The following is a 111817-nucleotide window of genomic DNA, read 5'->3' as shown; positions in this document are numbered from 1 at the left end:
TCTGGATCCGCTTCATGGGCGTCAACCCGCGCCACCACAGCCTGGCGCTGATCCCGGGCTCGCGGCCGGACGGGCCGGGCATCGTGCACGTCATGGTCGAGGTCGACAAGCTCGACGATGTGGGCCGCGCGCTGGACCGCGTCACCAAGGCCGGCTACCACCTGTCCTCCACGCTGGGCCGGCACACCAACGACAAGATGATCTCCTTCTACGTCCGCACCCCCGGCGGCTGGGATCTCGAATTCGGTTGCGAGGGAAAGCTGGTCGGCGACGACTACGTCGCCGAGGAGATGACCGCCGACAGCTACTGGGGCCACGAGTGGGCCCGCGGCTGAGCCACCGGCAGCACTGACCTGTCGCGCACCCGGTAGAGCCCCGCCGGGTGCGCGACTTTTCGGAGCACAACTGAATATCCCGCGAAGGAGCGACGAAAAGTGACCCAGCCCAATGCGTCCGGACCCACCCGGTTCGGATTCTTCATCGCGCCATATCACCCGCTCACCGGCAACCCGACCCTGCAGATCCAGCGCGATCTGCGGCTCGTCGAGCTGGCCGACGAACTCGGCTACGCCGAAGCCTGGGTGGGTGAACACCATTCGGCCGGCATGGAGATCATCTCCGCGCCCGAGGTCTTCCTGGCCGCCGCCGCCCAGCGCACCCGGCAGATCCGGCTGGGCACCGGCGTGAACTCGCTGCCCTACCACCAGCCCATGATGCTGGCCGACCGGCTCTGCCTGCTCGACCACCTCACCAAGGGCCGCGTCATGATGGGCATCGGGCCCGGCCAGCTCGCCTCCGACGCCTCCATGATGGGCGTACCGCAGCCGCGGCAGCGCGACATGATGCACGAGTCCATGGACGCCATCACCCAGCTGCTGCGCGGCGACGTGGTCACCGCCAAAACGGACTGGTTCGAGCTCAACGAGGCACGGCTGCACCTGCTGCCCTATCAGCAGGACGGGCTGGAAATGGCGGTCGCCTCGACCATTTCACCTTCCGGCGCGGTGCTGGCCGGACGCCACGGCGCGGGACTGCTCTCGCTCGCCGCCTCCGACCCCAGCGGGTACGAGGCGCTGCTGCCCAACTGGAAGATCTACGAACAGACCATGGCCGCCAACGGCCACACCGTGAATCGCGCCAAGTGGCGGCTCGTCGCGCCCATGCACATTGCCGAGACGCGGGAACAGGCGCGGCGCGAAGCCGAATGGGGCATCGGGCATCTCGTGCACTACATCAAGAAGCTCAGCGGCATGGAACTGCCGTGGGGGGACACCGCCGCCGAGGCGGTCGAACAATGGACCGGGCCCGGATTTCCGGCCTTCGGGCGGGCGACCATCGGCACGCCCGACGACGCGATCGCCGCCATCGAGGCGCTCGCCGAGCAGTCCGGTGGGTTCGGCACCTTCCTGGTGCTGGCGTTGAACGTCGCCGACTGGGATGCCACGCAACGGTCCGTGCGACTGTTCGCGGAACATGTCATCCCGCATTTCACCGGCGCCAACCGGCCGCGGATCGAATCCCTGGACTGGGCCAATGCCAATAGTGAGCGGCTCATGTCCGGTATGCGCGCCGGTGTCGAGGCCGCCTTCGAACGTCATGCCCAGGCCTTGCAGGCCGCCCTCACGCCCGCTCAGGAAGGTCGGTGACATGCGCGCGGTAGTCATGCGTAACCGGAAACTCGTCGTCGACGAAGTGCCGGAGCCGGTGCCGGGGCCAGGCCAGGTACTGGTGGAAACCATTGCCTGCGGCATCTGCGGCAGTGATAAACAGGCCCTGGACTACACCGACGAATTCCTCCAGGCCAGCCGCGACAGCGGAGTACCGACCTTCCTGTTCGACCCGCACCGGGATCTCGTCATGGGCCACGAACTCGCCGCGCGGGTCGTGGGCGCGGGGCCGGATACGCCATTCGTCGAGGGCCAGAACGTCGTTGCCCTGCCGTGGGCGCTGGATGCCGCCGGCGGCATCCACGGCGTCGGCTACTCCAACGAGTTCCCCGGCGGGTACGGCGAGCGAATGGTGTTGCAGGCCATGGCGCTCGAACCCATCCCGGAACACGTGCCCCCGCACGTCGCCGCCATGACCGAACCCCTCGCCGTGGGTTTCGGCAATGTGGCCCGCACCGGTATCGGGCCCGAGGGCACGGGCATCGTGATCGGTTGTGGTCCGGTCGGTCTGGGCGCGGTCGCGGCCCTGGCCGAACGCGGCGTCGCGCCGATCGTGGCGTCGGATCCGTCCAAGCTCCGTCGGGAAGCGGCGTTGCGGCTCGGGGCGCACCGCGTCGTCGACCCGAATACCGAAGACCCCGTGGAGGTCTGGCAGGAACTCGCCACGCCCGGCCAGAAGCTCCACGTCTGGGTCTGCGCCGCGGTCCCGGGCCTGCTCAACGACCTCATGTACAAGGTCCCCCGCGAGACCGCGATCCTGCAGATCGGCGCCGTCATGACCGACGACGTCATCCGGCCGATCGTCGGCATCTACAAGGACATCTCGTTGCAGATGTGCATGGTCTACCCCCACGAGGAATACGCGAAAACCCTGCACCGCATAGCCGACGGCACCATCGACGCCGCCTCCCTCGTCACCGATCAGGTGGGCCTGGACGGCGTCGCGGGTGCGATCGAGGCGCTCCGCAATCCGGATGATCACATCCAGATCCTGGTGCGCCCCAACCTGTGACGGCACGAACCGGACAGCCCGCGCGACTGTCGCGGGCCGTCCGGATTCTCACTTGTCGGTGAACGTGATCCGCACGGTCACCGGCGTGGTCTCCAGGGCCGCGAACATACTGCGCGCGGCGCCGGCCAGCAGCGGATGCGGGGCGAAGGTGCGGGAGCGGGCCACCACATCGTCGTCCGGGAGCAGGACGGCGGTTGCGGTGCGCCAGGTATTGCCCTGGCGGACACGCACATTCGGGTCGGCGGTGATGTTGAGGCCCCAGCCCGAGCGGGTGCCGTGCTGGCAGATGGCCCAGGCGCCTTCGTCGTCGAAGAGCATGGAGATGGGAACGCGCCGCGGCTGGCCGGACTTGCGGCCGACGGTCTCGATCTCGCTGGCCAGGGCGGTGCGGATGCCGACCTTGTCGAGCGCGCGGACGGTGGGGTTCATGACGTAGCGGCCGATGGCGCGTTCGCGGCGGAACTTGCGGGCTGTCCTGTCCTGCATGGGGTTTCCGTCCTTTCGGGTGTCGCCCTGCGCGGCGGCGCGCTTACTGCGGAAGGCGTCGAAGCCATTGCGGCGCAGCATGGTTCCGGCCGTCAGCAAGGGGGAGCGGTTCAGGTCGGGGTCCTTACCCGCGCCCAGGCGGTGCAATTGGTCGGTGTGCCACTGCAGGTCGAGGGCGCCGTCGGCGGACTTCAGGCTGCGGGCCGCGGCCAGGCGCGGCGGGAGGCCTAGGGAGATGTGCGGGGCGCGCAGGACCGCTACCCGCTCGGTGAGGAGATCGGCTGCGGCGGTGGGGAACACGGCCGCCGGGCGGCCGATGCCGACCAGGTCGCACACACCGTCGGCGACCGCCTCGGCCATGGCGGTGCGGGAGCGGAAGCCGCCGGTCACGGCGATCGGGACGGCGCCCGCGGCCTTGCGGGCGGACTCGGCGTAGTCGAGGAAGTAGGCCTCACGGGCCCGCGTGCCGGCGGAGGCGGTCTGCGGGCGGCCCATCATGGCGGGGGATTCGTAACTGCCGCCGCTGATCTCGAACATGTCGATCTGCTCGGCGGACAGTTCCTCGATGACCGCGCGCGACTCCTCCTCGGTGAACCCGCCACGCTGGAAGTCGGCCGAATTCAGTTTGATGCCGAGACCGAAGCCGGGGCTGACCGAGGCGCGAATGCTGCGCGCCACCTCCACGACGAACTGGCGCCGGCGTTCCGCGTCGCCGCCCCACGCGTCGGTGCGCTGATTCGACAGCGGGGAGAGGAACTGGGAGACCAGGTAGCCGTGCGCGCCGTGGATCTGCACGCCGTCGAAGCCGGCGGCCTCGGCGATGCGGGCGGCCGCGCCGAAACGCTGGATGATGTCGAGGATCTCGGCCTCGGTGAGTTCGCGCGGCGCGGGGACGCCGGGAATGCCCATGGCCAGGGCGGAGGGGGCGACCGCGCGGGTGCGGGTGACGATCGGGTTGGCCTGGCGGCCGGGATGATTGAGCTGCACCCAGACCTTGCTGCCGCCGTCCTTGGCGATCTCGGCCCAGCGGGTCAGGGTGGCCAGGTCGCGTTCGTCCTCCATGGCGACATTGCCGGGTTCGCCGCAGTGGCGGCGGTCGACCATCACATTGCCGGTCACGATCAGTCCGAACCCGCCCTGACTCCAGCGCGCGTAGAGTCGTTCCAGTCGCCCGTCGGGCGCATTGCCGGCGCCGGCCAGGCCCTCGCTGAGGGCGGACTTCACGAGCCGGTTGGGGAGGACCTGGCCACTGGCCAGCGGCAGGGGGTCGTGCAGCGTCGTCATGGTGGCCCCGATCGATCGTCGAAGGAAGTGCGGCGGTCTACACTCGGGTAGACCAATCGGTATAAAAGAACCGTAGTACACCGATCGGTATACAGGCAAGGAAGGATCTCCAATGGGAGCGCGCGACCGCCTCATCGACAGCGCCATCGCCCTCATGCGCTGCAATGGCATCGCCGGCACCGGCATCTCCCAGCTGCTGGAACACAGCGGGATCTCCCGGCGATCCATCTACCTCAACTTCCCCGGCGGCAAATCCGAACTCGTCGCCGAGGCCACCCGCACCGCCGGTCAGGCCTCCAGCGCGCTGATGCGCGCCCTCATCGGCAGCACCGACCTGGCCTCCATGATCGCGGCCTTCCCCGGCATGTGGCGCGAAGGACTGCTGACCAGCGACTTCCGGGCGGGCTGCCCGATCGTCGCCGCCGCCCTCGGCCGGTCCGAATCCCCGGAAGCGGCCGATGTCGCGGGCGAGACGTTCACCGAATGGGAGAACATCCTCGCCGACCGCCTCGAAGCCGAATCGGTCGAGCCGGATACCGCGAAATCGCTTGCCACCACCATCGTGGCCGCCGTCGAAGGCGCGGTGATCATGTCCGCGGCCACCCGTACGACCGCACCCTTGGAACGCGCCGCCAAACAACTGTCCGAACTGGTCGCCCTCCACACCGGCAAGCGGGCGGCGGAGACTCGCGTCTAGCGACCGGACAGGGCAGTCAGGACTGCTCGGCGAGCGCTTTCTCGATTTCCGCGCGCGACGGAATGGCGGCGCTCGCACCCAGTTTCGTGGTGGCCAGCGCGCCCGCGGTGCAGGCCCAGGCCAGCGCCGTCACGGGACCCTCGTGCCAGTGGGCGGCCAGTGCGCCGGTGAAGGTGTCGCCCGCACCGGTGGTGTCCACGACATCGACCCGCACCCCGGGATGACTCAGCGAGCTGCCGCCGGGGCCGCGGTAGGCGGCGCCCGCCGCACCGAGGGTGGTGATCACGTGCGGTACTCCGGCGAGCACCGAATCCAGCTGTGCCGCTTCTCCTTCGTTGACCACCGCGACATCGACCTGATCCCACAACTCCGGCGGCAGGTCGCGCACCGGGGAGGGATTGAGCATGACGACGGTCCCGTTCGCGCGCGCATGCCGGGCGGCCTCCAGCACGGTCGGCACCGGAATTTCCAACTGGCACATGAGCACATCGGCCGCCGCGAGCGCAGCCAGATCCGCCGGTTCCAGACCGGTCATCCGCGAATTGGCCCCGCCCACCACGATGACGGTGTTCTCCCCGCCGCCGTCCACCACGATGGCCGCGATCCCGCTCGGACCGTCCACCGTCCGCAGCCGCGAAACCCCCACGCCCGCATCCCGCAACACCCCGCGCAGGGCAGCCGCGAACACATCGTCACCGACCGCCCCCGCGAACTCCACCTCCGCCCCCGCCTTCCGTGCCGCGATCGCCTGATTCGACCCCTTCCCGCCCGGCACCAGCGCGAACCCCTCCCCATTGACAGTCTCACCCGGCTCCGGCCGTCGGCCGACGGTCGTCACCAAATCCATATTGATGCTGCCCACCACCACAATTCGTGCCATGTCCCGGACCCTAGACGACCCCCACCTCATTTCCCGCCCCCTCGAACGTGTCGCCCCTCCGCGTCACAATCGAAGAGTGAGCAGAACCCAGCGGCCCCCGGATATCGAATCCGATGCGGCGCTGGGTCCGCTCGAACTCGCCGCGACCGAAGCCACCGCGCTGCTGACGGCCCTACCGCACCTGGCCGGAACGCCTTTCGCGGCCGCTGCGCGCACCGCCGCCCGCAAGGTGCTGGGGCTGCTCACCGACGGCGATGACGGGCTGGCCGCCAGCCTGAGCGACCGCATCCGGCTGCCGTCCGGCGAGTCGTATTCCGTGCCACCGGAAGTGCTGGAGGCGCTGCTCCGTCGCCGGGTGCTGCGGCTGGAATACACCGACCGCCACGGAAATCCGACCGACCGGATCGTGGAGCCTCTTGCGCTGCTCATCGGCGACCACTGGCAGCTCTACGCCTGGTGCCGAATGCGCAACGACCTGAGGGGCTTCCGCCTGGACCGCATCCACGGGGCCGACGTCCTCCACGACACCATCCCGCCTCACGACGTCGACCTAGCACCCCTGCAAACCGGCACCGCCCGGCTCCTCGACGCGGCAGCACTCACCGCGCTCATTCGGTAATGACGGTCTCCTGGTTGTGCGGCAAGGGGCTCGGGAGGAAGAAGGCCAGAGCCAGGGCGAGGATCGGGAGGCAGCAAACGGCCGTGATGGCTGCTTGCGGGCCGTGGTCGTCGGCCAGTGCGCCGAAGATCGGGACGAACAGGCCGCCGGCGCTGACCGCCAGGCCGAGGGTGACGCCCGCGGCGGTGCCGGGGCGGGTGGGGAGGTAGTCCTGGCCGAGCTTCACCAGCACGGCGAAGGGGATATTGGCGGTGATGCCCGCCAAAACGGCCAGGGGGAGGCCCCAGAGCGGGGACGGTGCCAGGCGGACCGCGATCAGGGCGGGAATCAGTGCGGCACTGCCTATCTGGATGGTGCGCACCATGCCGAAGCGATCGGCGAGGCGGCCGCCGCTCAAAGTGCCCAGCACGCCACCGACCAGGAAGGCGGTCAAGGCCGCGCCGCCCATGGCCGGAGACGCACCGAGATGCTTGATCCAGAACAGGGCGATGAAGGTGTTCATGCCGAAGAAGATGGTCGACCGCGCCACCTCCACCGCGGTGAGCAGGGCGAACGGCGCCCAGCGATCATGGCCGCCGATCACCGTGGCGGCGGCGGTCTCCCGGATTCGCCGCCGCTGATACCGCCACAGCACGAAACCCATGAGCACCGCCGGCGGCAGGAACAGTGCCGTCGCACCGATGCCCAGCGTGTCCAGGGCCGGAGTGGCCAGCGCGGGGGCGAGGAAGAATCCGACGCTGCCGCCGGCCGCGAACAAGCTCATGGCCGCCGCGCTGTCACCCGCATCGCGGCGAGCATCACGTCCCGCCGCGGGATGGAATGCCGCGACGCCCAGACCGGACAGCAGCAACAGCATCCACACCAGCGCGTAGCTGGGCGCGAGCCCGGCCAACCCCGCGCCGATTCCCGCGAGGGCCAACCCGGCCGGTGCCATCCATGGCATCCGCCGCCGATCGGCCAGCATCCCCAGCAGTGGTTGCGGCAGTGCGCTACCCAGCGTGGCGGCCAGTGCGAGGCCCGAGGCCCCGACATAGCTGTAGTGCCGCTCCAGCACGAAGAACGGAATGCTCGCCGGCACCAAACCCTGATAGAAATCGTCGACCGCATGCGCAATCGCCCAGTGCCGCATCCGATTCCACGCCGATTCGACCCGCTCGACCGCCGCCGAATCCGCTCGCACATCCACCATGACCGGTCCTCCTCTCAACTCTCAGGGAAGAGCGTAGGAATCCAGCCATTGGCGTACTTCCGATAAAATGCCTATCTATGTCGGAATCCCGCCATGATTCTTCCGCCGCACTGCACGACGAGATGGCCACCTCGGCTCAGCTGTTGCCGGCGGGAGCGCACATCGACCGGCATCGGCATGTCGAGGACCAGGTCGTCTACACGAGTTCCGGTGCGGCAGAGGTGCATACCGATGCGGGGCACTGGATCGCGCCCGGCGACCGCGCCATCTGGATTCCGGCGGGCTGCTGGCACGAGCACGATTTCTACGGGCCCACCCGATTCCACACGGTGGTGTTCCCGTCGGATCGGCTCCCGCATCGCCGCACGCCCGCGGTGATCAGCGTCCAGCCGCTGCTGCGCGAGCTGATCATCGCCTGCTCCGATCCGCGCGATCTGCCCGCGAGCGAGGTCGAGCGGCTGCGGCAGGTACTGCTCGATCAGCTGGATCGCAGTCCCGAAGAGCCGCTGCGGCTTCCGGCCGCCCAGGACGATCGGCTACGCCGCGCCTGCGATCTGGTCGCGGAGGATCTCACCGTGAGCTGGACCCTGCCCGACCTGGGCCGGGCCGCCGGCGCGGGGGAGCGCACCCTGACCCGTCTGTTCCGCGGCGAATTCGCCATGACCTACCCGCAATGGCGGACCCAGCTCCGCCTGCATCGGGCGGTTCGGCTGCTGGCCGACGGCGCACCCGTCACCGCGGTGGCGCACCGCTGCGGATGGGCCACCGCGAGCGCGTTCATCGACGTCTATCGAAAAACCTTCGGCCACACCCCGGGCGACTATCGCCCGGACGCCGTGCGCTGAGAACGGTTCAGCCCAGCGCGCTTTCGACGGTGGCGCGGGCCTGCGGGGTGACCGGGTCGAGGATGTCGTCGAAGTCGTGGTGCTTCTGCACGTAGTCGGCGACGAACGGGCAGATGGGGACGATGCGGCGGCCGGCCTTGCGGGTGTCGGTGAGGGCGGCGCGGATGAGGCGGCTCGCGAGGCCGCGGCCGGCGAAGCGGGGGTCGATTTCCGTGTGGAAGAAGATGCGCTGGCGGGCATTGTCCACGTACTCCGTCAGGCCGGCGCGCTCGCCGGCGACGTCGATGCGGAAGTACTGCGGGGCGGTATCGGTGACCTGGGTGATGGTCGGTTCCGGTTGCTGCGCATCGGTCTTCGCGTCGGTCATCACTGCTCGCTTTCGGTCGGTGCGTTGTGCGCTGGTTCCAGCGGCGGGGCGGCCACGGGGCAATTGATGCGGCATTCGGGTTCGGCGGAGGGCGGGGCGGTGCGCAGCGCGTCATTGCGCACGGTCGTGAAGGCCAGTACCGCCGCGGCCACCATGAGGACGGCGCACACCAGCAGCGCCATGCGGAATCCGTGCTGGAAGTCGCCCGGATTGGTGTAGGCCGCGCCGGTGAGTCCGGCCAGCGGCGGAATCGCCGCCACCGCAAGCAGACCGGCGGCGCGCGCCACCGCATTGTTGACGCCGGAGGCTACTCCGGCATGTCGTTCGTCGGCGGTGGCCAGGACGGTGGCGGTGAGCGGCGCGACCGCCAGGGTGAGTCCGGCGCCGAAAACCAGTGCGGCGGGCAGCACCACGGTCACGTAGTCGGTGTGCGTGCTGATGCGGGTCATGAGCAGCATGCCGCCCGCCGCCAGCAGTACGCCGAGCGTGATGGGCAGGCGCGGGCCGATGCGTTGCGCCAGCGCCCCGGACCTGGCCGAGAACAGCAGCATGAGCACCGTCACCGGCAGCATGGCGGTGCCCGCCGCGATGGGTTTGAAGCCCGCCACCACCTGCAGGGTAAGCACGAGCAGGAAGAAGACCACGCTCATGGCGCCGTACATCACGAAGGTCACCACATTGATGGCCGTGAACTGCTTGGACGCGAACACATCCACCGGCAGCATGGCGGACGGATCGTGGCCGGGCCGGGACCGCCGCCGCTCGGTGAACACGAACCACGCGCCCGCGCCGACACCGGCTATCGCACTGCCCCACACCAGTGCGAGATTCGTGTCCTTCTCCGGAGCCATGGTGAGCGCGTAGGTGATTCCGGCCAGGCACAGCGCCGCGAGCGCCGCGCCGCGCACATCGAACTTGCCGTGCGTCTGGGAGTCATAGGTTTCCGGCACATGCCGCACGGTCACCGCGATGACCACCACGGCCAAGGGGATATTGAGCAGGAACACCCAGCGCCAGCCCGCCGCCTCCACCAGCCAGCCACCCAGGAACGGGCCGATCGCGCCCGCCACACCGCCCAGTCCGGACCAGGCGCCCACGGCGCGCGCCCGATCCTCCGGGCGGAACGAGGCTTGAATGATGGCGAGCGAACCCGGGGTCAGCAGCGCCCCGCCCACACCTTGTAGCGCTCGCGCGGCGATGAGCATCGAAACATCCTGCGCCGCACCGCACAAGGCCGAGGCGACGGCGAACCACACCACCCCGATCACGAAGATCTTGCGCCGCCCGAACCGGTCCCCGAGCGAGCCGCCCAAGAGGATCAGCCCTGCCAGCGTGAGCGTGTAGGCATTGACCGTCCACTGCAATCCGGCCATGGAGGCGCCGAATTCGTCACCGATGCGTGGCAGCGCCACATTCACGACGGTCGCGTCCAGCATGGCCATCCCCGAACCGAGGACGGTGGCCAGCAGAACCCAACGGCCGGAAGCGGATGACAACCGAATGCTCGCGGTCATGACCACACGGTAGCCGGGCAAGCCGACACCTACCGGGCGAACCGGGCTGCCGGGGCGAGCCGTACGGTCAGTAATCTGTACCCATGACAGCAGGAACAGCCACCGACCTGGACAGCGTCCGCGAGGTGGTGCACGATGCGGCGCGCCGGGCCCGGGTTGCTTCGCGCACCCTCGCGCAGCTCACCACCGCGCAGAAGGATGCGGCACTGCACGCCGCTGCCGACGCGCTGCTCGGCGCCAAGGACGCGATTCTCGGCGCCAATACCGAGGACATCGAGATCGCCCGCGCCGCGGGCACGGCGGAAGCGCAGCTGGACCGGCTGCGGCTGAGCGATTCCCGCATCGACGGCATCGCCTCCGGCCTGCGCCAGGTGGCCGGGCTGCCGGATCCGGTCGGTGTGGTGGTGCGCGGTTCCACGCTCCCCAACGGCCTGGAGATCCGCCAGGTGCGGGTCCCGCTGGGCGTGGTCGGCATGGTGTACGAGGCGCGGCCGAACGTCACCGTGGACGCCTTCGGGCTGGCCCTGAAGTCCGGTAACGCCGCCCTGCTGCGCGGCTCCTCCTCGGCCGCCCGCTCCAATGCGGCGCTGGTCGCGGTGCTGCGGGAAGCGCTTGCGGCGCAGGACATCCCGGCGGACGCGGTACAGCTGCTGCCCGCCGAGGACCGGTCCAGCGTCACGCACCTGATCCAGGCGCGCGGACTCGTCGACGTGGTCATTCCGCGCGGCGGCGCGGGCCTCATCAATGCCGTCGTGCGCGACGCCCTGGTGCCCACCATCGAAACCGGCACCGGCAACTGCCACATCTTCGTGCACCGCGACGCGGATCTGGATATGGCCGAGAACATTCTGGTCAATGCCAAGACCCGGCGTCCCAGCGTGTGCAATACCGCCGAGACCGTCCTCATCGACAAGGCCATCGCCGATATCGCCGTCCCGCGGTTGATCAAGGCGCTCGAGGACAAGGGCGTGACCATTCACGGCGATCTGCCCGGACTGGTCCCCGCCACCGATACCGACTGGGCCGACGAATACCTCTCGCTGGATATCGCGCTCAAGGTCGTCGACGATCTGGACGCCGCCGTCGAGCACATCACCGAATGGGGCACCGGCCACACCGAGGCCATTGTCACCGGCGACCTGAAGGCCGCCCGCGAATTCACCAGCCGCGTCGATGCCGCCGCGGTCATGGTCAATGCCTCCACCGCCTTCACCGACGGTGAACAGTTCGGCTTCGGCGCCGAAATCGGCATCTCCACCCAGAAACTGCACGCGCGCGGCCCCATGGGGCTGCCGGAACTCACCTCCACCAAGTGGATCGTGTGGGGCGACGGCCAGATCCGGCCCGTGTAACAAAGCTTTTCGAAGGAAGGAAGGGCGCGTGGCCGCTACCACCGCACCGAACCAGGAGCCGATCTTCTCATCCGTCGACGACGTGATCGAACGTCTCGCCGGGACCGGCTACCTGGCCGACAAGGCCACCGCCACTTCGGTTTTCCTCGCCGACCGGCTCGGGAAGCCCCTGCTCGTCGAGGGCCCGGCGGGCGTCGGCAAGACCGAACTCTCCAAGGCCGTCGCCGAGGTGGCGGGCGCCGAGCTGATCCGCCTGCAGTGCTACGAAGGCGTCGACGAGGCCCGCGCCCTCTACGAGTGGAACCACGCCAAGCAGATCCTGCGCATCCAGGCCGGCTCCGAAAACAATTGGGCGGACACCAAAGCCGACGTCTTCACCGAGGAATTCCTCCTCGAACGCCCGCTGCTGACCGCCATCCGCCGCAGCGATCCCACCGTGCTGCTCATCGACGAGACCGACAAGGCCGACGTCGAGATCGAGGGCCTGCTGCTCGAGGTGCTGTCCGACTTCTCGGTCACCGTGCCGGAACTCGGCACCATCACCGCCACCCGGAAACCGTTCGTGGTGCTGACCTCCAACGCCACCCGCGAACTGTCGGAGGCATTGAAGCGGCGCTGCCTCTACCTGCACATCGACTTCCCGGACGAGGAACTGGAACGCCGCATCCTGGCGTCCCGGGTGCCCGAGCTCAAGCCCGCGGTGGCCGCACAGCTGGTGCGGATCGTGCACGTGCTGCGCGGTATGCAGCTCAAGAAGCTGCCGTCGGTGGCCGAGTCCATCGACTGGGCGCGCACGCTGCTCGCGTTGAGCGCCAAGGATCTCGACGACAAGACGGTGCGCGCCACCCTCGGCGTGGTGCTCAAGCATCAGGCCGATCACGTGCGCGCGCTCCACGAGCTGAAGCTGGCCTGACATGGCCGGCGGTTCGAACAACCCGCGCGGCCTGGTCTCGGCGGCCGTACGGGCGGTGACCGGCACCCCGGCGGCGAAGGTTCCCGCCGTACCCGGGCCGACGGCCGAGCACGGGCTCTCCGGGCATCTGGTCGGCTTCGTGGAAGCCCTGCGCGGCAGGGGAATTCCGGTCGGACCGTCCGAAACAGTCGACGCCGGACAGGTTCTCACCGTCCTCGACCTGATGGACCGCGAAGCCCTGCGCGAGGGCCTGGCCTGCGCGCTGCTGCGCCGCACCACGCAGCGCGGCACCTTCGACGGCATGTTCGACCTCTGGTTCCCGGCCGCGCTCGGCGAGCGCATCGGGGCCGACGAGGTCGAACTCCCGCAGCGGCCGGACGGTTCCGTGGACATCATCCAGCTGCGCAAGCTGCTGGCCGAAATGCTCATGCAGGATCCGTCGCCGGAACAGGCACAGCAATTGCAGGCGCTCGCCGCGCAGATGGTCGAGCAGCTGGGGCAGTACAACGCGGCGGGCGGGCCGTCGTTCTCCGCGTATCAGACGCTCAAGGATCTGCAGCCGGAGATCCTGGTCAGCCGGATCATCGCCGGGCTCACCGCCGGCATGGACGCCACCGACTTCGATTCCGAGGTGGCCCGGCGGTCCGCCCGCGATCGCATCAAGTCCTTCCGCGGCACCGTCGAGGCCGAGACCCGCCGCCGCGTCGCCGAACGCGTCGGCCGTGAACGCGTCGCCACCTACGGGGTGGCGCGGCAGGCCGAGGACGCCGACTTCCTGCGCATCTCGCAGAACGAACTGGACGAACTGCGCCGCAGCAGTCAGCGGCTGGCCCGAGTCCTGGCCTCCCGCTTGGCCGCTCGGCGCCGCCGCTCCCGTCGCGGCGAGATCGACCTGCGCAAGACCATGCGCAAATCCATGTCCACCGGCGGCGTACCGGTCAACCTGGTGACCCGCAAACCGCGACCTGGCCGCCCGGATCTCGTGCTGGTGTGCGATATCTCGGGTTCGGTGGCCGGGTTCTCCAGCTTCACCATGCTGCTGGTGAACGCGCTGCGCGAACAGTTCTCGCGGGTGCGGATCTTCGCCTTCGTGGATCGCGTGGACGAGGTGACGCAGATCTTCGATTCGGTGACGCCGCTGGATCAGATCACCAAGCGGATCTTCACCGAGACCAAGGTCGTCGGGATCGAGGGGCACTCCGATTACGGTTCCGCGCTGGAGGGTTTCGCCGCGGACTTCCCCGACGCGGTCACCAGCCGCACCTCGCTGCTGATCCTCGGGGACGGGCGCACCAACTATCGTGACCCGGCGCTGGGCACGCTGAAGCGGCTGGTGGACACCGCCAAGCACGCGTACTGGCTCAATCCCGAGGCCGAGAAGATGTGGGGCACCGGCGATTCCGCCGCGCAGCGCTACGCGGACATCATCGAGATGCACGAATGCCGCAACGCCCGCCAGCTCACGACGGTAGTCGGACGGTTGTTGCCGGTCTAGGCCGCATCCACCGCCCGCGCAAGGTGTGCACGGTCGACCGCTCGGTCCGCGGTGCGTAATACGCTGCTGCCGACAATATGCCGGCTGCCTGAACGAACACCAAGTAGTGGAATGCGTCCGCAATCGGCAGGCTCAGCGTCATTGCCACCGCATAGGTGAGCAGTAGCAGCCCGCCGGCCCAACTCGCTTCCCGCACCCGGATCCGGGCGATCAGCGCGACACCCAGGGTGACCTCCGCCAGAGTCGCCGCCACGGCCAGCGCCGGCGCCCACCCGGGCGGCAAGAAACTCGTGACTTGCCGTGTGTAGGAAACGAAATGGGTGAAGTCGCCCCAGCTGACACCACCACCCTGTGGGCCGAGCAGGCCGGTCCGGTCGGCCACCAGCTCGAGAAACTCCAGCCCGACCAGCACCTGTACCGCCGCCACCACTCGCGGCCGAAAGCCCAGCGCCAACGCGGCGAAAGCGGTCAGCAGGAACAGCCCGAGTGGATCGACCCCCGGCTTCTGATGCAGCCAAACCGTATTCGTGACCGTCCACCCGGCCTGTGCGGCCAGAGCGGCCCACAGCAGGGCCGAAAGATATCGCTTCATATCCACAGGAGCGGCGTGACCGCCGGGGCGTTCCCCGTGGATCAGTGATCTATGTCACGGGAACCTTTGGCCTGCTGCCCGCCTCTTACATTGTCAGCGGCCCGATTTCGGGCGCACAACGTTCACATAGTTTCGAGCAGGCAGCGTTCAGGAAGGCAGCGATGGACGTCGACGACGGTGGCCGGGAGCTGGCCACGCTGGTCGAGGCGGCGCGGCGCGGCGACATGCTGGCCGTCGACGCGCTGCTGACCCGGATCACCCCGTATGTACGCAGCCTGTGCGGCCCGATCGCGCTGGACCAGGGCGCTGACGCGGTACAGGAGACTCTGGTCATCGTCTTCTCGCAGCTGGCAGCCTTACGCGAGCCGCGCGCTCTGTTCGGCTGGGTGCGCCGGATTGCGGTGCGCGAGGCGATCAAAGTCGCCCAGCGCCGCGAGACCCCGGCCGAACTGCCGGATCTGCCGGCTCTTTCGGATACGCAGCTGACGGTCGATGTCGCGGACGTGCTGAGCCGGCTGGCGCCGCAGCACCGCGCCGTACTCGTGCTGCGCGATGTGGACGGCCTGACCGAGGAGGAGGCCGCGCGCGTGCTGTCCGTGCCGACCGGAACCGTAAAGTCGCGACTCGCCCGAGCCCGCGCCATGTTTCGAAAGGAGTGGCAGGCATGAGCGGCCACGATGACCCGGCCGGTTCGGAATTCGGCTGGCCGGTAGCGGATTTCGACGCGGTGCGGCGACTCCGGGTACTCGCCGCGGTCGCACCCGCCGCGGTCTTGCACGAGACGGTGTTCGATACCGCGCCGGACCGGGTCTGGGCGGTGGCCGCCGACCTCGAGGGCGAGCTACCCCGCTGGCTGTTTCCCGATATCGCCGACGCCCGTTACCTGCCATCGGGACCCGATGCCACCCGGCGGCTGCTGGTACGCGGACATTCCGGTCTCCGGGCTCGTTTCGACGTCGTACTCGAACCCGGCTGGTGCTTGATGCAGAGCCGATTCCTGCTGGGTGGAATGGCAGCGGTCGCCGAGCCCGGCGGTGGAACCCGCTTCGCGCTGCTCGGCGGTTTCCGCGGAGCCCTGCGCCCCCTGGCGCCTGCCGCCCGGCATGCCTCCGAGCGTGCCAAGGTTCGCGCGTTGGACCGCCTCGGTGACCGCATCCGCGATCGGAGCTAGCTCCTCGGTGTAATCGAGTCAGCCCTGCTCGAGCTCCTGCTGCCACGCTCGCAATCCGGCGAGGAAGCCCGCGCGCTCCTGGCCGGTGAGGCGGCTCATGGCGCGCAGCAGTGAATCCGCGCGGCGGTCGATGAAGCCGCTCACCTCGTCGCGCCGGTCCGGTGGCAGGGAGAGCAGGACGCGGCGGTGGTCGGCGGGGTCCGGATCGCGTTGCAGCCAGCCCGCTCTGGTCAGATCGCCGGTGATCTGGCTGGCATTGGTGAGGCCGATGCCCAGTTGCTTGGCCAGTTCACTGACGCTGATCGACTCCGCCGACAGCACCGCCCCCAGCGCCGCACCGTGCCTGGGGCTCAGCCCGTGTGCCGCGAAAGCCTCGCGCAAGGCTGCGGGCATGTCGGATCGGGCGCGCTTGAAATGCGCGGAGATCATCGGCACGACGGCCTTCAGCTCGCGCTGCTCGGCGGCACTGACGGGTTCCACTCGACCTCCGGTTCCGGATGATTCGGCCATTGACACCCTCATCATACTAGTTCAATAATATGAACTGTTCACGAACCTGAACCTTTTCAGTGAGGTCTCCCATGACGGATCCACACCCTCCCGCCGAATTCTTCGAAACCGCCTACCGCAACCGCCGGCCCAACGACCGTGGCCTCGCCGGCTGGGACGTCGGACGACCGCAAACCGCCGTGATCGAACTGGAAGAAGCCGGGGAGATCGGCGGTGACGTGCTCGACATCGGTTGCGGCAGTGGCGAAAACGCGCTGTACCTGGTCGCTCGCGGGCACGTCGTCACCGGCATCGACGCGGCGCCGTCCGCGCTGGAACTGGCCCGGCGGAAGGCCGCCGAACGCGGGCTGCCACTGACCCTCGACACCGCCGACGCGCGCGAAATGAACGGATACGAGGGCAGATTCGACACCGTCCTCGACAGCGGACTGTTCCACGTCTTCGACGAGACCGATCGCAAACTGTACGTCGACGCGCTCCACCGCGTCACCAAACCTGGTGCGCGCGTGCACATTCTCGCGGTCTCCGACGGCGCGCCCGCCGGCCCCGGACCGCGCCGGATCACGCCGGACGAGCTGCTCGCCGCCTTCGAATCCGGCTGGACCGTCGACACCCTGCGGCATATCGCCATGCTCGGGCGCCTCCCGGGCTTCACCGACGGCGATATTCCCGGGCTGCTGCTGACCGCGTGCCGACAGTGACCCTCTTTACCGAAAACCGCAGAGCATCAAGGAGATAGAACGAGATGTCCCACCCGATAATCCTCGCCGTCCACATCACCATCGCGCTGGGTCTGACCATCCTCGTCGGCGTGCAGTGCGCCGAACTCGGCCGCATTCGCGAACCCGGCGCGGACACCCGCGCACTGCGCACCACGCTGCGCTGGATCCCGGGGCTGTCCCTGCTCACCTTCATCACCGGCGGGCTGGTGCTGGCCGACGGCGCCAAGGGCGGGCCATGGGTGGCCGCAGGCGTGATTTCGACGGCCCTCATCGCGGCCGCCTCCGGCTGGACCCTGCGCCGGCTGCGCAATCCCGCCGACACCCGGCCCGCCCTCATCGCGGCGGTCCGGTGGGGAGTACCGGCCGTGACCCTCGCGGCGGCGTTCCTCATGGCTCTGCGCCCCGGCAACCCGTTCGCCGCGGCCGGACCGGTGCTCGGTGCGGCGGCCATCATGATCGGCGCCTACGTCGCGGCGGCCCGGCGGGCGACGGCTGCCGCGACCGTCTAGCTCCTGCCACACCCCCGGTAAACTCGCCGTTCGTACCCGCTGAACAGCGAAACCGGGGGTGAGGAGGACGCGATGGACGTACTGGCCTACTGCCTCACCAAACCGGGTGCTTGGCAGGACGAACCGTGGGAGGGCGACATCGTCGCCAAGGTCGGGGACAAGGTGTTCGCCTTCATCGGCGACGGGGAGTCCGTCGGCCTGAAATGCGGCCGCAATCGCGAAGAAGCCGACGAACTGGTCCGCATCTACCCGGACGACGTCTCGTCATCCCACTACATCGGGCGCTTCGGCTGGAACCGCGTCTACCTCGGCGGCAAGGTCCCCGACGACGAGATTCGGGAACTCATCGACCTCTCGTACGAGGCCATCGTCGCCAAACTTCCCAAGGCCGAACGCCCTACGGCTTGAAGGACCTACTTCTCCGGCCCGAGCTCGACCACCTGGCCCGGATGGGCAAGCGAGGCAACGGTGATCCGGCCACCCTTGGCCTGATCGATGATCTGCCCCTGCCAAGCCACGAAGCAGGAAGCCGCCTCGCTGTTGTAGACCTTGTCCAGCACCGGTGCGATCGCCTTCGCGAAATCGCCTTCGGCGGCGATCAACTGACCCCGGTACGGGCCGTAGTAGGGCAGGATCGCCTCCAGTACAACGGCTTCCACGCCCTGCACCTGCGTGATGATCGGATCGATCAGCGGCTGATTCGCCGTGATCACCGGAGCGATCTGCGCCAGCACCGGACCCACCAACTGCAGGATCGGCTGATACACCGAACCCAAGGCGAAGGCCTCCGACGAGAACGGTCCTGCCAACGGCGCCAGCCCGATCAACGAAGCGAGACCACCCTGCTCCTTCGGCGCCGGCCACCCGAGCGGGCATGCGGGCTGCGTATTCACGGTCTGGGCAGCGAAAGGACTACTCGGCCCGATCGGCACCGAACTATCCGGCCCCGCACCCGGACTCAGTGGAGTGGTGCTCGCGGGACCGCCACCCTGACCCAAGGGGACCGAGCCGGCGGGCGCACCCCCACCGCCGATCGGAACAGAGCTGGCAGGCGCGCCCGCACCACCGAGCGGTACCGCGCCGGCCGGCACACCGGCGCCGCCGAGCGGCACGGCGTTACCCGGCGCAGGCGCGCCCGCGATAGGAGCGGCACTCTGCGGGCCGGCGGCATTCGGAGCCGGTGCGCCCGCCGCGGGACCGCCCGAGGCCAGGGGAGCGCCGTCCGGAACCGGCCCCGGTGCGACGGTAACCCGGCCCGGCGTGGAAGCGGCTGCGGTAGTGGGTTGTTCAGCGGCGACAACGGTCGAAACCCGTTCGTCGGCGCGTACGGTCAGCGTCGTCGCGGCGGCCGCGCTACCGACCACCGTGAGTGCGGCAATCGCGCGGATGGCGGCGACCAGGGCAGGACGCCTGGTCGGTTCGGCGATGGTCATCGGTCTCGACTCCTGGTCATGTGCTTGCGGCTATTTCTGTGGCGCCGACGTAGGCGCGCTGTTCGCGGGGGCGGCGGCGGAGGGCTCGAAAGTGCCTTCCAGATGCCAGACGCCGGTGAAGCTGTTGAAGGGGCCGCCGACGATCAGGCTGGTCCACTCCAAGGTGAAGGCCTTGGTCTTCGGGTCGTAGGTGCCGGTGGCGGAAGGGCCCTGGGCGGCATCGGATTTGGGGCGGTCGAACCATTGGTGGCCTACCCAGTCCCAGATCTTCTGGACCTGTTCGGAGCCGGCTACCTGGGGGCCCTGCTTCTCGGGAGGCTTGGGGGCGCCCTGGTTGAATTCCTGGTCGTTCCAGGAGGCGGCCCAGGAGGAGAGGTCGGCGGTCAGTTTGCCGTTGTTGTTGGTGACGGTGGGGGGTGGGACATCGCGTTGGGTCTGGGGATCGACCGGGTTGGTGGAGATGCCGAACTCGACGGCGAAGAACTTGGTGGGCTCGGTGATCGAATCCGAGAGGGAATTGCCGTGGTCGAAGCCGGGTTTGGGCTCGCTCTGGTAGCCGCCCACGCGGAGACCACCTGCCGTACCGGGGGAGAGGAGGGTGGTGGAACCGCCCTGGGCGGGGGAGTCGCCGTTGGGCATGTAGGGGCCGTTGTCGGGGGTGCCGCCGGGTTGGACCATGCGGAACCAGGTGCCGTGCACCGTGTTTCCGTCGGCCGTGCCGGGCGTGAAACGGAGCAGGCCCACCAGCTGCTCGGGGCCGGTCGATGCCTTGTCCGAGGAGCTGCTGCCGCAACCGGTGGCGAACACCGCGGCGGTCGCGAGCACTGCCGCCATCGCGATCCCACGCAGTGCGAGCTGAGGTCGTCGAGTCATTCCGGGGCTCCTGCGGTGGAATCTCTGCGGCCGGAGCCGGTTCGGGACAGCCGGGGACCGGCGACGGCCAGCGCCAGGATCAGCACGCCGGGCACGAGATAGCCCCAGGCGAGGCCGCGGAAGGCGGTGAAGCCGAGCGAGCGGGTCGAATCGTTCAGTGCGACCACGGCATCGAAGTTGCCGACGTTGTCGTTCATCGCACCCACCAGCGCGGCGAAACGGGAGGTCATCGGCTGCCAGCCCGCCTCCAGCGCGGTGATGCCGGTCAGGTCCGCATTCGGATGAGCGGCCTGCACCGCGGCGACGTAGCGGCTGTTCAACTCGCCGTCGGCGGCCACCAGGGTGACGAAATAGCCTTGTAGCTTGTGCACTTCGGTCATGGTGAGGATCGGCCGGAAGCCGTGGATGAGCGGCTGCGCGGCGGGTGCGGCCGGAAACAGGCCGCCCGCGATCGGCACCACGATCAGGCCCAGGCCTGCCAATGCGGCCAGTGAGCGCCAGAAGACGCCACGTCTACCCGCCGCGGCGGCGCGGAAGCCGAAGACGCCCGCGGCGATCAGTACTACACCCGGCAAGGCCAGCAGCCACGGCAGCGAACCGAAAGGCGCGGTGCCGGAAAGCTTTCCGTAATTCCCGCGATTGGCGTCGATCGTGTTCAGCATGGACGACATGTCCGCGTGGATTCCGGGATAGTCCCGGACGAAGGTTTCCACCCGCGGAAAGTCACCGGGCTGCTGCGACGCCGCCTGCAAGGCAAGGACATTCGTCCGGGCCTTGTCCAGCACCTGCAGATCGTCGCGGTAGCCGTCGATGCTCTGCTGCGTCATATAGGGATGAAAGGCGTCGATCATGGCCTCGCCCTTGACCGCGCGCGGGAACATGCCCGACGCCAGCGGCGCGAGGACCAGCAGCGCGCCGATCACCGCCAGCACGGCGAACGGCCATCGCGCCGCCACCCGCTCCGGCGCCCGCTCGACGTGCGAGACGAATTCGGAGTAGGCGGGCAGTTCCGAGAACGCGGGCACGGTCGTCATCGCCGAATCCGGACCAGGCGTCCGGCGGTGAAGAAGACAGCGGTACCGGCCACGGCGACGATCAGCAGGACCGGCACCAGCCACGAATTGGGCTGACCGCGCGGGATATCCACCGTCTTGGTCGTCAATGCCGGATCGGCCTGAACGGTCTGCGGGGCAGCGCCACCCGGATTCGGCGCACCCGCCGGAGCCGAAGCAGGCGCCGCCGCCGGAGTCTGAGGTGCGGCCGGGGCCTGCGGTGCGGCCGGAGCTTGCGGTGCGGCCGGAGCCTGGGGCGCAACGGATTCGCGGGCGGGTGCAACCGGCGGGGCGGCGATCGGCGCTGCCGCGGGCGCGGCCTGCGGCACCGTTCCCTGATAGTGCCCGGCCAGACGCCACAGTCCCGTGAAGTTGTTGAACGGCCCGCCGACGATCTGACTCGTCCACTCGATGACGAAATTGCCCGCCTGATCGATGCTTCCGCTGATCGGGCTGGTCTTGCCCGGCAGCCCGCCGCCCGGCTTCGGCGAACCCTGGTTGAACACTTGGTTGTTCCAGGTGACCCCGAGACTGCTCAGATCGCCGGACAGCCGGCCGCCGTCACTGAACAAGCGCGGCAACGCGGTTCCGCCGCCGGTCTGCGGATCGGTCGGATTGGTGGCCGTGGCGAAATCGACGCCGTAGAACCGCACCGGCGTGGTGACCCTGCCCGACTGCGCGTTCCCCGCGCCGTCGAACGCCGCCGCGGGCTGCGGCTGATAACTCCCGGAGACGAGCCCGCCGTCCGTGCCCGCCGACAAGGGCGTCACCGTCTGATCGCTGCAGCGCGAATCGCTGTTCTGCAGATATGGTCCGCCCGCATCCCCGGTGGGCAGGATCATCCGGAAGAAACTCCCGGTCACCACTCCATTCGCGCACACCCCCGGCGTGAGCGCGAACAACCCGTCCAAAGCCGCGGGCGCCGCATGCGCGCCGGGCGCCGACAGCACCGACACGCCGACCGCGGCAAGGGCCGCAGCAAACCGATACGAATTCCGTGACATGACGTGTTCCCTCGAGTGATCAGGTGCGATGGACTCCAGAAGTGGGGGCAGCACACACATGGCAACTCGAGTCCCGGGGAAAGTCGCGGGTTGCGGTCACGCTGATCCGAACCCGAGAAAAACTGCGGCCCCACGGCCGCTGCTCCGGCCCCGCAATAGCCCCCGGTAAGCTCGCTTTTCGTGCAAACGAACGGGCGCCGCAAGCTAGGCGTGATGGGCGGCACCTTCGACCCCATCCACCACGGACACCTGGTGGCGGCCAGCGAGGTCGCCAACCGATTCGACCTGGATGAGGTCATTTTCGTGCCGACAGGTCAGCCGTGGCAGAAATCCGACCGGCATATCAGTCCCGCCGAGGACCGATATCTGATGACCGTCATCGCGACCGCGTCGAATCCGCGGTTCTCGGTGAGCCGCACCGACGTCGACCGCGGCAAGGAGACCTACACCGTAGACACTCTCCGTGACCTGGCCGAACTCCATCCCGACGCCGATCTGTACTTCATCACCGGAGCCGATGCGCTGGCCAGCATCCTCACCTGGCACGATTGGTCGGAACTGTTCGAACTGGCGAAGTTCGTCGGAGTGAGTCGTCCGGGGTACGAATTGAATATCGACCACCTGGCCGACCATCTCCGCGACTACCCCGCCGACACCGTCACCATGATCGAGATTCCGGCCCTGGCCATCTCGTCCAGCGACTGCCGGCGACGCGCAGGCGAGGGACGGCCGGTGTGGTACCTCGTCCCCGACGGGGTCGTGCAATACATATCTAAACGGCACCTGTATGTGCCGGGAGGCAACGGGAAGGTAGAAGCAGGGTGAGCGCATCCGCCGAAGCACTGAAGATGGCATCGGTCGCCGCACTGGCGGCCGACGAGAAACTGGCTTCCGATGTGGTCGTCCTCGACGTCTCCGAGCAGTTGGTGATCACCGACTGCTTCGTCATCGCATCCGCGCCGAACGAGCGGCAGGTCAACGCCATCGTTGACAATATCGAGGAGAAGCTGCGCGAGGCCGGGCACAAGCCGGTGCGTCGCGAGGGCACCCGCGAAGGCCGCTGGGCGCTGCTCGACTACGTCGAGATCGTCATCCACATCCAGCACAACGATGAGCGCGACTTCTACGGTCTGGAACGACTGTGGAAGGACTGTCCACAGGTGCCGATCGACGGCATCGGTGATCCGCGCACCAATGTGGCCGCGACGGCCGGAGACGACGAGGCCGGGGACGACGAGTGAGCAAGCACGCCGGCGTCCGGCGGTTGATTCTGCTGCGGCACGGTCAAACCGAATGGAACGCCACCGATCGCATGCAGGGCCAGATCGACACCGAACTCAGCGAAGTGGGCAAGCGGCAGGCCAAGGACTGCGCCCGCGAAATGGCGTCCGGTGAGCTCCTGACCATCGTGTCCTCCGACCTCAAGCGCGCACACGACACCGCGCTCGCCGTCGCCGAACACGCCGCACTGCCGGTACTCACCGACCCCCGCCTCCGGGAAACCGACCTGGGCGAGTGGGAAGGCATGAACCACACCGAAGTCGACGCGCTCTACCCCGGCGCCCGCAAGGCCTGGCGGCTCGACGCCACCTTCAGCCCGCCCGGCGGCGAGAACAAGCTCCAGGTCGGCGCCCGCGCGCTACCCGTGGTGCAGGAACTCTTCGCCGAACGGGAGGACTGGCCCGGCCGCACCGTCATGCTGGTCGCGCACGGCGGGCTCATCGCGGCGCTGACCGCGGCACTGCTCGAACTGCCCGCCGCGAACTGGCCGGTCCTCGGCGGACTCGCCAATACCAGCTGGGTGCAGCTCACCAGCCACGGTCCGGGCCCCGACCAGCCCGGGTGGCGTCTCGACGTGTGGAACGCGCTCGCGAAGGTCGCCCCCGATGTCCTCTGAAGGTCCCTCCGGAGCAGCGCAGGCGCCGGCAGCCGAAGCGCGCGAGGGTGATTCGGGACAGCGGAAGACGCTGCTGGTGATCGCGGATTCGCTGTCCTACTTCGGGCCCAAGGGCGGGCTGTCCGCGGACCATCCGCGGATCTGGCCGAACCTGGTTGCGGCCGAACTGGATTGGGATGTCGAACTGGTCGCCCGGATCGGGTGGACCTGCCGGGACGCCTACTGGGCCTTGATCGGGGACCCGCGAGTGTGGGCGGCCGTACCGCGCGCGGGCGCAGTGGTTTTCGCGACCGGCGGCATGGATTCGCTGCCGTCGCCGCTGCCCACCGCGCTGCGTGAGCTGATCCGGTACGTGCGGCCGCCGATGCTGCGCCGCCGGGTGCGGGACGCGTACGGCTGGCTGCAGCCGCGGCTGTCGCCGCTCGGCTGGCCGGTGGCCTTGCCGCCGCATGTCAGCGTCGACTACCTGGAACAGTCGCGGAACTCGCTGGCGCAGTTACGGCCCGAACTGCCGATCGTGGGTGTGCTGCCGTCCGTGCACAAGTGCGACGCGTACGCGAGCGTGCACAGCGGACGCGAACCCATGGTCGCGGCCGTCCGGAAATGGGCCGGCGAGCACGATGTGCCGCTGGTGGATCTCGGGGAAGCGGTGCGCGACAACGTCTTCAACGGGCCCGCCAACCCCGACGGCATCCACTGGGGCTGGGAAGGGCACACCGCCGTCGCCCGCGCCATGGTGAAGGTGCTGTCCGAGGCGACCGCGCACGAGGTACCCACTGCATGAAGGCCTGCCCACGCGGAGAGGGCCGCTGACCGATGACCGTGGTGGTTGTCACCGACTCATCGGCGAGCCTGCCCGCCGACCTCACCGGCGAACTCGGTGTCCTCTCCGTACCCCTGCACGTCCTGGTCGACGACCGCGAAATCCGGGAAGGCCTGGACGACTGCGATATCGACTACGGGGCCTCGACCGTCACCACCTCCGCCGCATCGCCGGGTGACCTGCGCGACGTCTACGAGAAGGCGCTCGAACTCAGCAATGGGGACGGGGTGGTGGCAGTGCATATCTCGCGGCAGTTGTCCGGGACCTGGGAGGCCGGGCGGCAGGCCGTGCGCGATATGGACGCGGGGGACCGGGTGCGGTTGGTCGACTCGCTCAGCGCCGGACTGGGTACGGGGCTGCCGGTGCTGGCTGCCGCGCGCCGGGCACGGCAGGGCGGGTCGCTGGACATCGTTTACGACGCCGCTGTGGCCGCTGCCGGGCGGGGACGTGCGTTCATCGTGGTGAACCGCACCGAACAGTTGCGACGCGGTGGTCGATTGAGTAGTGCCGCTGCGTTTTTCGGTACCGAACTGGTCACCAAGCCGATCCTGCAGATCGTGGACGGGCGGCTGGAACTGCGGGAAAAGGCCCGCACGCGGTCGAAGGCGTTCACGAAACTCGTTGCGGCGGCCGTGGATGCGGCCGGTGAGGACGGGGCGGCGGTCGCGGTGCAGCATCTCGGCGCGGCCGAGGCGGCCGAGACCATTGCCGGGCAGCTGCGCGATCTCATTCCGGGGATTCGCGAGCTGATCGTCGCCGAGTTCGGGCCGACGCTCGCAGTACATCTCGGCATGGGGGCCGTCGGCGCTCTCGTGGTTCCCGGCGGATGCGGCTGACCTGCTGATGTAGTACCGGAATCCGGTTGTCCACAACCGATTCCGGTATCCACAGGCTCGGCGAAACCCCAGGTCGCGCCGAAGTCCGAATCGCGGATTCGCCCTACCGTGGCCCCATGCCACGAATCGACGAAAGCACCCAGGTACGCCGGCGGCTCGACGCACTCACCGGTCCGGAACCACCCGCCGACTCCGAACGCACCCACCCGGCGCGCTGGGACGAGGAAGCCATCGCAGCGGCGTCGCACGACGCCCACGACTCGGCCGAATCATCCACGCCCCCATGGCTCTCCGAACCGTGCGGCAGCGTCTCCTTCTGGCACGACCGCCTGGTGCCCGAGCGCTTCCGCGGCACCCGCTGGGATCCCGGCCCGCGCGGCGCCCTGATCATCGCCGCCATCGGCGTGGTCGCGGTCCTGCTGGCCGGTTACGTCTCCCTGCGTGAAGAGCCTGTGTCCCAACCGGTTCCGCCCATCGCCGTCGCCGGTGAAACCATCCCCGCCGACCCGCCACCGGCCGACGGTACAGCAGACTCGAACCCCGATGCGCTGAAGGGCGCTCCACCGGCCGCCCGGGACGCTGCGGGGACCCACAATCCCCAGCCGGTCGACGCACCCAACGCACCTCTGCCGAGTCGAAACCCCGTAGGCGCCAACGTGCCCGGTGCCGCCTCACCTGGTACGACCACCGCGCCCGGCGCCGGTGCTCCCCTCGGTGGCGCTACCGCACCCGGTGGAGCGGCCCAGCCCGGATCCGCCGTGGTGGTGGTCAGCGTGGTCGGCTACGTCGAGCACGGCGGCCTCCGCCGCTTCGCCCCGGGCGCCCGCGTGGCCGACGCCCTGCGCGCCGCGGCCCCACGCCCGGAGGCCGACCTCTCGGGCCTCAACCTCGCCCAGCAACTCTGCGACGGCGACCAGATCGTCATAGCCCGCACCACAACCCGCCCCAATCCCCAGCAACAAGGCAGCACGGTCGTGAATGCGGCCCGCCCCACCGCCGCCGATCCAGCCGTCCCCACAACCTCCGCCCGCCCGACGACTCCACCTGCCAAGGTCAATCTCAACACCGCCACCGAAGCCGAACTCGACTCCCTCCCCGGCGTGGGCCCTTCCACCGCCCGCGCCATCCTCGCCTGGCGTACCCGCCACGGCCGCTTCACCTCCATAGACCAACTCTCCGAAATAGAGGGCATAGGCCACTCCCGCCTCGCCCGCCTCCGCCCGGCGGTGACGTTGTGAACTCGGACGAGGACGAACGCGAAACGGCGGCCGACACCGAGGCCGAAAGCGAAGCCGCCGAAGTCCTGGATGCTCGATTGGTGCCGGCAACGGCTTGCTGCTGGGGCGCAACGCTTGTGGCGCTGCTGTGGGGCTGGCGGGCAGGAGTGGGCCTCGCGATCGGATGCGCGGCAATCGGAATCGGATTGCTGGTGCTCATGTTTCGGTCGGCGCGATCTGGTGGGGAAGCCAGAGGGGGCGGCGATCGGGACGGGCACCCTCGCAACGAGTGTATGGAGCGTGGTGGTCGTCAGCGGGTGGGATGGGTTCTGGTGGGGGCGTTGGTGATCGGGGCGGGGTTCGCCGGAGCGGGGGCTTGGCATGGGCATCGAGTGGAGGCGCATCCGCTGCGCGCGGTGCGGAGTGGGCAGCGGCTGGTCGCGGTGGTCGTGGGGACGGATGATCCGAAGGCGGTGGCGGGCAAGCCGTTCGGCGGGCCGAAGGTCATGATGCGGGCGCAGTTGGTGGAATATCAGCTGGGTGGGAGGACCGTGCAGGCCGGGGGAGCGGTGGTGGTGCTGGCCCCGGCTGCCGCGTGGCGGGCGGTATTGCCCGGGCAGCGGGTCGAATTCCGCGGGAAGGTGAGCCCGCCGTGGCGGCCGGATCTGACCGTGGCGGTGCTCCGGGCGGAGGGCGCGCCGATCGCGATCGACCCGGCGCCGTGGTGGCAGCGGGTGGCGGGACGGGTGCGGAGAGACTTCGCGGAAGCCGCGCAGCGCACACTGCCCGCGGATTCGGCAGGGTTGTTGCCCGGGTTGGTCATCGGTGACACGTCCCATCTGACCGAGCACGTCCAGAAGAACTTCGAAGAATCGGACCTGACCCACCTCACCGCCGTGAGTGGTGCGAACGTCACGATTCTCCTTGGCGTCGTGCTGGTTTCGATGCGAGCCCTCACCGTGGACCCGCGCTTCGGCGCAGCCGCAGCAGCCCTCGCACTGGTGATGTTCGTGATCCTCGCACGCCCCTCACCGAGCGTGCTGCGAGCGGCGGTGATGGGTGCGGTGGCACTACTCGGCATGTGCACCGGCCGGCGAAAACAAGCACTACCCGCGTTGTGCACAGCGGTTATCGGATTGCTGGCCTGGTCACCGAATCTGGCCGTGGACGCGGGCTTCGCGCTCTCGGTGCTCGCCACCGCGGGCCTGATCGTGATCGCTCCCGATTGGTCGGAGTGGCTGATCATGCACGGCTGGTGGCGAATTCCGGCGGAAGCGTTCGCAGTCGCCGCCGCAGCCTTCGTGGTCACCACCCCGCTCGTGATCGCCATGAGCGGTCACCTCAGCCTGGTCGCAATCCTGGTGAACATGCTCGTGGAACCCGTGATCGCCCCGATCACGGTGCTGGGCGCGGCAGTCGCCATCTTCGCCTGCCTCTGGTCCCCGGCGGCCACCCTCGTCCTGCACTGCACCACACCCCCGATGTGGTGGCTGCTCACCGTCTCCGACCGCGCCGGCGCCCTCGGCGCCTCCATCACCCTCCCCACCGGAACCCGCTCCGGCCTCATCGCCGCAGTCCTCTGCACCCTCGTCCTGTTTGCCCTACGCCCTGCACGCCGCCCACCTGTCGGCGAGACGCCGGATGGATGATCGCTCGATCAGTCGGGCAGGAGCTGGGTTACGAGGCCGAGGGTCCAGGCGGAGTCAGGGGGTAGTTGGTGAAGACGGCCCGGTAGTAGAGGGGCGCGAGGATGGCGTCGGTGGTGCGTTCCAGGGTCGGGGGGGCCCGCCGCGGGTTCGGTCGCGTTCGAGGATGGCTTCGAGTTGACGTTCGCGTTCGCCGCCAAGGAACTGGCAGCAGCGGGCATCGATCTCCTCGACGTCACCTCGGGTCTGGTTGAACTCGGCAGCCCCGGTCCACCTGCCGGGCGACCGGGGTGCCGGGGTTGTCGGAGGGGGCTCGTAGGATCGGGGCGTGAGCCAACGACCCGCGCCCCTGCATCTCGTGCTCGGTGATGAGGAATTGCTTGTCGAGAGGGCGGTGGGGGAGATCGCCGCGCAGGCTCGAGCGGCTACCAATGAACCGGATTCGATGCCGGTGGATCGGATGCGGGCGGGGGACGCCAGTACGGCTGAGCTGGCTGAATTATTGAGTCCTTCGTTGTTCGCCGAGGATCGGGTGATCGTGCTCGAGTCGGCGGCCGAGGCCGGGAAGGACGCGGTTTCGGTTATTCAGGATGCCGCGGCTTCACCGCCCGAAGGGGTGGTGCTGGTGATCCTGCACTCCGGCGGTGGACGGGCGAAGGCGCTCGCGCCCGCATTGCAGAAGCTCGGGGCGGTGGTGCACAACTGCGCGAAGCTCGCCAAGGCGGGGGAGCGGGTCGAGTTCGTGCGCAATGAGTTCCGGGCCGCCAATGTGCGGGTGTCGCCGGATGTGGTGCAGGCCCTCATCGAGGCGGTCGGCTCCGATCTGCGGGAATTGGCCGCGGCCAGTTCACAATTGGCGGCCGATACCGGTGGCAAGGTGGATGTGGCCGCGGTGCGGCAGTACTACTCGGGGCGGGCCGAGGTCACCGGGTTCGATGTGGCCGATCTCGCCGTGTCCGGGGATCGGCCCGCCGCCATGGAGGCGCTGCGCTGGGCCACCGATCGCGGTGTGCCCGCCGTCCTGCTCGCTGACGCATTGGCGGATTCCGTGCACACCATTGCCCGGGTCGGCTCCGCCGGGCGCGGGGATCCGTTCAAGCTCGCCGGTGATCTCGGGATGCCGCCCTGGAAGGTGAAGAAGGCCCAGGGGCAGGTCCGCGGGTGGACGCCCGCCACCATCGGCGAGGCGCTGCAGGTCGTCGCCGCCCTCAATGCCGATGTGAAGGGGCAGGCGGCCGATACCAATTACGCCCTCGAACACGCGCTGGCGCGCATCCTGGACCTCCGCGAATCCGCCTGAGCGATACGGCCGCCCGGCACGGTCACGGCGCGAGAACGAGTTTTCCTGTGACGGTGCGGTTTTCGAGGCGGCGGTGTGCCTCGGCGGCATCGGCAAGGGGCAGGATCTCCTCGATCAGCGGGGTGAGCAGGCCCGCGGCCGCCAGGTCGAAGGCCTCGGTCCGGGCGGCGGCCACGCGCTCGGCCCAGCCGGTGAGCCCGCCGCAGCCGACCACGGTCAAGCCGCGGGGCAGCAGATCCAGGGGCGTGTAGTCCGGGGCGCCGTTCAGCAGGCCGTACAGCAGAATTCGTCCGGTGCCCGGCGTCAGCGTGTCCAGCAATGCGGTACCCGGTCCGCCGAGGGATTCGAAGACCAGATCCAGCCGCTCCGCACCGAGCGCCGCACGCACCTGCTCCGGCCACGCCGGATCGGTGTGGTCGACCACCACATCCGCGCCCAGCGCCTTCGCCCGATCCCGTTTGGCGGAAGTGCCCGCCGTGGCCACGATCCGGTGGACGCCGCGATCCCGGACCAACTGGGTCAGGTACGCGCCGATACCACTGCCCGCGACCTCGATCAGCACATTCTCGGCCCCGGTCAGCCCGGCGGTGTGGAACAGGGCCAGCGCGACCGCGCCCTGCACGCCGAGCGCCAGCGCATCCGGTCCCGGGAGCTCCCCGGGAATGGGCGTGAGCGTCGCGACCGGAGCGGTGCAGTACTCCGCGTAGGTCCCGCTGCCGAATTGCCCACCGCCGCCGTATATTACGAACACGCGCTGCCCGATCAGACTCGCATCGACCCCGTCGCCGACAGCGGTCACCACACCCACCGCCTCGAACCCGAACGTGGCCGGCGGCCCGCTGGGCATCGGGAACACGCCCGCTCGCATGAGCGTCTCGTGAAAGCTCACACCGACCGCTTCGGTGCGGACGAGTACCTGACCCGCACCGGCCTCGGGAATTGGAATCTCTTGCAGCCGAAGCACTTCGGGTCCGCCGGGTTCGTGCAGAACGATTGCCTTCATATCCACGTCTCTTCTCCGTGAGCAGCTATCTGAACCAGTGGTTCATTTAATGAACGCTACTATATGAACCACTGGTTCAGATGTCTAGAGAGAAGAGCAGATCGTGGCCGAACCGCGCCGGGTGCGCGCCGATGCCGAGCGGAACCGCCACGCCATCCTGGCCGCGACCGAAAAGCTGTTGCGCGGAAGCGATCCCGGACAGGTGACCATCGAACGCGTCGCGGAGGTTGCCGGAGTCGGCAAGGCGACCGTGTTCCACCGCTTCGGGAATCGCATGGGCCTGATGCAGGCTGTCATGCAACAGCGCGCCACCGCACTACAGGAGGCAATGGTCTCCGGGCCGCCGCCGCTGGGCCCGGGCGCACCGGCGCGGGAGCGGTTCATCGCCTTCCTGGACGCGGTCACCGACCTCGTCACGCAGAACGCGGGCCTGATGACCGCACACGATCACGCCGTCGCGGTACGCAAGAACACTTCCGGTGAGCGGCAGGAGAATTCGGTCTACCAGACCTGGCACGCACACGTCGCCGAGCTCATCGAGGAAGCCCGCCCGGAACTGGACGGCGCACTATTGGCGCACATCATTCTCGGCGGCATGCACACCGAACCGGTGGCCCAGCTCATTCGCGACGGTGAATTCGAGCGCCTGCGCACGAGCCTGCGCGATCTGGCGACCGCGCTGCTCGGCACGACAGGCGAATAACCGGGGCTGCCGGCACGTACACCGCGAACAGCCCTGGGATTCGGTGTTACTGGGTCGAAGGCGACCAGGTGATCTTGCCGCCCTGGAAGTCCTGGGCCTTGCCGCCCTTGTAGTCGTATTCGTCGCCGGTCGGGTAGCCGTAACGGCCGTTCTCGCCGCCCGCGCGAACCCAGTCGTCGCGAATCGCGCCCCACACGATGTGGGTGCCGGTGCTCTGCGAGGAGTAGATGGCGCCGCCCTCGAACATCTGGTTCACCGTGCTGGAACCCTTGCTCTGATCGGCGATCGGGAAGCCCAGCGGGCTGCTCTCCCAGCCGGCCGCGGCGTACTTGTCGCGGATCGGGCCGGACACCACGTGCGTGCCCGCGCCGAGCGACCAGTAGATGGAACCACCCTGGAAGTGCTGGAAGCGACCGGGTTTCGAGGTCTCGCCCTCATCGGTGACCGCGTACTTCAGCGAGCCGGCCTCGGAGCCGGTGGTGCGCCACTTGTCGCGGATCGAACCGCCGATGGCGTGCGCGTCGGTGGCCGCGGTCCAGTAGATGGACACATTGTTGGTGAAGTCCTGCTTGCGTCCGCCGCCCGCGGCGTCCACCTCGGGGCCCACCGGGTCGCCGAAGAAGCCGGGACCGCCCGCGCGGTCGTACTCCACCTCGATCTGCCCGCCCACATCGAACGGCCCGATCGGCCGGGCGTCGGCCATTCCGGCACCGGTGGCCAGCATGAGCGCGGACGCGCTCGCGGCGAGCACTCCACGGCCGACAGAGGACAGATTTCTACGACGCGATGCCAAGACAACTCCCAACGCAGGTGACTCTCCGATTACCCCGACGTTCGCAGCCATCCTGCTGCGAACGTCGCGCGGAGGCAAGTTGGCGGTAAGAGCTGGGCGTGACAGCTGATTTCGCAAGATGCGGGTAACTCACCGGGTACGTCCAAAATGGGTTCGGCACCCGACCGCCGGTCCGCATGCAGTGCGTTCTACGGCACCCGGCCGTGCGCTAAAGTCCCGGAGAGGCGGCGGAGCCGCCGCGGTCATCGTGGCCACGGCGGCTGTTCGAAGCATTACTTCCGGTTTGTATACCGGGGTGATCAGCCGAGCTTGTTGAAGGCCAGCGACAGCGCCGACTTCTTGTTGGCGGCCTGGTTGGAGTGGATGACACCCTTCGAGGCAGCCTTGTCCAGGCTCTTGCTAGCGGTCTGCAGCAGCTCGAGCGCCTTGTCCTTCTCGCCCGCGGCAGCGGCCTCACGGAACTTGCGGATCGAGGTGCGCAGCGCGGACTTCACCGACTGATTGCGCTGGCGCGCAGCCTCGTTGGTGCGGATCCGCTTCATCTGGGACTTGATATTGGCCACGCCGGTTCCTCTGGTTCCTTCGTTTGACGGGATGCAGGATGCAAAAGTCTTCGGGAGCGCACTACAACAGGCCTCGTAACCATGAAAACAGGCTGACGAGCCGACATAGGGCCGCACCGACGATCGAGGTTACCAGGCGACACAGGGACGTATGAAATCGGGCCCGTTCGCTACGTGGCTGAAACCAGAAATTTATCGTCGTCCGACTGCGTGTTGCCCCTGCGTGACGGACGATTTTTGCATGACTCCCGCTGCCGCCGCGCCGAGTCCTTCGAGGGCATTGAATACGGTCGCACACGCTTCGTCCACGCACCCACCGGCGGGAGTCGCGCGCGAGAAACACGAGAGAACCGGCGTCTTCGCCGGCTACCGGCCCGGCCGCTACGACCGGGCATACGACGAGATGTTCGACACGTCCGGCCGCATCCGGGCGCCCTACCGGGGCATCTTCAATGCCCTGGCCGTGATCGACGCCGAGGAACTGGCCGCCCGCGCCGAAGCATTGGCACGGGCCTTCGTGGACCAGGGCATCACCTTCTCCCTCTCCGGACAGGAGCGGCCCTTCCCGCTCGACCTGGTACCGCGAGTGATAGCCGCCACGGAATGGACCAAACTCGAACGCGGCATCAAACAGCGGGTGCGGGCCCTCGAAGCCTTCCTCGCCGACGTGTACGGGGAACAGACCATCCTGCGCGACGGGGTGATCCCGAAACGACTCGTCACCTCCTGCGCGCATTTCCATCGCGAAGCGGCAGGGCTGGTGCCGCCCAACGGTGTTCGCATCCACGTCGCCGGGATAGATCTGATCCGCGACGAGCACGGCGATTTCCGTGTGCTGGAAGACAATCTGCGCTCCCCGTCCGGCGTCTCCTATGTGATGGAGAACCGCCGCACCATGGCGCGCGTGTTCCCCGACCTGTTCGCCTCGCACCGGGTGCGGGCCGTCGGCGACTATCCGAGCAACCTGCTGCGCGCGCTACGCGCCGCCGCCGCACCCAATGAAGCCGACCCGACCGTGGTCGTGCTCACCCCCGGCGTCTACAACTCCGCCTACTTCGAGCATTCGCTGCTGGCCCGGCAGATGGGCGTGGAACTCGTCGAGGGCCGGGACCTGTTCTGCCGCGACAATGTCGTCTACATGCGCACCACCGCGGGGGAACGGCAGGTGGACGTCATCTACCGGCGCATCGACGACACCTTCCTGGATCCCATGCAGTTCCGGCCGGATTCGATGCTCGGCGTCGCCGGCATCCTGAACGCGGCCCGCGCGGGCAGCGTGGTGCTGGCCAATGCGGTCGGCAACGGCGTCGGCGACGACAAACTCGTCTACACCTATGTGCCCGCGTTCATCGAGTACTACCTGGGCGAGAAACCGATTCTGCCCAATGTGGATTCGTACCGTTGCTGGGAACCCGAGGAACGCGACGAGGTGCTCGACCGTGTCGGCGAACTCGTGGTGAAACCGGTCGAGGGGTCCGGCGGCTATGGGATCGTCATCGGCCCCGACGCGAGTGCCAAAGAGCTGGAAGCGATCCGGCGCAAGGTGAAGGCGAATCCGCGCGGGTGGATCGGGCAGCCGGTGGTCCAGTTGTCCACTGTGCCCAGCAAGATCGACAACCGGCTCGCGCCCCGGCACGTGGACCTACGCCCCTTCGCCGTCAACGATGGCGACGACATCTGGGTATTACCCGGCGGATTGACCCGGGTGGCGCTGCCCGCCGATTCCTTGGTCGTCAATTCCAGTCAGGGCGGCGGCAGCAAGGACACCTGGGTACTGGCGCCCAGAACCTCCGGCGCGGAACGCGAATTGGCGGGGGAGCAGCTGGTCAGCGAAATGCACATCGCACCCGAACGCGACCAGTCGCGGGAGGTCGCGCCCGCACACGGCAGCCAGCAGCAACAGCAACAACAACAGGCCTGAGTAACAGGTCGTATTTCGAAACAGCAATGGCGCTGGGCAGGTGACTACTTTTAGGCGGGACCAATCATGCTGGCGCGCAATGCCGAATCCCTGTACTGGATCGGGCGCTATGTGGAGCGCGCCGAATATACGGCGCGCATTCTCGACGTCGCGGTGCATCAACTACTCGAGGACGCCACCGTCGACCCCGACAAAACCTCACGAGTACTGCTACGGGTACTCGGAATAGAAACGCCCGCACAGGAATTGGACGTCTGGTCGGTGACCGAACTGGTGGCCTTCGGCCGCGACGGCGGCTCCATCGTCGACTCCGTCGCCCGCGCCCGCGAAAATGCCCGCGGCGCACGCGAAGTCACCTCCACCGAAATGTGGGAATGCCTGAACGCCACCTTCAACGGCCTGGCCGCCGCCGAACGCGCCGCCCGCGCGCTCGGACCGCACGAATTCTGCCACTACATCACCGACCGGGCCGCCATGTTCGCCGGACTCTCCGACTCCACGCTCAGCCGCGACGACGGCTATCGATTCCTGCTGCTCGGCAGATCCATCGAACGCGTGGACATGACTGTGCGGCTGTTGCTTTCACGAGCGGGTGATCGCACCTCCTCACCCGCGTGGGTGACGGTGCTGCGCTCGGCCGGCGCGCACGATCCCTACCTGCGCACGCACCGCGGCGTACTCGACGCCAATCAGATCGCCGACTTCATCCTGCTGGACCGGCTCTTCCCGCGCTCGGTCTTCCACTCCCTGCGCGTCGCCGAAACCTGTCTGCAGGAACTGGATCAGCGGCCCAACAGCCGCTTCGCCGCCCGGCAGGAAGCCCACCGGCTGCTCGGCCGGGCCCGCAGCGAACTCGAATTCCTCCCCTCGACCGAACTGCTCGAGGACCTGCCCAGCAGACTGCTGTGGCTCCAGCAGACCTGCCGCGAAGTCGGGGAAGCGGTGGCGCTGCAGTACTTCCACGCCGAATCCTGGGTGGCCTGGACCGGGCTGCACGGCCGCAACAACTCGATGGTGGAGGAGCCCGCATGAGCTGGCGGATGCGGGTGGTACACACCACCGGATACGTGTACGACGCACCGGTCACCCGGTCGTTCAACGAGGCGCGGCTCACCCCGCGCGCCGACAGCCGGCAGAACGTCATCCTGAACCGGGTCGAGACCGTGCCCTCCACCCGCTCCTACCGGTACACCGACTACTGGGGCACCAGCGTCACCGCCTTCGACCTGCACGCCCCGCACACCGAACTGGAGGTCACCAGCGCCTCCGTGGTGGAAACCGAGCCCTTCGCCGGCCCCGCCGAAGAACTCTCCTGGGAACAACTGCGCCACGCCGAGATCGGCGACCGCTTCGACGAACTGCTCACCCCCACCGGATACGTGCCCCGCGAACGCCGCCTCGCCCCCATCGCCCGGCAGCTCTCCCGCGGCGTCCCGCCCGCCAAAGCCGTTGTGCGCGGCGCGGAATGGGTGCACCGGGAAATGAACTACCTGGCCGGCACCACCTCCGTGCACACCTCCGCCGTCGAGGCCTTCGCCGAACGACAAGGCGTCTGCCAGGACTTCGCGCACCTCACCCTGCTGCTGTTGCGCACCATGGGGATTCCCAGCCGCTACGTCTCCGGCTACCTGCACCCCGACCCCGCCGCCGAGGTCGGCGACACCGTCGCCGGGCAGATGCACGCCTGGGTCGAAGCCTGGACCGGGCAGTGGTGGGGCTACGACCCGACCAACAACATTCCCGTCACCGAGCAACACGTGTCCGTCGGCGTCGGACGTGATTACGCGGATGTACCGCCCCTCAAAGGTATCTTCAGCGGTAGCGGCTCGACCGATCTCGAGGTGACGGTGGAGATCACTCGACTCGCGTGAGACGTGCTTTCGCATGCGTGATTCAGCAGAACTACAGGTGTTTTCCGCTCCCGAGCGGGACGATCCGGAAGGTGGCTGATGTCTCCCACAGTGCAGGAAATCGTCGAGGAACTAGCGGAGAACGAACAGATCTCCCTGGGCAGGAAGCTGTTCGCGGAGGCGCTCGGCACCTTCGTACTGGTGCTCGGCGGTGTCGGCACCGCGGTCCTCGCCGGTGAACGGGTCGGCGCGCTGGGCATCGCCCTCGCCTTCGGATTCACCCTGATGTTCCTGGTCTACGCCATCGGGCCGATCTCCGGCTGCCACGTGAACCCCGCAGTCACGGTGGGACAACTGCTGCTGGGCCGGATCACGGCCCTCACCGCGGTCAGTTACTGGATCGCGCAACTGCTGGGCGGATTCGCGGCGGGCGCGGTCATCTACGCCGTCGCCAAGAACCTGCCCTCCTATGACCGGGCCGCCAACGGGCTCGCCGCCAACGGCTGGGGCGCGCACAGTCCCTCGGCCACCGCGCTCGGTGATGTCACCACCGACGGTTACGGGCTCGCCGCGGCCATCACCGTCGAGGTGCTGCTGACCGCGCTGCTGGTGTTCGTGGTGCTCGCCTCCACCGACCGGCTCTCCGACGTGCCGCTGGCGGGACTGTCGATCGGCATCACGCTCGCTGTCATCCACCTGATCTCGATTCCGGTGGACAACACCTCGGTGAACCCGGCGCGCAGCCTCGCGGTCGCGCCGTATCAGGACGGCGCGATGGCGCAGGTGTGGGTGTTCATCGTCTTCCCGCTGGTCGGCGGCGTACTCGGCGCACTGGTGTACGGCGTGCTGTTCGGGCGTTCCCGGAACGTGCTCAGCTGAAAGACGTTCAGTACCAGTGGTATTCGGCGCACAGGCGGTGCGCGACCCGATCGAAGAGCTTGCGCTCCAGGATCGCGCCCTCCCGCCGGATACCCATCTCGGGCACATCCAGCACCCGATCCAGCCGCACCCAGCTGGGCCGATCCGCGTGATCCCATGGGCCGGAACCGATACCGACCCAGTTCGGGTGGTGCGCGTGCTCCTCGTTCGACGAGAGCATCAGCCCGAGCAGGGTCTTGCCCTCCCTGCCCACCACCAGCACCGGACGATCCTTGCCGTTACCCGGATCCTCCTCGTAAGGCACCCAGGTCCAGACGATTTCCCCCGGATCGGCGCGCCCGTCCAGCTGCGGGCAGTACACGATCTGCCGCGCCCGCTCCCGCGACGGCACCGCGGTCGACGCGGTCGGCCGGACCGTCACCCCCGGACCCGGCTTCGGCGCCGAGACCGCGCGCACGGCCCGATCCCACAACGCCGACGCCCGCACCCGCCCGAACAGTTTGGGCGCCTGCTGCTTCGCGATCTGTGAACTCTGTTCTTTAGCCACGTTCCCCAACTGCTTCCCCAAGGCGTTCCACCTGCCGGCCATGACCGGCAGCCTAACGGCGGATGTCCGCTTTCTCATCCGGGCCGGATACGGGCAGCTCAGCCGGGTTGTACGGGGCGGGGGAGGGCGGCGATGGCGGAGACGAAGAAGTCGAGGCCGAAGTTGTAGTGGCGGTCGGGGTCGCAGGCGGTGAGGTAGCCGGCGGCTTCGACTACGCGGGGATAGCGTTGCTGCGGAAGGGTTTCCAGGCGCAGGCGCTTGCGGCGGATCATCTCGGTGACTTCCTCGGGGGACTGCTGCGGGGTCGCGGCGCCGGGCTCGCCGAGGACCAGGGCGATGCTGGCGCGGAGGGCGTTGCCGCAGATGGCGGCGGCGCGTTCGGTGTCGAAGCCGTACTCGGTGAGGATCTCCAGCGCGGTCTCGGTGGCGTCGAGGAAGCCGGGGTTCGGTTCGTGATCGCTGGGGATCTCCAGCAGCGGGACCAGGGCGCGGTGCGCGCGCAGCACGGTCACCAATGATTCGACCAGGGCGCGGAATTGGTCCAGGAGCGGCAGCGAGCGGTCGCGGGTGGTGTCGATCTGTCCCCAGAGGCGGTCGAGGACGCCGTTGAGCAGTTCGTCCTTGTTCTTGAAATGCCAGTAGAGCGCCATCGGGGTGACGCCCAGTTGCTGTGCCAGGCGCCGGATGGTGAGCGCCTCGAGGCCCTCGGCGTCGGCGAGGGCGAGCGCGCTGTCGGCCACCGTCTCCCGGCTGAGCCGGTTCTCCATTTTCGCCACTTGACAAATATACAACGTACAGGCTTTCGTGTACCACGTACATGTACAACGTACTGGAACGTCGTACAAGCACTGCGTATAGGAGTCGCACGGTGCCAACACTGCCTCGCCGCTGGTGGGCCCTCATCGGGGTTTCCCTGGCCACCTTCATGACATTTCTCGACAACAACGTGGTGAACGTCGCGCTGCCGTCCATCCAGCGCCACCTCGGCCTGTCCATCTCCGGCCTGGAATGGGTGGTGAGCAGCTACATCCTGGTTTTCGCCGGGCTCATGCTGGCCGGCGGACGACTCGCCGACCTCTTCGGACGCCGGCGCATGTTCCTCGGCGGGCTCGGCGTCTTCACCCTCGCGTCACTGCTGGCCGGACTCGCCGACAGCCAGACCATGCTCATCGCGGCCCGCGTCCTGCAGGGCGTCGGCGCGGCCGCGGCCATCCCGCCGACGCTGGCCATCATTTCCGGGCTGTTCCCCGACGACGCCGAACGCACCAAGGCCGTCGGTGTCTGGAGTGCCATCGGCGCGCTGGCGCTGGCGCTCGGGCCGTTCACCGGCGGCGTTATCAGCCAGCATGTGGACTGGGGGTGGATCTTCCTGATCAACGTGCCCTTCGGGCTCGTCACCATGGCCATCACCGCCCTCACGCTCGACGAGACCCGGGAAAGGGAACGCCGCCGCCTCGACCTGCCGGGCCTGGTGACCTCGACCGTCGCGCTGTTCGCCGTCACCTACGCGCTCATCGAAGGCCATGATCGCGGCTGGACCTCGACCCTGATCCTCGGCTGCTTCGCCCTCGCCGCCGTCGCCCTCGCGGCCTTCGTCATCGTCGAAATGCGCACCGCCGACCCGATGGTGGACATGTCCATGTTCCGGAACCGGATCTTCAGCGGCGGCGTCGTCACCATGATGCTGTGGGGCTTCGGCGTCATGGGCATCTACTTCTTCACCGCCATGTACATGCAGAACGTGCTCGGCTTCTCACCGACCGCGGCCGGCGCGGCCTTCATTCCGATGGCCGTCAGCATGGTGGTGATCTCCCCGATCGCACCCCTCGCGGACCGGCGGCTCGGCACCAATATCACCGTCGCGATCGGCGTCGCCGGCATCGTCGGCGCGCTGCTGGGCATCGCCATGATCGGCGAGCACGGGCACATCATCGACCTGATGCCGCCGTTCATCCTGTTCGGACTGGGATCCGGCCTGGTCATGACCCCGCTGAACGCGGCCATCATGGACCGGATGCCACCGGCCATCGCGGGCGCGGCCGGCGCGGTCGTCAATGCCGCGCGGGAGATCTCGGCGCTGCTCGGCATCACCATCGTCGGTGCGATCCTCACCACCCGCTCGGCCTCCGCCGCCCAGCACGGCGCCGCGCCCTTGCACGCCTTCCTCGACGGGTATCGGCTGGCGATCATCGTCGCCGGCATCATCGTGGCCGTGGGGATACCGCTCGCCCTGGTCACCCTGCGAGGCGGCCGCGCCGCAGCGGCCGCGACCACCGCCCCCGAACCCGTCCCGGCCACGGTCTGACCGCGCGGTCCACCGCACCCGCCGCAGCGGGTGCGGTGGACCGATGCGCGGGCCGGTGCGTCCGTCATGGGACGATGGTCGGCAGTTCATCGACCATTGTGAGGGAGTGGAGTGCCCAGCTTCGCCGATACGACGTTCACCGATCCGCAAAAGATCAGGAACTTCTGCATCATCGCGCATATCGACCACGGGAAATCGACCCTGGCCGACCGCATGCTGCAACTCACCGGGGTGGTCGAGGAGCGGGCGATGCGTGCGCAGTACCTCGACCGGATGGATATCGAGCGCGAGCGCGGCATCACCATCAAGGCCCAGAACGTGCGGCTGCCCTGGCAGGTCGACGGTGTCGACTACGTCCTGCACCTGATCGACACGCCCGGACACGTCGACTTCACCTACGAAGTGTCACGTGCGCTGGAAGCGTGTGAAGGCGCGGTCCTGCTGGTCGACGCCGCACAGGGCATCGAGGCGCAGACGCTCGCCAATCTCTATCTGGCCATGGAACGGGATCTGACCATCATTCCCGTCCTCAACAAGATCGACCTGCCGGCCGCCGACCCGGACCGCTACGCCGCCGAGATCGCCCACATCATCGGGTGCGAACCCGATGACGTGCTGCGGGTCTCCGGTAAGACCGGCGTCGGCGTGCCCGAACTGCTGGACAAGGTCATCGCCGAGGTGCCGGCGCCGGTCGGCAAGCCCGACGCCCCCGCGCGCGCCCTCATCTTCGACTCGGTCTACGACACCTACCGCGGCGTCGTCACCTACGTGCGAGTGGTGGACGGCAAGCTCACCCCGCGCCAGAAGATCAAGATGATGTCCACCGGCGCGACCCACGAACTGCTGGAGATCGGCATCGTCTCGCCCGAACCCAAGCCCACCCAGGGGCTGGGCGTCGGTGAGGTGGGTTACCTCATCACCGGTGTGAAGGATGTGCGGCAGTCGAAGGTCGGTGACACCGTCACCACCATGCGCGACGGGGCGACCGAGGCGCTGACCGGATACCGCGAGCCGCGGCCCATGGTCTACTCCGGCCTCTACCCACTCGACGGATCCGACTACCCGGATCTGCGTGACGCACTGGACAAGCTGCAGCTCAACGATGCCGCGCTGACCTACGTGCCGGAGACCTCCGTGGCCCTCGGCTTCGGATTCCGTTGCGGCTTCCTGGGATTGCTGCACATGGAGATCACTCGTGAACGGCTGCAACGGGAATTCGGGCTGGAGCTGATCTCCACCGCGCCCAACGTGATCTACCGCGTGGTCCTGGAGGACGGCTCCGAGCAGGTAGTGACCAACCCCTCGTACTGGCCCGAGGGCAAGGTGCGCGAGATCTACGAGCCGATCACCAAGTGCACCGTCATCGCGCCGAGCGAATTCATCGGCACCATCATGGAATTGTGCCAATCGCGGCGCGGTGAACTGCTCGGCATGGATTACCTGTCCGAGACCCGCGTGGAGATGCGGTACACGCTGCCCATGGCGGAGATCATCTTCGACTTCTTCGACGCGCTGAAGTCGCGGACCCGCGGGTACGCCTCGCTCGATTACGAGGAGACCGGCGAACAGCAGGCCGCGCTGGTCAAGGTGGACATTCTGCTGCAGGGCGAGGCGGTGGACGCGTTCTCGGCCATCATGCACAAGGACGCCGCCCAGGGCTACGGGCACAAGATGACCACCAAGCTGCGCGAGCTCATCCCGCGGCAGCAGTTCGAGGTGCCGATCCAGGCCGCCATCGGCTCGAAGGTCATTGCGCGCGAGAACATTCGGGCGATCCGCAAGGACGTGCTCGCCAAGTGCTACGGCGGTGACATCAGCCGTAAGCGCAAGCTGCTCGAGAAGCAGAAGGAAGGCAAGAAGCGGATGAAGACGATCGGCCGCGTCGAGGTGCCGCAGGAAGCCTTCGTGGCGGCGCTCTCCTCCGACGCCCCCGCCGACAAGAAGAAGTAGCTCCCACTCTCGGGACTCTCGTGCCCCGCTGCCTGTACGGCAGCGGGGCACGGCTGTTGATGGGGGTGGGTGCCCGCCGTGTCAGGGCTAGCTAGCTGGCACGGCTGTTGATAGAGGGATGCCCCGCTGCCTCAGGGCAGCGGGGCATCGCTGTTGATCGTCCCGTTGCCGGGGCGGGTGGGGTGGTGGGGCGTGATTGGCACTTGACGTTTTCGAGACATTCGGAAAGAGTCTGTCGATCGGCGAGACCGGTCGGACTGCATGAAAACCTGGGTTGGCTGAGCAGGGGAAAAATGGGGCTTCCGTCCGGATATGCAGGCTGTCAAGCTATGTCTCTCACCACTGCGCACACCGCCACCTACCTGGCGGATGTGACAGACCGGATATCCGGAAATAGGGTGTGAAACAAGCGTGTAAACGGCGGCCTACTCCCCGTAGGTCGCCGAACCCTGAGAGCGGGAGCCCGTATGCCACGTGATCTGCCCTACGACGACGACCCCGGCCACGGAGAAAACGCCGGCGACGCCGCGTACACCATTGCCACCGGTGTCGCCCGCGTGGCGAGGGCAGGCGCATACGTGACCGGTGGTGCGCTGATCGCCTCCGCCGGCACCCGCACCAGCGTCACGCCGGCCATCGAACACGACAGCCACTGGTCCGAAGCCGACGACCCGCAGCAGCACCAACCCAGCGCGACGGTGTCCTTCCCGGACCTCACCTCCGATCCGGTGCCGCCCGCTCACCTCGGACAGTCCTACGCACCGGTCAGCTCGCCCGACTCGCGGCACGACTTCCAGCACGGCACGGACGCCGGGCTGCTCCCCGCCAACTACGGCGGGCCCGCCCCCGACCCGTCCGACTCCGGCTTCCACGGGATCGGCGTCGCCGATCCCGGCACCGCGACCAATGCCTTCGGCCTGCCGTACGAAACCGGCGGCGGGGTACCGGGTTCCGGCATACCGCTCGACCAGGCCGGCAATGCCTTCGGCCAGCCGTTCAACAATCAGCCGGCCGCCGCGGATCCGTTCGGCCAGCTGGGCAACCTGTTCGGCGGTCAGACCGGGCAGCCGATCGGCGACGGCCAGAGCTTCCTGCCGGGCCTGCACCTGCCGGGGATGAACGGTGGCGGCGGGTTCTTCCCGGGCGCCGGAACCGGTTTCCCCGAGGGCTCCGGCCTCGGCGACGGCGGCGCGGCGCCCGGTCAGTCCGGGCACTTCTTCGGTGGCGGCGACGGCGCTCCCAGCGAGCTGGGGCATTACTTCGGTAGTGGTGGCGAGGGCGGGCAGCCGGGGCACTTCTTCGACGGCGTCGGTGAGCAGCAGCCGGGGTTCGGCGGCGAGCAGCAGGGCTTCGGCGCGGTCGTGCACACCGGCTTGAGCGTCGACGTGCATGTCGGACTGGACGGCGTGTGGGTCCACACGGCCATGACGGCCGATGTGGCGGTCGGCAATATCGGCAACCAGTACAACCAGCTGGGCAACCAGCTGCACGACGGCCTCTCGCATGCGCCGGGCTACCACGGCCAGCCGCTCAACGGCGATCAGGGCGTGAACGTCACTGCGGCGCACGGTGATTCGCCCGCGATGCAGAACAATATGCCCGGTATGCAGAATGTCGCGGCCGGCGGCCCGAATGCCGTTCCGGGACAGGGGACCGACGCGTTCGGCGGCGGCAATGCCCCGGGTTCCGCTGCGGGCAGCCAGTTCTCGCCCTTCGGCGGCCAAGGCGCGCCCGCTGGTGCACCCGGTGCCGGTGCGCCCGGCTCGCCGTTCGGCGGCTCCGGCGCCCCCGGTTCCAATGCGCACGGTGCTCCCGGTTCGTCCGTGGGCGGCCCAGGTTTCGGTACTCCCGGTGCGTCTGCGGGCGCTCCCGGCTTCGGTGCTCCCGGCGCAGCAGCCGGTGCTCCCGGTTTCGGCGCTCCTGGTGCGTCTGCCGGTGCTCCTGGTTTCGGCGCTCCCGGCGCGTCCGCCGGTAGCCCCGGTTTCGGTGCTCCCGGTTCGGGTTTCGGTGCTCCGGGTGGGTCCGGTTTCGGTGCTCCGAGTTCGGTTGCTCCCGCTTTCGGGTCCGGTCCTGCGGCTCCGGTTGCGCCCGTGACGGTTTCGCCCGTGTCCTCGGTGGTCGCACCGGTGGTGCCGGTGGCGGTCGCGCCCGTTGTCACTGCCCCGGTCGCTTTCGCGCAGCCGGTGGCGGCCACCCCGTTGCAGACCACGATTCAGCCCGATGCGGCGAATCACCCGATCGGCAACCTGCTCGGCACGTCCGGCGCCCCGTCGCCGCTGACCGCGCCCGCGGCGGCCGTGCCGGTGTTGTTCGATCAGCGGCAGCCGGTGCTCACCGCGTCCGGGTTGCGTGATCAGCCGGCGTCGCACGATCCGGTCACCGTGGTTTCCAAGCCGGTGCCCGCCACTCAGCCGTCCGCGGGGACGTCGCCGCAGGTCAGTGTGCCGTCGACCAAGCCGGACGCGGGTCTCACCACGGTGCCGCCGGTGCCCGCGACCACCAAGCTGCCGACCGTGCCCGATGCCGGGACCACCAAGCCCGACACCGGAACCACCAAGCCGGACACCGGGAATGCGGTGACCACCGCGCCGGAGCCGACCAGGCAGCCGGATCCGTCGACGGTCCCGACCAATGACAAGCCCGACCCGGTCACCACGCAGCACCAGCCGACCGATCAGCACCAGCAGCCCACCGACGACGGCGGCAATGGCGCGACGACGCACGGCGGCGGCCCGTCCCGTGGCGTGCCGAGCGACCCGGATTCGGGTACGGCACACCAGCCGACGGTGACCCCGGATCACAACACGCTGCCGGACAACACGTTGCCGCCGACCGTCCCGGACGTGCCGAATCACGGTGGCCAGCCGGATCACGGCGGACTGCCCGATCACGGTTCGCAGCCGCAGGTTTCGGTGGCGCCGGTGCCGGCGCCGCAGACCGTGCCGTCGATGCCGTCCGTGCCGACCACGCAGCCGAGCATCCCGGATATGCACGTGCCGGAGATGCAGCCGGTGAAACCCATGGACTACCAGGTGGATCCGAGTCACGGGCAGCTGGGCGTGCACGATGTCGCGCTGGCCTCGTACACCACGGCGCCGACCTATCACGATCCCGCGCTGACCCTGCACGACACCGCGCTGGTGACCGATGACTCGCTGTCCGCGCACGATCTGTCGTCGGGTCTCATGCACGATGCGGGTCTCTCGTCCGGTCTGCTGCCCGATGCGGCGCCGGCCGACAGCCACCACTACGGGGCACACGGCCCGTTCGATCACACAATGCTCCTGTGAGCGGCGTCGAACGACTTGCTGTGGTGAAGAATCCCGATGCGATGGGACCACTGCTCGAGCTGCTCGACGAGCTGCTCGGGCTGACCCACGCCGCGGGCCGGACCGATCTGGCGAACCGGCTGGGCATCGCCCGCGCCCGGGTCGCCGATCCGCGGGTGCGCCTGGTCGTGGTGGGCGAATCCCGCAGTGGCATGAGCACGTTGGTGAACAGCCTGGTCGGTGCGCCGGTGAGCGCGACCGACGGGCAGCCCGGCGTGCCCGTGATCGCCGAGTACGGTGCGCAGGCGACCGCCACGCTGGTGAAGGTGGGCGCCGCGGGCACGGCCGAGCGCTTGTCGGTGGATCCGGTGACCGCGGTGCAGGAACTGCAGACCGAGGGCGTCATCCGCGCCGAGTTCACCGCGCCGAGTCCGCTGCTGGCGGAGGGCTTCGTGGTGCTGGACGCGCCCGGTTCGCCCGGTGAGACGCCGTCCACCTGGTCGTTGCTGGCGGCCGCGGACGCGGTGCTGTACGTCGCGGATGCGGGGGCGCCGTTCACGGCCGCGCAGATCGAGCAGTTGCAGCGCATTCAGCAGGTGTGCCCGACGGTCGTCTGCGTGCTCAACAAGATCGACCAGTATCCGCAGTGGCCGCAGGTGCAGCAGCAGGACCGGCAGCTGCTCGACGATGCCGGGCTGGCCTTCGCGGTCGCGCCGGCCTCGGCACAGCTGCACGAGCATGCCGCCGCGCTCGGCGATCAGCAGCTGGATCTGGAATCCGGTGTGCCGCAATTGCTGGACCATCTGCGCGCCTACGTGCTGGGCCGCGCGGACGTGGTCGCCAGCGAGGCGGCGGTGCGCGATATCCGGCTCATCACCGATCATCTGGCGCTCGCGCTGCGCAGTGAGGGTGAGACGCTGCGGGATCCGCGCCGCTTCACCGTCATCACCGAGCAACTGCGCCGCACCCGCGAAGAGGCGGAGCAGCTGCGCCTGCGCACCGCCAACTGGTCGCTCACGCTCGCAGACGGCGCGGCCGAGCTGATGGCCGATACCGAACACGATCTGCGGCACCGGCTGCGCAGTCTGATCCGTGAGTCCGAATCGCAGATCATGCAGCGGGATCCGGTGCGCAAGTGGGCCGATTTCAGCGCGGAGCTGGATGCCAAGATCTGTGAGGCGGTGGAGGAGAACTTCGTCATCGCCCACTACCGGTCGGTCGAATTGGCCGAGCAGGTGGCGGCCAAGTTCCCCGACAGCGGCATTCCGACCCCGGACCTGAAGCTCGACAACCCGGGTGATGTCGGCGCGGTGCTGGAGCCCGTCGCCACCATGGAACCCTTGGAGAGCGCGAAACACGGGATCACGCAACAGGTCCTGAACACCCTGCGCGGCTCCTACGCGGGCCTGCTCATGGTCGGCCTGGCCACCAGCCTGCTGGGTATGTCGCTGGTGAACTGGTATTCGGCCGGTGCGGGTGTGCTGCTGGGCGTGAACGCGCTGTGGGACGACCGCAAGGGCCGCAAGCAGCGCCGCCAGTCCGAGGCCAAGGTGGCGGTGGCGCGGCTCATGGACGATGTGATCTTCCAGGTGAGCAAGGAGTCCCGCTACCGGCTGCGCGCCGTACAGCGCAGTCTGCGTGACCATTTCACCGAGATCGCGAATTCGACGCTGCGTTCGGTGGACGCCTCCATGCGCGCCGCCGAGGAGGCCGCGGCCGTGCATTCCGGTGCGCGCCGGGAGCAGCGGCTCACCGAGATCGAGACGTCACTGGTGCGCCTGCGCGAACTGCGCGAGCGCGCCGACATGCTGGGCGAGAACCCCTCGTACTGAGCGGGTTCCGCTACGGGGCGCCGACCCGCTCCACCGTGGGTCCGGGCCGGGCCCCACCACAAGGCGGAGAACGCCACCACCCGCGTCCTGCGGGTGGCGGCGATTCTCTTTGCAACCCCGGAGAACTCAGCGTCCCAGGTGTGCCGGGTGGAAGTTCCCGGCCCGGTGGTTCTCTTCGGCGCGGATCACGTGCATCACCGCATTGATGAGCGCCAGGTGCGTGAACGCCTGCGGGAAGTTGCCGAGGTGCCGTCCGGTGCGGGAGTCGATCTCCTCGGCGTACAGCTTGAGCGGGCTGGCGTAGCCGAGCAGGCGTTCGCACAGCTGGCGTCCGCGCTGCAGCTCGCCGATCTCCACCAGCGCGGAGACCAGCCAGAACGAGCAGATGGTGAACGACCCTTCGGCGCCGGACAAGCCGTCGTCGGTGGTGTCGGTGCGGTAGCGCAGCACGAGGCCGTTCTCGGTGAGATCGTCCGCGATGGCCAGCACGGTGGCGCGCACCCGGTGGTCGGTCGGCGGCAGGAAGCGGAGCAGGACCACCAGCAGCAATGACGCGTCGAGAGTGTCGCCGCCGTAGGTCTGGGTGAACACGCCTTCGGAGTTGACGCCGTTGTCGAGGATGTCGGCGTGGATCTCGTCGGCGATCTCCCGCCACTTCTTGGCGTAGTCGAATTCGCCGTGCAGTTCGGCCAGTTTCGCGCCGCGATCGAGGGCGACCCAGCACATCACCTTGGAGCAGGTGAAGTGCTGTGGTTCGCCGCGCACCTCCCAGATGCCGCGATCGGGGTTGCGCCAGTTCTCGATTGCCGCTTGCACCTGTCGTTCGAGCAAGGGCCACAAGGTTTCCGGGACCTGCTGGCGTGACTTCACGTGCAGGTAAACGGAATCCAGGATGGTGCCCCAGATATCGTGCTGGTCCTGGTTGTAGGCGCCGTTGCCGATGCGGACCGGCTGCGCGCCGTCGTACCCGGACAGGTGCGAGAGTTCGGATTCGGTGATCTCGCGTTCGCCGCCGATGCCGTAGAGCACCTGCAGCGGTACGGCGCCGCCGTTGCCGTCGCTGGCGACATCGTGCAGGAAGGCGAAGAAGTCGTCGGCCTCGCGGTCCAGGCCGAGCGTGTACAGACCCCACAGCGCGAAACTGGAGTCCCGCACCCAGGTGTAGCGGTAGTCCCAATTGCGTTCGCCGCCAGGGGTTTCCGGGAGCGAGGTGGTGGAGGCCGCGAGCAGCGCTCCGGTGGGCGCGTAGGTCAGGCCCTTCAGGGTGAGTGCGCTGCGCTGCAGGTACCCGCGCCATGGATGGTCGGGGAAGCGGCCGGTGGTGATCCACTGCCGCCAGCATTCGGTGGTGGCCCACATCTTCTCGGCGGCTTCCTCGAAGTTGCGGGGGAGCGGCAGGTCCGACCAGGCGAGGGCGACGAAGACCTGGTCGCCCTCCTTCATGCGGGTGCGGGCGCGTGCCTCGCGGCCCTCCAGGCCCAGGCGCATATCGGTGGCGAGGGTGAGGGTGGGGCAGCCTTCGATTTCGCTTGTGGCCGTGGCCCGTTCGTAGACGTCGCCGCTGTAGACCCAGTTGGCGGCGCCGCGGTGGTAGTCGAAGGCGGGCTCGCAGCTCATCTCGAGTTCGACCACGCCGTTCACGCATTTCACGGTGCGCAGCAGGATGTGCTCGGCATCCCAGTCCATGGGGGTGCGGCGGTGGCTGCGGCTGCGGGAACGGTTGTTGTGCCACGGCCCCATGACTAGGGCGTCGCGCACGATGATCCAGCCGGTCTCGGTCTGCCAGGTGGTTTCCACGATGAGCCCGCCGGGCAGGTAGCGGCGGGCGGCGGGCACCTTGCGGCCGTAGGGGCCGAGGCGGAAGTGGCCGGCGCTGCGGTCGAGCATGGCGCCGAAGACGCTGGGGGAGTCGGGGCGGGGGACGCACATCCATTCGACGGAGCCGTCCCGCGCGATCAGGCAGGTGGTCTCGCAGTCGGAGAGGAAGGCGTAGTCGTCGATAGGGGGATACACCGATTTGTGAGTGCCCCCGGTGGCGGAGGGGAGATAGTCGGCGGAGAGCTCGGCGTCGGGGCGGTCCACCGGACCGTCGTACAGGCCGGTCGGATCGTCTTCGAAATCCTCGGCCTCGCTGCCCAGCGGGCGGGCGAAGGATTCCGGTTCGTCGTAGGACTCCATGCCCTACATAATCAGCCCGGTCGGCAGCTGCCGCCACCCTCGTCGCAGGCCTGTCCCGCATTCCCCCCGATCGGCGGCCCGAATCGTCCGCTCTCCCGGTATCGGCCTAGGCTGGGGTTCGTGCATGCGATTGCAGGATGGTGGGACGGCGTCGAACTGTGGGTGGCCGGCCTACCCTTCGTTCCCCAGTTCGCGGTGGTGCTGTCGGCCATGGTGCCGGTCTGCCTGATCATCGCCTTCGCGCTCGACCGGACGCTGCGGTTCGCGCTGCGCGCGCTCGGCCGCGACCGGGTGGCCGCCCAGGAAGCACCGGCCCCCGCCCCGCAGCCGCGCCGCATGCGGAAGGAAGCCGCCTGATGCCGCGTTCGCGTGTCCAGCTTGCCCTGATAGCACTTCTTGTTCTCGTAGTCGTCGCCTGGTTGTTCACTCGCTGAGCGGGTTTCGGTACCGCTACGGCGAACTCTCGGCGTACTGTGCTGCACCATGTCAACCGATGAAGGTCTGGAACTGGAGACGCTGTTGTCCGAAGAGGACTTCGAAGACGAACCCCGTCTGATCTCCACCCACTACTGCGGTCCCGACGAGGCCGTCGACATGGTGAAGGCGGCCCAGCTGCTGGGCCTGGGCGTGCGGCTCTCGAACCGCATCCGCCCCGACGAGGAAGATCCCGAGACCGCCACCGAGGAGTGGGTGCTCGACATCCTCGAGACCCCGCCCGTGGTCGAGGGCGACGAATAAGCCTCCGTCAGTTCTGATCTCGGCCGGTGATCCGGCGGCCGAGCTTCGTAATGGTTTCCCCTACCTCTTGTCCGACCGTGCTCACCGCGTCCGCCACATCGCGGCCGAGGTTGCGCACGGTGCGGATGAGCGGATCGTCCGATTGATCGAAATTCTGCCGGTACGTGCGGGCGGCGTCCTTGATCTCGTCGCCGAGGCGGACGTTCTTGTCCTGCTCCCGCAGCGGGTACTGGCCGTCCAGGATGCGGTCGTAGTCGCCGCTGGTGATCCAGCGCCGCAGTTCGGCAGCCCGCAGCACCGAGAACGGGTGGGTCTGGAGTTCCAGGTTCAGCAGTTTGAGCACGCCGTCGCGCAGGTCGCCCGCGCTGTCGTAATCGTCGGCCTGGGCCAGGAACGCCGCGTGGCTCATCTCGTCCACGCGGGAGCCGCCCGCGAGCTTCATGTGGACCCGTACCGAGGCCTCCACGTCCTGCCCGGCCAGCAGTCCGGCCCGGTCGCCGGAGAGTTCGGATTTGCGGCTCCACTCCATGAGCGCGGCGACGATCGCGCGTAAAGCCCAGCCGCCCACCGGCATCCAGCCGATATTCGAGGCGAGTCGCATCAGGTGCATGAGCATGGTCCGGTACACCGCGTGCCCGGATATGGTTCGAATGGGCATACTATGCATTCCCGCAGGTAGATCCCCTACTCGGACTGAATGCACACTCTCGTGTATTTGTCAAATCAGACAAGTGCTGACACCGTGTCGGCATCTGGGCATCGTTGCGCCGCCATCTGCGCGAGCCTTAACGTGATCGCAGTCAGTTCGAACCGAGCGCCACTACCGCCCCAACCTGGAAGGATTGCGTACCAAGCATGGCCGAAGCAGTCACTACCGAGAACGCCCCCGCTGTGCCGAGCAAGTGGGACAACCTCACGCATGACCAGAAGCTAGACGCCCTGATCGAATGCGAGTCGGCAATCAAGCAGGCCGCCCAGGCTGCGTACCTCGTGGCCGGTGCCGCCCTCTATGACATCCGGGAAGGCGACCTCTACAAAGAGCGCGGATATACGAACTGGGGCGAATACACCGAACAGAATTGGGGCTGGAAGCGCGACTATGCGGACAACCTCATTAAGGCCGCCCTGATCGTGCGGGAGCTTCCGGAGGGCACGCCGGTGCCTGCCACGGAGGCGGCTACCCGCCCGCTGCGCGCCTTGACTGCCGAGAAACGCGCCGAAGTCATGAACAAGGCGGCGGAGCTTGCCGAAGGCGAAGTGATCAACCGCAATGCCATCAAGAAGGCCATTGAAGAGAGCCGGGCTAGCCGCAATGGAGACGGCGAAGAGGGCTCCGATAGTGGCAATGGAGACCAGACCGGCGTTACTGCCGAGAAGTACATTTCGCAGCTCGGCAAGTTCGCCGATCGGGTCGCAAAGGTAGCGGAAGGCATCGAAGAGTTCCGCGCCAAGGTTGATGCCTCCGTGTACAACAGCACCGGCCCGCGCACCCAGGTTGCCGAGCGGGTGAACGAAGTAGTGAACGCCCTCCTCGAAGCCTCCGGCGTGACCTATAAGAAGCCGAGCAAGACGGCCGCCAAGACGGAGACGGCCGATAGCGCCGAGTCTGCCCCTGCCGCCACAAAGGCCGCTGCCCCGGCGAAGAAGGCCCCGGCCCGCAAGACTGCCGCGAAGGCGGCTACCGCATGAGCGCCCGCTCCCCCGAAGAAGTCCAGGAACTACTAGCCGAACTCACCAATGCCGAATTGATGGCCGAAGTTCAGCGGCGGATGGCTCTCGCGGAAGAGCGGGAGGACGACGGGGAGGCGGCGGAATGACCCCCAGGAGCCACGCAGAGCGATCGGAAAGGAGAATCCGGGGGATTGGGCGGCTTCACGCCGCAGGGCTCCCCGTGTGGACAATTGCCCGGCGGCTGAACATCCGAGAAGACGAAGTGTGCACCGCCCTATCAGTTCTCCGGAAATGGGAGCAGTGAAAGGCGTAGACACGCCAGCCCGACCACAACCGCATAGTCGAGAAGCTGAATGCCGACACCGTGTCAGCAACGCAAAAAAGGCCCCCGAACTACTCCACAAGGAATAGCCGGGGGCCTTCTCGCATATTCAGTTACGCCGCTTCACTCAGATTCCGACGCCAAGCCGACAGGATCGCATTCGGATCACCCGAGTCCGCCGCAGCACGCGCCGCCTTGTACTCGTCCTCCCACTGCTCCACATACGCCGGGGGCTCATACTTCCCACCCGGACGCACCGGCACGGCCATGCACCGGCAATTGTCGTGGAACTGCATATCCGCCGTATCCTCCGACCGATACACATCCCCACGCGTAGCGTTCATCCGGCAGAACGGGCACGCAGTGAACGACGCATACCGCGCCCACGTAGCGCCACGCTCCCGCCCGGCCGACAAGCTCACAGTCTCCCGAGCCTGCCCGAACAAGACACGCTGCGCCGAGCCCGAGAGCAGATCAACAGCTGCCGGGGACTTCAAAGCCCACCGCGCCGACGCCTGCAACTGGGCAGTAGCCGGAAGCGGAGCCGGAGCAGCCCGAAACGTCAACTCCGGGGCCTGCGAGTCGTAATAGAACGCCGCAAGCTCCCCGGCCGCCGACATGTGCGGGGCAACGATCTCCGGGTACGCCTGAACGATCAGCCGCCAGAACTCGGCACTCGAAATGCCCTTGCGGGAGGCTGCCCGGAACATCGAATCAATGTCCCGCACCATGACCGTATTCAGGTCTCCGAGAACTTCCCGGAACTCGATAACGTCCATGGCTAACGCTGCCTCCAAACAGCATCCTCCAGCGCCTCACGCAAGAAGTCCTTGGGAGCCGGAGGAGGGCCGGAAGGCCCCCGCATCGTGTGAGTAGGGCAATTCAGCGACTCCCAACGCTGCTGGCTTTCGCGCCGCTTCTCGTCCATGTAGGCGCGGAGGGCTTCGGCACGCTCCCGCATCTCCTCCACGGATTCATCCGACTTTCCCAGAAGCTCGCGAGGGATACCGGCCTTCTCGGCAATCGCGCGAATGCGCTTCTCCTCCGCCTCCCGGGCCTCCGCCTTCTCCCGCTCGGCCTCCGCCGCCTTCATGCGCTCGAACTCCGGGATAACCTCATCGGCAAGATTCCGGTACCGGTCGGCTAGCTCGGCCTTCTTTTCTAGCGCTTCATGCTTCCGCGCCACGCGGGCCTCAATCTCCCGCCGATGCTTGGCGAGAATCTTGCTCACGTGGTCCTGTGTGAAATGCTTCTCGCCCTCGGTCGGCTTCGCGCTCTCCGTTGTATGAACCAGCGCCGGGGAATCGTCCGGGGTATTGGAGACCGGCATATCGTTCGGGGTAGCCATTGTTACGCGGCCTCCTTCGAATCGTCGCCATTCACCGGCCGGTCACGGTCCGCCCGTTCCGCAATTGCGGAATCCTCCCGAGCCTCCGCCGCGCCACCACGAAGCCCATTGATCAGCTCATCAACGCGCGCGTTCCGGTCTTCCTGCTCCAGCTGGCGAATCTGCGCCTCGGTCATGCCCACCCATTCGCGGGTAACGCGCGAATTCTTCGGCAGAATCTCGACCTGACGAAGCTTGGTAGCCGCATCCGCTGCCGCCGCCTTGGTCGGGGTAGAGGGATCGGACCAAGACACGAACACGTTGCGGTTGAAGCCCTCCGGCAGTTTGCCGTCACGCACGAGCAGCGCCAAACGGGCAACTTCCATCCAGCCTTGGCCGAAATCGGTCTGTCGCTTCTCTGCCCGCTTCACAAGCCGCGATTCCATAGCCCGGATAGCGTCCGCACTCGGAGGCTGGTTCGCGCTGATCGCAAGATAGGTGGTCGGAATACCGGCCTCCGCCGAGAACAGTTCCGCCTGCTTCGTCAACTGGGCAAGGTACGGGTCCGGGGAAGCCTGCGGGAACTGACCAACGGACGGGCGCGCCTCCGGGTTGTCCTCATCAAAGGGAATGCCGAGCATCCGGCCCATAACAGCCTCGAAGCCAGCGACCTTAGAGCCGTCCTTCTTGCTGAACTGGTCTTCACTAACGTTGATCATGTAGCGCTGCGGAGTCGCGTAGAACTCCTGGTTAATCGCCGCGTTCGACATGGTGCGAACGGCCGCATTGGTCACGGAGCGAATACCGCGCGTGATCTCCGAACGGCCCTCCAGCTGCGACGCATACGCGCGATTGACCAGCCGCACGACAGGGACGCGCCCCAGGTTGTGAACGCCCCGCCACGTCACCCGCCAAGGCATATTCTCGGTAGCCCGCTGAATAACAATGGTCTCGGTATCGGTGTACAAGGTCGCCATTGTGTAGGCGGAAACCTCGGTATCCCAGAATCGGGAAGCCGCAATAGTGAGACGGCGCGTACGCGGATCAATCAGGCCCGTCATATTGCGCGGAGACTGAACGACAATCGACGGGTTCGGCTCATCAATCGAGGCATCCCCGACGCCCACGCACACGAACGCAGTCCCGTAAATCAGAGCATCAATGTGGGCCTGAGCGGAGATCGTTGCAAGGCCATTCGCGCGGAAGATCTCGGCAAGGCCGAAGTCCTCCCCGTCCTCCATGTCGGCCGACTGCGCCACAGTCCAGCCCCGGAAACCTAGACGCTCCTCCAACACATCAATCTGCGTGCCCGGCCAGCCAATGACGGTACCGATCCGCTTATCGAAATGCTCCGGCATCGCAATGCCCAGAGAGGGAACCTTCACCTCGCCCGTGTAATAGGCGTGCTTCTCGCTATTGCCGGTCTCGTGCTTGTCGAGCTTCTGAAACAGAGCCCGCAAACTGCCCTCCTGCTCCGGAGTCAGCTTGCCGTAATTCTTCTTCGCCACTTACGTGCACCTCAATCAAGAGTTGAAATGAACCGCACAACGGCCACAGAAAGGCCGGTGCGTAAAACCGCCCAAGGCTCCGGGCGTAGGAGAGTGCCGACACCGTGTCAGCAGTGGAACGGCCACCTATCGCCCTTGCGGAGATTGCAAGGCGAACAGATAGGCCGAAGATTGCTCAGGCAATGAGCGCCGCCCTGAGCGAGCGGCTTTACATGGTCGATAGCCTCATACGGGGCACGGCACAGCCAGCACCGGCCGCCGAAGTAGGCCACCCGTTCCGCCACCTTCTCGGCGGGGAAATCAATCACCGGGCATCCGTGGAGACGCGCCCGATAGCGCCGGTCCTTCTCCCGGCAGTGCTCGGCCCGCAGGTGTTTGGTTGCGTGATACCGGCGGCGTTCCTGGGCATTGCGCTTGCCCCTGTGCTGCTCCCGGTCCCTGCGCCCCCACTCCGCCAGCACCTCGGGATGCTCACGACGTAGACGCCGCTTCCAGTCCCGGCCGGTAACACGCTGGCATTCCTTGCAGGAGGATTGGAGACCGTCATACCGAGAGCGATTCCGATAGAACTCGACCACCGGTTTAGTGCGCCCGCACTTGCCGCACCGCTTCGTCACGACAGAATCTCAATGCTCGGGGCCTTCTTCTTCGGCTTCCGTCTCCGCTTCGCTTCGAACCCGTACAACGCCCACGTAGCCGACACGGCCGCAGTGATATCGGCTTCCGACGCCTTGCGCCCCCACATCCAAGCGCCATCAACAGTGATCCGCTTCCGGACATCGTTGATAGACGTGCTCAAACGGGGCTCTCCGACATGCCTGATCCCCTGGGCAATAACCGTGTCGTAGAAAAGGCCAGTAGCCGCACAGGCATCCGACATACCCAGCTTCACAACAGGGAGACCGGCATTCGAGAGCTTCGGCAGAATGGAAGCCGCCGGGCTCATCGCATTCACGACGATTGCCACCGGAGACCACTGCTGAGTAAGCCGGATCAGCTCACCCGTAACCCAATCAGTACCGGGCATCTGCTTCGCAATATCGACATGGAACAAGCCATCTTCGCGAGCACCGCAAACCGAGATCGTTGCCGTATTCCGCTCCCGGTCAACGTCCACACCGAAGGCGAAGCCCTGGGCGTCGTCAATCTGGGATAGCTGATCGGTAAGCGACTCCCACAAGGCCGGATCAATAACAGGATCGGTAGAAGCGGCGGACCACATGCCGAGCCGTTCCCGCATGAATTTGTCATCCGGGAAGTCCGCCCTGTCGTCTTCGACATTCTCGATATCGCAGAACGTGCCGAGCGTCGGAATGGCAATGCACCATTCGGCCCTGTCGTCCGGGTCGCAACCATCGTTAGCCGACCACTCCAGCCAGGCAACGCGCGCCTTCTCGTCTAGGCCGGACTGCCGAAGATGCCGGAACGTCTCACCCTCCGCGCCGGGATGCGGGGGAGTGCCCACAAGGATTACTTGCGGATTCTTCTGCGCCGCCTGCGCTGGCTTCAAGGCCGCCCAGGTATCCGGGTTCAAGTGCTGCGCCTCATCGCAGATGATGAGCGACGGGGATAGGCCGCGAATGTTCTGCGGACTGCGCACCATGAACCGGATTACGTTCCCATTGCGGAACCGGATTGCCTCACGGCCACGCTGCCGGACAATCCCGTTCGGCTTAACCAGTCGTTCGAGGTCTCGGTTCGATTCGATCAGCTCGATAAGCTCTTCGAACGCCTTCATGAACGTTGCCGACAAATGGGCTGTGAAGATAGTCAGCTTGTCGCCGAAGATCAGGGCACCGGCCAATGCGCGGGCAATTAGCAGGGTCGTCTTACCCGCCTGCCGGGGAACGGAGAGCCCGAATCGGGTAGCCGCCCATTTCCCATTGGCGCGCACGCCGCACATCTGGTTTGCCGCGTATGCCTGCCAGTCGTGAAGCTCGATACCGAGAATGCGCATGAGCTTCGCCATCTCGGGGCCACGAGTGCGAACGGAATCCGTGGGGACGTAATCCAGGCGGGGAGTTCCGGAGCCTCTAAGCCCCGAAATCGTCGTAAGGGTCACTGTCGGCCCCCTCGTCATTTGCCTGGTCGAGGCCGGCATGCGTTGCGTCACACGTTTCGGACTCTGTGACCTGTGCCATAACCGCGGGGACTTCCCCGGCGCTCTCGTTCAGGAATGCGCCAAGCTCGGAATCCGTATCAATGCCGTCCCCGGCTTCTCGAATCGCTTTCACCAACTGCCGAATCTCACCGGCAATATCCGTTGCAGCCCGATGTGCGTCCTCATCCGCATTCCGGAATCGGTAGACCAGGCCCACAGCCACCTCTGTAAGCACCGTGTCCCAATCGTGAGCACGGGCGGCAACAATCACCTTCGGCGGTCGGCCCCTGGGTTTCGACATGACAAATCGCCTCCATTTCGGAGTAATCCGGCCTTATGTGGCCGTGGGAATGAACAGAAACCCCAGACCCTTACTCGGGTATGGGTAGAGCCCTAAAAGGCTGGGAGAAGCCAATTCAGGGCGAATGGGAGATATGCGGGCCGTAGCAGGCCCTTGGGCTTTTCACTCGGGACATACAAGCCGCAATGCCTGAAAGGCGGCTTTGACGTGCCCGTTTGAGGTACCCCCCCACCCCAACGGGGGCACCGATTGCGGGCTGCTCTGCGCTCCACTGCCGAGCTTCCGGCGGAAGTGCTGACACGTTGTCAGCATTCAGAGCTGGCGAGCAAACCAGGGCGAATATCGCCCGAGACTGGGAATGTCCGCCAATAGCGGAAAGGCTCCCGAATGAAGATCACTCGACAATGAAGAGTGATTGCATGTGCATCACTGCTTGCCGCGTGCTGCCCGCCGTGTGGGGCGGTAGGGGGTGGGTAGGGGTAGGGGTGCCTGCCCTGCCCGTGCCTGCGGTGCTGGCCTGGCTGCTGCTCACCATTCGCGAATGCAGTTGCGTCGAACTGAATGCGTGATGCTGATCTGAGCCTGTGCTCATGCTGTCCACTATTAGTGAACTGGGTAGCCCTGCCCCTGTTGCCCCTGCTGCTACCCCCGGTCCCCCTCGGGTAGGTGGGCAGGGTAGTGCCCACTCGGTATAAGGGGAGTGGTTCACCTGCCGCTGCGAATGTCTACGATCGTAGACACGCCTCACCATTCACGGCTTGCGCGAAGTGGTGGCATCTTGTCGGTGCGGTTGCCTTTCGAGGCATTGCACGACTTATGCATGATCTGATGATTGTTCGGGTCGAATGGATCACCGCCAAGACTCACGGGGATGATGTGATCCAGTTCGAATGCCATTGGGTCGCGGTAGTCGATACCGGGTTCCACGGTCTTGCCGCACCAGGCGCATGGGGCTGGTAGTCGTTTCTCCAGCTTCCGACGTTCGCGCCGTAACCGTGAGTGGTCGATATCCCGACGTTGTTTACTGCTCACTGGTTTCTGCGTTGCCGAACGTATCGGGGCCTTCCAGCTCATTGCGGATAGCCATTAGCGCTTCAACCTTGGCGGTGAGTTCGGGGCTGTTGAGCGCCGGGGGCTCGTTGCCGTCCGGGAAGGTGGTCGGCTCCGCCTGCTGCTTCTGGTAGCCCAGGGTGTCAAGCTGCTCCGGGCTGTAGTAGTCGGTGCTGCCTTCAAGTGCAATGAGGGCGTCGAGGTGGCCAAGGTAGGCGTTGCGCTGCTGCTCTGCTTCGGCCTGTCGGTCGATTCCTGCGCCGCGTTCCACTGCGTCAATGAGTCGGGCCATGTATCGCTCTGTGGAGTTCTCGGGCTCGGGCAGTTTCCACGGGTCCGCACCGTTGACGCCCAGGGTTAGGGCGGCCTGCTTATCCTTGCGTGCCTTCTGGGCAATGATCATGTTGCGGAAGGCGTTATTTGCCTCCTGGCTGCGAACGGCCTCCTCCTCGGCGCGCTCCGCTTCTTCGGCTGCTTCGCGGGCAAGGCGCTTAGCTTCTTCGGCCTTCTTCTGGGCTTCGGACATCATTTGGTTCTTACCTCCGGGATTCGATGAGTTCGGTTAGTTCGTGGAGCATGGATTGCAGTTGCAGCAGGGCGTCATCAAACGTTGCTGCTTCGGTCGCCTTAACGCTCATGGTCTTCGGCTAGTACATGGTCGAGTGCTGCGAGTAGGGGCGCGAAGCTCTGGGGCTTGTGTGCGTATTCGTTCACGATTCGTTCGGTCTTCGACCAATGCCCGTTGCGGGCGGCGGCTACGAGCGACCGGGCCATGTGGTAGTCACGCCGGGTTATCGGGTAGCTCATTTCCCGCCCTTCCCGAACCAGTCGTAGAGCCCTTCGGGGTCGCGGGGCTTGTAGCCTTCGGGGGCTCTGCCGATGCCGTAGGCGCGTGAGTAGTACTCGTGCTTGCTCGGGTGTCGGTGAGACGGGAGGCCAGCACGGCGCAGGCGCTCGGCTAGGTAGCGTTCCGTGTCTTCGAGGTCGGCTTGCAGCGCGAGGGCGTGGAGACCATTCCGGGCTTGTTCCGCTAGGGCGGCATCTTCGGGCTCGTATTCGGTCATCGGCCACACACCTTGATTAGGGCGGCGAGATCTTCCAGCCGGACCAGGGTGCGGCGGGTGCCGAACTTGTAGGCTCGGAGTTTCCCGTTCCTGATATGGCGGTGGACTGTGCGCGGGGTGCAGTGGAGCATGTCGGCCGATTGGCCGATGGTTACGAAGGTGATGCCGTTGTGTTCCATGGCAATGGTCTCTGCCTTTCTTCGGGCATAAGAAAAGCCCCCAAGCGGTTTGCTTGGAGGCTGATATTCGGATGTCTCTTGTAGGGCCTTCTGTCCTGCCCTGTCACTATCAATTCTACTGGCCCATTCCCCACGGTTCTTTTATCAAGAATCCGGGAACAATTGTGCCCACCCCTTACAGCTCGAATAACGGATATCCGCACTCGGCATTACCCGAGTCCAGCCGGTCACCCTTCCGCCCTCTACCCGGACCAGGAACACCCGATAAGTTCCCGCCCTTGTTCTGCTGCTTCAACTCCACGGCCCGCAGCAGATCGGCCTTACGCCACATTCGCTTATCGTCCGACACCCGCCGACCAATCCTGAGCAGTCCCTCTGCCTGCCACCGATAGAGGGTGTTCGCAGACCGGCCGGTAATCCTGGTCGCCTCACTGGTCGGCACGTATTCCGGCTTCCGCATCTACTTGCCGCCGTTCATGTACTCGGCGAGATCGGGAGCATTCACGCGGTACACACGGCCAGCCTTGAACGCTGGAAGATCACCAGAATTGATGAGCGCGTTCACGGTCTGCCGATGCACCCGGAGAATGTCCGCCACTTCTGCCACGGTCAGCACCTTCGGCACTTCAATAGTCATGATGGGATTCCTTCCCTCCTGGGCTTGCTGGTCGAGTCTTTCGAAATGAACTTGTGGGGGTGAATTGGGCGAAGCCCTTATAGGGGGTATCCATATCCACTATCCACCCCGTCTGACCTGCTGATTTACTGGATACGCGGATATCCCGAATATCCACCTCTAGGCGGCGTTCCGAGACCAGGAATCGCCCTCGCGGTTCACCAGTCCGCCGAGCTTCCCGCCCGGCTTCAGCCACGCCCGGTAGGAGTTCTCGGAGCCGTCGAACTTCTCGGCCAGCGCTGCCGCAGTCTCCCGAACGCTCTTCCCCTGGCAGTTGGAAACGATCCAATCGGCCTGCTCCGCGTTCCGATCCAAGGTCACCTTGTCCCGCTCCCGCTTCGCCTTCTCGTTGCCCTCTCGCTGCGCCCGCAGAGCCTCCGGCGTCATCGTGTCCAGGACTTCGAACCGAGCCCCCGCGCCATGGTGCAACGTCATTTCGTAAGGCTCCGCGCTGTTGCCCATGAACTTCAGGGTGATGTTCCCCCGGTTTGATCGGCGCACGAATACCCGCCAGCGAACGGCCTGCGTGATGTACGCGGAGCCCATCGGGGTATCGGGCTTCCGACCGGTCGGCCCGGCCTTGTCGGATGAATGAGCCACCACTACTACCGGGATTCCGGCACGTACGAACTTCCGCACCCCGTCGAAGAATTCCCGCACCGCGTTGTCATCGTTAATGGTCCCGTTCAGGGTTTGAGCGAGGTTATCGACCACGACGAAGTTATGCCCGTCGTTGAGCACCTGCTCATAGAGGGACTGCCACATTTCCGGCGTCCGCATGATCGGCACTTGGTAGAACTGGACTCGGGGGCATTCGCCCTCTGGCATCACCGTGTCGATACGGCCGGAGTATTCGGCGTCTCCTCGGTCGTCAGTCCACAGCAGGGCTATGGAAAATGCGCGGTCCTGCTGCACCGGCTTTCCCAAGAATGGCTTGCCGGTCGCCAGCGCCTTTACGAGCGCCGAGATAAGGAACGACTTGCCCACCTTCGCCTCGCCGTAAATGAGGGTGGTTGCCGATCCGATGATGTTCTCGACAATCCAGTCTTCGCCCTCGGACGCCAATTTCAGGGCCTCCTGATAGGTGGTGCTCTCGAATACGTGCGACATGATTTCCTGTCTGGATTCCACCATTGGTAGACATCGGGCCGGTGCCCCCGGAGTGCCGATTTCCGGGGGCGTCCAACGGTCGGGGTAGTGCTGGGCTCAGATATCGGCGAACGCCACGGTCCGCCCCTTCTGCTTGCCGTTCTTCGTCAGGATCGGGGTAACGGTGATCAGTTCCCGGTGCTCAAGCGCGGATAGAGCGCCCTCGAAGTAGGCGCGTCGCCACTCGGACAGGTCGGTTCGCAACTGCCCGGCGGTGGTGCGTCCGCCGCGCTGGTAGAGCAGCGACAGGATTTGCCCGCTGGTGGCCTTCTCGCCCTGGGCGAAGTAGGCGAACGCCTCCGCGAACTTGTCGGCGGCGTGGCCGTCGTCATCAATGGGGGCGTCCTGCTGAATGTGGCGGAGAAGCCCGTACTTGATTCCGGAGTCACCGGGGGTGTGCATGATCGCGTCAATGCAGGCGGAGAGAATGTTGTCAGCGCTGGACATTGGGGGAATTCCTTCGGTTCGCTGGGATGTCGGTCGGGTGGTCAGAGGTCGCCCCACGGGGCTTCGCCGCGAGGGGAGTCCCACGGGCACGGCTCCGACTTGGCAAAGAGGCCCGCGAGATCAGCCGGGATAGAGCCCCAATCGGCCTGCTCGGCGATTGCTGCAATCTCGTCGGCCCAGACCTCTTCGGCGGTAAGTTCGGTCTCCTGGTCGGGGCGCATGAGAATGTCGTCCCCGGTGGTCATCTCCTCGGCCTCCCGCAAGTCCAGTGCGCGAATGGCGGCATAGGTGGCGTTCCCGGCGTGACCCTCGGCGAAGGCGTCATCGAACAGGGCACCCTGCTCCGGGAGCGGATCGGCATCGAGGTACAGGTTCAGCCAGTCGATAGCGGCGGCAATTTCCTGGGCGGTGGGAGTAGTGGACATGGTTGTTCCAATCGGTAGAGCGGACATGGAGAAGACGCCCCGGAATTGGGGCTGATCGCGACGGAGAGCCGCGAAACCTAGGCGGCCTGGCTGGCAGGCGGGGGAGTTGCCGACACGGTGGCAGCGTCTCCAATTGGAGACATGCCAGGGGAGAGCAGCCGGGCAATCTGGTGGACTGCTTCCGTGCTGGGGGTCGGGGCTGCCGCTACTGCTTCTCGGCAGTGGGCAAGCACGTGCGGGGGCAATGCGGACATGACAGGACTCCGGGCGGGTAGTTCGGCTGGCCAACCTCGTCATGTGGCGAGGTTGAGGACTGCCGGAGTCGTGCGCGGGAAAAATCTTTCCCATTGCGCGGAATCTCCGGCGGGTGCCTGGACTGCGGGCGGGGCCTGAAAGCCACCAGCCGTTAGCCCGGCGAACTGCGCGGGGGCTCAGATGCCCACTGGTCCGCGCTACCTGTCAAGAATGATTTCGTCTGTCTGTGTCGATTTCGTCTGCCGAGAACACTACAGCTAGTGGCCGACAGATTCATACGACACGACATGTTGCGAATGAAGCCGCGGGGCGTATTTCACCAGGTCAGAGTAGGTTTCCGCATTTCTCTGATTGTCAATACTCTTGAAGAACTAGAGACGCATGTCACTATTTGACGCACCGTTAGTTAACAGCAGTCACACGAGTAACATTCAGGCCAAGCAGATGCTTGGTAAATACGATCGTGGTCAGACCACAACATGTAGTACATGACTACAGCCGACACCGTGTCAGCAGGGCCGCCCAGCTACAGCGTGAACCGCTTCCCCTTCACCGCCCACTCACCGCGCCCGCGCTGCGTGATCTCCCAACGCCCCTGCCGCCGGGTATCCACAATCAGCCCCGAAGCCTCTAGGCGCGATACAGCCGCCCGAGCAGACCACGAGGTAACCGAAGCCTCGCGAGCCAACTGCTTGACCGTCAGCAGGCCGCCCGCCGCCAGCACTCCGAGCACCGCGTAATCAGCCGCAACACCTGTCCGCCTCATGCGAGCCTCATTGCCTGCTGAACGATCGAACGGCGCGGCAACACGGACTCCACATCAACCACGTCCGCCAGCAACGCCACCAGGTGAGGGCTCACGTGCTCCGGGGAAGGCACAAGCACGGCGTCTACATCCGCCCCGCGCACAAGGTCCACCAGGCCAAGCACCGTGAATTCAGGGACGCACACGAGCGCGTAACCCAGCCGCCGCCCGAGTCTCCGGCATTGCGCAATGTCCCACTCCAGAGCAAGCCCGGATACCTCCGGGTCTACGTACAGAAGCGCCGTTGGCTTCGCCCTCATGACTGCCCCTCTCGCCATGAAAGAAGGTTCGCGGGCAACAAGAGTGGCAAGGGACAGGAAAGGGACAGCCCGTTGCGCTCCAACGGGTTACAAGGTCACGCAGACCGGACTACCCTCGGACTCATGGCGAACGTTGGGCAGCGGATCGCGGCAGAGCGAAAAATGGCCGGACTCGGACAACAGCAGTTGGCGAACAAGGCCAATTACTCGCTGTCCATGATCAAGGCAGTGGAGCAGGGGCGGGAGCCCGCATCTACGGGCCTCATCTCCGCCGTGGCGAAGGTTCTCCGCATAACCCCAGAGCAGTTGACCGGCGCGCCCTACGACGACGGCAAGCCGCTCTCCGATGCCGTAAACAACCTGTCTGTATTGCTCACAGAGGGCCGATACGCGCGGGCCACGGAACCAGGCACCCTCGCGGAGATCGAAGCCGATCTAGAAGCCGCGCAGCAGCTTTACCGCAACGACCGCACCCGCCAAACCATCGAAGTACTGCCCGCTCTCATTCGGCGGATTCACGGTGCGGTGCGGGAACTGTCCGGCGACGAGAAGGCGCACGCCTACACCCTGTTGACTTCCGCCTACGTGCTCGCGGAGTGGTCGGCCCGCAGGACTGGTCACCTCTTGTTGGCCTTGCCCGCCCTTGACCTTGCAGACGGTTACGCGCCTCTCGCCGCAGACCCGAACTATGGGGCGTTCTCCGCTCTCGCTCGTGCCCGAGTCCTCACGCACTACGGCGAATCCGAAGTAGCAGGCCAGCTGATCAGCTCCGCTATCGACTCGTCCGACAGCAGCCGTGAGGGCATGGTCATGGCCGGATACTCCCACCTTGCAGGTGCCATCAACGAAGCCCGAAAGCTGGACTACTCCAACGCTTCCGCTCACATCCAGGCCGCCCGCGAACTGGCGACACATACCGGCGAGACTGACATTTACATGACCGCCTTCGGTCCGCTGAACGTCGAAATCCACGCGCACGCAATCGAGCTGGAAGCAGGCGACCCGAACAGGGCAGCACTGGAAGGCGCGAAGCTCACGCACGGCCCCGATGCTCCGCCGACCAGGATTGCCCACCACTGGCAGGACAACGCCCGAGCGTGGCTCATGTCGGGGAAGCCGGACAAGGCGCTGGTAGCGCTGAACAAGGCCCGCATTGCCGCCCCGCAGCAGACGCGCCTACACCCCTCGGTGCGCGAGACGCTGCACGGTATCGCGGTTGCGGAGAAGCGCCGAACGGAGACGTTGGCAGGCTTCGCCAGTTGGCTTGGAACCAGCATCTAGAAACATTGCGCTGACCTGGGGGAATGCTTTTGCCGGCCGGGGCTTATCCCTTGCGCTGCAATGCATTTCAGAATCATTGCCGAGAAGCCTTGCCGTTCAGGGGTGTACGTGGTCCCGCCCTACAATCTGGGGCATGAGTTCCACAACCGAAGTGCGTGATGCGATCCGAGATCTAAGCGAAGGTATCGACCGGGGGCACGACGAGTTGATGCGGAACCTTGGCGAAGTGCGGCAGACGATTCGGGGAATGACCGCCTCTATGGAAGACAAGACCAGTCAGCAGCACGAGAGCATCATGGGCACGCTCCAGGCGATAGACGCCAAGCTAGACGCCTTGAATGCCGGGCAGACCGACATGTTGGAAGCGGTGCAGAACCTTCGCCAGCGGGACGCCTAGCGGGGCATTACCGACACGGTGTCAGCAGGCCGGAGGGGTTATCGGCGGCGGTAGCCCCTCTCACTCCAGCCAATCCGTGTACCGCACATAGTCCGGGAGAAAATCCCGCTTCAACTTCACCTCATCGGGGAGCGGATCGCACCACACCGTGACCACCCCCGAAACGATCTCCCGCTTACGCCGGAAATCAATCCGCTTCCACGCCCCGCGAGCCTTCGAGCCCGTAACCTCCTCCAGCCCGCGTACCGGAGTGCGCACCGACTTCTTGAGCCGCTGCTCTGCCTCCGAGATCTGGCCTTCGAGCTTCTTCGAGATGCGGGCGAATGAGTCCGAACTGATCTCCCCCAAGGCCGCCTTGTCCTCATACTCTGCGAGCCGAGCGCGTAGGCCCTCCAGCGCCGACACGTCCGCCTTCGAGGTTGGGGAAGTCTTCGCCGCGTACTCGGCAATGTCGAACTTCTCCAGCCACAACAACACGGTCTCTTCGACAATCGGGTCTATGTAGTGGACGGGCCGGGAGAACTCCCCGCAGGCGGGGCAGTAGTAATACTGCTTCCCGTGCCCAGTGCGCTTCGAGATGAACGCTTTGCAGTTGCCGCACTTGCCGATTCCGGATAGCAGATTCTTGGGCTCGGTGCCTCTGTGCTTCAGCCGCCCGGAGTCCCCCAGGATCGCGACCAGGCGGTAATGCTCATCCTCGGTAATGATGCCGTCCCACGTGCCTTTACCAACGGCCTTCTTCTCGTGGGCTCGGAGCCCGGCAATCTGGGGGTTCATGAGCAGCCGCCGAACCGTCGTGTTCGACCAGCCCTGAGCTACCTTCCCGTTGGCCTTCACCGTGCCCGCCGCAGCGGCACCGGCAGGGGTTGGGAGGCCACGCCGATTGAAGTCCTTTGCAACCGTCATGATGCCGTCACCGTGTTCTAGTACCCGGTCGGCTGCTTCACGCACGAGCGCCGCCGTGGGCGGATCAATAACCCACTCTTCGAGGTTGCCGAGCCGGTCTCGTACTGCCCGATATCCGAACGGGCATTTGCCGTGCGGCTTGCCCTCGGCAATGTTCGCCTTCATGGCGCGTAGGACACGCTTGCGAGTCATGGACGCTTCGCGGGCCGACAACAGGACTTCAAGCCCGGTGGTGAATTGGTCGTCAGGGTCGGACAGGTCGTAGAGCCTGCCGGAGTAGCACCAGTACGCGCCCAGCTCCTCGCAGGAGTCCGCGAGCCGCTGGTACACCTTCATGTCTCGTGTTGCTCGGGAGGCTTCCCACGTGACCACGACTTCACCGGGTCGGATGTCCTCTAGAAGGCGCTCCCATTCGGGCCGGTGCTTCTTCTGTGTCCAGCGGGATGCGCCGATATCGTTGTCTGAGTACTCGCCCAGGATCGGCCACTTATTCACGGTGCATGTGCGCCGGTTGTCGGTGTCCTGCTCACCAACGGACCGGGCCATGCCGTCCGGGTCGTCCGACACGCGGGAGTAGAGCCGAGCGCCGATGATGTTCGGGGCGTGTTGCATACCCCACAGTCTACTTGTGCCCTATGCGACGCTTAGCCCCGAGAGCGCGTGCCCGAGTTCGTGGCCGACCACGAAACGGAGTTCCTCCGGGTCCAGCAGGTCCAGCAGGCCGGTGGTGAGCACGATGAACGGCCGGTCCATCCCGATGGTGAAGGCATTGACGGCCGGGCTCTGCAGCACGAACATCTCGGGCACGGTCGGCGCGTCCAGGATGCGCACCGCGTCCTCGCGCAGTTGATGGATGTTGCGGAACTGGCGTTCGTCCACGCGGACGGCGGTGGCGAGGTACATGAGCCGGTGTTGCCGTTCGGCGAGCAGGCCGGACAGGGTGCGCAGCAGGGTGTCGAAGCCGCTGAGTGTGCGCAAGCCCACAAGGGCGGTGCGGTCGGCGGGGTGTTCCCAGGCGCGGGTGCTGATGCCGGGGAATTCCCGGCGGATGCGGGCCGGTGGCCGGTGGGAGGTGTCGGGCGTGGTCAATTCTTTCCCCCGTCTGCTTTGTCCGATTCTGCCGCGGTGCGCACCGCACGCTCCAGTCTGCCCGCTTTCTCACAGTGTGGACACAATGATTCGCTGGTTGACATGGCACTCTGTTAAAGTCGCCTCGTGTCGTCGAGTGCTCTCCCCCAGGTCCGCCATGAATTGGCGTTGATCGCAGTGGGCTGCCTCGCGGTCGCGGATATCCACTGTCGATGATGGCCGACCGGGCACTGCTGCACGTCTGAGTAGACTGGCGCGCGCACCTTTTCGCAGTTCGTGTCTTTCCCCCGGGCGGCCTTCGGGCCCAGCGCCACCGTTGCAGCGAGGCTGTGACGGGTCTACGGCAGTACGCATGATTTCCCGCCGGCACGACGTCCACTCTCCGGCGGGTAACCCGGAAAGGTCCACGCCGATGTCCCGCAATCTCCGCTTCTCCCGCCGAACTACCTTCGCCGTCGCAGTGACCGCGGTCGTCGCCACCGTGCTGACCGCCTGCAGCGGCGGCTCGAGCGACACCAAGGACGCGGCCCCGGTCGCGGGCGGCAACGCCGGCACCCTCAACCTGTACGCGTACTCGGTGGCGAAGTCGGCCTACGACAGCGTGATTCCGGCCTTCAACAAGACCGACGCCGGTAAGGGCGTGCAGTTCCAGGCCTCCTACGGCGCCTCCGGCGACCAGTCCCGCAAGGTCAAGGACGGCGCCGAGGCCGATGTGGTGAGCTTCTCGGTGGAGCCCGACATCACCCGCCTGGTGGATTCCGGCCAGATCGATCCGAGCTGGAATGCGGACGCCGACAAGGGAGTTCCGTTCGGTTCCGTGGTCGTCATCGCGGTCCGCAAGGGCAATCCGAAGGGCATCAAGGACTGGGACGACCTGCTGAAGCCGGGCATTTCCGTGGTCACCCCGAACCCGTTCAGCTCGGGTTCGGCCAAGTGGAACCTGCTCGCCCCCTACGCGGTCAAGAGCGACGGCGGCAAGAACCCGCAGGCCGGTCTGGACTACCTGACCCAGCTGCTCACCCACGTGCGCGTGCAGCCCGCCTCGGGTCGTGACGCCACCCAGACGTTCCTGCAGGGCACGGGCGACGTGCTCATCAGCTACGAGAACGAGGCCATCACCTCCGAGCGCAACGGCGACCCGATCGAGCACTTCGTGCCGGACAGCACCTTCCGCATCGACAATCCGGTCGCCGTGCTGAAGAACGCGAAGAACGCCAAGCAGGCCGTGGCCTTCAAGGACTTCCTGTACACGAAGGACGGTCAGACCGCCTTCGCCACCGCCGGCTTCCGTCCGGTCGACCCGGGCGTGGCCGCCCAGTTCACCAAGGACTTCCCGGCGCCGCAGAAGCTGTACACCATCGACGACCTCGGTGGCTGGAAGAAGGTCGACAAGGATCTGTTCACGCCGAACACCGGTTCGGTGGCGCAGATCTACGACAAGGCCACCAAGTAGCCTGGTGAGCTGGAACACACGTGATACTCGAACCTGTGAGTAACAGCGTTTCGGACGCCGGGACCGAGCACGGTCCCGGCGTTTCGCCGGACAACGGGCCGCGTCCGCGTGCCTCGCGGCGGTCCTGGCTGCGGGTGACCGGCTCGGTCGGCCCGCTCGGCATCGCCACCTCCGTGCTGTGGCTCAGCGTCATCGTGCTGCTGCCGCTGGCGGCGCTGACCTATCACTCCTTCGGCAACGGCTGGTCCGGTTTCTGGGATGCGGTCAGCGCGCCCGGCGCGCTGGACGCGCTGAAGGTGACCGTGTTCGTCTCGGTGATCGTGGCCGTGGTGAACGTGGTGATGGGCACGCTCATCGCCTGGGTGCTGGTGCGGGACGACTTCCCCGGCAAGGGGATCGTCAACGCGCTCATCGATCTGCCGTTCGCGCTGCCCACCATCGTGGCCAGCATCGTGCTGCTGGCGCTGTACGGACCGGATTCGCCGGTGGGCGTGCATCTCTACGCCACCCAGCCGGCGCTGGTGGTGGCGCTGGCGTTCGTGACGCTGCCGTTCGTGGTGCGGTCGGTGCAGCCGGTGCTGATCGAGGTGGACCGGGATGTGGAGCAGGCCGCGGCCTCGCTGGGCGCGGACAACTGGACCATCTTCCGGCGCATCATCCTGCCGACGCTGGCGCCGTCCATCATCAGTGGCGGCGGACTGGCCTTCGCGCGTGCCATCGGCGAATACGGCTCGGTGGTGCTGATCGGCGGCGGCATCCCGAAGCGGACGCAGATGGCGTCGCAGTACATCCAGCAGCAGATCGAGGTGGACCGGCCGGTGAACGCGGCCGCGGTTTCGGTTGCGCTGCTGGTGATCTCGTTCGCGGTGCTGCTGGTGCTGCGGTTGTTCGCGGACCGCACGGCGCGCAAAGAGCAGGAGTCGCGATGAAACTCGGTGCCCGGACCCGTATTTCGCTGCGCACCATCGTGCTGGCGTATCTGTTCGTGCTGTTGCTGCTGCCGCTGGGCATCATTCTGTGGCGTACCTTCGGCGACGGTATCGGCGCGTTCTACGACTCGATCAGTACGCCGGCGGCGATTTCGGCGTTCAACCTGTCGGTGCTGATCATCGCGATCACGGTGCCGGTGAACGTGGTGTTCGGCATTCTCACCGCGCTCGCTCTGGTGCGCGGCCGGTTCCCGGGCCGCAATCTGCTGCAGGGCCTGGTGGATCTGCCGTTCGCGGTGTCGCCGGTGGTGGTGGGTGTTTCGCTGATCCTGCTGTGGGGTGTGAACGGCTGGTTCGGCGGGCTCGAGCATCACGGGTTGAAGATCATCTTCAATCTGCCCGGCATGGTCATCGCCACCATCTTCGTGACGCTGCCGTTCGTGGTGCGCGAGGTGGAGCCGGTCCTGCACGAGATCGGCGACGATCAGGAGCAGGCCGCGGCCACCCTGGGCGCGTCCCGCTGGCAGACGTTCTGGCGCATCACGCTGCCGGCCATCCGGTGGGGCCTGACCTACGGCATTGTGCTGACGGTGGCGCGGGCGCTCGGCGAATTCGGCGCCGTCATCATGGTTTCCACCGGGCTGCCCGGTAAGTCGCAGACGCTGACGCTGCTGGTCCAGGGCCGGTACGTCAACGACAACAACACCTTCGGCGCGTATTGCGCGGCGACCCTGCTCATGGGTATCGCCCTCGTTGTTCTTCTCTTGATGACCCTTCTCGAACGCAAGCGGGGCGCTGCCAAATGATCACCGTGACCAATGCGAACAAGAACTACGGAACGTTCGCCGCTCTGAACGATGTCAGCCTCGACATTCCGTCCGGGGAGCTGACCGCGCTGCTGGGGCCGTCGGGTTCGGGCAAGTCCACGCTGCTGCGTTCCATCGCCGGACTCGAGACCCTGGACGGTGGCATCGTCACCATCGCGGGCCGCGACGTTACCAATGTATCGCCGCAGAAACGCGATATCGGGTTCGTCTTCCAGCACTACGCCGCGTTCAAGCACATGACCGTGCGCGACAATGTGGCGTTCGGCCTGAAGATCCGCAAGCGGCCCAAGCCGGAGATCAAGAAGAAGGTCGACGACCTGCTCGAGATCGTCGGCCTGGACGGCTTCCAGCACCGTTATCCCGCACAGCTTTCCGGTGGTCAGCGGCAGCGCATGGCGCTGGCGCGCGCCCTCGCGGTGGATCCCCAGGTGCTGCTGCTGGACGAGCCGTTCGGCGCGCTCGACGCGAAAGTCCGTGCGGACCTGCGCACCTGGCTGCGCCGCCTGCACGATGAAGTGCACGTCACCACCGTCCTGGTCACCCACGACCAGGAGGAGGCCCTGGACGTGGCCGACCGCATCGCGGTCATGAACAAGGGCCGGATCGAACAGGTCGGGTCGCCGGAGGACGTCTACGACCGTCCCGCCAACGAATTCGTCATGTCGTTCCTGGGCGCGGTCGCCAAGCTCAACGGACATCTCGTGCGGCCGCACGACATTCGCGTCGGGCGGGATCCGAGCATGGCCCTGGCCGCGCACGAGGGCACCGCGCAGTCGGCGGGCGTCACTCGCGCCACCGTGGAGCGAGTCGTGCACCTGGGCTTCGAGGTTCGCGTCGAACTCCGCAATGCGGCGACCGGTGACCTGTTCACCGCTCAGGTGACCCGTGGCGACGCGGAGGCCCTGCACCTGGCGGAAGGGGAGACCGTGTACGCGCGGGCAACCCGTATCCCCGAACTGCCGGTGGCGCAGGTCGCTGTCAGCGCTCCCGAGGTGCCGGAACTGTCGGACGCGGGGAAGCCGGCCTGATACCGGAAAACATCGCGCCCGCTGCGGAACTGCTCGCAGCGGGCGCGTTTTCTGTCAGTGGAGCTCAGGAGGTCGTGCGCGTCTTGGAAGGGACCGCGAAGGATTGACGGTCGCCTGCCCAGCCGTGGTCGGGGACCAGCTTGGCGAGGTCCTCGAGGTCGGCGGGGGTGAGTTCGACCGCTGCCGCTGCCGCGTTCTCGATGATGCGGGCCGCGCGGCGGCTGCCGGGGATGGGGAACACGTCATCGCCCTGGGCCAGCAGCCAGGCCAGGGCGAGCTGACCGGCTGAGATGTTCAGGCGGGCGGCCAGGTCGCGGAGGGCCGCCACCTGGTCCAGGTTGCTGGTCAGGTTGTCGCCCTGGAAGCGGGGGTCGTTGCGGCGGAAGTCGCTGGTGGCGACGGTCTCGGAATCGAGTGTGGCGGTGAGGAGTCCGCGGCCCAGGGGGCTGTAGGGGACGATGCCGATGCCCAGTTTCCGGGCGGCGGGGATGATGTCGCGTTCCGGTTCGCGCCACAGCATGGACCATTCGAACTGGACGGCGGCGATCGGGTGCACGGCGGCGGCCTCGGCCAGCTGTTCCGGGGTGGCTTCGGAGATGCCGAGGTGGCGGACCTTGCCGGCCCGCACCAATTCGGCCATGGCGCCGACGGTTTCGGCCACCGGGACCTCCGGGTCGATGCGGTGCAGGTAGTAGAGGTCGATGACGTCGCGGCCGAGGCGCTGCAGGGAGGCGTCGCAGAAGCCGGGGATGTGTTCGGGCTTGGCGTCCAGGCCGACACCGGCTTCGGTGCGGACGATGCCGAATTTGGTTGCTACCCGGATGTTCTCGTCCGCGTCGTGCAGGGCGCGGGCGAGGAGTCGTTCATTGTGGCCCTGGCCGTAGCTCATGGCGGTGTCGAAAAGGGTGATGCCGGCGTCGATCGCGGTGTGGATCGCGGCCACCGACTCGTCGTCGTCGGTGGCGCCGTAGCCCTGGGAGAAGCCCATACATCCCAGGCCGATCGCGGAGACTGTCAGATCCGCGCCGAGCGTGTGCTGCTGCATGAAGCCCATCCTTTCGTGGCTTGCACCGACGGGCCAATAGAAATATCTATGGGATCCATCAGTCGTTCAATGGATTCGGGCGGACGGTGTCAGCGGAGCGTGCGAAGCCAGCGGCGAGTATCGGCGGGATCGATGACATCGTCCAGCTCGAGGGCGGTCGCGGCGGTGAGCGCCTTGCCCGCGGAGTAGGCGGCCGCCACCAGGTTGTCGAAGGCCTGCTGACGCTGGACCGGGTCCTCGAGCGCCGCCAGTTCCTTGGCGAAACCGAGACGGACCGCGCCCTCCAAGCCCATACCGCCGATCTCACCGGTGGGCCAGGCGATGACGAACCGCGGAGCACGGAACGAGCCCGCGGCCATGGCCTGCGCGCCCAGGCCGTAACCCTTGCGGAGAATCACCGTGCCGAAGGGGACATCCAAGGCAGCGGCATCGATGAACAGCCGGCTGAACTTGGTGACCGTGGCTTCCTTCTCGGCCTCGGGTCCGACCATGAAACCCGGTGTGTCGCAGAGGGAGACGATCGGCAGGCCGTGCGCACCGCACAGGCGCAGGAACATGCTCAGCTTGTCGGCGGCCGGGGCATCGATCGCGCCGCCCAAATGGTGGCAGTCATTGGCGATCAAGCCGAAAGGACGCCCCTCCACCCGGACCAGCGCGGTGACGATGCCGTTGCCCCAATCGCGGCGCAACTCCAGGAACGAATCCACATCGACGATCGCCTCGATGGCCGCGCGAACGTCATAGGCGTGCAAGCGATTCCCGGGCACCACATGCCGCGCCAGCCGCGGATCGGGCGCCTCCCAACCCTCCACGGCCCCTTGGAAATACGCGAGATACTTCTGGGCAATGGCAACAGCCTCGGCCTCGTCCGCCGCGACCACGTGCACGACGCCGTTCCGCCGCTGCACCTCGATCGGCCCGATGTCCTCCGGCGTATAAACGCCGAGCCCGCCACCCTCGATCATGGCCGGCCCGCCCATCCCGATATTCGCATCCGGCGTGGCGATCACGACATCGCACATCCCCAGCAGCGCCGCGTTTCCCGCGAAGCAACGCCCCGACACGATGCCGATCAACGGCACCCGCCCGGACAATGCCGCCATGGCGCGGAAGGTGGTGACATCCAGCCCGGAGATCCCGCCATGATCGGTGTCGCCGGGCCGTCCGCCACCGCCTTCGGTGAAGAAGACCACCGGAAGTTGTTGCTCGCGAGCGAGTTCCAGCATGCGATCGGTCTTGGCGTGATTGCGCACGCCCTGCGTCCCGGCCAGCACTGTGTAGTCGTACGACATCACCACCGCCCGCGCCCGATCGAGTCCGAACCGATCGGCATTGACCGTGGCGACACCGGCTATCAGCCCGTCGGCGGGAGTATTCGCGATGAGGTCCTCGATCGCGCGCCGCGCCCGCTGCGCCGCAATGGCCAGCCCGCCGTATTCGACGAAACTGTCGGCATCGACGAGGTCGGTGATGTTCTCCCGCGCGGTGCGCCGCCCGAGCCGATGCCGCTTGGCGACCGCCGCCGAGCGTTCGGCATCCGAGGTGGTCTCGTGCCGGGCTCGCACCTCGGCGAGATCGTCGCGCACGAAATCCAGGTCCACCACAGTGGATTCGGCAGCGGGACCATCGTGGTCGGACTCCGACCAGATGAGCAGTACCGCATGCGGATCCACCACCTCTCCGGGCGCGACGGCATGCCGCAGCACCCGCAGCGGAGTTTCGGCGCGCAGCACGTGCTGCATCTTCATTGCTTCCAGCACCGCGATCTCCGCTCCGGCGGCCAGCACCGTGCCGGGCTCGGCAAGCGAGACGACCGTTGCGCCCATGGGGGAGCACAGCACCTGCTCGCCCTCGGCGAGGACAGCACCGGTGGAATCGGCTGCGGCGAGCGCGCCAGGGTGCTCGGCCACCGGGCTCTCGTACTCTTCTGCGCGGCTGCGTAATTCGGTGATGTGTTGTTCGAACCAATCCGTTGTCACCGGGCCGGAGTGGGTCAGCTCGTCGAGAACGGCACGCAGGAGGGCGAGGTTGGTGTCGACGCCGGTGATCACTGTTTCGGACAGGGCGTCCGCGCCGCGGCGCAGGGCGGCGGAGTAGGTCGGGGCGTGCGTGATGAGCTTGGCCAGTAGGGAATCGAACCGGACGCCCTGGCGCATGCCCGAGTGGACGGCGGTATCCACGCGTACGCCGATGCCGGTCGGGGCATCGAAGCGGGTGATGGTGCCGCTGCCGGGCAGGATTGTGCCGTCGGCGGTGACGAGTTCGGCGTTGACGCGGGCCTGGACGGCGTAACCGCGGGGCTCGATGCCGTGCAGGCCGAGTTCGGTGAGGGTGTGGCCCTGGGCGAGATCCAGTTGCAGGGCAACGATATCCACGCCGGTTACGGCTTCGGTGACGGTGTGCTCGACCTGGAGACGCGGATTCACTTCGAGGAACCAGGCGTCGTCGTCGCTGACCAGGAATTCGACGGTGATCACGCCGCGGCAGCCGGTGGATTCTGCGATCAGGACGGCGTCGCGGTGCAGTCGATCCCGTACGGCGGCAGGGAGATACGGTGCCGGAGCGATCTCGATCAGTTTCTGGTGGCGGCGTTGCACGCTGCAGTCGCGGTCGCCGAGGGTCAGGGCGCTGACGCCGTCGGCCACCACCTGGACCTCGATGTGGCGGGCCGCGCCGGCCAGGGCTTCGGCGTAGACGGTGTCGTCGCCGAAACCGGCGAGGGCTTCGGCGCGGCAGCGTTCGTAGGTTTCGGTTACCAGGCCGGGGTCGTGGAGGGTGCGCATGCCGCGGCCGCCGCCACCGGCCGCCGCTTTCACCATGACGCCGGCGGGGTGGGCGGCAAGAAGTTCCGCGATCTCCTCGGGGCCGGCTCCGGCGCGGGTCGCGGGCAGGACCGCGATCCCGGCGCGTTCGGCGGCGGCGCGGGCCGCCACCTTGTCGCCGAAGATCCGCAGCACCTCGGGTGCGGGGCCGGCGAAGACCAGTCCGGCCGTGGCGCAGGCTTCCGCGAAATCGGCGCTCTCGCTGAGGAATCCGTAGCCGGGATGCACTATCGCGCCGGGTCCGGCGGTCAGTGCGGCTGCCACCACGGCTTTCACGTCGAGGTAGGCCGCGGCGCCCTGGCCGGGCAGTTCGACCGCCTCGTCGGCGAGGCGCACGGGCAGGCCGGTGGCCTCCTCGGCGGTGTGCAGCGCCAGTGTGGCGTATCCCCGCTCTCGTGCGGTACGCAGCACTCGTACCGCGATTTCTCCCCGGTTGGCAATCACGACTCGCACGTCGCCAGGCTATGACACGGGCATTCCGGGCGAGACACCGGCATTGTGGCGGTGATCACCGGTGCCCGGTCCGGCCCATCACCGCGTCCCCTGCGCTACTCCCCGGTGGTCGATGCGGGCTCGGGTGCGACGTAGCGCCAGATCGGCAGGAGTTCCTGCTCGTCCAGGGGTTCGGGGCCGGTGTGGACGGTGGCGTCGAGCCGTGCGGTGATGCCGGGTTCGTCCAGGCCGGTGCCGATGAGGACGAGGTTGGAGGTGCGGGGTTCGTGGCGGGCCCATTGGGTGGGTTCGACGGTGATGTGGCGGCCGACCATATGCAGGACGAACTTTCGCTGGTCGTCGGGGACGGCGAAGGCGAGGACGCCCTTGGCGCGGAAGAGGCCGGGTGGCGGATCCTCCAGGACGGCAATGAGTTCGCGGGGGTTGAGGTCGGTGGTGCTGGTGAAGGAGATGCTGTCGTAGTCGTCGTGCAGGTGGTGGTGGTCGCAGTGCTCGTCGCAGTGGTGGTCGTGGTCGTGTTCGCCGAGGAGTAGTTCGTCGAAGCTGAGCTGGTCGCCGGGCCTGGGTTCGCGGGCGGTGCGGGCGGGCAGGTCGAAGAGCAGGCCGGGGTCGATGCGGCCGTGCGTGGTCGAGTAGACGGGCGTCCGGCCCACGAGTTCGGTGATGTCGCCGCGCAGTCGTTCCAGGGCCTCGGGTGCGATGCGGTCGGCCTTGTTGAGGACGACCAGGTCGGCCATGCGCAGGTGGGTGGCGAGTTCCGGGTGCCGGTCGCGGGATTCCGGGAAGTGCTCGGCGTCCACCACCTCGATGAGCCCGCCGTAGCCGATGCGCGGATTGTCGCTGCCCGCGACCATGCGGATCAGATTGCGTGGTTCGGCCAGGCCGCTGGCCTCGACCACGATCACGTCGATCTTCTGTTTGGGATGCGCGAGCCGGTCGAAGAGGTCGTCGAGTTCGCTGACGTCGACGGCGCAGCACACGCAGCCGTTGCCGAGCGACACCATGGCGTCGACCTGTCCGGCGACCAGCATGGCGTCGATATTGACCGCGCCGAAGTCGTTGACCACCACGCCGATCCGCACGTCGCGATGGCGCAGCAGCCGGTTCAGCAGGGTGGTCTTGCCGGCTCCGAGGAATCCGGCCACGACCAGGACAGGGATGCGCCGACTCATCCGGCCACCCTACCGAGCCGGGATATTCGGCCGCAGCATGGACGAAACCGGGTGGAAATACCCGGGTTCTACCGTGACGAACTATTCGGCCGAATACGGGAGGTGCGTCGTGCGAGTGCGGGACATTCTGGACGCGCCGCAGTTGCGTATGCGATTGCTGCACGGGGAAGCCGGCGCACTGGACCGGACGGTCGCTCGGGTGTGTGCGACGGATATGCCCGACCCGCGCCCCTTCGTGACCCCGGGCGCCCTCGTGTGCACCGGACTGGTGTGGCGGCAGGACGCCGCCGACTCCGACCGCTATGTCGGCCTGCTGGCCGCCGCGGGCGTCTCCGGCGTGATCGCGGGCCAGGCGCTGCACGGCCACGTCCCCGCGGATGTGGTCGCCGCCTGCGAGAAACACGGCCTGCCCCTGCTGTCCTCCCCGCAGAGCGTCCCCTTCAGCCGCATCATCGAATACCTCGCCGAACAGGCCGCCGAAATCCGCTGGCGGCGCGTGCAATCCCGCGCCGACCGGCAACGCCGCCTGCTCGCCTCGGTCGCCGCGGGCCGCAGCGTCGGTGAGCTGCTCACCGAAGTGGCCGCGGAACAAGACATTTCAGCCTGGCTGGTGACCGCCACCGGCCGCGTCATCGCCGGCACCGCGCCCCTGTCCGAGGACGAGATCGACCGCATCGTCACCACCGCCGTGACCGCGCCCCGCCTCCCCGCCGTCACCACCGGCGCCGTCCGCCTCCTCCAGGTCGGCGCCGGCGACCGGATCACCGCCTGGTACCTGGCCCTCCGCCCCGCCGCCGCCGAACCCGACCCCTTCGGCGCCGACCTGGCCGCCGTCACCGAGCTCTACCGTCAGCGCACCACCGACCGCCTGCACCTGGATTGGGAACTCGCCGACCGCTTCCCGATGCCCTTCCCCGAACCGGCCGACGCCGCACTCGTCGCGGTGGTGTGTGAAATCCACGCCGGCGGCACCTCCGAGGACACTCGCAAAGCGATACGGACGGCCTTGCACGATGCGCTGCCGGGCATCAGCACGGCCATCGATGCCGAAGGCCGGCTGGTCGGCGTGGTCGCCGGTGCGCAGGACGAGGTCGCGACCGCTTTACGCCGCCGACTGGCGCGAATCGCACCCGCACTCAATGGGATTCGACTCGCGATCGGAGTCAGCGCACGGCATCGGGACGAGCCGCTCACCGGCGCGGTGGGCGCCGCCGCGGCCGCCTCGACCGCGGCGCGAGACGACGAGGGCAGCGTGAGCGTCCGGGTCGCCGACATCGACACTGCGGTCGGCTTGCTGACAGCGGTACCGGGGCGATTGCAGCGCCGGTTCGCGGAACGCGTGCTGGGACCGATCGTCGATTACGACCGCCAGCATCGCGCCGAGTTGCTGGAAACCCTGGAGGTGTTCCTCGGCTGCGAGGGCTCCTGGCGCCAGTCCGCCCAGCGAATGCACGTGCACCTCAATACGATCCGCTACCGCATGGGCCGCGTCGAGGAACTCACCGGCCGCGACCTGTCCCGCCTCGACGACCGCCTCGACCTCTACCTCGCCCTCCGCACCCTCACCACCCACGCCGCCCCCGCCTGAGGGCTTCGAACCGCGAGTGGCACATGAGGTTCGCGAAACGCGAGAAGCGGCGTCCCTCATGTGCCACTCGGCTAGATGGCGCCGGTGTAGGGGTCCCAGGCGGTGCCGGGGGCGGGCGCGTTCTCGCGGAGGGCGCTGGCGTGGATGAGGCCGTAAGGGCGGTCGTCGGCGTGGAAGACCTCGCCGTTGTTGGGGATACCGAAACGGGACAGGTCGAAGTACCAGTGATGTTTGTTGGGCGCGGCGAGGCGGACCTCGGCGAGGCACGGGTAGGCCTCGAGTGCGGCCCTGCCCATTTCGAAGAGGGTCTGCTGCAACGCCTTCGAGTGCAGGGTGGCGAAGACCTCGACCATGGCCGCGCGGATGCCGGAGTAGGCCGCGTCCCAGTCGTCCGGCGGGGTCGCGAAACGCCAGCGGGCGGTGAGGCTGGTGGCGAGGATGCGGTCGTAGGCGGGTTCGAGGACGGTGAACGGGTCGGTGAGGAAGCCTGCGAACTCCGAACCGGTGGACTTGAGGATGACCAGATCCTTGACGCCGCCGATCACCCATTCTTGCCGGCCGGTATCGGTGTCCGCCACCGTGATGGCCGCGATCCGTACCTCCGGCCCGATCCGGGTCCAGGTGTGGTCGTGGCCGGAGCCGCCGACCGGAACCCGTTGCCACGCATACTCTTCGATCTCGATGCGGGCCGAGTCGACCGGGTCGATATCGTCCACGAAATGCCGGGCCAGGGCCAGCCCGTAGTCCTCGATACTGCCGTCGCCGTGTGCCTTGGCGTAGGCGTAGATGGTCTGCTTCTGCGTATCCGTGGGCAGCACCGCGCCTTGGTCGCCGGTGATGTGCGCGTCGTCGAACGCACCGCGCAGGCAGGACGAGACGTTCAGGTCGCGGATCTCGTGTCGGTCGGTGTCGCGGTAGACGCGCACCACCCGGTTCTCGGCCTTGCCGTATTGGTGCGGGCCCAGCACGATCTTGCCGTTGCCGTCGTTCATGGTCGCCTCCCGTGGTCGATCATCACCCTGCCCCACTGTGGCGCACCCGCGCCGCCGCACACGCTGGTTCGGGAGACAAAACGTGCGTCCGGCGCGGGCCGCTCTCTGGCGAATCGGACAAACCATCGGATCGGCGCGGCTGGTTAGCGTTGGCCGCACCAGGCAGGAAGGTAGTGCCCTGATGAACCGCGATACCGGGAGCCGCCCTATGAACCGCGATACCGGAAGCCGGATGTCCGTGACACCCGAACCGCACCCCGTCGACGCCCGGCTGCCCTGGCATCGGCTGCTGGTGTTCGGCATCCAGCACGTGCTCATCATGTACACGGGCTGCGTCACCGTGCCGCTGGTGTTCGGTGCGGCCGCCGGGCTGGACGCGCGCACCATCGCCCTGCTGATCAGTGCGGACCTGCTGGTCGCGGGCATTGTGACGGTGGTGCAGAGTCTCGGGCTGGGCAGGTTCGCGGGTGCCCGGCTGCCGATCATCACCGGCGCCACGTTCGTCGCCATGAGCCCGATGATCCTGATCGCCAAGCAGTACGGGCTGCCCGCGGTGTACGGGTCCATGCTGGTGGGCGGTTTCGTCGGGCTCGCGCTGGCCTGGCCGTTCGCGGCGATCGTGCGGTTCTTCCCGCCGCTGGTGTCGGGGACCGTGCTGACGGTGGTGGGGATTTCGCTGATCGGCGTGGCGGGTGGGCTGGTGGTGGGGAACGACCCGAAATCTGCGTCCTATGCCGCGCCCTCGCATATCGCGCTGGCGGCGGCGGTGCTGGTGATCGCGTTGCTGTGCACGGTGCTCGGCCGCGGGGTGTGGTCGCAACTCGGCGTGCTCATCGCCCTCATTGCCGGCGTGCTGATCTCGCTGCCCATGGGCCTGATGAAGCTCGACGGGGTGGCGGGCACGGCCTGGCTGGGCGCGCCCCGCGTATTCCATTTCGGCGCACCGCAATTCCCGATCACGGCGGTGGTGGCCATGAGCATCGTCATGGCGGTGGTGTTCGCGGAGTCGACGGCGAGCATGCTGGCCATCGGCGAGATCACCGGAAAGCCTTTGACGCGTGGGGATCTGGCGCGCGGTCTGGCCGGTGACGGGCTGTCGGCGGTGCTGGCCGGCGTGTTCGGCTCCTTCATCGACACGATCTTCAATCAGAATGTGGGCGCGGTCGCGCAGACCCGCGTCTTCTCGCGGTACGTGACGGCGGTCAGCGGCGCGATACTCATTGTGCTGGGCCTGGTTCCGCGGTTCGGCGCACTGGTGGCGGCGGTGCCGCAGCCGGTGATCGGCGGTGTCGGCCTGGTGCTGTTCGCGACCATCACCGTGATCGGCGTGGACACGCTGCGCAAGGCGGAACTGCAGGATCGGGTGAATCTGAGCATTGTCGCGGTGGCGATCGGGGTCGGGCTGGTGCCGGTGCTGACGCCGGGGATGTTCGGGCGGTTCCCGTCCTCGGCGCAGATCCTGCTGAACAGTGGCATCAGCCTGGCGGCGCTCACCGTGTTCGTGCTGAACATCCTGTTCAACCACACGAAGCTCGGTGAGATCGCCCGTGGCGCACTGGAATCCCCGGCGGCAGAGCTTCAGCCGCAGGCGTTGACCCACTCCGACAGGCCGTCGGCGAACAGCTGACGCTTCCAGATCGGAACCTCGTGCTTGATGCGGTCCACGAGCAGGGCGCAGGTGCTGAAGGCCTCCGCCCGATGCGGGGCGGCGACGGCCACGGTGATGGCCAGATCGCCGATCGTCAGCGGGCCGATGCGGTGCACGGCCGCCACGGGCAGCCCGGAGGTGGCCGCGACATCGGCGCAGATGCGGCGCAGGAACTGCTCCGCCTGCGGGTGCGCCGAGTATTCGAGGGACGAGACATCCTGGCCCTCATCGTGATTGCGCACCTTGCCGGTGAACACCACCACCGCGCCGTGTTCCGGCCCGCTCACGGCCTTCTCGACCTCGGTGGGGTCGAGGGGCTGATCGCTGATCCGGGCCAGCAGGTCGCCGTCACTCATGGCTGCCTCCTCCGGCCACCTGGGCCAGCAGATGTTCGAGAAGTGGTTCCAGGACGGCGATCCCGTCCTTCACCCCGCCCGGCGAACCGGGCAGATTGACGACGACACTGCGCCCGGCCAGCCCGGCCACGCCACGACTCAGGGCGGCGAGCGGGAATTTCGCGGTGCCGCGCTGGCGGACCGCGTCGGCCACGCCGGGGAGTTCCCGATCCAGCACGGCCAGGGTGGCTTCCGGGGTCGCGTCGGTGGGGGAGGCGCCGGTGCCGCCGGTGCTGATCACCAGGGCCGGTTCACCCGCCAGGGCGTCGGAGAGGCCGTAGGAGATGTCGGAGTCCGCGTAGACGAGCGGGCCGCGGACCGAGAAGCCCAGTCCCTCCAGCCATTTCGCGAGCACGGGGCCGGTGGTGTCGATGCGGGTTCCTGCGGCGGCACCCGTCGAGGCGACCAGCACGACGGCCGACAGGCCCGAGCCGAACGGCGGGCGCACCTCGGCGTCCGCGGCGTCCTTCGTATGCTCGTGGTGCTTCGAATGATGCTGGTGCGCATCATGATCCGCCTGATGCTCGCCGGCAGCCCGCGAACGCTCCCAATGTCCGTGCTTGCCACCGTCTTTGGTGAGCAGCCGGACGCCGTTCATGACTGCGCCCGGGTCCACGGCCTTGATCATGTCGTGCAATGTCAGTCCCGCGACGGCGACCGCGGTGAGGGCCTCCATCTCGACGCCGGTGGGCCCCTTGGTCTTCGCGGTCGCCTCGATGGTGATGGTGGTGTCGGTGAAGCCGAAGCTGACGTTCACCGACGAGAGCGCCAGCTGATGGCACAGCGGGATGAGCTCCGAGGTCTTCTTCGCGCCGTTGATGCCGGCCAGCCGGGCCGTCGTCAGCACGTCGGCCTTGGGCATATCGTCGGCGCGGACCAGCCGGATGACCTCGGCCGTGGTCTGCAGTTCGCCCGCCGCGACCGCGATGCGCGCGGTCTCCGCCTTGGCGCTCACGTCCACCATGCGCGCCCGGCCCTCACGGTCGACATGCGACAACTCACTCATGCCGTCCACCCTGGCACATCGGTTGGGGCGTGCGGCAGTCGCCACTCACAGCGGGTGCACTTCGACGATCGTCCCGGCCGCCACGTCGGTGGCCTGCGGCGGAATGTTCACCAGCACATCGGCTTGTGCCATGCTCGCCACCAGGTGCGAGCCCTGCCCGGACACCAGTCGCACGCCGCCGTCGACCAGCTTGCCGCGCAGGAACTGCCGCTTGCCGGCGGGGGAGCGGACCGGATCCAGCAGGGGCAGTTCGGAAATGGGGAGCTCAGGCAGTCCGGCCAGGCGGCGCAGTACCGGCCGCGCGAACACCTCGAACGAGACCATGGTGCTGACCGGATTGCCGGGGAAGCTGAGCACGGGGATGTCGTCGACGACGCTCACGCCCTGCGGCCCGCCGGGCTGCATGGCGACCGCGCCGAACTGCCCGCCGAGCTCGGCGAGCACGTCCTTCACCACCTCGAAGTCGCCCATGGAGACGCCGCCCGAGGTGAAGACCACGTCGGCCTGCGCGACGGCCTCGGCGAGGCGGGCGCGGAATTCGGCGGGATCGTCGGTGGAATGCGCGACCGACACCACGTCGGCGTCATTGTCGGTGAGGGCCGCGGCGAGGGCGATGCCGTTCGAGTTGTAGATCTGCCCCGGCAGCAGGTGGGCCCCGGCCGGCCGGAGTTCGTCGCCGGTGGTGATGACGGCGGCCCGCACCCGCCGAGTGACGGTCAGTTCGCCGATGCCGACCGCGGCGAGGGCGGCGATATGGCGGGGCCGCAGCACGGTGCCGGCGGCGGCCAGCAATTGCCCGGCACGCACGTCGGTGCCGGGTTCGCGGACGAATTCGCCTGCGCTGCGGCCGTGTTCGATGGTGACCGTCTTCCCGTCGCTGCGAGTGTGCTCGACGGGGATGACGCAGTCCGCGCCCGGCGGAATGGGCGCGCCGGTCATCACCTTCATGGCCGCGCCGGGCGGCAGCACCGGCTGATCGGTATTGCCCGCGGCGACCACACCGGCCAGCGGCAAGGTCACCGGCACCACCGCCACCGCGGCCGCCCGCACCGCGTAACCGTCCATGGCCGAGTTCCGGAACACCGGCAGATCCAGGGGGGCGAACACGTCCGTCGCGAGCCGCCGGCCCAGCGCTGCCGTCATCGGCGCCGTCTCACTGCCGCGCGTCGCGAGCGGATTCAGCAAATCCTCGATGCGAAGCCGGTGGTCTTCGACGGATCGGGCCGGGGCGACGGCGTGACGGAAACTCATGCCGCCGAGCCTATACGCGGGCCCACGGCAAAAGCCCTACCCGTGTGCCGTGATATAGCCGAATTCGTAGGATCACACAAAGGCTTGCGCAGGTAGACATAATGGTCGAATGACCGTGGTCGCGATGGGCATGCCCGCAGTGCGCACCGGGCAGCCCTCGATGGACGGCCGCCCGGACTCGCCCCTCCTCATCGACCGCTTCGGCCGGGTGGCGCGTGACCTGCGGGTGTCCATTACCGAGAAGTGTTCGCTGCGCTGTACCTACTGCATGCCCGAAGAGGGTTTGCCGCCGATTCCCGCGGACGAATTGCTGACCGCCGGGGAAATCGTGCGACTGGTCACGCTGGCGGCGCACGAACTGGGTGTGCGCGAAGTGCGATTCACCGGTGGTGAACCGCTCATGCGCCGGGATCTGGAAAAGATCATCGCGGGCTGCCGCGCCGAACTCCCGGATATTCCGATCGCCATGACCACGAACGGGGTGGGGCTCGAGCATCGCGCCCGCAATCTGGTGGCGGCCGGGCTCAATCGGATCAATGTGTCGCTGGATACCGTCGACCGGGACGGGTTCGCCCGGCTCACCCGCCGTGATCGGCTGGATTCGGTGCTGGCCGGCATCCGCACCGCACGCGATGCCGGGCTGGCGCCCATCAAGATCAATGCGGTGCTCATGCGCGACACCCTCGCCGGCGCCGCCGACCTGCTGCAGTGGTGCATCGACGAGCGTTGCGAACTCCGGTTCATCGAGGAGATGCCGCTCGACGCCGACCACGAGTGGGCGCGCGCGAACATGATCACCGCCGAGGAACTGCTTGCCCAGCTCGGCCGGCATTTCACCCTCACCGAGGTCGGCCGCGACGATCCCGCCGCGCCCGCCGAACGCTGGCTGGTGAACGGCGGTCCCGCCACCGTCGGCATCATCGCCTCGGTGACCCGCAAATTCTGCGGCGACTGCGACCGCACCCGGCTCACCGCCGACGGCCGCATCCGCTCCTGCCTGTTCAGCGATCAGGAATACGATGTGCGCGCCGCCCTGCGCTCCGGCGCGGGTGACGCGGAGATCGCCGGCCTGTGGCGCGGCGCCATGTGGAACAAGTGGGCCGGGCACGGCATCGACGCCGCCGGCTTCGTCCCGCCCGAACGAACGATGGGAGCCATCGGTGGTTGAGGTCCGCTATTTCGCCGCCATAGCCGATGCGGTGGGCAAGAACTCCGAAGTCCTGGACCTGCCCGCCACGGCCACCGTGGGCGACCTGCGCACCACCCTCTCCGCCACCTACGGCGCGAAGCTCGACCCGATGCTGAAGGTCTGCGCCTACCTCATCGGCGACGAGCTCACCCGCGACGCCACCGCGCCCTTGACCACGCGGGTGGACGTGCTCCCGCCCTTCGCGGGCGGGTAGCGCACCGATCCGCCGGGCCGCGAGCCTGATTCGCGTCGTGCGCGCGAAGTGCGGTTGCTGCCACTAGCATTCGGCGCGTCCCCGCAATCGCAGCCAGGAGCCCGGTCATGTCGCAGGCATCGAAGCCCGCCCAGCACCCTGCCGTCATCAAACTCCGCGAGGAGCGCGCCGCCAGTCTGCAACTGCGAGTCGCGGATTGGATCACCAAGTTCGCCGGCTCCATGCGGTTCGTCTACATCCACGCCGTCGGTTTCGCGGTCTGGATGATCTGGGTGGAGAAGTCGCCCTGGCCCACCCTCACCCTGGTGGTCTCCCTGGAGGCGATCTTCCTCTCCACCTTCGTCATGATCGGCCAGAACCGCCAGGCCGAATTCCAGCAGATCAAGGCCGACCACGACTTCACCCAGCAGGAACTCGAACTCAAAACCAACACCGAACTCACCCGCGCCATCCACGCCATGACCACCGAACTCCACCGCCGCCTCATCGACGACCCGGACAGCAAGACCGGCGCGAACTAGCAGGGCAGGCGACTCAGTAAGCCGGCCAGGCCGTTTCGGACGATGGCGGGGCCGGCGAGATCGAGACCGTCACTGCCACCAGGTGTCTTGGGGGGTGACGGGGACCGTGCGCTTGTGGCGGGTGTTGCGGTAGATGGTTTCGAGTTTCTCCGCGACGTCGGGGGTGACGTCCTTGCCTTCGAGGTAGTCGTCGATCTGGGTGTATTTGAGGCCGAGGGCGTCCTCGTCGGGGAGGGCGGGGCGGCCGTCCTCGAGGTCGGCGGTGGGGACCTTCTGCCAGACGCTGGGCGGGGCGCCGAGTTCCTGGAGGAGGGCTGCGCCTTGGCGTTTGGTGAGGCCGGTGAGGGGGGTGATGTCGACGCCGCCGTCACCGAACTTGGTGAAGAAGCCGGTGATGGCTTCGGCGGCATGGTCGGTGCCGACCACCAGAAGCTCGAGCTGCCCGGCGATCGCGTATTGCAGGACCATGCGTTCGCGGGCCTTGATATTGCCGCGGACGAAGTCGCGCAGGCGGGTGTCGCTGCCGAGCAGTTCGTCGATGCCGTAGGCGGCCTCTTCGGCGGCGGCGTCGGCGCTGGGCTTGACGTTCACGACGACGGAGTGGTCGGGCTTGATGAAGCGCAGCGCGATCTGGGCGTCGGCCTCGTCGGCCTGCACGCCGTAGGGGAGGCGCACGGCCACGAAGGTGGCGTCCCGTCCCTCGGTGCGGAGTTCCTCGACGGCGAGCTGGCAGAGCCGTCCGGTGAGAGTGGAGTCCTGGCCGCCGCTGATGCCGAGCACGAATCCCTTGGCGGGCGTGGCGCGCACATAGTCCTTGAGAAAGTCGATGCGCCGCCGCACTTCGGTTTTCGGGACGATGGTCGGCTGAACGCCCAATTCGGCGATGATCTGTTCGCGCAGGTCTCCCATGCGGGTCACTGTAACGGTCGGCCCCCCGCGGTGACCTGCCGGACGAGCGTTTCCCACTGGTCGCCGATCTGTTCGGGCGTGTAGCCGTTGGCCCGGATCTGATGCAGCACCAGCTCGGCGTCCAGCGAGGCCAGCAGGGTGTCCGCGAGCAGCGGGATCTCCCCGGGCGTGTCGGCCTGCCGGAGCAGCAGGGACACATGGGTTTTCGCGATGTTGTAGGGCGCGCCGGAGTAGCGGCTGGCGCCGGCGGCCGCGGCGCGGCGGACATCGCCTTCCACCTCGACGCGCTGCAGGTGGGCGCGCCCGAAGGCGATGAGTCGTTGTACGGGTTCCCCGCCCGGTCCGAGTGGTGGCGGCCCGAACATGTAGGCCCATTGCAGTTTCTGGTCGGATTGGTCGAGCAGGGCGAGCATGAGCCCGGCGCGGTTGCCGAAGCGCCGGAACACGGTGCCCTTGCCGACGCCGGCGCGTTTGGCGACGGCGTCCATGGTGACGGTGTCGGCGCCGAATTCGCGGACCAGGGCCTCGGCGGCGTCGAGCAGGAGTTGGCGGTTGCGGGCGGCGTCGCTGCGTTCCTGGCTGCTGCCGGGCATGAGCAGGGGTACGGAGTGTTCGGGCGCGAGCGCGCCGATGGGTTCGATCGGAAGTGCGACGGTGAACTCCGGACCCGAGTCCGTCGATGGTGTGTCGCGTGTCACAGCGCTGTGCTCCTACCCCGTGGAATGTAAGCGGACCGTAGTCCGGTTACAGTGTATCGAAACTTCCACCGTTGAATCAGTACCGCACAGGAGTGATCATCATGTCGCAGACCCGCCTGCTCGTCCTCGTCGGCAGCCTCCGTGCCGCGTCGATCAACCGCCGCCTGGCCGAGGCGGCCGTACAGACCGCCCCCGAGGGCGTCGACATCACAATCTACGAGGGCCTCGGCGATATCCCGTTCTACAACGAGGATCTCGACGTCCCCGGCCAGGCGCCGGTCGCCGCCCAGGCGCTGCGCGACGCGATCGGCCAGGCCGACGGCTTGCTGCTCGTCACCCCCGAATACAACGGCACCCTGCCGGCCGTGCTCAAGAACGCCATCGACTGGGCCTCCCGCCCGTACGGCGTCGGCGCGCTGAAGGGCCGCCCGGTCGCCGTGATCAGCGCGTCCATCAGCTCGAACGCCGCCAAGTGGTCGCACGGCGACGCCGTGAAGGCGCTGGGCGTGGCGGGCGCCGAGGTGCTCGCGGACGCCTCCTTGAACTTCGGCGGCATCGGCCAGCGTTTCGTGGAGACGCACCCGGCCGACGACGCCGAGGCGCTGACCCAGCTGGCCGGCACCGTGCACCTGCTGACCGAGGCCGCGCGGGCGCACGCCGACGCCTGAAGAGAACGCGATTCCCGGGATTGGAGGATTAAACCCGGAACGCGCTCCGAAACGGCTGCGGCAACAATTCGACAATTTCTGCGGTCATTCCTTGAATTCAGCGCGAGGCCACGGCTTTTCAGCCGTGGCCTGCGGCTTTTCCGGACCGTCGCGGGGTAACTTCGAAACATGAAGCTACCAACGGGCAACTCAGTGTTGAGTCGGTGTTGGATGGCCCTCACGCTGACCGTCTCGGCCGCGGTGATGGTGGGGAACGCGGCCGATGCCGCGGCCGCGGAGACCGTCGCCGAGTCGAATGTCCGCCTCTATCTCGGCAATTGGGCCGGTTATGTGGTCCGGGGTGATTTCCACGAGGTGAGCGCCACCTGGGTGCAGCCACAGATCTCCTGTGACAATCCGGGCGTGCTGCAGCGGGTGGTGCCGTGGGTCGGCCTCAATGGCGCGGCCGCATTGAGCGGGCAGGTCGCCTTGCCGCTCATGCAAACCGGTGTGGAGTCCATGTGCGCCAGCGATGCCGCCGTCTATGCGGCCATGCCGGGAATTCAGGTGGAGAACCTGGCGGCCGGTATCGCCTACGCGGATGCGAATCTGTCCGGCTCGGTCATGAACATGGGCGCGGTGATGAGCAATGTGCTCGGCGCGGCGGCGGACGGCTTGTGCGCCCTCGGCGTGCTGGGCGACGCCTGCCGGCCGGATCAGCAGATCGACGGTTGGTGGGAGGGCTATCCGGATCCGCCGATCAGCTACGGCGACGCGGTGCGCGGCGGTGATGTCATGCATTCGCGGGTCGCCTGGGATGGCGGCAGCTACATCATGACGCTGGAGAACCGCACGCTCGGCTGGTCGCGCACCACGGTGTCGGCGTCCCCCGCGCCGCCGCGGACCGCGGAGATCGTGCTCGAGGGACATCTGGATGCCGCGCTGCCCGGCTTCGATCCGGTGACCTTCACCGAGATCGCCATCGACGGGCAGCCGTTGTCGGCCTACAACGCCGAGATGTACGGGATTCCGGCGATGAATCGCATGCTCGTCCCCGGCCCCGTCGAGGGCTCCCGCTTCACCATCGGCTGAGTGGCATGCCGGCTCGTCGTCCTGTCGTATTGGTCACGGGCTTTCCACTGCGGTGTCGTGTGGCGTGGGCCGATGAGGTGGTCGAATCGAATCCTTCGGCGTGTCGGCCGAATCGGTGTGTGGTCCTGACGGACCCCGGTGCGTCTGTGACTCGTGTGATGGTTGTTGATCAGCGAGAACGGTGAGTTTGCTGGAAATGAACTGAATGCCGAAATTGTGATCTATGCCTCAGTCGTGTCGAGTTGCGAATCGAGTGTCCAGGTACTTACCCGATCCGAATTTCACGTTTGTGAGTCGCAACATGTCGTGTTGTCGGAATCTGTCGGCCACTAGGTGTAGTGTCTTGGGAGCTGGAAGACCACTAGGGCAGCGCCTCGAACGCAGCCGAGTGACCAGGGGCTTCGGTCTCGCTTCCAGGGGTTTGCGCATCAAGTACGTGGATCGCTTTTCAGTCGTGCACTGCAACGGACCGAAGGCCAGGAGACAGGGGATACCAATGACCATCACCGTTTACACCAAGCCCGCTTGTGTCCAGTGCAACGCCACCTACCGCGCCCTCGACAAGGCCGGTGTCGACTACGAAGTCATCGACATCTCCGAGAACCCCGAAGCCCGCGATTACGTCATGGCCCTGGGCTACCTGCAGGCCCCCGTCGTCGTCGCCGGTGACAACCACTGGTCCGGCTTCCGGCCGGACCGCATCAAGGCGCTCGCCGACGCCGTCGCGGTCGCCTAGCCGGCGGCCGGAGCCGCCGGTCCGCCGGCGGCACTCCTGCAGGTTCGTCCGAATCGAAAGGAGGGGAGATGACCGAGAATTCTTCCGGGACACCGGATCTCGTCTACTTCTCGAGCGCTTCGGAGAACACGCACCGCTTCGTCGAACGGCTGGGTCTCCCCGCCGCTCGCATACCGATACACACTGCCGACTCCCTTCGCGTCGACCAACCCTACGTGCTCATCGTCCCGACCTACGGGGGCGGTAAGCACGTGCTGGGTGGCCAGCGATCCGATAAGGAATTCGTCCCCCGTCAGGTGGCCAAGTTCCTCAACGATCCACACAACCGCGCACTGCTGCGGGGCGTGATCGCGGCCGGCAATACGAACTTCGGCGATACGTACTGCTATGCGGGAGAAGTCATCTCACGCAAAACAGGGGTCCCGTACCTGTATCGCTTCGAACTCATGGGAACTGCCGAGGACGTCGCGCGCGTCCGAGAGGGATTGGGATTGTTTTGGCAACGACAACAGCACCGGTCGGAAAGACTGCCCGCGTAGAGCGACCCGTCTCCGGGGACTCGAATACCGCGGGCCTGGACTACCACGCGCTCAACGCGATGCTGAACCTGTACGGCCCCAACGGCGAGATCCAGTTCGACAAGGACCGCGAGGCCGCGCACCAGTACTTCCTGCAGCACGTCAACCAGAACACGGTCTTCTTCCACAACCTGCGCGAGAAGCTCGACTACCTGGTCAAGGAAAACTATTACGAGACCGAGGTACTCGACCAGTACAGCTTCGACTTCACCAAGAAGCTGTTCAAGCAGGCCTACGGCAAGAAGTTCCGCTTCCCGACCTTCCTCGGCGCGTTCAAGTACTACACGAGCTACACGCTCAAGACCTTCGACGGCAAGCGCTACCTGGAGCGTTTCGAGGACCGCGTCTGCCTGGTCGCCATGACCCTGGCCGCCGGTGACGAGACCCTGGCGCAGGAGCTGGTCGAGGAGATCATGGACGGCCGCTTCCAGCCGGCCACCCCGACCTTCCTCAACTCGGGCAAGAAGCAGCGCGGCGAACCGGTGTCCTGTTTCCTGCTGCGCATCGAGGACAATATGGAGTCCATCGGGCGCTCCATCAACTCCGCCCTGCAGCTGTCCAAGCGCGGCGGCGGTGTCGCCCTGCTGCTCAGCAATATTCGTGAGACCGGCGCCCCGATCAAGAAGATCGAGAACCAGTCCTCGGGTGTCATCCCGATCATGAAGCTGCTCGAGGATTCCTTCTCCTACGCGAACCAGCTGGGTGCGCGGCAGGGCGCGGGCGCGGTCTACCTGCACGCGCATCACCCTGACATCTACCGCTTCCTCGACACCAAGCGTGAGAACGCGGACGAGAAGATCCGCATCAAGACGCTCTCGCTGGGTGTGGTGATCCCGGACATCACCTTCGAGCTGGCGAAGAAGAACGAGGACATGTACCTGTTCTCGCCGTACGACGTGGAGCGCATCTACGGCGTGCCGTTCGCCGATATCGACGTGACCGAGAAGTACTACGAGATGGTCGACGACAAGCGCATCCGCAAGTCGAAGATCAAGGCGCGCGAGTTCTTCCAGACCATCGCCGAGCTGCAGTTCGAGTCCGGCTACCCGTACATCATGTACGAGGACACCGTGAACCGGTCCAACCCGGTCAAGGGCAAGATCACCCACTCCAACCTGTGCTCGGAGATCCTGCAGGTCTCCACCCCGTCGGAGTTCAACGACGATCTGTCCTATTCCAAGGTGGGCAAGGACATCTCCTGCAACCTGGGCTCGCTGAACATCGCGAAGACCATGGACTCGCCGGACCTCGGCAAGACCGTGGAGACCGCGATCCGCGCGCTCACCGCTGTCTCGGATCAGACGCACATCTACTCGGTGCCGTCGATCGAGCAGGGCAACAACGAGTCTCACGCCATCGGCCTGGGGCAGATGAACCTGCACGGCTACCTGGCGCGGGAGCACGTCCACTACGGCTCCGACGAGGGCGTGGACTTCACCAACATCTACTTCTATACCGTTGCCTACCACGCCATCCGGGCCTCGAACCTGATCGCCATCGAGCGCGGCAGCTACTTCGGCGGCTTCCCGGATTCGAAGTACGCGTCGGGCGAGTTCTTCGACAAGTACACCGAGCAGGTGTGGGAGCCGGCCACCGAGCGGGTGCGCGGGATCTTCGCCGAAGCGGGCGTGCACATTCCGACCCAGGACGACTGGCGGGAGCTGAAGGCGTCGGTCATGGCGCACGGCATCTACAACCAGAACCTGCAGGCGGTGCCGCCGACCGGCTCGATCTCCTACATCAACCACTCGACCAGTTCCATCCACCCGGTCGCGTCGAAGATCGAGATCCGCAAGGAAGGCAAGATCGGCCGCGTCTACTACCCGGCCCCTTACCTGACCAACGAGAACCTCGACTACTTCGAGGACGCCTACGAAATCGGCTACGAGAAGATCATCGACACCTACGCCGCGGCCACCCAGCACGTGGATCAGGGCCTGTCGCTGACGCTCTTCTTCAAGGACAGCGCCACCACCCGCGATGTGAACCGGGCGCAGATCTACGCCTGGCGCAAGGGCATCAAGACGCTGTACTACATCCGCATCCGGCAGATGGCCCTGGAAGGCACCGAGGTCGAGGGCTGCGTGAGCTGCATGCTGTAACCACAGCGAATCGTGAAGAGGCGCTTCCGGTTTCCGGGAGCGCCTTTTCGTATCTTCGACCGAAATACATCAGCCAACCAGTTGGTTACTATGCATCGTCACATGGGATCGAGAATGGGAGTTGTGACGATGCGTGCAGTACGTTTCGAGGAATACGGCGGGCCCGAGGTACTCCAGTTGGTAGAGCTGGACGCGCCCGAACCGGGACCCGGTGAGGTCTCGATCGAGGTCGCCTATGTCGGTGTGAATTTCGCGGATCTGCAGGCCACCCAGGTCGGCTACCGGGTGCCGGCGCTGCCGTTCGTGCCCGGACTGGAACTGTCGGGCCGGGTGCTCGCGCTGGGCGAAGGCGTGCAGGGCCTGACCGTCGGGCAGCCGGTCGCGGCGATCACGCAGGGCGGCGCCTACGCCGATATCGCGGTGGTGTCCGCGGCCACCGTGTTCCCGCTCCCCGAGGGCGTCGACCTGCGCACGGCCGCAACGCTGCCCACCGTGCTGCCCACCGCCTACGCGCTGGTGCACCTGGTCGGCCGGGTGCGCGAAGGCGAGTCGGTGCTGGTGCAGGCCGCCGCCGGCGGTGTCGGCAGCGTGGTGGGCCAGGTCGCGAAGCTGGCCGGGGCGAGCGCGGTCTACGGCGTGGTCTCCAGCGCCGAGAAGGCCGAGTACGCACGCAAACTCGGCTACGACGATGCCTTCCTGAACGCCTCCTTCGACGCGGACGTGCGCACCGCGACCGCGGGCCGTGGCGTGGATCTGGTGCTGGATTCCGTCGGCGGCGAGACGCTGCGGAACGGACTGGACGCGCTGGCACGCTTCGGCCGCTTGGTCTCCTACGGCAATGCCGCCGGTGAAGCACCCTGGACAGTCGGCGCGGGTGATCTCGCGCCCCAGGGCCGGACGGTGTCGGCGTTCTCCATCCTCGGCCTGAGCGTCGACGATCCGGCGCTGTTGCAGGACATCGCCTCCCACGCCTTCGCGCTGGCCACCTCGGGGAAGGTGGAGTTGCCGATCACGGCCGAGTTCGCGCTCGAGGACGTGGCGGACGCGCACCGGCTTATGGGCGGGCGCACCTCGACCGGCAAATTGATCCTCGCCGTCAACCCCTGAGAACTACCGCTACCGCTGTGCTCGATCCTCGGGCACACGCGGTGCGGGTTGTGAACTCTCCAGAACCCGCAGCCGCCCGGGGCCTGCCGGGCGGCGGCGCGGATACGCTCGCTGTGGTTTCGACGCCACCTCAGCGCGGTCCGGCGTCGTAGCTGAATCCCTCACTGCGACAACGGAATCGGAGGTATCAGGGCCCCGCTCATCTGCCGCAGCCGGGGCCGGTGTTCTCGAACTGCCGGTGCGGCGACAGCCGTACTTCCCTATCGGAAAACAACAGCCCACCGAGCGGAGTTCTCGCGCCCGCTCGGTGGGCCTTTTCGTGTGAATCCCCGTTTGGAACCCGCGCCGTGGGTACCCGCGTGTAGGCGGCCTGACGCCGCGTGTCGTCCGATTTCCGCGCAGTACGCAGTATTTCCGCACGGTAGTCATTGTGACGGGCAACAGCGCCCCGCCCGGGTGGCGGTGAATGGCCCAGATCTTTATCGAATCGACACCTTCGCATCGGGGCCCGCCCTAGCCTCGGTGCTCGAGCGAACCCTACGGGAGGAGTGGCGATGTCGGACATCGTGCAGCGGCGGATGATCGCCGGAGCCGCGGTCGTGATGGCAGCCCTCGCGATACTGCCGGCGGGCGAGGTACGGGCGACGCCACCGATGCACGGGCTCACCGCGCACGCCGGAGTCATCAGCAGCGAACAGATAGGGCCGCAATGGGAACGGGTGCAGGTGCACTCGGCCGCGATGAACCGGACCCTGTCGGTGGATGTGCTGCACGGGTCCGGGGACGGCCCGCGCCCGACGCTCTACCTCCTGGACGGCGTTGACGCGGAACCGGTTTCGGACTGGCTCACCAAGGGGAACGCCGCGGACTTCTTCGCGGACAAACCGGTCGACGTGGTGCTGCCCTCCGGCGGCACCGGCAGCATGTACACCGACTGGCTGCGTCCCGACGCGGCGCTCGGCGTGAACCGGTGGGAGACCTTCCTCACCGCGGAACTGCCCGGAATCATCGAGCCCTACCTGCATTCGGACGGCCGGCGGGGTATCGCGGGCGTCTCCATGGGAGCCCAGGGCGCGATGATGCTGGCGCACCGGCATCCCGGCTTCTATCAGGCCGTGGGCGGTTTGAGCGGCTGCTACTCCACCGTCGACAGCACGGGGGCCGCGGTCACCACGCTGACCGTGGAATCGCGCGGCGGCAATGTCGCCAAGATGTGGGGACCGCCCGGGACTCTGGACTGGCTCACTCATGACAGTCTGCTGGGCGCGGCGGCCTTGCGCGGCACGGTGATACATCTATCGGCCGCGAGCGGCCTGCCCACCTCGCTGGATCTGAACCAGATCCTGCAGTCCCCGAATCCGCTCGGCGCGCTGCAGCAGGCGGGCGGGGGAGTGGCGCTGGAGGCCGGGGCGCGGATCTGCACGGAGACCTTCGCGCGCCGCCTGGCCGATCTCGGGATTCCGGCGACCGTGGACTATCTGCCCGCCGGTATCCACGACTGGACGGATTTCTCCGTCCAGCTGGGGCCGATGTGGCAGACGCTGTCGACCGCGTTCCCGGCGCAGTAGCCCGGGGCCGCGGGCAAGGGATCGCCGGCGGTGAATCCCTAGTGCCGCAGGCCGTATCGCGGTAGTCGGCGCAGGCCCGGCCGGAGCCGGCCGTCGACGGTCACGACCAGTCCGGCATGCACCGCGGCCATGGTGAATTCGCTCGCCTCGGCCCAGGTGGCGGCGTATTCCATGGTGAGTTCGGCGCCGTCGGCCGGTGTGCCGAGGTAGACGGTCACCCTGTGCGTCAAAGCTTCCCCCGAGCTGTCGAAAAGTATTCTGTCCTCGGCGATTCCGGTCATACCTGCTCCTTCGTCCGGATGGTGCCTTGTACCGAAGGTAGGGGTAACCGGCTGTCACAGACGGTGTTTCGCAGGGTGCTTTGAGAACTCACAAGAGCGTCGCGAGTTTTGTTGTTACTCGTCGGAACAGAAACATGGGCTGGTCTGAACAGGGGATTCGGGTTGTGGCTCAGCCTGCTTCGTAGGTGCGGGCCACCAGCGCCGAGCGTAGGTACCAGAGGCCGGAAGCCTGGGTCGGGTCGAATCCCGTGAGCTGGCCGATCTTCTTCAGTCTGTAATCGACCGTATTGGTGTGCACGTGCAGCAGCCGCGCGGTCCGCTGCCGATTGAGATTGTTGCTGATGTGCACCTGCAGCGTCTCCAGCAACTCCGGATGCTCTTCCAAGGTGTCCAGCAATGAACCCAGATGATCGCGCCCGGGACCCGGCCGCGTCAGCTGATACTCCAGCGCCAGCTCGTCGAAGCGGAACAGCCCGCGCACCAAGCCCAATCGCTGCACGATATCGAGCAGCTCGTGCGCCTGATCGGCCGCATCCGGCAGCCGCGGCGGCGGCGCCGACACCAGGGTCGCGGTCACCGGCACCTGCGCGGCCCGGGACAGATGATCCACCAGGGCATCCAGCGCCTCGTCCGAACCTTCGGTGACCGGCACCAGAATGGTCCCGCCGTCCACGCTCAGCAGGGACAGCGCCAGCCCGGTACAGCGGGTGGCCAGTTCGGCCTGCACCCGGCGCAGCTTGCGCCGCGCCACCACCTTGCCGTCCACCGCCGGATCCTGCTCCTCCGGATGCGCCGGAATCGATACGGCCAGCACGTGATACGAGTCGGCGATCTCGATACCGCATTCGCGCGCCATGGTGGAGGTGCTGTGCCCGCCCAGCAGCGCCGAGGTGAGCGTGTGCACGGCGGTGTGGTGTTCGCTGACCACGGAACGCAATTCGCGCACATACGCCATCGCCACCGCCGAGGTCATGCGATCCAGCAGTTCGACGACGATCTTCGCGCCGTCCATCATGTTCATGAAATCGGTGACGGAGAGCGCGAGGGTGGTTTCCCCGTCCGGTTCGTTCTGCCGGATGTGCTGCGTCGCGGCGGACGAGATCACCAGCTCGAAACCGATCTTGAAACCCTCGTGGATGGCGTGATGGATGGTGTCGATCGGAATGCCCTCGCGTGCCCACTGCGCGGCGGCCTGCTCCAGGCGCTTGGTCTTCTCCGGGAGGTCGCGGCCGTCCAGCATGCCCACCGCCAGCTCCAGGCAGGTGCGGGTGATGGTGGTGACATCGCCGTGAATGGCGTCGCCCGGCAGCGTGCCGCACGGCGCCACCGTCTCCACGAAATGACCCACCATGTGCTGCGCCAGCCCGCGGACGTCCTTGAGCGGCGAGGAAATCGGGGTTCCCGACACGGTGAGCGGGATGTCGACGGACATGACGACTCCTTACTTCCACCCCCGGTAAGCCAGTCCCCGGACACAGAACGGTAACGCATGGCCGGGGCTCCGGCGATGGGGTTCGATCAACCGCTGTGATGCGGCCCGAGATCAGCCATACCCACGCTGTGAAGGTTCATAACCCGGCACATGGGACGATCGGCGGCATGGGTGAGACCACGCGCACCATCGGAATCCTGCTCTTCCCCGGCGTCGAGGAACTCGACTTCGCAGGTCCGTGGGAGGTGCTGGCGTTCTGGACCCGCACCTGTCCCGAGGACGGCTGGCAGGTGATCACCCTTTCCCGCGACGGGGCGCCGGTGGAGTGCGCCAAGGGCCTGAAGGTGACACCGGACCACTCCTTCGGCACCGCACCCGATCTCGACGTGCTCGTCTTCCCCGGCGGCATGGGCACCCGGCCCCTCGTCCACGACGAACCCACCCTCGACTGGCTGCGCGCCCGCCGCGCGGATATCCCCCTGATCACGAGCGTCTGCACCGGCGCCCTGGTATTGGCCGCCGCCGGGCTGCTCGCCGGGCGCGCCGCCACCACGCACTGGCTGTCCCTCGACACGCTGGCAAAACTGGATCCCACCATCGACATTCGCCCCGATGACCGTTTCGTGGACGCCGGCGACATCATCACCTCGTCCGGCGTCTCGGCCGGCATCGACATGGCTCTGCACCTGCTGCGGCGCCTCGCCGGTGACGAGCGCGCCCGCTGGGTGCGGCGCGGCATCCAGTACGACCCGGAACCGCCCGCCGCCACCGCCTGGCCCGCGGGCGCGACCTGGGCGCCGCCCGCGGTGGATCCGGCCGCGCCGCAACCGCGTTGAGCTAATCCAGATGCGACGTGTCGTTGTAGGCCACACGTCGCATTTCGGACCCGGCCCGTTCCCGCCGCGAAATCGACCCGTTCGCAATCCGATCCGACTCGATCGCCAGAATGGCCTGCTCGTCCAGGCCCTCCAGGATGGAGCGCAGCATCACCACGACGATGTCGTGCGCGAAAACCAGTACATCCCCGGATAGTTCGGGCAGCAGGGTCCGCAGCCGCAACGCCACATCGACCCACGACTCACCACCCGGCGGCCGATAGTAGAACGGCCCCAGCCGTTCCCGCTGCCGATGCTCCACCGGATACCGCCGCGCGATCCCCGCCCCCGTGAGCCCGCCCAGCACCCCGTTCTCCCGATCCCGCAACCGCTCGTCGATCCGGAATTCGGGCGCCGGCACGGATTGCAGTGCGATCCGCGCGGTGTCGCGCGCCCGCAGATAAGGCGAGCAGTACACCGCGGTAGCCCGCTCCCCCCGCTGCAACAACCAGGCCCCCACCAGCCCCGCCTGCATCTGCCCCCGCTCCGACAGGGGTGTATCCGCATCCCGCCCACCCTTGTCGAACTCCTCCGCCCCACCCCGCAACGCCGCCGCCAGCGCAGCATTCCCGGTGCTCTCCCCATGCCGCACCACAGTCAGCGATTCCAGCCCCATACCCGCCCCTCCGCCCGGCTCTACCCTGCGCGCGATGCTACCCGCGTACACCGACCATCCAGCCTCCGCGCGCCGGTGAGAACTCGCTCGCCCTCAGCCGAACCTGCAACTGTCGAACGCCGTGCGACGCAGGGAGATCCGCCGCGCCGGTGACCGACCTGCCGTCGATGCTAGAGGCGGGCGGCGGTGGGGGAGTTGGCGGTGATGTCGGCGGGTGGGAGCCAGAGGGTGGCTATGGTGCCGCCGCCGGCCGCGGGTTCGATGGAGGCGTTGCCGCCGTGGGCTTCCGCGACCCAGGCGACGAGGGCGAGGCCGATACCGTTGCGGCCGCTGCGGCCCGCGGCGCCGCGGTTGAAGGGGCTGGCGGACATGACCGGGTCCACGCCGGGGCCGTGGTCGCGGATGCTGACGCGGCCCTCGGCGACATGGACTTCGACGGGGGCGGCGCGGTTGACGGCGCCGTGAGTCAGGCCGTTTTCGAGCATGTTTCGGATGGCGAGGCTGAGCAGTTGCGGGTCGCCGACGACCACGCTCGGGTGGACGGTGACCGTGATGCGGGGGTCGCCTGCCTCCTCGGCGACGGCTTCGGCGAGTTGGTCGAGGCGGAGCATGGTGCGTTCGGGCTCGGCGATGCCGGATTGCATGCGGGCGCGGGCGAGCAGGCCGGTGACGAGGCGGGCCATGCGGTCGGCCAGGCGGCGGGCCTCGGCGAGGGTTTGCTGCACCTCTTCGGGTTTGGGGCGGGATTCGGTGAGGAGCTTCAAAGTCGTGAGGGGCGTGCGCAATTCGTGTGCGGCGTCGCCGAGGAACTGCTCGTGCTCGTCCAGCATGCGGACCGCGTGGCGCAGGCTGCGGCCGGAAAGGAAGAACGCCGCGGTGGTGGACAGTAGCACCAGCAGGCCGCCGCCGATGATCAACTCCCACACCAGGTTCCGGTGCGCGCCCGGATTCGCCATGGCTTCCGAGCCGGCCAGGATGACCACCACATTGTCCCAGTCCTGCCAGTACACCGGGGTGCCCGCGATCCGCACCGGCCGGCCGGTGATATCGGTGGCGGAGTACAGGTCCGAGGCGTAGAGGATGCCGTCGGAGTGATCGTCGGTCTGGGTGGCGAAGGTGGACAGCTGATTGTCGTCCGGCATGAGCGACCGCTGATAGGTGTGCGCCTGCTTCCAGGGTTCACCCGCCTTGTGCACCATCACCACGACGCCGGTGGACCCCTTGGCGAGCTGATCGTCGATCACCGTCGAAAGGTCCAGTGCCCGTTTGTCATCGTGCTGAATGGCCCGCGCCAGCCCGCCCGCCACCGCCTCGACCTGCCGGTCGGCCGCACTCGCCCGCGCCCGCGCATCGATACCGGACGCGACGAAACCCAGCACCAGCACGGCGGTCAGCGTGATCACCGCGACCATGGCGGTCATCATCCAGCGGGCCCGCCGCAGCCTGGCGACCGCCGGCGACCGGTGCGCGCTCACCGCTGCGCCATCCCGGACACGGCCTCACCCGAGATGAGAAACCCACTACCGCGCACGGTTTCGATTACGCACGGCTCCCCGAGTTTGCGGCGCAGCTTGGCGACCACCGCGTCCACCACATTGGAGGCGGGTTCCGCCATTTCGTCCCAGCAGCATTCGATGAGATCGGTGCGCGAGACCACGCTGCCGCGCCGGGACGCGATGAGCTCGAGGACGGCGAATTCCTTGGGCGTCAACGACAACAGGATCCCGCCGCGCGTCACCCGCCGCCGCATCAGGTCGATATCGATGTCGCCCAGCACGATTCGCGCGGCGGCCGGTTGCTCGCGGCGCCGGCACAGGGCGCGCACCCGCATCACCAGCTCGGGTAGCGCGAACGGTTTGGTCAGGTAGTCGTCGGCGCCCTGTTCGAAGCCGGCCAGCCGATCGTGCAGGCCGTCGCGGCCGGTGAGCATGAGCACCGGCACCGTGTGCCCGGCGCGCCGGGCGCCCGCGACCAGGTCGAGGCCGTCGCCGTCGGGCAGGCCGCGGTCGATCACCAGGCAGTCGTAGCGATTGATGGCGATCTTGAAATCGGCGTCGGCGATATGGTGTGCGTGGTCCACCGCGAACCCCGCCGAGCGCAACCCCTCGGTCACTTCACGGCAGAGCTGCTGGTCGTCCTCCAATACCAAAACGCGCACAGGGCCAGAGATTAAGCCATGCGGGTACGCGCGCCCAATGCCGCGGAGGGCCTGCTTAGCGGAAAATGATCGAAAAATTATGGCTCGGGGAACTATCGGCAATCTTCGTGGTGGACGCCGCCACGCCCGGCCCCTGCCGCTGTGGCGGAACACACGCCTGTAATTTGCTGGTCCGGAGGATGTACTGGCACACGATTTCCGGCATCGCCCCAGCACAGCTCGATGACCTCACTGGGACACAAGGTCTTGTGCTGCAAGGAGCTGACGTCCCCAAGTAGTAGTGTTTCAGTCACGGGAATGGGTGAGCTGAGAGGATGACTGTGGACCACACGACGATGCGTGTCACCAAGGTGATCGACCGGGTATCGGCGATCAACTGGAACCGCGTGCAGGACGACAAGGACGCCGAGGTCTGGGATCGGCTCACCGGCAACTTCTGGTTGCCGGAAAAGGTCCCGGTCTCCAACGACATCCCCTCCTGGGCCACGCTGACCCCCAGCGAGAAGCAGCTGACCATGCGGGTTTTCACCGGCCTCACGCTGCTCGACACCATCCAGGGCACCGTCGGCGCGGTCAGCCTCATCCCCGACGCGCTCACCCCGCACGAGGAAGCCGTCTACACCAATATCGCGTTCATGGAGTCGGTGCACGCCAAGAGCTACAGCCAGATCTTCTCCACGCTGTGCTCCTCGCGCGAGATCGACGAGGCCTTCCGCTGGTCCGAGGAGAACCGGAACCTGCAGCGCAAGGCCGAGATCGTGCTCGACTACTACAACGGCGAGGATCCGCTCAAGCGCAAGGTGGCCTCCACCCTGCTGGAGTCCTTCCTCTTCTACTCCGGCTTCTACCTGCCCATGCACTGGTCCTCGCGGGCCAAGCTCACCAATACCGCCGACATGATCCGCCTGATCATCCGCGACGAGGCCGTGCACGGTTACTACATCGGCTACAAGTTCCAGAAGGGCCTGGAACTCGTCTCCGAGGCCGAGCGCGAGGAACTCAAGGCCTACACCTTCGAGCTGCTCTTCGAGCTGTACGAGAACGAGGTCGAATACACCCAGGACCTCTACGACGAGGTCGGCCTCACCGAGGACGTCAAGAAGTTCCTGCGCTACAACGCCAACAAGGCGCTCATGAACCTCGGCTACGAGGGTCTCTTCCCCAAGGACGAGTGCGACGTGAATCCCGCCATCCTGTCGGCCCTTTCCCCCAACGCCGACGAGAACCACGACTTCTTCTCCGGCTCCGGCTCCAGCTACGTCATCGGCAAGGCCGTCAACACCGAAGACGAGGACTGGGAGTTCTGACCTCCCCCGCCTCTCCGTGCCTTTTGCGCCGGGCTGAGAGCCGTGGGCTGTCGGGCATGCGGGCCGGCGGTTGGGAGCCGACCCGATTTCGGGGGTACCCGGTGAGTTACCCGCATCTCACGAAATAAGTCGTTACGTGCCATGAAGACACAGCGGCCCCGGGCGAAAGGCCCGGGGCCGCTGTGTCTTTCGCGTTCACGAAACGGTCATGATGCGCCTGGTGAACTTCGTGTCATGCAGATCAAGAAAATCTTCGCAGCCGGTGTTCTGACCCTCGGATTCGCGGCCCTCGGCGCCGGTACGGCGCACGCCGCCCAGCAGTGGGACGACGGCCCGCTGGCCGCCGGCGAGAACTGCGACGACCACGCCAACAACAATGACTGGACCTACAACGGCGCCTCGGTGAAGGGGCAGCCCGGGGTGACGTACTCGTGCCCCGTGCAGGGCGACGGACTGCCGCATTTCATCATCACCACCCCCAACTGATCCATCGAGTGGGTTCGAAAGAGAAGCCCGGCAATCCGATTCCTCGGATGCCGGGCTTCCGCGTCTCTGCGGGGCGGGGCTAGTCGGAGACGTAGTTGTTGAGCGACTTGCTGATGTCGAAGACCAGGGCGCGGGCCGCGGTGATGCCGGAGCCGTGCCAGATGCTGTCGTCCACCGCGAACTCGCGGCGATCGGCGACGGCGCCGAGCTTCTTCCAATCGTCGCCGTTCATCACCGATTTGCCGTAGCTCAGGCCGTCGGCGCCGTCGAACATGACGTAGACGATGTCGCCCTCGACCTTGATCCGGTCCGCCTGCGCGCTCAGCGAGGTCAGGTCGAAGGAATTACCGCGCTGCGGCTGCGGCCGCTGCACACCCGTGTCACCGAGCACCTGACCGGCGAAACTGTTGCCGCCCTGCACCTGAATGTCCTTGGCGCCGAAGCGGATCACCGAGGCCTGGGTGAGACCGGCGTTCACGGCCGCGCCCGCGTCCCGGGCGGCGGTGCGGTAGTCGTCGAGGTCCTTCTCGGCGGCGGTGTGCCGGCCCAGGGCCTCACCGATCGCGCCGAACTGTTCCTGCCAGCCGGCGTCGGGGGCGACCAGCACGGTCGGGGCGATGGCCTTCAAGGCGTCGTACTGCGGGCCGTCGGCGGCCGCGCCGATGATCACATCCGGTTTCAGCGCCGCGATTTTCGCCGGATCGATACTGCCGACCGCGCCCACGCCCGGGATGGCGGAGATGCCCGAGCCCAGGTAGGCGGGTTGCGGGGTGGGGCCGGAAACCGTTGCGGCGCCGACCACTCGCTCCCACAGGCCCAGCGCGCACGCGGCGTCGAGGGCGGCGGTGGAGAGCACCACGATGCGTTTCGGATCGGTGGGCACCTCGGAGACGCCCGCCGCGTGCGCGATCGACCGTGTCGCACCGGCGCCCGCGTCGACCGCGCTCGGCAGCCCGCACGCCTGGGTGGTGTCGCGGTCGATGCCGACCACGCCCGCGCCCGCGATGACCGTGGTGGTGCGCACAATCGAGCTCTCGGAATCATCGGTCTTGCTGCAGCCCGCCACCAGACTTGCCGCAAGCACCGCCGCAGCGGCCGGAAGCAGCCCCCAACTGCGCAAACGGCGCAAAGAGGACGGGGTGGAGGCGAACGTGTTTCGGGTGGAAGCGGACTCGCGCACCGGCATGGCTGGCAGCGTACAGCCGCTTGCGCCGACACCCAATTACGACACAGAGTAGGACCAGCCCGCGACCGCTGTGGGAGCACAGTTTACGATTCACGAAGCGCAAGCAGCCCGTCGTTCGTCCAGGCACGAATCCGGACGCCGGAAGCAACCGCGACGCACGACCAAAAGGCACCTGTCAGGAGGTTCAGTGACTGCCGTAGAGCCACGCCCAGTCCAAGAAGTGGAAGCGGCTCGGCCATACCCGCAACGGACGGGGCCGAAGGGTTCGTTCATCTACAAGATGGTCACCACGACCGACCCCAAGGTTCTTGGTGTCATGTACTTGGTGACGGCCATGTCGTTCTTCCTCGTCGGCGGCATCATGGCGCTGCTCATGCGCGCCGAGTTGGCACGCCCGGGTCTGCAGTTCCTGTCGCCGGAACAGTTCAACCAGCTGTTCACCATGCACGGCACGATCATGCTGCTCTTCTACGCGACCGCGATCGTGTTCGGCTTCGCCAACATCGTGCTGCCGCTGCAGATCGGCGCGCCCGACGTCGCCTTCCCGCGTCTGAACGCCTTCAGCTACTGGCTGTACCTCTTCGGCGGTTCCATGGCGGTCGCGGGCTTCGTGACCCCGGGTGGTGCGGCCGACTTCGGCTGGACCGCGTACGCCCCGCTGTCGGACATCGTCCACTCGCCCGGCGTCGGCGCCGACCTGTGGATCCTGGGCCTGGCCGTCTCCGGTCTGGGCACCATCCTCGGTGGCGTCAACATGCTCACCACCGTGGTCTGCCTGCGCTGCCCCGGTATGACCATGTTCCGGATGCCGATCTTCACCTGGAACATCGCGGTCACCTCGGTGCTCGTGCTGCTGGCCTTCCCGCTGCTCACCGCGGCCCTGTTCGGCCTCGCGTACGACCGGCACCTGGGTGGTCACATCTACGACCCGGCCAATGGCGGCGTGCTGCTCTACCAGCACCTGTTCTGGTACTTCGGTCACCCCGAGGTGTACATCATCGCGCTGCCGTTCTTCGGCATCGTGTCCGAGATCTTCCCGGTCTTCTCGCGTAAGCCGATCTTCGGCTACACCACGCTGGTGTACGCGACGCTGGGTATCGCGGCACTGTCCATCGCCGTGTGGGCGCACCACATGTACGCCACGGGTGCTGTTCTGCTGCCGTACTTCTCGTTCATGACGTTCCTGATCGCGGTTCCGACCGGTGTGAAGTTCTTCAACTGGATCGGCACCATGTGGCGGGGTCAGCTGACCTTCGAGACGCCCATGCTGTTCAGCATCGGCTTCCTGGTCACGTTCCTCTTCGGTGGTCTGTCGGGTGTCATCCTGGCCGCGCCGCCGATCGACTTCCACGTGTCCGACACCTACTTCGTGGTGGCGCACTTCCACTACGTGCTCTTCGGCACCATCGTGTTCGCGACCTTCGCGGGCATCTACTTCTGGTTCCCGAAGATCACCGGCCGGATGATGGACGAGAAGCTGGGCAAGTGGCACTTCTGGACCACGTTCATCGGCTTCCACACCACGTTCCTGGTGCAGCACTGGCTGGGCAACATGGGTATGCCGCGTCGTTACGCCGACTACCTGCCGACCGACGGCTTCACCACCCTGAACACCATCTCCACGATCGGTGCCTTCATCCTGGGTGCGTCGATGCTGCCGTTCATCTGGAACGTCTTCAAGTCGTACCGGTACGGCGAGGTCGTGACCGTGGATGACCCGTGGGGCTACGGCAACTCGCTGGAGTGGGCCACCTCGTGCCCGCCGCCGCGGCACAACTTCTACGAACTGCCCCGTATCCGTTCGGAGCGGCCGGCATTCGAGCTGCACTACCCGCACATGGTGGAGCGCATGCGCGCCGAGGCGCACGTGGGCTGGGGCTCCAAGTCCCACACCGTGAAGGAGATGGACAAGATCTCCAAGTAATCGCTTACGCGACAACCGGAGCGGCCCCGGGCACTGCACAGTGCCCGGGGCCGCTTTCGTATATCTGCAGCCCCGGCTAGGTGATTTCCAATGTCCTGTGCAACAGTTGCTATGTGCACGGATGAGGGATTGGAGTGCCGGACATGGGAGAACAGACCGCCAGCGGGAAACAGATCCGCGACGTAGGACATCTGGCGGACTTCACCGCCACACCCCGGATGCTGTACATCGCGGCCCTGGCCGTACCGATCGCGGCACTCGGCACCGGCGCCGCCTGGGCGCTCTCCCGGCTCATCGGGCTGATCACGAATCTCGTGTTCTATCAGCGCATCGACACCAAACTGGTGGCGCCGGGCGCGATCCACCACAATCCGCTGCTGGTGCTGGGCGCACCCATCGTGGGCGGACTCATCGTCGGGGTCATGGCCCGCTACGGCTCGGAAAAGATTCGCGGGCACGGCATGCCCGAAGCCATCGAGGCAATCCTGCTCGGCGGCAGCAAGGTTCAGCCGCGCGTCGCGGCGCTCAAGCCGATCTCGGCGGCGGTGTCCATCGGCACCGGCGGGCCGTTCGGCGCGGAAGGGCCGATCATCATGACCGGCGGCGCGCTCGGCTCACTGCTGGCCCAATTCCTCCACCTCACCGCGGACGAACGGAAGACGCTGCTGGTCGCGGGCGCGACCGCGGGCATGACGGCCACCTTCAACACGCCTTTCGCGGCGCTGCTGCTCGCGGTGGAACTGCTGCTGTTCGAATGGCGGCCACGGAGTTTCATTCCCGTCGCGGCGGCCGTCTCGGTCGCGGCGCTGCTGCGCGCGCCGATCATGGGACACGGCGTGCTGTTCCCCAGCCCGGGCACACTGCATGTGACACCGCTGGCGTGCCTGCTGTGCGTGGTGTCCGGCATCGCCTCCGGACTGCTCGCCATCGTCGCCACCACGCTGGTGTACGCGTCCGAGGACGGTTTCCGGCGGCTGCCCGTGCACTGGATGTGGTGGCCGGCCATCGGCGGCGTGATCATCGGCGTGGGCGGGCTGTTCGTGCCGCAGGCGCTGGGTGTCGGCTACGACGTGATCGGCGCGGAACTGGACGGGTCCATCGGACTGGGACTGGTCGTGGGAATCCTGGTGGTGAAGACGCTCATCTGGTCGCTGTCCCTCGGCTCGGGAACCTCCGGTGGCGTGCTGGCCCCGATGTTCATGATCGGCGGGGCGTTAGGCGCATTGGAGTCACACGTGTTCCCGACTGTCGGACACGGCTTCTGGGCGCTCATCGCGCTGGCGGGTGTGCTGGGCGGCGTCATGCGCTCGCCGCTCACGGGCGTGGTCTTCGCCATCGAACTGACCCACCGCTTCGATGCGCTGTTGCCTCTGATCATCGGCGCGTCGACCGCCTACGCCGTCTCGGTCCTCCTCCTGAAGCGTTCGGTCCTCACCGAGAAGATCGCCCGCCGCGGCTACCACCTCTCCCGCGAATACGACGTCGACCCCCTGGAGATCCTGTTCGTCAGCGAGGTCATGCGCACCGACGTCCACACCTTCCGTGAAGAGGTCACCACCGGTTCCGCCCTCTCCGGCCTGTCCGGCTACAACCCCGACGACCGCGGCAGCCGCCACCAGCGCCTCTACCCCGTCCAGGACGCCGAAGGCCACCTCGCCGGCGTAGTCACCCGCTCGGCCCTCGAAATGGCGGTCCACACCGGCTCGGTCGACGTCCCTCTCTCCGAATTCGTGATCCCACCCCTGGTCGCCCACCCCGACGACACGCTCCGCCACATAGCAATGGTCATGGCCGACAACGACATAGACCGCATGCCCGTCGTAGACCGCGACGCCCCCGACACCATCCTCGGTATGGTCACCCTGACCATGCTCCTGGCCGGCCGAGTCCGCGACCTCTCCGAAGCCCGAGACACCGAACGAGTCTTCCGCATCCCCCTCCCCACCTGGCGCCCCGACCGCCGCCACACCCCCACCCCGGACACAGCCGCCGCCTGACGCCGGAGGATCACATGCCCAACCCCACTGAAATCCTGTCCACACCGTGGTCTAGGGACTTCGGACTGCCGCTGCCCGTTGTCAATGCGCCCATGGGTGGCGTCGCGGGCGGGCGGCTCGCCGCGGCGGTCACGGCGGCCGGGGGACTGGGCATGATCGGGATGGGCAGCGGGGGATCGGTGGCGGCGCTGGAACGTGAACTGCCGCATGTGCAGGATTTGGCGGGGCGGTTCGGTATCGGCCTCGTCGATTGGGTGGTCGCGGCGCGGCCGGGGCTGCTCGAGGCGGCCATCGCCGCCCTGCCCGCGCTGATCTCGGTCAGTTTCGGTACCGACCTGTCGTGGGTGACGGCCGTGCGTGATGCCGGAATCCGCACGGCGACACAGGTTTACGATGCGGAGGACGCGCGTCGCGCACAGGATGCCGGGATCGATCTGCTCGTCGCTCGTGGAGAAGAGGGTGGCGGGCATGGTGCGGCAGGTCTGGCGACCTTGCCACTGCTGGACGAAGTGCTCGCGGTAGCCGAGACTCCGGTGCTCGCGGCGGGCGGCGTCGGCGGGCCTGCGAGCCTGGCCGCGGTGCTGGCCGCGGGAGCGAGCGGCGCCTGGCTCGGGACCTGCCTCGCCGCGTGCACGGAATCGCTGCTGTCCGATGCCGGTCGAGCTGCCCTTGTCGCTGCCGAGGGCGGTGCCACAGTGCTGACCCGCGCAGTTGATGTCGGGCTCGGATTGCCTTGGCCCGCAAGGTTCCCCACGCGAGTCCTGCGCAATTCCTTCACCTCCCGCTGGTCGGGCCATGAGGCCGCGCTGGCCGAGGATGCCGCGGCGCGCGGCGAGTTGGTTGCCGCCATCGCTGCCGACAACCTCGATATCGCGCCGGTGGATGCCGGCGAGGGTGTCGGGGCCATCCGTGCGATCCGCCCGGTCTCCGAGGTGCTCGGGGAAATGTGTTCGGGCGCGGCCCGGCTGCTCGGGGCGTGATACCCGCCACCAGCGCGGCGGGCGGCGCGGGTGTTCGGTCGGGCACCTGACAGAATGAGCTGCGCTGCCGCTAGGCGGGTGGTGGTGAGGTCAGCGAGAACGGAGTTATCGATTGAGCACAAGCGCAGGGAGGTGGAGCGCTGAGACGACTGTTCTGGTCACGGTTACGGGGCCCGACAAGCCGGGCGTGACGTCGGTATTGCTCGCGGCGCTGTCCAATAATGCCGTCAGCTTGCTGGATGTGGAGCAGGTCGTGATCCGGGGGCGGTTGACTCTGGGTGTGCTGGTGTCGTGCCCGACGGATCCGGAGGCGCTGCAGGATCAGCTCGAGGACGCGATGGCGACTGTCGGCATGAATGTGGATGTCGAGATCGGCGCGAATTCTGTTGCGGGCGCGCGGCTTTCGACGCATGCGGTGGTGGTGCTGGGTAGTCCGGTCACCGCTCGCGCGTTCAGTGGGATCGCGCGCAAGCTGGCCGAGCAGGGCGTCAATATCGACTCCATCCGGGGTATCGCCGACTATCCGGTGACCGGCCTCGAACTCCTGGTCACCGTGCCGAAAGCGGGCGAGGACACCGAGACCAAGCTGCGCACCACCCTGTCGGCCGTGGCCGCCAAGGAGAGCGTGGACATCGCCGTCGAGCGCGCGGGCCTGGCCCGCCGCGCCAAGCGGCTCATCGTCTTCGACGTGGACTCCACGCTGATCCAGGGCGAGGTCATCGAGATGCTGGCCGCGCACGCCGGCGTCGAGGACGAGGTCCGGCAGGTCACCGAGGCCGCCATGCGCGGTGAACTCGACTTCGCCGAATCGCTGCGCCAGCGCGTCGCCACCCTGGCCGGCCTGGACGCCTCGGTCATCGACGAGGTCGCCGATCAGATCGAACTGACCCCGGGCGCGCGCACCACGATCCGCACGCTGCGCCGGCTGGGTTTCCGCTGCGGTGTGGTGTCGGGCGGTTTCCGTCAGGTCATCGAACCCCTCGCGCACGAGCTGGAATTGGATTTCGTGCAGGCCAACACCCTCGAGGTGCTGAACGGCAAGCTGACCGGCAAGGTGCTCGGCGAGATCGTGGACCGCGAGGCGAAGGCGGTGGCGCTGCGCCGTTTCGCCGCGGAAACCGGTGTGGCCATGGATCAGACGGTCGCGGTCGGCGATGGCGCCAATGACATCGACATGCTGAACGCGGCCGGCCTGGGCATCGCCTTCAATGCCAAGCCCGCCCTGCGCGAGGTGGCCGATGCCGCGCTCTCGCACCCGTACCTGGACGCGGTGCTGTTCATCCTGGGCGTCACCCGCGACGAGGTGGAGGCGGCCGACGCGAGTGACGGCGGTATCCGCCGCGTGCCGTTGACACAGTAGGCGGCTGCCCTGGGTAGCGTGGTCGGTGTATTCCGGTCGCACTCAGGAGGCTTCGATGCGCATGCGTACACCCGTGCTGATGATGCTGGCCGGCCTGCTCATGGTGGCCGGCTGCGGGAAGAACGATTCGAGCGATGCGTCGAAGACGACGTCGCCCGCTGCCACCACCACCGCGTCCACGAGCGCGGTGAAACCGACCCCGGACGCGCACCCGGCCGTGCAGATCGGCGCGGATTCCGACGGTAAGGCGATCACGCTGGCCGCCGGTCAGGGTCTGGTCGTCACCCTCGTCGCGAATCCGACCACCGGATTCGCCTGGGCGCTGACCGATCTCGATCAGAACATCGTCAAGCAGAATGGCGCGGCCGAATACGAACAGGACCCGAATCCGGACGGCAAGGTCGGGGTGGGCGGTAAGTCGGTGCTGAATTTCGTCGCCGCCAATCCGGGCAGCACGCGTCTGGTACTGGAATACAAACGTTCCTGGGAGCAGGGTGTGCCGCCGGCCAAGACCTTCACGGTGAATCTCACGGTGCAATAGACGGCGCATCCGCGCCATCGAAACCGGTGTGGCAGCGACTTTTCGGCTGATGGTTAAGCTGGCGGGGGTCAATCGTTGTAGTCGAGGAGTGATGCCGGGTGTCCAGTATCGAGTCCACCATCGATGCCGGATTCGCGGCCAGGCACGCCGAATTGGCGCGCGGCTACGGCGGCGGGGGCGACCCGGACGATCCCGCACTGGTGCAGGCCATGCAAATGGTGTTGCACATCGAGAAGTCCGATCCGCCCGCCCGCAGCGCGCTGCTGGCGGCCGCGGCCATGGCGGTGGTGACGCTCTGCCTGGACGAACGGGTCGGTCCGGAAGGCGAATGGCAGGACCGCTACCTGGGCTGGAAGCGTTCCCGCATTCGCAAGGTTGCGCGCCGTGCCCGGGGCGCGCAATGGCTGGCCGCGCAGGAAGTCGACGGTCTCACCGTGGAATTCGCGGGCGCGCGGGCGCGGGCGCTGGTGCCCGGACCGGTCGGTGAGATCGATCCGCGGATCAAACGCCTGCAGATAGGCGGCACCGAACTACCTTCCGATGAGCTGGGAGTAATTGATTCGGAATTCCCGGTGCTGTGGGTGAATGCAGAATTGGGTATGACTGTAGGCAAGGCCGCCGCACAGGTCGGGCACGCGAGCATGCTGCTCGCGGGCGCCATGCCGGTGCAGCGGGCATATGCCTGGGCCGGACAGGGTTTTCGCTGCACGGTCGCCGAGGCGGATCCCGGACGGTGGGCGCGTTTGCTGCGGCGCGTCGCCGACGGTACCGCGGTGCCGGTGCGTGATGCCGGTTTCACCGAGGTGGCGCCCGGTTCGACAACGGTGATCGCGGTGGCGTGAACGCCGCCGCGGTGCACGAGTTTCCTCCGAAAGGAAACCAACGGAAATGAACACACTGCTGGTGATTCTCATCGTGTGGGTGGTGCTCTCGATTCCGGTGGCACTCATCCTGGCTCGCATGTTCCGGTCGACGCGGTCCGAGGCCGGTCGCCGCGAGGACGGCGAGCTATCGCAGGGTTCGCCGGAATTCGACAGCGCCCCTGGTGAATTCCC

General features: G+C 67.1%; 112 protein-coding genes and 4 pseudogenes (2 of these 116 only partly in view). 64 read left to right on the top strand and 52 right to left on the bottom strand.

Annotated elements, in window-relative coordinates; all coding sequences use genetic code 11:
- The 3 genes and pseudogenes from ACH438_RS10225 to ACH438_RS10215 all read left to right on the top strand — a co-directional run.
- A pseudogene (locus ACH438_RS10225) lies at positions 1 to 351 on the top strand (VOC family protein); its annotated part reaches 544 nt to the left of the window's first position; the annotation flags it as partial.
- Positions 352 to 434: 83 nt separating this feature from the next.
- Positions 435 to 1646 carry an LLM class flavin-dependent oxidoreductase gene (locus tag ACH438_RS10220; RefSeq protein WP_397003375.1) on the top strand — a complete coding sequence of 404 codons (1212 nt, stop codon included), beginning with the start codon at positions 435 to 437 and terminating at the stop codon, positions 1644 to 1646.
- 1 nt (position 1647) lies between these two features.
- The gene (locus ACH438_RS10215) at positions 1648 to 2679 is read left to right on the top strand and encodes a zinc-binding dehydrogenase (protein WP_397003373.1); all 1032 of its coding nucleotides are present in this window, start codon (positions 1648 to 1650) and stop codon (positions 2677 to 2679) included.
- 48 nt (positions 2680 to 2727) lie between these two features.
- On the opposite strand, the gene ACH438_RS10210 is transcribed toward ACH438_RS10215, so the two are convergent.
- Both ACH438_RS10210 and ACH438_RS10205 read right to left on the bottom strand, forming a co-directional pair.
- Positions 2728 to 3165 carry a nitroreductase family deazaflavin-dependent oxidoreductase gene (locus tag ACH438_RS10210; protein WP_397003739.1) on the bottom strand — a complete coding sequence of 146 codons (438 nt, stop codon included), beginning with the start codon at positions 3163 to 3165 and terminating at the stop codon, positions 2728 to 2730.
- Between the two features lie 315 nt (positions 3166 to 3480).
- Positions 3481 to 4449, bottom strand: a pseudogene (locus tag ACH438_RS10205) (NADH:flavin oxidoreductase/NADH oxidase family protein); the annotation flags it as partial.
- Between the two features lie 112 nt (positions 4450 to 4561).
- Between ACH438_RS10205 and ACH438_RS10200 the strand changes: the two are divergent.
- Positions 4562 to 5146, top strand: coding sequence for a TetR/AcrR family transcriptional regulator (locus tag ACH438_RS10200; RefSeq protein WP_397003371.1), 585 nt, complete (start codon positions 4562 to 4564; stop codon positions 5144 to 5146).
- 16 nt (positions 5147 to 5162) lie between these two features.
- On the opposite strand, the gene ACH438_RS10195 is transcribed toward ACH438_RS10200, so the two are convergent.
- Positions 5163 to 6026, bottom strand: a complete 864-nt coding sequence (locus tag ACH438_RS10195; protein WP_397003369.1) for a ribokinase — start codon at positions 6024 to 6026, stop codon at positions 5163 to 5165.
- Between the two features lie 76 nt (positions 6027 to 6102).
- On the opposite strand from ACH438_RS10195, the gene ACH438_RS10190 reads away from it, so the two are divergent.
- Entirely contained in the window at positions 6103 to 6645 is a 543-nt protein-coding gene (locus ACH438_RS10190) for a helix-turn-helix transcriptional regulator (protein WP_397003367.1), read from the top strand.
- On the opposite strand, the gene ACH438_RS10185 is transcribed toward ACH438_RS10190, so the two are convergent.
- Entirely contained in the window at positions 6635 to 7834 is a 1200-nt protein-coding gene (locus tag ACH438_RS10185) for an MFS transporter (protein ID WP_397003365.1), read from the bottom strand. The two genes, ACH438_RS10190 and ACH438_RS10185, sit on opposite strands and share 11 nt — an antisense overlap.
- A 122-nt stretch (positions 7835 to 7956) precedes the next feature.
- On the opposite strand from ACH438_RS10185, the gene ACH438_RS10180 reads away from it, so the two are divergent.
- The gene (locus ACH438_RS10180; protein WP_397003738.1) at positions 7957 to 8679 is read left to right on the top strand and encodes an AraC family transcriptional regulator; all 723 of its coding nucleotides are present in this window, start codon (positions 7957 to 7959) and stop codon (positions 8677 to 8679) included.
- Between the two features lie 7 nt (positions 8680 to 8686).
- Here ACH438_RS10180 and ACH438_RS10175 read toward each other — a convergent pair whose 3' ends face one another.
- On the bottom strand, positions 8687 to 9046 hold the full coding sequence (locus tag ACH438_RS10175) for a GNAT family N-acetyltransferase (RefSeq protein WP_397003363.1): 360 nt from the start codon (positions 9044 to 9046) through the stop codon (positions 8687 to 8689).
- On the bottom strand, positions 9046 to 10560 hold the full coding sequence (locus ACH438_RS10170) for an MFS transporter (RefSeq protein WP_397003361.1): 1515 nt from the start codon (positions 10558 to 10560) through the stop codon (positions 9046 to 9048). The genes ACH438_RS10175 and ACH438_RS10170 overlap by 1 nt, the downstream gene beginning before the upstream one ends.
- Before the next feature lie 83 nt (positions 10561 to 10643).
- On the opposite strand from ACH438_RS10170, the gene ACH438_RS10165 reads away from it, so the two are divergent.
- Genes ACH438_RS10165 through ACH438_RS10155 form a run of 3 tightly spaced genes read left to right on the top strand, consistent with a single transcriptional unit; the run spans position 10644 to position 14320 of the window.
- Complete coding sequence (locus tag ACH438_RS10165) at positions 10644 to 11912, top strand: glutamate-5-semialdehyde dehydrogenase (protein WP_397003359.1); 1269 nt, start codon at positions 10644 to 10646, stop codon at positions 11910 to 11912.
- A 28-nt stretch (positions 11913 to 11940) separates the two neighbouring features.
- Positions 11941 to 12825, top strand: a complete 885-nt coding sequence (locus tag ACH438_RS10160) for an AAA family ATPase (protein WP_397003357.1) — start codon at positions 11941 to 11943, stop codon at positions 12823 to 12825.
- Position 12826: 1 nt separating this feature from the next.
- A complete protein-coding gene (locus ACH438_RS10155) occupies positions 12827 to 14320 on the top strand; it encodes a VWA domain-containing protein (RefSeq protein ID WP_397003355.1) in 1494 nt (497 codons plus the stop codon).
- Here the strand turns inward: ACH438_RS10155 and ACH438_RS10150 are convergent.
- Positions 14286 to 14912, bottom strand: coding sequence for a MauE/DoxX family redox-associated membrane protein (locus tag ACH438_RS10150; RefSeq protein ID WP_397003353.1), 627 nt, complete (start codon positions 14910 to 14912; stop codon positions 14286 to 14288). The genes ACH438_RS10155 and ACH438_RS10150 overlap by 35 nt on opposite strands.
- A gap of 161 nt (positions 14913 to 15073) precedes the next feature.
- Here ACH438_RS10150 and ACH438_RS10145 point away from each other — a divergent pair, with 161 nt between their 5' ends.
- Both ACH438_RS10145 and ACH438_RS10140 read left to right on the top strand, forming a co-directional pair.
- On the top strand, positions 15074 to 15580 hold the full coding sequence (locus tag ACH438_RS10145) for an RNA polymerase sigma factor (protein ID WP_397003351.1): 507 nt from the start codon (positions 15074 to 15076) through the stop codon (positions 15578 to 15580).
- On the top strand, positions 15577 to 16083 hold the full coding sequence (locus ACH438_RS10140; RefSeq protein ID WP_397003349.1) for a hypothetical protein: 507 nt from the start codon (positions 15577 to 15579) through the stop codon (positions 16081 to 16083). The genes ACH438_RS10145 and ACH438_RS10140 overlap by 4 nt, the downstream gene beginning before the upstream one ends.
- 18 nt (positions 16084 to 16101) lie before the next feature.
- On the opposite strand, the gene ACH438_RS10135 is transcribed toward ACH438_RS10140, so the two are convergent.
- On the bottom strand, positions 16102 to 16563 hold the full coding sequence (locus tag ACH438_RS10135) for a MarR family winged helix-turn-helix transcriptional regulator (RefSeq protein ID WP_397003347.1): 462 nt from the start codon (positions 16561 to 16563) through the stop codon (positions 16102 to 16104).
- 101 nt (positions 16564 to 16664) lie between these two features.
- Here ACH438_RS10135 and ACH438_RS10130 point away from each other — a divergent pair, with 101 nt between their 5' ends.
- From ACH438_RS10130 to ACH438_RS10120, 3 genes are all read left to right on the top strand, one after another.
- Entirely contained in the window at positions 16665 to 17294 is a 630-nt protein-coding gene (locus tag ACH438_RS10130; RefSeq protein WP_397003345.1) for a class I SAM-dependent methyltransferase, read from the top strand.
- Between the two features lie 44 nt (positions 17295 to 17338).
- The gene (locus ACH438_RS10125; protein ID WP_397003343.1) at positions 17339 to 17824 is read left to right on the top strand and encodes a hypothetical protein; all 486 of its coding nucleotides are present in this window, start codon (positions 17339 to 17341) and stop codon (positions 17822 to 17824) included.
- A gap of 72 nt (positions 17825 to 17896) precedes the next feature.
- The gene (locus tag ACH438_RS10120) at positions 17897 to 18232 is read left to right on the top strand and encodes an MmcQ/YjbR family DNA-binding protein (protein ID WP_397003341.1); all 336 of its coding nucleotides are present in this window, start codon (positions 17897 to 17899) and stop codon (positions 18230 to 18232) included.
- Positions 18233 to 18237: 5 nt separating this feature from the next.
- Here the strand turns inward: ACH438_RS10120 and ACH438_RS10115 are convergent, their stop codons facing one another.
- From ACH438_RS10115 to ACH438_RS10100, 4 genes are read right to left on the bottom strand one after another with little or no spacing between them, the layout of a single operon-like run.
- A complete protein-coding gene (locus tag ACH438_RS10115) occupies positions 18238 to 19257 on the bottom strand; it encodes a hypothetical protein (RefSeq protein ID WP_397003339.1) in 1020 nt (339 codons plus the stop codon).
- Positions 19258 to 19287: 30 nt separating this feature from the next.
- A complete protein-coding gene (locus ACH438_RS10110; protein WP_397003337.1) occupies positions 19288 to 20130 on the bottom strand; it encodes a hypothetical protein in 843 nt (280 codons plus the stop codon).
- Positions 20127 to 21164 (bottom strand): hypothetical protein, encoded by a 1038-nt coding sequence (locus tag ACH438_RS10105; RefSeq protein WP_397003335.1) that lies wholly within the window; start codon positions 21162 to 21164, stop codon positions 20127 to 20129. Before ACH438_RS10105 ends, ACH438_RS10110 begins: the two co-directional genes overlap by 4 nt.
- A complete protein-coding gene (locus ACH438_RS10100) occupies positions 21161 to 22186 on the bottom strand; it encodes a hypothetical protein (RefSeq protein ID WP_397003333.1) in 1026 nt (341 codons plus the stop codon). The genes ACH438_RS10105 and ACH438_RS10100 overlap by 4 nt, the downstream gene beginning before the upstream one ends.
- A gap of 180 nt (positions 22187 to 22366) precedes the next feature.
- Here ACH438_RS10100 and nadD point away from each other — a divergent pair, with 180 nt between their 5' ends.
- The 8 genes from nadD to holA all read left to right on the top strand — a co-directional run bounded on the left by nadD (position 22367) and on the right by holA (position 29905).
- The gene (gene nadD, locus ACH438_RS10095; RefSeq protein ID WP_397003331.1) at positions 22367 to 23011 is read left to right on the top strand and encodes a nicotinate-nucleotide adenylyltransferase; all 645 of its coding nucleotides are present in this window, start codon (positions 22367 to 22369) and stop codon (positions 23009 to 23011) included.
- Positions 23008 to 23427 (top strand): ribosome silencing factor, encoded by a 420-nt coding sequence (gene rsfS / locus ACH438_RS10090; protein ID WP_397003329.1) that lies wholly within the window; start codon positions 23008 to 23010, stop codon positions 23425 to 23427. Before nadD ends, rsfS begins: the two co-directional genes overlap by 4 nt.
- Entirely contained in the window at positions 23424 to 24083 is a 660-nt protein-coding gene (locus ACH438_RS10085; RefSeq protein ID WP_397003327.1) for a histidine phosphatase family protein, read from the top strand. Before rsfS ends, ACH438_RS10085 begins: the two co-directional genes overlap by 4 nt.
- Positions 24073 to 24867, top strand: a complete 795-nt coding sequence (octT, locus tag ACH438_RS10080; protein WP_397003325.1) for a diglucosylglycerate octanoyltransferase — start codon at positions 24073 to 24075, stop codon at positions 24865 to 24867. The genes ACH438_RS10085 and octT overlap by 11 nt, the downstream gene beginning before the upstream one ends.
- Positions 24868 to 24899: 32 nt before the next feature.
- Positions 24900 to 25742: a DegV family protein gene (locus tag ACH438_RS10075; protein WP_397003323.1), complete on the top strand. Its 843-nt coding sequence runs from the start codon at positions 24900 to 24902 to the stop codon at positions 25740 to 25742.
- Positions 25743 to 25858: 116 nt separating this feature from the next.
- A complete protein-coding gene (locus ACH438_RS10070; protein ID WP_397003321.1) occupies positions 25859 to 26980 on the top strand; it encodes a helix-hairpin-helix domain-containing protein in 1122 nt (373 codons plus the stop codon).
- Between the two features lie 296 nt (positions 26981 to 27276).
- Positions 27277 to 28608, top strand: coding sequence for a ComEC/Rec2 family competence protein (locus ACH438_RS10065; protein ID WP_397003319.1), 1332 nt, complete (start codon positions 27277 to 27279; stop codon positions 28606 to 28608).
- Positions 28609 to 28933: 325 nt separating this feature from the next.
- Positions 28934 to 29905, top strand: a complete 972-nt coding sequence (gene holA, locus ACH438_RS10060) for a DNA polymerase III subunit delta (protein WP_397003317.1) — start codon at positions 28934 to 28936, stop codon at positions 29903 to 29905.
- A 22-nt stretch (positions 29906 to 29927) separates the two neighbouring features.
- On the opposite strand, the gene ACH438_RS10055 is transcribed toward holA, so the two are convergent.
- On the bottom strand, positions 29928 to 30908 hold the full coding sequence (locus ACH438_RS10055) for a zinc-binding alcohol dehydrogenase family protein (protein ID WP_397003315.1): 981 nt from the start codon (positions 30906 to 30908) through the stop codon (positions 29928 to 29930).
- A 103-nt stretch (positions 30909 to 31011) separates the two neighbouring features.
- On the opposite strand from ACH438_RS10055, the gene ACH438_RS10050 reads away from it, so the two are divergent.
- A complete protein-coding gene (locus tag ACH438_RS10050; RefSeq protein WP_397003313.1) occupies positions 31012 to 31611 on the top strand; it encodes a TetR/AcrR family transcriptional regulator in 600 nt (199 codons plus the stop codon).
- A gap of 46 nt (positions 31612 to 31657) precedes the next feature.
- Here ACH438_RS10050 and ACH438_RS10045 read toward each other — a convergent pair whose 3' ends face one another.
- Both ACH438_RS10045 and rpsT read right to left on the bottom strand, forming a co-directional pair.
- Positions 31658 to 32404 carry an LGFP repeat-containing protein gene (locus ACH438_RS10045; protein ID WP_397003311.1) on the bottom strand — a complete coding sequence of 249 codons (747 nt, stop codon included), beginning with the start codon at positions 32402 to 32404 and terminating at the stop codon, positions 31658 to 31660.
- 299 nt (positions 32405 to 32703) lie between these two features.
- A complete protein-coding gene (rpsT, locus tag ACH438_RS10040) occupies positions 32704 to 32967 on the bottom strand; it encodes a 30S ribosomal protein S20 (protein WP_397003309.1) in 264 nt (87 codons plus the stop codon).
- Between the two features lie 241 nt (positions 32968 to 33208).
- Between rpsT and ACH438_RS10035 the strand changes: the two genes are divergently transcribed.
- The 4 genes from ACH438_RS10035 to ACH438_RS10020 all read left to right on the top strand — a co-directional run bounded on the left by ACH438_RS10035 (position 33209) and on the right by ACH438_RS10020 (position 37617).
- Positions 33209 to 34888, top strand: a complete 1680-nt coding sequence (locus tag ACH438_RS10035; protein ID WP_397003307.1) for a circularly permuted type 2 ATP-grasp protein — start codon at positions 33209 to 33211, stop codon at positions 34886 to 34888.
- 66 nt (positions 34889 to 34954) lie between these two features.
- Positions 34955 to 35920, top strand: a complete 966-nt coding sequence (locus tag ACH438_RS10030; RefSeq protein WP_397003305.1) for an alpha-E domain-containing protein — start codon at positions 34955 to 34957, stop codon at positions 35918 to 35920.
- The gene (locus tag ACH438_RS10025; RefSeq protein ID WP_397003303.1) at positions 35917 to 36759 is read left to right on the top strand and encodes a transglutaminase domain-containing protein; all 843 of its coding nucleotides are present in this window, start codon (positions 35917 to 35919) and stop codon (positions 36757 to 36759) included. The genes ACH438_RS10030 and ACH438_RS10025 overlap by 4 nt, the downstream gene beginning before the upstream one ends.
- Positions 36760 to 36837: 78 nt before the next feature.
- Complete coding sequence (locus tag ACH438_RS10020; RefSeq protein ID WP_397003301.1) at positions 36838 to 37617, top strand: aquaporin; 780 nt, start codon at positions 36838 to 36840, stop codon at positions 37615 to 37617.
- 7 nt (positions 37618 to 37624) lie between these two features.
- Here the strand turns inward: ACH438_RS10020 and ACH438_RS10015 are convergent, their stop codons facing one another.
- Together ACH438_RS10015 and ACH438_RS10010 are read right to left on the bottom strand one after the other, a co-directional pair.
- Positions 37625 to 38206 carry a type II toxin-antitoxin system PemK/MazF family toxin gene (locus ACH438_RS10015; protein ID WP_397003299.1) on the bottom strand — a complete coding sequence of 194 codons (582 nt, stop codon included), beginning with the start codon at positions 38204 to 38206 and terminating at the stop codon, positions 37625 to 37627.
- 56 nt (positions 38207 to 38262) lie between these two features.
- The gene (locus ACH438_RS10010; protein ID WP_397003736.1) at positions 38263 to 38931 is read right to left on the bottom strand and encodes a TetR/AcrR family transcriptional regulator; all 669 of its coding nucleotides are present in this window, start codon (positions 38929 to 38931) and stop codon (positions 38263 to 38265) included.
- A gap of 101 nt (positions 38932 to 39032) precedes the next feature.
- Between ACH438_RS10010 and ACH438_RS10005 the strand changes: the two genes are divergently transcribed.
- The 4 genes from ACH438_RS10005 (at position 39033) to ACH438_RS09990 (ending at position 47520) form a co-directional block, all read left to right on the top strand.
- Positions 39033 to 40469 (top strand): MFS transporter, encoded by a 1437-nt coding sequence (locus tag ACH438_RS10005; protein ID WP_397003297.1) that lies wholly within the window; start codon positions 39033 to 39035, stop codon positions 40467 to 40469.
- Positions 40470 to 40580: 111 nt separating this feature from the next.
- The gene (gene lepA, locus ACH438_RS10000; RefSeq protein WP_397003294.1) at positions 40581 to 42419 is read left to right on the top strand and encodes a translation elongation factor 4; all 1839 of its coding nucleotides are present in this window, start codon (positions 40581 to 40583) and stop codon (positions 42417 to 42419) included.
- Between the two features lie 467 nt (positions 42420 to 42886).
- Entirely contained in the window at positions 42887 to 45709 is a 2823-nt protein-coding gene (locus ACH438_RS09995) for a hypothetical protein (protein WP_397003292.1), read from the top strand.
- Positions 45706 to 47520 (top strand): hypothetical protein, encoded by a 1815-nt coding sequence (locus ACH438_RS09990; protein ID WP_397003290.1) that lies wholly within the window; start codon positions 45706 to 45708, stop codon positions 47518 to 47520. The genes ACH438_RS09995 and ACH438_RS09990 overlap by 4 nt, the downstream gene beginning before the upstream one ends.
- Before the next feature lie 126 nt (positions 47521 to 47646).
- On the opposite strand, the gene ACH438_RS09985 is transcribed toward ACH438_RS09990, so the two are convergent.
- Positions 47647 to 49698 (bottom strand): glycoside hydrolase family 15 protein, encoded by a 2052-nt coding sequence (locus ACH438_RS09985; protein ID WP_397003288.1) that lies wholly within the window; start codon positions 49696 to 49698, stop codon positions 47647 to 47649.
- Between the two features lie 120 nt (positions 49699 to 49818).
- Between ACH438_RS09985 and ACH438_RS09980 the strand changes: the two genes are divergently transcribed.
- Both ACH438_RS09980 and ACH438_RS09975 read left to right on the top strand, forming a co-directional pair.
- The gene (locus ACH438_RS09980) at positions 49819 to 50055 is read left to right on the top strand and encodes a hypothetical protein (RefSeq protein ID WP_397003286.1); all 237 of its coding nucleotides are present in this window, start codon (positions 49819 to 49821) and stop codon (positions 50053 to 50055) included.
- Between the two features lie 126 nt (positions 50056 to 50181).
- Positions 50182 to 50436: a hypothetical protein gene (locus ACH438_RS09975; RefSeq protein WP_397003284.1), complete on the top strand. Its 255-nt coding sequence runs from the start codon at positions 50182 to 50184 to the stop codon at positions 50434 to 50436.
- A 7-nt stretch (positions 50437 to 50443) separates the two neighbouring features.
- Here the strand turns inward: ACH438_RS09975 and ACH438_RS09970 are convergent.
- A pseudogene (locus ACH438_RS09970) lies at positions 50444 to 51079 on the bottom strand (M48 family metallopeptidase); the annotation flags it as partial.
- Between the two features lie 212 nt (positions 51080 to 51291).
- Between ACH438_RS09970 and ACH438_RS09965 the strand changes: the two are divergent.
- Together ACH438_RS09965 and ACH438_RS09960 are read left to right on the top strand one after the other, a co-directional pair.
- Positions 51292 to 52125 carry a hypothetical protein gene (locus ACH438_RS09965; RefSeq protein WP_397003282.1) on the top strand — a complete coding sequence of 278 codons (834 nt, stop codon included), beginning with the start codon at positions 51292 to 51294 and terminating at the stop codon, positions 52123 to 52125.
- Entirely contained in the window at positions 52122 to 52253 is a 132-nt protein-coding gene (locus ACH438_RS09960) for a hypothetical protein (RefSeq protein WP_397003280.1), read from the top strand. The genes ACH438_RS09965 and ACH438_RS09960 overlap by 4 nt, the downstream gene beginning before the upstream one ends.
- 289 nt (positions 52254 to 52542) lie before the next feature.
- Here the strand turns inward: ACH438_RS09960 and ACH438_RS09955 are convergent, their stop codons facing one another.
- The 16 genes from ACH438_RS09955 to ACH438_RS09880 form a co-directional block, all read right to left on the bottom strand.
- Complete coding sequence (locus ACH438_RS09955; RefSeq protein WP_397003278.1) at positions 52543 to 53208, bottom strand: hypothetical protein; 666 nt, start codon at positions 53206 to 53208, stop codon at positions 52543 to 52545.
- Positions 53209 to 53210: 2 nt separating this feature from the next.
- Positions 53211 to 53777 (bottom strand): hypothetical protein, encoded by a 567-nt coding sequence (locus tag ACH438_RS09950; RefSeq protein ID WP_397003276.1) that lies wholly within the window; start codon positions 53775 to 53777, stop codon positions 53211 to 53213.
- 2 nt (positions 53778 to 53779) lie between these two features.
- Positions 53780 to 55264, bottom strand: a complete 1485-nt coding sequence (locus tag ACH438_RS09945) for a phage portal protein (RefSeq protein ID WP_397003274.1) — start codon at positions 55262 to 55264, stop codon at positions 53780 to 53782.
- A gap of 107 nt (positions 55265 to 55371) precedes the next feature.
- Entirely contained in the window at positions 55372 to 55536 is a 165-nt protein-coding gene (locus ACH438_RS09940; RefSeq protein WP_397003734.1) for an HNH endonuclease, read from the bottom strand.
- Positions 55537 to 55877: 341 nt separating this feature from the next.
- Entirely contained in the window at positions 55878 to 57233 is a 1356-nt protein-coding gene (locus tag ACH438_RS09935; RefSeq protein WP_397003272.1) for a terminase large subunit domain-containing protein, read from the bottom strand.
- Positions 57234 to 57297: 64 nt separating this feature from the next.
- A complete protein-coding gene (locus ACH438_RS09930; RefSeq protein WP_397003270.1) occupies positions 57298 to 57666 on the bottom strand; it encodes a hypothetical protein in 369 nt (122 codons plus the stop codon).
- A gap of 744 nt (positions 57667 to 58410) precedes the next feature.
- Complete coding sequence (locus ACH438_RS09925) at positions 58411 to 58740, bottom strand: HNH endonuclease (RefSeq protein WP_397003268.1); 330 nt, start codon at positions 58738 to 58740, stop codon at positions 58411 to 58413.
- Positions 58688 to 59245: a hypothetical protein gene (locus ACH438_RS09920; RefSeq protein WP_397003266.1), complete on the bottom strand. Its 558-nt coding sequence runs from the start codon at positions 59243 to 59245 to the stop codon at positions 58688 to 58690. Before ACH438_RS09920 ends, ACH438_RS09925 begins: the two co-directional genes overlap by 53 nt.
- Before the next feature lie 98 nt (positions 59246 to 59343).
- The gene (locus tag ACH438_RS09915; protein ID WP_397003264.1) at positions 59344 to 59523 is read right to left on the bottom strand and encodes a hypothetical protein; all 180 of its coding nucleotides are present in this window, start codon (positions 59521 to 59523) and stop codon (positions 59344 to 59346) included.
- Positions 59520 to 59780 carry a hypothetical protein gene (locus tag ACH438_RS09910; protein WP_397003262.1) on the bottom strand — a complete coding sequence of 87 codons (261 nt, stop codon included), beginning with the start codon at positions 59778 to 59780 and terminating at the stop codon, positions 59520 to 59522. The genes ACH438_RS09915 and ACH438_RS09910 overlap by 4 nt, the downstream gene beginning before the upstream one ends.
- Positions 59777 to 59959, bottom strand: coding sequence for a helix-turn-helix domain-containing protein (locus tag ACH438_RS09905; protein ID WP_397003260.1), 183 nt, complete (start codon positions 59957 to 59959; stop codon positions 59777 to 59779). The genes ACH438_RS09910 and ACH438_RS09905 overlap by 4 nt, the downstream gene beginning before the upstream one ends.
- 460 nt (positions 59960 to 60419) lie before the next feature.
- Positions 60420 to 60596 carry a helix-turn-helix domain-containing protein gene (locus ACH438_RS09900; RefSeq protein ID WP_397003258.1) on the bottom strand — a complete coding sequence of 59 codons (177 nt, stop codon included), beginning with the start codon at positions 60594 to 60596 and terminating at the stop codon, positions 60420 to 60422.
- Between the two features lie 159 nt (positions 60597 to 60755).
- Positions 60756 to 61745, bottom strand: a complete 990-nt coding sequence (locus tag ACH438_RS09895) for an AAA family ATPase (protein ID WP_397003256.1) — start codon at positions 61743 to 61745, stop codon at positions 60756 to 60758.
- Between the two features lie 96 nt (positions 61746 to 61841).
- The gene (locus ACH438_RS09890) at positions 61842 to 62231 is read right to left on the bottom strand and encodes a hypothetical protein (protein ID WP_397003254.1); all 390 of its coding nucleotides are present in this window, start codon (positions 62229 to 62231) and stop codon (positions 61842 to 61844) included.
- Between the two features lie 41 nt (positions 62232 to 62272).
- Complete coding sequence (locus tag ACH438_RS09885) at positions 62273 to 62656, bottom strand: hypothetical protein (protein ID WP_397003252.1); 384 nt, start codon at positions 62654 to 62656, stop codon at positions 62273 to 62275.
- Positions 62657 to 63437: 781 nt separating this feature from the next.
- Positions 63438 to 63677 (bottom strand): MarR family transcriptional regulator, encoded by a 240-nt coding sequence (locus ACH438_RS09880; protein WP_397003250.1) that lies wholly within the window; start codon positions 63675 to 63677, stop codon positions 63438 to 63440.
- Between the two features lie 422 nt (positions 63678 to 64099).
- Between ACH438_RS09880 and ACH438_RS09875 the strand changes: the two genes are divergently transcribed.
- Both ACH438_RS09875 and ACH438_RS09870 read left to right on the top strand, forming a co-directional pair.
- Positions 64100 to 65257: a helix-turn-helix domain-containing protein gene (locus tag ACH438_RS09875; protein ID WP_397003248.1), complete on the top strand. Its 1158-nt coding sequence runs from the start codon at positions 64100 to 64102 to the stop codon at positions 65255 to 65257.
- Between the two features lie 133 nt (positions 65258 to 65390).
- Positions 65391 to 65654, top strand: coding sequence for a hypothetical protein (locus tag ACH438_RS09870; RefSeq protein WP_397003246.1), 264 nt, complete (start codon positions 65391 to 65393; stop codon positions 65652 to 65654).
- 60 nt (positions 65655 to 65714) lie between these two features.
- Here ACH438_RS09870 and ACH438_RS09865 read toward each other — a convergent pair whose 3' ends face one another.
- Positions 65715 to 67172, bottom strand: a complete 1458-nt coding sequence (locus tag ACH438_RS09865; RefSeq protein WP_397003244.1) for a recombinase family protein — start codon at positions 67170 to 67172, stop codon at positions 65715 to 65717.
- A gap of 27 nt (positions 67173 to 67199) precedes the next feature.
- Positions 67200 to 67649, bottom strand: a pseudogene (locus tag ACH438_RS09860) (M48 family metalloprotease); the annotation flags it as partial.
- Between the two features lie 126 nt (positions 67650 to 67775).
- Between ACH438_RS09860 and ACH438_RS09855 the strand changes: the two are divergent.
- From ACH438_RS09855 to ACH438_RS09835, 5 genes are all read left to right on the top strand, one after another.
- Complete coding sequence (locus tag ACH438_RS09855; RefSeq protein WP_379199892.1) at positions 67776 to 67865, top strand: Ms4533A family Cys-rich leader peptide; 90 nt, start codon at positions 67776 to 67778, stop codon at positions 67863 to 67865.
- Between the two features lie 196 nt (positions 67866 to 68061).
- Positions 68062 to 69102: a sulfate ABC transporter substrate-binding protein gene (locus ACH438_RS09850; protein ID WP_397003241.1), complete on the top strand. Its 1041-nt coding sequence runs from the start codon at positions 68062 to 68064 to the stop codon at positions 69100 to 69102.
- A 128-nt stretch (positions 69103 to 69230) separates the two neighbouring features.
- On the top strand, positions 69231 to 70031 hold the full coding sequence (gene cysT / locus ACH438_RS09845; RefSeq protein ID WP_397003732.1) for a sulfate ABC transporter permease subunit CysT: 801 nt from the start codon (positions 69231 to 69233) through the stop codon (positions 70029 to 70031).
- A complete protein-coding gene (gene cysW, locus ACH438_RS09840) occupies positions 70028 to 70837 on the top strand; it encodes a sulfate ABC transporter permease subunit CysW (protein ID WP_397003239.1) in 810 nt (269 codons plus the stop codon). The genes cysT and cysW overlap by 4 nt, the downstream gene beginning before the upstream one ends.
- Positions 70834 to 71886, top strand: coding sequence for a sulfate/molybdate ABC transporter ATP-binding protein (locus tag ACH438_RS09835; protein ID WP_397003237.1), 1053 nt, complete (start codon positions 70834 to 70836; stop codon positions 71884 to 71886). Before cysW ends, ACH438_RS09835 begins: the two co-directional genes overlap by 4 nt.
- A 64-nt stretch (positions 71887 to 71950) precedes the next feature.
- On the opposite strand, the gene ACH438_RS09830 is transcribed toward ACH438_RS09835, so the two are convergent.
- The 3 genes from ACH438_RS09830 to ACH438_RS09820 all read right to left on the bottom strand — a co-directional run bounded on the left by ACH438_RS09830 (position 71951) and on the right by ACH438_RS09820 (position 77378).
- Positions 71951 to 72931 (bottom strand): aldo/keto reductase, encoded by a 981-nt coding sequence (locus ACH438_RS09830; RefSeq protein WP_397003234.1) that lies wholly within the window; start codon positions 72929 to 72931, stop codon positions 71951 to 71953.
- A gap of 89 nt (positions 72932 to 73020) precedes the next feature.
- Entirely contained in the window at positions 73021 to 76206 is a 3186-nt protein-coding gene (locus tag ACH438_RS09825) for a carboxyl transferase domain-containing protein (protein ID WP_397003232.1), read from the bottom strand.
- 95 nt (positions 76207 to 76301) lie between these two features.
- Positions 76302 to 77378 (bottom strand): CobW family GTP-binding protein, encoded by a 1077-nt coding sequence (locus ACH438_RS09820; RefSeq protein WP_397003230.1) that lies wholly within the window; start codon positions 77376 to 77378, stop codon positions 76302 to 76304.
- A gap of 109 nt (positions 77379 to 77487) precedes the next feature.
- Between ACH438_RS09820 and ACH438_RS09815 the strand changes: the two genes are divergently transcribed.
- Positions 77488 to 78966 carry a PucR family transcriptional regulator gene (locus tag ACH438_RS09815; RefSeq protein WP_397003228.1) on the top strand — a complete coding sequence of 493 codons (1479 nt, stop codon included), beginning with the start codon at positions 77488 to 77490 and terminating at the stop codon, positions 78964 to 78966.
- A 71-nt stretch (positions 78967 to 79037) separates the two neighbouring features.
- On the opposite strand, the gene pucL is transcribed toward ACH438_RS09815, so the two are convergent.
- Positions 79038 to 79958 carry a factor-independent urate hydroxylase gene (gene pucL, locus ACH438_RS09810; RefSeq protein ID WP_397003226.1) on the bottom strand — a complete coding sequence of 307 codons (921 nt, stop codon included), beginning with the start codon at positions 79956 to 79958 and terminating at the stop codon, positions 79038 to 79040.
- Between the two features lie 232 nt (positions 79959 to 80190).
- Here pucL and ACH438_RS09805 point away from each other — a divergent pair, with 232 nt between their 5' ends.
- Positions 80191 to 81585 (top strand): uracil-xanthine permease family protein, encoded by a 1395-nt coding sequence (locus ACH438_RS09805; protein ID WP_397003223.1) that lies wholly within the window; start codon positions 80191 to 80193, stop codon positions 81583 to 81585.
- Here the strand turns inward: ACH438_RS09805 and ACH438_RS09800 are convergent.
- The 3 genes from ACH438_RS09800 to glp are packed head-to-tail and all read right to left on the bottom strand — an operon-like array spanning position 81537 to position 84258.
- The gene (locus ACH438_RS09800; protein WP_397003221.1) at positions 81537 to 81962 is read right to left on the bottom strand and encodes a molybdenum cofactor biosynthesis protein MoaE; all 426 of its coding nucleotides are present in this window, start codon (positions 81960 to 81962) and stop codon (positions 81537 to 81539) included. The genes ACH438_RS09805 and ACH438_RS09800 overlap by 49 nt on opposite strands.
- Positions 81955 to 83007 carry a bifunctional molybdenum cofactor biosynthesis protein MoaC/MoaB gene (gene moaCB, locus ACH438_RS09795; protein WP_397003219.1) on the bottom strand — a complete coding sequence of 351 codons (1053 nt, stop codon included), beginning with the start codon at positions 83005 to 83007 and terminating at the stop codon, positions 81955 to 81957. Before moaCB ends, ACH438_RS09800 begins: the two co-directional genes overlap by 8 nt.
- Positions 83008 to 83052: 45 nt before the next feature.
- Positions 83053 to 84258 carry a gephyrin-like molybdotransferase Glp gene (glp, locus tag ACH438_RS09790; RefSeq protein WP_397003217.1) on the bottom strand — a complete coding sequence of 402 codons (1206 nt, stop codon included), beginning with the start codon at positions 84256 to 84258 and terminating at the stop codon, positions 83053 to 83055.
- A 109-nt stretch (positions 84259 to 84367) separates the two neighbouring features.
- Here glp and moaA point away from each other — a divergent pair, with 109 nt between their 5' ends.
- From moaA to ACH438_RS09775, 3 genes are all read left to right on the top strand, one after another.
- On the top strand, positions 84368 to 85426 hold the full coding sequence (gene moaA, locus ACH438_RS09785) for a GTP 3',8-cyclase MoaA (RefSeq protein ID WP_397003214.1): 1059 nt from the start codon (positions 84368 to 84370) through the stop codon (positions 85424 to 85426).
- Complete coding sequence (locus tag ACH438_RS09780) at positions 85419 to 85661, top strand: MoaD/ThiS family protein (protein WP_397003212.1); 243 nt, start codon at positions 85419 to 85421, stop codon at positions 85659 to 85661. Before moaA ends, ACH438_RS09780 begins: the two co-directional genes overlap by 8 nt.
- A gap of 107 nt (positions 85662 to 85768) precedes the next feature.
- On the top strand, positions 85769 to 86182 hold the full coding sequence (locus tag ACH438_RS09775) for a DUF1003 domain-containing protein (protein ID WP_397003210.1): 414 nt from the start codon (positions 85769 to 85771) through the stop codon (positions 86180 to 86182).
- A gap of 69 nt (positions 86183 to 86251) precedes the next feature.
- Here ACH438_RS09775 and nadE read toward each other — a convergent pair whose 3' ends face one another.
- Both nadE and ACH438_RS09765 read right to left on the bottom strand, forming a co-directional pair.
- The gene (gene nadE / locus ACH438_RS09770; protein ID WP_397003208.1) at positions 86252 to 87091 is read right to left on the bottom strand and encodes an ammonia-dependent NAD(+) synthetase; all 840 of its coding nucleotides are present in this window, start codon (positions 87089 to 87091) and stop codon (positions 86252 to 86254) included.
- Positions 87092 to 87096: 5 nt separating this feature from the next.
- On the bottom strand, positions 87097 to 87684 hold the full coding sequence (locus ACH438_RS09765; RefSeq protein WP_397003730.1) for a TetR/AcrR family transcriptional regulator: 588 nt from the start codon (positions 87682 to 87684) through the stop codon (positions 87097 to 87099).
- 206 nt (positions 87685 to 87890) lie between these two features.
- Here ACH438_RS09765 and ACH438_RS09760 point away from each other — a divergent pair, with 206 nt between their 5' ends.
- The 7 genes from ACH438_RS09760 to ACH438_RS09730 all read left to right on the top strand — a co-directional run bounded on the left by ACH438_RS09760 (position 87891) and on the right by ACH438_RS09730 (position 95619).
- Positions 87891 to 88457 (top strand): NAD(P)H-dependent oxidoreductase, encoded by a 567-nt coding sequence (locus tag ACH438_RS09760; protein WP_397003205.1) that lies wholly within the window; start codon positions 87891 to 87893, stop codon positions 88455 to 88457.
- Positions 88458 to 88667: 210 nt separating this feature from the next.
- On the top strand, positions 88668 to 89528 hold the full coding sequence (locus ACH438_RS09755) for a G1 family glutamic endopeptidase (protein ID WP_397003203.1): 861 nt from the start codon (positions 88668 to 88670) through the stop codon (positions 89526 to 89528).
- 496 nt (positions 89529 to 90024) lie between these two features.
- Positions 90025 to 90264, top strand: a complete 240-nt coding sequence (locus ACH438_RS09750) for a redoxin NrdH (protein ID WP_397003201.1) — start codon at positions 90025 to 90027, stop codon at positions 90262 to 90264.
- Between the two features lie 68 nt (positions 90265 to 90332).
- Complete coding sequence (nrdI, locus tag ACH438_RS09745) at positions 90333 to 90803, top strand: class Ib ribonucleoside-diphosphate reductase assembly flavoprotein NrdI (RefSeq protein ID WP_397003199.1); 471 nt, start codon at positions 90333 to 90335, stop codon at positions 90801 to 90803.
- 59 nt (positions 90804 to 90862) lie between these two features.
- Positions 90863 to 92944, top strand: coding sequence for a class 1b ribonucleoside-diphosphate reductase subunit alpha (nrdE, locus tag ACH438_RS09740; RefSeq protein ID WP_397003728.1), 2082 nt, complete (start codon positions 90863 to 90865; stop codon positions 92942 to 92944).
- Between the two features lie 129 nt (positions 92945 to 93073).
- Entirely contained in the window at positions 93074 to 94051 is a 978-nt protein-coding gene (locus tag ACH438_RS09735) for a zinc-binding alcohol dehydrogenase family protein (RefSeq protein WP_397003197.1), read from the top strand.
- A gap of 554 nt (positions 94052 to 94605) precedes the next feature.
- On the top strand, positions 94606 to 95619 hold the full coding sequence (locus tag ACH438_RS09730; RefSeq protein ID WP_397003195.1) for an alpha/beta hydrolase: 1014 nt from the start codon (positions 94606 to 94608) through the stop codon (positions 95617 to 95619).
- A 38-nt stretch (positions 95620 to 95657) separates the two neighbouring features.
- On the opposite strand, the gene ACH438_RS09725 is transcribed toward ACH438_RS09730, so the two are convergent.
- Complete coding sequence (locus ACH438_RS09725) at positions 95658 to 95900, bottom strand: hypothetical protein (protein WP_397003193.1); 243 nt, start codon at positions 95898 to 95900, stop codon at positions 95658 to 95660.
- Positions 95901 to 96069: 169 nt separating this feature from the next.
- Positions 96070 to 97332 carry a PucR family transcriptional regulator gene (locus ACH438_RS09720; protein ID WP_397003191.1) on the bottom strand — a complete coding sequence of 421 codons (1263 nt, stop codon included), beginning with the start codon at positions 97330 to 97332 and terminating at the stop codon, positions 96070 to 96072.
- Positions 97333 to 97499: 167 nt separating this feature from the next.
- Here ACH438_RS09720 and ACH438_RS09715 point away from each other — a divergent pair, with 167 nt between their 5' ends.
- Positions 97500 to 98168 carry a DJ-1/PfpI family protein gene (locus ACH438_RS09715; RefSeq protein WP_397003189.1) on the top strand — a complete coding sequence of 223 codons (669 nt, stop codon included), beginning with the start codon at positions 97500 to 97502 and terminating at the stop codon, positions 98166 to 98168.
- A 1-nt stretch (position 98169) separates the two neighbouring features.
- Here ACH438_RS09715 and ACH438_RS09710 read toward each other — a convergent pair whose 3' ends face one another.
- From ACH438_RS09710 to ACH438_RS09700, 3 genes are all read right to left on the bottom strand, one after another.
- Positions 98170 to 98823 carry a histidine phosphatase family protein gene (locus ACH438_RS09710; protein ID WP_397003187.1) on the bottom strand — a complete coding sequence of 218 codons (654 nt, stop codon included), beginning with the start codon at positions 98821 to 98823 and terminating at the stop codon, positions 98170 to 98172.
- Positions 98824 to 98993: 170 nt separating this feature from the next.
- Complete coding sequence (locus ACH438_RS09705) at positions 98994 to 100298, bottom strand: sensor histidine kinase (protein ID WP_397003185.1); 1305 nt, start codon at positions 100296 to 100298, stop codon at positions 98994 to 98996.
- A complete protein-coding gene (locus ACH438_RS09700) occupies positions 100295 to 100981 on the bottom strand; it encodes a response regulator transcription factor (RefSeq protein WP_397003182.1) in 687 nt (228 codons plus the stop codon). Before ACH438_RS09700 ends, ACH438_RS09705 begins: the two co-directional genes overlap by 4 nt.
- Before the next feature lie 335 nt (positions 100982 to 101316).
- Here ACH438_RS09700 and nrdF point away from each other — a divergent pair, with 335 nt between their 5' ends.
- Positions 101317 to 102288 (top strand): class 1b ribonucleoside-diphosphate reductase subunit beta, encoded by a 972-nt coding sequence (gene nrdF / locus ACH438_RS09695; protein WP_397003726.1) that lies wholly within the window; start codon positions 101317 to 101319, stop codon positions 102286 to 102288.
- A gap of 234 nt (positions 102289 to 102522) precedes the next feature.
- On the top strand, positions 102523 to 102774 hold the full coding sequence (locus ACH438_RS09690; RefSeq protein WP_397003180.1) for a hypothetical protein: 252 nt from the start codon (positions 102523 to 102525) through the stop codon (positions 102772 to 102774).
- A gap of 79 nt (positions 102775 to 102853) precedes the next feature.
- Here the strand turns inward: ACH438_RS09690 and ACH438_RS09685 are convergent, their stop codons facing one another.
- On the bottom strand, positions 102854 to 103960 hold the full coding sequence (locus ACH438_RS09685) for an ABC transporter substrate-binding protein (protein ID WP_397003178.1): 1107 nt from the start codon (positions 103958 to 103960) through the stop codon (positions 102854 to 102856).
- Between the two features lie 187 nt (positions 103961 to 104147).
- On the opposite strand from ACH438_RS09685, the gene ctaD reads away from it, so the two are divergent.
- The 7 genes from ctaD to ACH438_RS09650 form a co-directional block, all read left to right on the top strand.
- Positions 104148 to 105884: a cytochrome c oxidase subunit I gene (ctaD, locus tag ACH438_RS09680; RefSeq protein ID WP_397003176.1), complete on the top strand. Its 1737-nt coding sequence runs from the start codon at positions 104148 to 104150 to the stop codon at positions 105882 to 105884.
- Between the two features lie 143 nt (positions 105885 to 106027).
- Positions 106028 to 107881 carry a chloride channel protein gene (locus tag ACH438_RS09675; RefSeq protein ID WP_397003173.1) on the top strand — a complete coding sequence of 618 codons (1854 nt, stop codon included), beginning with the start codon at positions 106028 to 106030 and terminating at the stop codon, positions 107879 to 107881.
- Between the two features lie 32 nt (positions 107882 to 107913).
- Positions 107914 to 108861 carry an NAD(P)H-dependent flavin oxidoreductase gene (locus tag ACH438_RS09670; RefSeq protein WP_397003724.1) on the top strand — a complete coding sequence of 316 codons (948 nt, stop codon included), beginning with the start codon at positions 107914 to 107916 and terminating at the stop codon, positions 108859 to 108861.
- A 112-nt stretch (positions 108862 to 108973) separates the two neighbouring features.
- Entirely contained in the window at positions 108974 to 110221 is a 1248-nt protein-coding gene (gene serB / locus ACH438_RS09665) for a phosphoserine phosphatase SerB (protein ID WP_397003171.1), read from the top strand.
- A gap of 55 nt (positions 110222 to 110276) precedes the next feature.
- Positions 110277 to 110762, top strand: coding sequence for a protease inhibitor I42 family protein (locus ACH438_RS09660; RefSeq protein WP_397003169.1), 486 nt, complete (start codon positions 110277 to 110279; stop codon positions 110760 to 110762).
- 98 nt (positions 110763 to 110860) lie between these two features.
- Complete coding sequence (locus tag ACH438_RS09655; RefSeq protein WP_397003167.1) at positions 110861 to 111604, top strand: peptidyl-tRNA hydrolase; 744 nt, start codon at positions 110861 to 110863, stop codon at positions 111602 to 111604.
- A gap of 46 nt (positions 111605 to 111650) precedes the next feature.
- Positions 111651 to 111817, top strand: the 5' portion of a protein-coding gene (locus tag ACH438_RS09650; protein ID WP_397003165.1) for a hypothetical protein. 55 nt of this gene lie beyond the right edge of the window; only the first 167 of its 222 coding nucleotides appear in the window; its start codon is at positions 111651 to 111653; its stop codon lies beyond the right edge, outside the window.

It is taken from the genome of Nocardia sp. NPDC020380 (assembly GCF_044386975.1).
Taxonomy (GTDB): domain Bacteria; phylum Actinomycetota; class Actinomycetes; order Mycobacteriales; family Mycobacteriaceae; genus Nocardia.
This window is presented reverse-complemented; position numbering and strand designations above follow the sequence as displayed.

What these genes read in the sequence shown, in the direction of transcription:
- ACH438_RS09930 (WP_397003270.1), bottom strand. Translation starts at nt 57,666, where the DNA reads ATGTCGAAACCCAGGGGCCGACCGCCGAAGGTGATTGTTGCCGCCCGT.
- ACH438_RS09870 (WP_397003246.1), top strand. Translation starts at nt 65,391, where the DNA reads ATGAGTTCCACAACCGAAGTGCGTGATGCGATCCGAGATCTAAGCGAA.
- ACH438_RS10155 (WP_397003355.1), top strand. Translation starts at nt 12,827, where the DNA reads ATGGCCGGCGGTTCGAACAACCCGCGCGGCCTGGTCTCGGCGGCCGTA.
- ACH438_RS10185 (WP_397003365.1), bottom strand. Translation starts at nt 7,834, where the DNA reads ATGGTGGATGTGCGAGCGGATTCGGCGGCGGTCGAGCGGGTCGAATCG.
- ACH438_RS10165 (WP_397003359.1), top strand. Translation starts at nt 10,644, where the DNA reads ATGACAGCAGGAACAGCCACCGACCTGGACAGCGTCCGCGAGGTGGTG.
- ACH438_RS09920 (WP_397003266.1), bottom strand. Translation starts at nt 59,245, where the DNA reads ATGATGTCCGAAGCCCAGAAGAAGGCCGAAGAAGCTAAGCGCCTTGCC.
- ACH438_RS09735 (WP_397003197.1), top strand. Translation starts at nt 93,074, where the DNA reads ATGCGTGCAGTACGTTTCGAGGAATACGGCGGGCCCGAGGTACTCCAG.
- cysW (WP_397003239.1), top strand. Translation starts at nt 70,028, where the DNA reads ATGAAACTCGGTGCCCGGACCCGTATTTCGCTGCGCACCATCGTGCTG.
- moaA (WP_397003214.1), top strand. Translation starts at nt 84,368, where the DNA reads ATGACCGTGGTCGCGATGGGCATGCCCGCAGTGCGCACCGGGCAGCCC.
- ACH438_RS10010 (WP_397003736.1), bottom strand. Translation starts at nt 38,931, where the DNA reads ATGGAGAACCGGCTCAGCCGGGAGACGGTGGCCGACAGCGCGCTCGCC.
- ACH438_RS10105 (WP_397003335.1), bottom strand. Translation starts at nt 21,164, where the DNA reads ATGACGACCGTGCCCGCGTTCTCGGAACTGCCCGCCTACTCCGAATTC.
- octT (WP_397003325.1), top strand. Translation starts at nt 24,073, where the DNA reads ATGTCCTCTGAAGGTCCCTCCGGAGCAGCGCAGGCGCCGGCAGCCGAA.
- ACH438_RS09950 (WP_397003276.1), bottom strand. Translation starts at nt 53,777, where the DNA reads ATGGCTACCCCGAACGATATGCCGGTCTCCAATACCCCGGACGATTCC.
- nadE (WP_397003208.1), bottom strand. Translation starts at nt 87,091, where the DNA reads ATGGGAGACCTGCGCGAACAGATCATCGCCGAATTGGGCGTTCAGCCG.
- ACH438_RS10195 (WP_397003369.1), bottom strand. Translation starts at nt 6,026, where the DNA reads ATGGCACGAATTGTGGTGGTGGGCAGCATCAATATGGATTTGGTGACG.
- ACH438_RS10175 (WP_397003363.1), bottom strand. Translation starts at nt 9,046, where the DNA reads ATGACCGACGCGAAGACCGATGCGCAGCAACCGGAACCGACCATCACC.
- ACH438_RS09925 (WP_397003268.1), bottom strand. Translation starts at nt 58,740, where the DNA reads ATGAGCTGGAAGGCCCCGATACGTTCGGCAACGCAGAAACCAGTGAGC.
- ACH438_RS09685 (WP_397003178.1), bottom strand. Translation starts at nt 103,960, where the DNA reads ATGCCGGTGCGCGAGTCCGCTTCCACCCGAAACACGTTCGCCTCCACC.
- ACH438_RS09720 (WP_397003191.1), bottom strand. Translation starts at nt 97,332, where the DNA reads ATGTCCGTCGACATCCCGCTCACCGTGTCGGGAACCCCGATTTCCTCG.
- nrdF (WP_397003726.1), top strand. Translation starts at nt 101,317, where the DNA reads ATGCGTGTCACCAAGGTGATCGACCGGGTATCGGCGATCAACTGGAAC.
- ACH438_RS10120 (WP_397003341.1), top strand. Translation starts at nt 17,897, where the DNA reads ATGGACGTACTGGCCTACTGCCTCACCAAACCGGGTGCTTGGCAGGAC.
- ACH438_RS09710 (WP_397003187.1), bottom strand. Translation starts at nt 98,823, where the DNA reads ATGGGGCTGGAATCGCTGACTGTGGTGCGGCATGGGGAGAGCACCGGG.
- ACH438_RS09725 (WP_397003193.1), bottom strand. Translation starts at nt 95,900, where the DNA reads ATGACCGGAATCGCCGAGGACAGAATACTTTTCGACAGCTCGGGGGAA.
- ACH438_RS09880 (WP_397003250.1), bottom strand. Translation starts at nt 63,677, where the DNA reads ATGAGGCGGACAGGTGTTGCGGCTGATTACGCGGTGCTCGGAGTGCTG.
- ACH438_RS10035 (WP_397003307.1), top strand. Translation starts at nt 33,209, where the DNA reads ATGACTCCCGCTGCCGCCGCGCCGAGTCCTTCGAGGGCATTGAATACG.
- ACH438_RS09955 (WP_397003278.1), bottom strand. Translation starts at nt 53,208, where the DNA reads ATGGACGTTATCGAGTTCCGGGAAGTTCTCGGAGACCTGAATACGGTC.
- ACH438_RS09730 (WP_397003195.1), top strand. Translation starts at nt 94,606, where the DNA reads ATGTCGGACATCGTGCAGCGGCGGATGATCGCCGGAGCCGCGGTCGTG.
- ACH438_RS10055 (WP_397003315.1), bottom strand. Translation starts at nt 30,908, where the DNA reads ATGAAGGCAATCGTTCTGCACGAACCCGGCGGACCCGAAGTGCTTCGG.
- ACH438_RS09750 (WP_397003201.1), top strand. Translation starts at nt 90,025, where the DNA reads ATGACCATCACCGTTTACACCAAGCCCGCTTGTGTCCAGTGCAACGCC.
- ACH438_RS09775 (WP_397003210.1), top strand. Translation starts at nt 85,769, where the DNA reads ATGTCGCAGGCATCGAAGCCCGCCCAGCACCCTGCCGTCATCAAACTC.
- ACH438_RS09975 (WP_397003284.1), top strand. Translation starts at nt 50,182, where the DNA reads ATGTCAACCGATGAAGGTCTGGAACTGGAGACGCTGTTGTCCGAAGAG.
- ACH438_RS09765 (WP_397003730.1), bottom strand. Translation starts at nt 87,684, where the DNA reads ATGCCCGGCAGCAGCCAGGAACGCAGCGACGCCGCCCGCAACCGCCAA.
- ACH438_RS09850 (WP_397003241.1), top strand. Translation starts at nt 68,062, where the DNA reads ATGTCCCGCAATCTCCGCTTCTCCCGCCGAACTACCTTCGCCGTCGCA.
- ACH438_RS09675 (WP_397003173.1), top strand. Translation starts at nt 106,028, where the DNA reads ATGGGAGAACAGACCGCCAGCGGGAAACAGATCCGCGACGTAGGACAT.
- ACH438_RS10140 (WP_397003349.1), top strand. Translation starts at nt 15,577, where the DNA reads ATGAGCGGCCACGATGACCCGGCCGGTTCGGAATTCGGCTGGCCGGTA.
- ACH438_RS09715 (WP_397003189.1), top strand. Translation starts at nt 97,500, where the DNA reads ATGGGTGAGACCACGCGCACCATCGGAATCCTGCTCTTCCCCGGCGTC.
- ACH438_RS09760 (WP_397003205.1), top strand. Translation starts at nt 87,891, where the DNA reads ATGTCGCAGACCCGCCTGCTCGTCCTCGTCGGCAGCCTCCGTGCCGCG.
- ACH438_RS10150 (WP_397003353.1), bottom strand. Translation starts at nt 14,912, where the DNA reads ATGAAGCGATATCTTTCGGCCCTGCTGTGGGCCGCTCTGGCCGCACAG.
- ACH438_RS09875 (WP_397003248.1), top strand. Translation starts at nt 64,100, where the DNA reads ATGGCGAACGTTGGGCAGCGGATCGCGGCAGAGCGAAAAATGGCCGGA.
- ACH438_RS09895 (WP_397003256.1), bottom strand. Translation starts at nt 61,745, where the DNA reads ATGTCGCACGTATTCGAGAGCACCACCTATCAGGAGGCCCTGAAATTG.
- ACH438_RS09935 (WP_397003272.1), bottom strand. Translation starts at nt 57,233, where the DNA reads ATGGCGAAGCTCATGCGCATTCTCGGTATCGAGCTTCACGACTGGCAG.
- ACH438_RS09965 (WP_397003282.1), top strand. Translation starts at nt 51,292, where the DNA reads ATGGCCGAAGCAGTCACTACCGAGAACGCCCCCGCTGTGCCGAGCAAG.
- moaCB (WP_397003219.1), bottom strand. Translation starts at nt 83,007, where the DNA reads ATGAGTGAGTTGTCGCATGTCGACCGTGAGGGCCGGGCGCGCATGGTG.
- nrdI (WP_397003199.1), top strand. Translation starts at nt 90,333, where the DNA reads ATGACCGAGAATTCTTCCGGGACACCGGATCTCGTCTACTTCTCGAGC.
- ACH438_RS10020 (WP_397003301.1), top strand. Translation starts at nt 36,838, where the DNA reads ATGTCTCCCACAGTGCAGGAAATCGTCGAGGAACTAGCGGAGAACGAA.
- ACH438_RS09820 (WP_397003230.1), bottom strand. Translation starts at nt 77,378, where the DNA reads ATGAGTCGGCGCATCCCTGTCCTGGTCGTGGCCGGATTCCTCGGAGCC.
- ACH438_RS10125 (WP_397003343.1), top strand. Translation starts at nt 17,339, where the DNA reads ATGTCCCACCCGATAATCCTCGCCGTCCACATCACCATCGCGCTGGGT.
- ACH438_RS09995 (WP_397003292.1), top strand. Translation starts at nt 42,887, where the DNA reads ATGCCACGTGATCTGCCCTACGACGACGACCCCGGCCACGGAGAAAAC.
- ACH438_RS10215 (WP_397003373.1), top strand. Translation starts at nt 1,648, where the DNA reads ATGCGCGCGGTAGTCATGCGTAACCGGAAACTCGTCGTCGACGAAGTG.
- ACH438_RS09805 (WP_397003223.1), top strand. Translation starts at nt 80,191, where the DNA reads ATGTCCGTGACACCCGAACCGCACCCCGTCGACGCCCGGCTGCCCTGG.
- ACH438_RS10130 (WP_397003345.1), top strand. Translation starts at nt 16,665, where the DNA reads ATGACGGATCCACACCCTCCCGCCGAATTCTTCGAAACCGCCTACCGC.
- ACH438_RS10170 (WP_397003361.1), bottom strand. Translation starts at nt 10,560, where the DNA reads ATGACCGCGAGCATTCGGTTGTCATCCGCTTCCGGCCGTTGGGTTCTG.
- ACH438_RS09830 (WP_397003234.1), bottom strand. Translation starts at nt 72,931, where the DNA reads ATGCAGCAGCACACGCTCGGCGCGGATCTGACAGTCTCCGCGATCGGC.
- ACH438_RS10200 (WP_397003371.1), top strand. Translation starts at nt 4,562, where the DNA reads ATGGGAGCGCGCGACCGCCTCATCGACAGCGCCATCGCCCTCATGCGC.
- ACH438_RS10110 (WP_397003337.1), bottom strand. Translation starts at nt 20,130, where the DNA reads ATGACTCGACGACCTCAGCTCGCACTGCGTGGGATCGCGATGGCGGCA.
- ACH438_RS09755 (WP_397003203.1), top strand. Translation starts at nt 88,668, where the DNA reads ATGGCCCTCACGCTGACCGTCTCGGCCGCGGTGATGGTGGGGAACGCG.
- ACH438_RS09660 (WP_397003169.1), top strand. Translation starts at nt 110,277, where the DNA reads ATGCGCATGCGTACACCCGTGCTGATGATGCTGGCCGGCCTGCTCATG.
- ACH438_RS09690 (WP_397003180.1), top strand. Translation starts at nt 102,523, where the DNA reads ATGCAGATCAAGAAAATCTTCGCAGCCGGTGTTCTGACCCTCGGATTC.
- ACH438_RS10075 (WP_397003323.1), top strand. Translation starts at nt 24,900, where the DNA reads ATGACCGTGGTGGTTGTCACCGACTCATCGGCGAGCCTGCCCGCCGAC.
- ACH438_RS09905 (WP_397003260.1), bottom strand. Translation starts at nt 59,959, where the DNA reads ATGGAACACAACGGCATCACCTTCGTAACCATCGGCCAATCGGCCGAC.
- ACH438_RS09960 (WP_397003280.1), top strand. Translation starts at nt 52,122, where the DNA reads ATGAGCGCCCGCTCCCCCGAAGAAGTCCAGGAACTACTAGCCGAACTC.
- ACH438_RS09910 (WP_397003262.1), bottom strand. Translation starts at nt 59,780, where the DNA reads ATGACCGAATACGAGCCCGAAGATGCCGCCCTAGCGGAACAAGCCCGG.
- ACH438_RS09915 (WP_397003264.1), bottom strand. Translation starts at nt 59,523, where the DNA reads ATGAGCTACCCGATAACCCGGCGTGACTACCACATGGCCCGGTCGCTC.
- ACH438_RS10180 (WP_397003738.1), top strand. Translation starts at nt 7,957, where the DNA reads ATGGCCACCTCGGCTCAGCTGTTGCCGGCGGGAGCGCACATCGACCGG.
- ACH438_RS09800 (WP_397003221.1), bottom strand. Translation starts at nt 81,962, where the DNA reads ATGAGTGACGGCGACCTGCTGGCCCGGATCAGCGATCAGCCCCTCGAC.
- ACH438_RS10115 (WP_397003339.1), bottom strand. Translation starts at nt 19,257, where the DNA reads ATGACCATCGCCGAACCGACCAGGCGTCCTGCCCTGGTCGCCGCCATC.
- ACH438_RS09900 (WP_397003258.1), bottom strand. Translation starts at nt 60,596, where the DNA reads ATGACTATTGAAGTGCCGAAGGTGCTGACCGTGGCAGAAGTGGCGGAC.
- glp (WP_397003217.1), bottom strand. Translation starts at nt 84,258, where the DNA reads ATGAGTTTCCGTCACGCCGTCGCCCCGGCCCGATCCGTCGAAGACCAC.
- ACH438_RS10145 (WP_397003351.1), top strand. Translation starts at nt 15,074, where the DNA reads ATGGACGTCGACGACGGTGGCCGGGAGCTGGCCACGCTGGTCGAGGCG.
- ACH438_RS10210 (WP_397003739.1), bottom strand. Translation starts at nt 3,165, where the DNA reads ATGCAGGACAGGACAGCCCGCAAGTTCCGCCGCGAACGCGCCATCGGC.
- ACH438_RS09885 (WP_397003252.1), bottom strand. Translation starts at nt 62,656, where the DNA reads ATGTCCACTACTCCCACCGCCCAGGAAATTGCCGCCGCTATCGACTGG.
- ACH438_RS09985 (WP_397003288.1), bottom strand. Translation starts at nt 49,698, where the DNA reads ATGGAGTCCTACGACGAACCGGAATCCTTCGCCCGCCCGCTGGGCAGC.
- ACH438_RS10015 (WP_397003299.1), bottom strand. Translation starts at nt 38,206, where the DNA reads ATGGCCGGCAGGTGGAACGCCTTGGGGAAGCAGTTGGGGAACGTGGCT.
- ACH438_RS10025 (WP_397003303.1), top strand. Translation starts at nt 35,917, where the DNA reads ATGAGCTGGCGGATGCGGGTGGTACACACCACCGGATACGTGTACGAC.
- ACH438_RS09835 (WP_397003237.1), top strand. Translation starts at nt 70,834, where the DNA reads ATGATCACCGTGACCAATGCGAACAAGAACTACGGAACGTTCGCCGCT.
- nrdE (WP_397003728.1), top strand. Translation starts at nt 90,863, where the DNA reads ATGCTGAACCTGTACGGCCCCAACGGCGAGATCCAGTTCGACAAGGAC.
- ACH438_RS09890 (WP_397003254.1), bottom strand. Translation starts at nt 62,231, where the DNA reads ATGTCCAGCGCTGACAACATTCTCTCCGCCTGCATTGACGCGATCATG.
- ACH438_RS10030 (WP_397003305.1), top strand. Translation starts at nt 34,955, where the DNA reads ATGCTGGCGCGCAATGCCGAATCCCTGTACTGGATCGGGCGCTATGTG.
- pucL (WP_397003226.1), bottom strand. Translation starts at nt 79,958, where the DNA reads ATGAACGACGGCAACGGCAAGATCGTGCTGGGCCCGCACCAATACGGC.
- ACH438_RS10100 (WP_397003333.1), bottom strand. Translation starts at nt 22,186, where the DNA reads ATGTCACGGAATTCGTATCGGTTTGCTGCGGCCCTTGCCGCGGTCGGC.
- ACH438_RS10070 (WP_397003321.1), top strand. Translation starts at nt 25,859, where the DNA reads ATGCCACGAATCGACGAAAGCACCCAGGTACGCCGGCGGCTCGACGCA.
- ACH438_RS09865 (WP_397003244.1), bottom strand. Translation starts at nt 67,172, where the DNA reads ATGCAACACGCCCCGAACATCATCGGCGCTCGGCTCTACTCCCGCGTG.